This is a genomic window from Herminiimonas arsenitoxidans (assembly GCF_900130075.1).
Classification (GTDB): domain Bacteria; phylum Pseudomonadota; class Gammaproteobacteria; order Burkholderiales; family Burkholderiaceae_D; genus Oxalicibacterium; species Oxalicibacterium arsenitoxidans.
On sequence record NZ_LT671418.1, the window covers coordinates 288,357 to 403,699 of the forward strand.

The window sequence follows — 115,343 nt, forward strand, 5'->3', positions numbered from 1 at the left end:
GTCGCGGATTGTGGCAGTTGATATGGAATCGGCAGCCAGTTTTGCATCGGAAGCGCAGACGGCGTGATTGTTTGCAGACAGTAAATAAATGTAATGGCTTTAACCGTGAAAGCGGAACAATTTGGCGGAATTGAAATCCGTAAAATGATGCGTTTTCAACGGTGTTTTTCAGAGAGCAGGTTGGCTTGACAAGCTGATTTGCTAAATTTAACCTGAGTGCCTTGGCACATGGGTCGTCGCGGTTTCAAGAACGCTAGTCGCCACTGACTTCAGGCGCGTGTTTTATTGGATGCCGGTACGGCCGTCGAACCTTTGGATTTTTATGACCCAAACCGTTTCCCCTCATTTTTTTCACGTTGCGCGTAGTGCGATGCTGAATGGATTTTCCTCAACATCGTTTCAGACAGTAGGTGCAGCATGACCGATCTTCAGACGAGTTTGATTGTTATTGGTGGCGTGATTGTCGTCGGCGTTATTTCCTACAATAAATGGCAAGAACACAAAGCCAAGAAAAGCGTTGAACGCGCTTTTTCTTCATCACACGATGATGTGCTGATGGCAACAGAAGATCGCGCGTCATCGTCTGATATCGAGCGCCATGAACCGACATTTGCTTCAACTGATTACGACGATACCGCTCCAGTCACCCATGCAGAGCAAGAAGCGCATGTAGAAGCAGAAAGTGATGCACCGGTTGATATGATGCAAGCCACGGAAGAAAAGGAATTGCCGGTTGATTATCTGATCGATTGCACGATTCCGCTGGCATTGTCTACACAGTTACGTGGTGAAAAGATTCTCCCTGCCTTGCAATCCCTGCGTCATGTTGGTAGCAAGCCTGTGCATTTTGCTGGGCAACACATTGATGGCGGCTGGGAAGCTGTGACACATGGTGGCATCTATAAATCCTTGATGGCAGGTGTGCAACTGGCTAATCGTAGCAACGCCTTGAACGAATTGGAATATTCCGAATTCGTGATGCGCTTGCGCCAGATCGCTGATGACTTTGATGCAGATCCGGATGTACCGGATATGGCTGAAGTGATGGTGACTGCGCGTTCCTTGCACCATTTCGTGACCGAATACGATGCGAAACTGAGTGTGAATGTACAAACCAATGGCGCACCATGGTCGGTCACGACCTTGCTCGCGGCGTTGGAGCGTCAAGGTTTTGACGTGCGTCCGGAAGGCCGCTTGGTGATGCCTGATGGTGATGGCGGCGTGTTGTTCTCGCTGTCTACCAATGTAACGCTGGCGGAAGAAACGACCAGCCGCCTGACGCTGCTGCTCGATGTTCCTGCCGTGTCGCCTGCACGCGATGGTTTTGGTGCAATGACAGCGTGTGCTCGTTCCTTGGCAGCCCGTCTGGATGGCACCGTCGTGGACGATGGCAGCCAACCATTATCAGATGCTTCCCTGAACGAAATCGCCGGACAACTCGAAGTGTTCTACGCCGATATGGAAGCGGCGGATATTCCTGCTGGTTCCAACCGGGCCTTACGTTTATTTAACTGATTATGCAGCCGGATTTGTTTTCTACGGCATCACAAGTTGGCTCAAGCGCGAAACAGGACGAGCCGGATGCCAGTAATCCTCCTGCGCGCGCTGCATGGTTGCGTGATGAACTGAACCGTCATAACTACGCGTATCACGTCCTAGACAATCCCTCTATTCCCGATGCGGAATACGACAAGCTGTTCCGCGAGCTACAAGCGCTGGAAGTGGCACATCCTGAATTACTTGTTTTTGATTCACCTACACAACGTGTAGGTGCATTGGCTTTGTCTGCCTTTCCACAAGTGACGCATTCCGTACCTATGCTGTCGCTGGGTAACGGCTTTGAAGATGAAGACATTGTTGCTTTTGATCGCAGAGTCTGTGACGGCTTGAACAGCACGGTGGAAGTCGAGTATGCGACTGAGTTGAAGTTCGATGGCTTGGCGATCAATCTGCGCTATGAAGATGGCGTGCTGGTGGAAGCAGCGACGCGCGGCGATGGTGCGACCGGTGAAAACGTCACGACGAATATTCGTACGGTGCGTGCGATTCCCTTGCGTCTGCATACTGCCACGCCGCCGAAAGTGCTGGATGTGCGCGGCGAAGTCATGATGTACAAAGCTGATTTGGCGAAGCTGAATGCGCGTCAGCGTGATGCCGGTGCCAAGGAGTTTGCCAATCCACGTAACGCGGCTGCAGGTAGTTTGCGTCAGTTGGATTCGCGCATTACGGCACAACGCACTTTGCGTTTCTTTGCTTATGGGATAGGCATGCTGGAAGGTGCGGAGATGCCGGCATCGCATTCTGCATTACTGGATTGGTATGCGGAGCTTGGCATACCGGTTTGTGATGAACGTGCCGTGGTGAAGGGTGCCGCGGGCTTGCTGGCTTTCTACAAAGCGGTTGGTGAAAAACGCGCCTCACTTCCATATGAAATTGATGGCGTTGTTTATAAAGTGAATCGTGTCGATTTGCAGCAGCAACTTGGTTTCGTTTCCCGCGCTCCTCGTTTTGCCATCGCACATAAATTCCCGGCAGAAGAAGCATTAACGACGGTACTGGACATAGAAGTTCAAGTCGGTCGTACTGGTGCGATTACACCTGTCGCACGTTTGGCACCTGTATTGGTAGGTGGTGTCACGGTGACAAACGCGACATTGCATAACGAAGATGAAGTGCGACGTAAAGATATCCAAATCGGCGATACCGTTATCGTACGTCGTGCTGGTGATGTGATTCCCGAGGTAGTGGCTTATGTGCCTGAGAAACGTCCGGTGGATGCGCAGCCTTTTGTCATGCCGACCACTTGCCCGGTATGTCATTCACAGATAGTCAAACTGGAAGATGAAGCGATTGCACGCTGCTCCGGTGGCTGGGTTAAATGTGCAGCGCAACGCAAGGGTGGTTTGCTGCACTTCGTATCGCGTCGGGCGATGGATGTGGAGGGTTTGGGCGATCAGCTGGTTGAACAACTAGTTGATAAGAACATCATTACGACGGCAGCAGATTTATACAAGCTGGGTTTTCGCGCGTTGGCTGAACTGGACAGAATGGCGGACAAATCGGCGCAGAATGTATTGGCTGCGCTGGAGAAATCCAAATCGACGACTTTTGCTCGTTTCATTTATGCGCTGGGCATACGCCACGTAGGCGAAGCAACGGCGAAAGAGCTGGCGCGTCATTTCGGTAATCTGGATGCATTGTTGCAAGCATCTGAAGAGCAATTGCTGGAGGTCGCAGATATCGGCCCGGTCGTTGCACAATCGATCATGGCGTTCTTGAGCGATCCATTGAATACAGAGTTGATTGAACAATTGCGGGCAGCTGGTGTCCGATGGCCGGAACATGTAGTGGAGAACAAACCTAAGCCATTCGCTGGCAAAACGTTTGTTCTGACCGGTACCTTGCCGACCTTGAGTCGCGATGCCGCTGCTGAAAAAATTGAGGCCGCAGGCGGCAAAGTTGCCGGTTCCGTTTCTAAAAAAACCAGCTATGTAGTGGCTGGCGCCGAAGCCGGCAGCAAGCTGGCCAAAGCAGAAGAGCTCGGCATCGCTATACTGGATGAATCAGCATTGCTTCAATTACTGGATACAAATGAACATAATTAGAAAAGCCGTTTTCCCCGTGGCTGGCTTGGGCAGTCGCTTTCTTCCGGCTACCAAGGCGCAGCCGAAAGAGATGCTGCCCATCGTTGACAAGCCTTTGATTCAATATGCAGTTGAAGAAGCTGTGGCTGCGGGCATTACGGAAATGGTGTTCATTACCGGCCGTAACAAGCGCGCGATTGAAGATCACTTCGATACAGCGTATGAGTTGGAAGCCGAACTGGAAGCTGCGAATAAAGAAGTGTTGCTGGGTCTCGTACGCAATGTGATTCCCAAGAATATCAATTGCATTTACATACGTCAGTCTGCACCGCTGGGTCTCGGTCATGCGGTCTTGTGTGCTCGTCCGGTGGTTGGCAATGAGCCGTTCGCGGTATTGCTGGCGGATGACTTCATGGATACAGAGGCCGGTACCAAACCGGTCTTGGCGCAGATGACGGATATTTTCCGCAACGATGGTCATAGCATACTTGCGGTGCAGGATGTGCCACGTGCAGAGACCAAACAATACGGTATCGTCAGCGCCACACCGTATCAGACCAATCTGGAGTTGGTGAATGCGATTGTAGAGAAACCTCAGCCGGACGTCGCCCCATCGACATTGGCGGTAGTTGGTCGCTATGTATTGACCAACAAGATTTTTAACTACCTTGAGACTCTCGGCAAAGGTGCAGGTGGTGAAATACAATTAACGGACGGCATCGCTGCCTTGATGCAAGCCGAGAAGGTGCTGGCGTATCGTTATGATGGTCAGCGTTATGACTGCGGTTCCAAGCTGGGTTACTTGAAGGCCATGGTAGCGATGGGACTCAAGCATCCGGAAACCGGCGCAGCCTTTACTGATTACTTGAAAACACTGAAATGACAGTAAGAGAAATTTTGAAGATGGGCGACCCACGCTTGTTGCGTGTAGCTGAGCCTGTAAAGGAATTCGGCACGCCCGAACTGGATGCGCTGATCGCCGATATGTTTGACACCATGCATGCGGCAAATGGCGCTGGTTTGGCTGCGCCACAAATCGGTGTGAATCTGCGTCTGGTGATTTACGGCTTCAAGCAAAACACGCGTTATCCCGATGCGCCGCCAGTACCGGAAACAGTCTTGATCAATCCTAAGCTGCGCCCCTTGTCGGCAGAAATGGATGAAGCTTGGGAAGGGTGTTTATCGGTACCTGGTTTGCGTGGCGTGGTGCCGCGCTTCACTGCCTTGCATTACGAGGGTTTCGATCAGTATGGCAATGTGATTAGCCGCGACGCAGACGGCTTCCATGCACGTGTGGTGCAGCATGAATGCGATCATTTAGACGGCATTCTGTATCCGATGCGGATTACTGATTTATCGCAGTTTGGTTACGTTGATGTCTTGTTCCCGGACCTTGATCCGAACGACGACGATTGAGCGCGAACAGCGATAAGCGAAGATAGAAATGCAAAAAGGCGACTTGAGGTCGCCCTTTTTTATTCCTGCCCTGGTTTAAAACTTGTGGCGGATACCGACGTTGAACAGATTGTCATTCTTGCCGGCGGCTGCCACTCTATAGTTGGCATTGTCATCGTTACTCAGGAGTGCCCAGCTAGTATACAAATTGGTACGTACCGACAGATTGTGCGTATAGCCGATCGCAATCTGGCGTGCGTTGGCATTGTTGTTGACTTTGTCTTGCTTGTACATGAAGGACGTCATGATGGTATCGGCTGGCGTCAGGTTGATCTTCAGGCCGATCAGGGAATCCCGCGTGTCGAGCGTACCGAAGCCTTTGTTAATGGCGTAGGCGATAAAGGGTTGCAACAAGCCGAAGTTGTAGTTGCCGCCGATCAGCGTCGTCTTGGAGCTGTCGGTGCCTGTCACGTCCTTGGTGTCTTGATAGGTCAACACCGTAGCCAACGGACCGGATGCATACCCGATGGCGCCGGCCACCGTGCGACTGGCGCTGGTATTGCCGGCTACTTCGCCGAAGCTATAGGCTACCTGGCCATTGATACCGTTTTTAGCGGCAAAACTGTAGTTAACAGTATTGTCTATGCGGTTGCCGCCGTAATTGAAGATGCGTACGGAATCACCGGCGAGAGTATCGGCAAAAGGATCGAATACGGCAGAGTTGGTGAAGACCATGGTCTGGACGCGGCCCAGCTTTACTTCGCCAAAGTCACCAGCCAAGCTGACATAGGATTGCCGGTTGAAAAACCGGGTCGCATCACTTTGCGCACCAGTGTCTGCACTGAAGCCTGCTTCGAGTACAAAGTTGGCTTTGAGTCCGTTGCCGAGATCTTCGGTGCCTTTGAAGCCGACGCGGCTGACACTTTGATTGCCGCTGGCGATGCCGACCGTTCTGCCGGCACCGTCGTTCTCTATCTTTAATCCAAGATCGACAACACCATAGACAGTGACGCTACTTTGCGCATAGGTGGCTCCTGCCATCGACGTCAACAGCGAAAATGCGAATAGAGTTCTTTTCATTTATCCACTCCCTTTGTTTTCAGTTGAAACAACGATCCGGTGACTTGGCTTGTGTTCTAAAACGGGGATAGCTTTAAATGTAAATCAACAGCATTTTCTGAATAGTGCGATTTCAGGTCTTAGTTTGCAGCTGTATGCCGAGTTTGAGCAAGGACGGAATTGGCTAATAGTGAACTAATAGCGCAGATAGTGGTGATTTATTCACACAGTTGACGTCAGTCAACAAATCCAGGTGATGCAAGGGGAGTTGGAAGGCAGCGTGGCAGGCCACCCTGTATCAAAACTGTTCGTCTTCGCGCAGATAGCGCCATTGGCCAACTGGCAGATCGCCGAGTTTGACATTGCCGATGCGTACGCGCTTCAAGCCCACGACTTTCAATCCGACCATATCGCACATGCGGCGAATTTGGCGTTTCTTGCCTTCGCGCAGGATGAAGCTCAGCTGATCTTCGTTTTGCCATTTCACTTTAGCCGGCAGCAGTTTTTTGCCATCCAGCGTCAAGCCGTGATTCAGGCGTTTTAATTCTGACTCAGGTAGTTTTCCTGGCTTGCTGTATTGCACGCGTACCAGATATTCTTTTTCTACTGAGGTGTCTTCGCCTATCAAATGCTTGGCAATACGACCATCTTGCGTCAGCACCAGTAAACCTACTGAGTCGATATCCAGTCGGCCGGCGGGTACGAGACTACGCAACTGCGTAGGGTGGAACTGGACAGGCGCTTGATCTTCACTCCAACGGGTGGAAGCATTGACCAGCGCGACAGCTGGTTTGTAGCCATCTTCTGCCTGACCGCTGACATAACCCATAGGTTTGTTGATCAAGACTGTGACGCGTTTGGATTGTTCTGCAGCGGCTTGACGTTCGACCGTTACTTTTTGTGTTGGCAACACCTTGCTGCCCAATTCCGAGACAACCTTGCCATCGACGCGTACCCAGCCGCGTGCTATCCATTCGTCGGCCTCGCGCCGGGAACAAAGGCCGAGTTCGGACATGCGTTTGGAAAGGCGAAGTGGTTCAGTCATGGCAGTGTAATTCTTTAAATCGTAGTTTGAAAAAATGGAAATCGATGCGACGGAGTGTAAGGTCGTCAGACGCGTAAAGCATCAAGCAAATCGGTTTCCAGTTGAATTTGATTGCGTGGATTATTGAGTGCAGAGCCATCGACCAGAAAAACGTCTTCCACGCGTTCACCCAAGGTCATGACCTTGGCTGTGTGCAGATTGACTTTGTATTTCGCGAGAATATTGGCGACCGAATACAACAAGCCGTTTCTATCGTTGGCGGAAATTGTCAGCAGATAATATTGTCCGCGCTCGTCGGGACGTAAATCGACAGTCGGTGTGGCAGGGAAGTTGCGGCACAGGCGCGACAGACGTCCTTTGGACGGCGATGGCAAGTTGACTTTCTCGGTCAATACTTCAGTCAGTTCGTGCTCGATCAAACTGATCAGATCGCGATAATTATCGGCGAATGCAGGCTCGGTAACCAGGAAAGTATCCAGGCCATAGCCATGTTTGGTCGTATGAATTTTTGCATCGAGAATGCTGAAATTCTTGCGATCAAAATAGCTGCAGATGCGCGCAAACAGATCGGTTTGATCTTTCACGTAAACCGTTACCTGCAAGCCTTCACCTATCGGTGCCAGCCGACATTTAACGACGGGTACCGGACTATCAATTTTTTCGTACAGCGCGCGTGTTTGCCATGCGATATCGCCTGCATCGTGACGCAGGAAATAGACAACGTCGAGCTGCTTCCACAATGCTTCATGCGCGTGCGCAGACAAGCCATACAGACGCAAGGTTTTTAACGCTTCTTCCTGCCGGTTCTTCAGCTCGCGATCAGTTGACGGTGCGTCGCCACCGAAGACACGCAAAGTCATGTTGTACAAGTCTTCCAGCAACTTGCCTTTCCATGCATTCCAGACCTTGGGACTGGTGCCGCGGATGTCGGCGACGGTCAGCAAATACAGTGCAGTCAGATGCCGTTCGTCTTTGACCAGTTTGGCAAAGCTGCTGATGACGGCAGGATCGGATAAATCCTGCTTCTGTGCGATTTGCGACATCATTAAATGGTTTTCCACCAGGAATACCACCAGTTCGGTTTCTTCTTCAGACAGACCGTGATCGACGCAGAATACTTGGGCATCTTCCATGCCCAACTGCGAATGATCGCCACCGCGTCCTTTGGCTATGTCATGGAAAAGGGCGGCAATATAGAGCAGCCACGGTTTGCTGAAGTTGGCTGCGAGTTGACTACAAAATGGATATTCGTGTGCGTGTTCGCTCAGCATGAAGCGGCGCACATTACGTACCACCATCATGATGTGCTGATCGACAGTGTAGACGTGGAAGAGGTCGTGCTGCATTTGCCCGACGATCTTGCGGAAGTTAGGTAGATAGCGACCCAAGACGCTAGTTTGATTCATGCGCCGCAAAGCATGCGTGATGCCTTGCGGTGCCTGCAGAATTTTCATGAACAGTGCGCGATTGACTGGATCCTGGCGGAATTGATTGTCTATCTTGAAGCGCGCATTCCACAGCGAACGGAAGGTGCGTGCGGTCATGCCTTTCAGTTCCGGATGCAGCGATAGCAGCAGAAATACTTCCAGCATGGTCGATGGTGTGACATCGAAGGTGTCGTCACTGGCAATGTCGATGAACCCATTCACTTCATTGAAGTGCTCGTTGATCGCGACCGGTGAAGTCATTTGCGGGAACAATTGTGCTTCGATGTTTTGCAGCAAAATCATATTGAGCTGTGTGACCGCTTTGGCAGCAAGGTAATAACGCTGCATCAAATATTCACTGGCGCGTCGCGTTTCCGTTGTCTTGAAACCGATGGATTCTGCAATCGCAGTCTGCACATCGAATACCAGGCGATCTTCATGGCGATTGGTGACTATGTGCAAGCGGATGCGGACGTCTTTGAGTGAACGTTCTTTTTGCGTCAGTTGGCGTGCTTCAGTTGGCGTGATCAATCCGTGTACGGCTAGTTCGCGCCAGGAATTGCCGAAGCCAGCAGCTTTCGATACCCACAGTATGACTTGCAGATCGCGCAAGCCGCCTGGGCTTTCCTTGCAGTTTGGTTCCAGACTGTAAGGCGTGTCTTCGTACTTGGCGTGGCGCTGCCGCAATTCCAGTGTTTTAGCCTGGAAAAATGCTTGCGGATCCATCGCTGCGTTGCAGCGTACTTTCAGTAGCTGGAATTGTTTGTTGTTGCCAATGACCAGACGTGCTTCGAGCAAACTCGTTTGCACGGTAATGTCGGCGTCTGCTTCAAACAGGCATTCGTCTATGGTGCGTATGCTGTGACCAATTTCGAGGCCCATATCCCAGAATAGCTGAACCAACTCTTCCAGCTTGGCCTGGAGCGCGGCATTTGGTGCTTCCTGCAGCAGGATCAGGACATCGACATCGGAATGTGGAAACAACTCGCCGCGACCATAACCGCCAACAGCAACCAAGGCTGCAGTTTCGGGCAGATCAAATGCCGTCCACGCCTTGATCATGGCGGCATCGACGTTGATTCTTAGTTGCGTCAGCAGATGTTCTGCCTTGCCATCCTTCAAAAAACGTTCAATGACGATTTGTCGTTCGGCTTTGAGTTCTTCTTTTAGTGCGATGGCAAGAGACGGCATGGATGATTAGGCGTTGATTGCTTGTGAAGTGGTTTGTGGCACGATAAAGGAAGGCGGCGGCGGTGTGCCGGCCGATTGTGTCAGGATTTCGTAGCCTGTTTCAGTTACTAATACAGTATGTTCCCATTGCGCGGACAGGCTGCGATCTTTGGTTTTGATGGTCCAGCCATCACCCATTTCGCGGATTTCGCGGCGACCGGCGTTGATCATAGGCTCTACCGTGAAAATCATGCCGGCTTCGAGTTTTTCCAATGTGCCAGGGCGACCGTAGTGCAAGACCTGTGGTTCTTCGTGGAATACCTTGCCGATGCCGTGGCCGCAGAATTCGCGTACGACGCTATAGCCGGCTTTCTCGGCATGTTGTTGAATCACGTAGCCGATATCGCCCAAGTGTGCGCCTGGTTTGATTTTCGAGATGCCTAACCACATGCATTCGTAAGTAACTTCGCTCAGGCGCTTCGTCAGGATGGAAGGTTCGCCAATCAGGAACATGCGGCTGTTGTCGCCATGGTAACCATCTTTAATGACGGTAATGTCCAGATTGACTGAATCACCGTTTTTCAAGACCTTGTCGCCCGGGATGCCGTGGCAGATCACATCGTTGACAGATGTGCAAATTGCTTTTGGGTAAGGTGTATAGCCGGGAGGGCAGTAATTCAACGGGGCAGGGATGGTTCCTTGCACATTTACCATGTATTCATGACACAGACGATCCAGTTCACCGGTGGTAACACCGGCTTTGACGAATGGGGTGATGTAATCAAGAACTTCAGAGCCGAGTCGACCTGCGACGCGCATGCCTTGTATATCTTCTGCAGTTTTAATTGAAATATTGCTCATAGGAAGCCGAAAATTGCTGAAATGACAGCATGAAAAAATTGATTGATGAAGAATTATAGACGAGCGCTCATTTATTCGCCGGGCAATGTGGTGTGGCACTTGAAACTAGCGGCAATTCTGAGGTAGAATCTCGGGCTTGCCTGAATTAACTTTTAAGCAAATTTTTTTGTAAATCGCGAATCCGTTCGAAAAGGGTGCCTCGATCAGAGCTGAAATCAGCCAAATGATCCCGGTAACTGAACGGATTCCAGACCTTAACCCTGGAGATATCATGTCCGTAACAATGCGCGAAATGCTGGAAGCTGGCGTCCACTTTGGTCACCAAACACGCTTCTGGAACCCAAAGATGGCCCCTTACATTTTCGGCCATCGCAACAGAATTCATATCGTCAATCTGGAAAAAACCCTGGGTATGTACCAGGAGGCGATGAAGTACATCAAACAATTGTCTTCCAATCGCGGCACAGTGCTGTTCGTCGGCACCAAGCGTCAAGCGCGTGAAACCATCGCCGCTGAAGCAGCACGCGCTGGCATGCCTTACGTTGACCAACGCTGGTTGGGCGGCATGCTGACCAACTTCAAAACGATCAAAACATCGATCAAGCGTTTGAAAGAAATGGAAGCTTCGATCGAAGACGGTTCCGTACAAAAACTCAGCAAAAAAGAAGCGCTGATGTTTGATCGTGAAAAAATCAAGCTGGAAAAAGCAATCGGCGGCATCAAGGATATGGGCGGCATTCCTGACGCAATTTTCGTGGTCGACGTTGGTTACCACAAAGGTGCGATCACTGAAGCAGCGAAACTGGGTATCCCAGTTATCGGTGTAGTTGATACCAACCACTCGCCAGAAGGCGTTACCTACGTTATTCCAGGTAATGATGATTCCTCCAAAGCGATCATGCTGTACGCCCGTGGCGTTGCAGATGCGATCCTCGAGGGCCGTGCTAGCGCGACCAACGATCTGGTTGAATCAATCAAAGGCGGCGACGACTTTGTTGAGGTCAACGAGCAGGCTTAAACCCTGCCTCTGATGGATTGAGCGTCAGAATAAAAGGGGCAACAGCGGTTCGCCCCTTTTTTTCGAGCGCATTTTGAACGTAATAAGATTGAGGACGTCTGACGGACGTCCGTTTGTTAGGAGATTGTAATGGCCGTTATTACTGCTGCGATGGTTGGTGAACTGCGTGCGCTGACCGATGCGCCGATGATGGAATGCAAAAAAGCATTGACGGAAGCTGATGGCGATCCAGTCAAAGCAGAAGAAATTCTGCGCGTTAAATTGGGTAGCAAAGCTTCGAAAGCTGCTTCCCGCGTAACCGCTGAAGGTGTCGTTGCTGCTTACGTAGCTGGCAACGTTGGTTCTTTGCTCGAAGTTAACTGCGAAACCGACTTTGTAACAAAAAATGACGACTTCCTCGCATTCTCGAATGCTCTGGCAAAATTGATCGCAGAGAAAAATCCTGCTGACGTTGCTGCATTGAGCGCATTGCCACTGGAAGGCAAGACTGTTGAAGAAACCCGTGCTGCCCTGATCGGCCGTATCGGTGAAAACATGTCGATCCGTCGTTTCGCGCGTTTTGAAACAACTGGCAAACTGGCTTCCTACTTGCACGGTACACGTATCGGCGTCATGGTTGATTTTGATGGTGCTGACGAACAAGTTGGTAAAGACGTTGCGATGCACATCGCTGCGATGAAACCAGTTGCACTGTCTTCGGACAACGTACCTGCAGATCTGATCGCTAAAGAGCGTTCGGTTGCTGAGTTGAAAGCTGCTGAATCGGGCAAGCCAGCTGAGATCGTTACCAAGATGGTTGAAGGTTCGGTACAGAAATACCTGAAAGAAGTTTCCCTGCTGAATCAATCGTTCGTCAAGAACGACAAGCAAACCGTTGAACAAATGTTGAAAGATACTAAATCGACGGTGAAATCGTTCACGATGTTTGTGGTTGGTGAAGGCATTGAGAAGAAGCAGGATGACTTTGCTGCCGAAGTGGCAGCACAAGTAGCAGCAGCAAAACAGGCGTAAGCGAAAAAATCGGGCCGAAAGGCCCGTTTTTTTAGCATCATCAAGTATCCTTTGATGTGCTGACAGATTAAGATTTCATTCGTGCGCCTTCATCAATATGGCAAGATCGGATGAAAATCAGGTAAGAACTGTATCCCAGTAAAAACCAGACAAAAACAAGGAATCCAGCCCATGACAACCCCAGCTTATAAGCGCGTTCTTCTCAAACTCTCGGGTGAAGCGTTAATGGGAGACGATCCTTACGGTATCAACCGTGCCACTATCGAACGGATGGTGGCGGATGTGTCAGAAGTAGCAAAATTGGGTGTGGAACTGGCTATCGTCATCGGTGGCGGCAATATCTTCCGTGGCGTAGCGCCCGGTGCACAAGGCATGGATCGCGCAACTGCCGATTACATGGGGATGCTGGCAACGGTCATGAACTCGCTGGCACTGGCAGATGCAATGCGTCAAGCAGGTATCACCGCTCGCGTCATGTCAGCGATTGCCATTGAGCAGGTTGTTGAGCCGTACGTCCGTCCTAAGGCATTGCAATATCTGGAAGAGGGCAAGATTGTGGTCTTTGCCGCAGGTACCGGCAATCCATTCTTTACCACTGATACAGCAGCTGCTTTGCGCGGTTCGGAAATCGGTGCACAGATTGTTTTGAAGGCGACCAAGGTTGATGGCGTATATAGTGCCGACCCAAACAAGGATCCGGACGCTACACGTTATTCGACCATCACTTTTGATGAAGCGATTTCCAAACACTTGCAGGTGATGGATGCAACTGCATTCGCATTGTGCCGTGACCAAAAACTGCCGATCAAGGTGTTTTCCATCGTCAAACCGGGTGCACTCAAGCGTGTCATCATGGGCGAAGACGAAGGCACTTTGGTACACGTATAAATTCCGCTGAAATTCAATTCAGGTTTAACTCGTTGTAAAAGAGGAGAACAGTAATGACTGTTGCTGATGCAAAAAAGATTGCCGATCAAAAGATGCAAAAGTCTATCGAGACTTTGAAAGCTGATCTGGCAAAAGTACGTACTGGCCGTGCGCATACCGGTATTCTTGATCACGTGATGGTCGAGTATTACGGTAACCCGACCAACTTGACTCAGGTTGCTAACGTGACCTTGGTTGATGCACGCACAATTGGTGTACAGCCTTTTGAGAAGAAAATGGTCGCAGTGGTTGAGAAAGCCATACGCGATGCAGATCTCGGTTTGAATCCATCGACGCAAGGTGAAATGATCCGCGTGCCGACGCCACCATTGACCGAAGAACGCCGCAAGGAAATGGTCAAATTGGTCAAGAGCGAAGCAGAAGATGCAAAGATTGCGATTCGCAATATTCGCCGTGACGCCAATGAAAGTTTGAAAAAACTGCTCAAAGAAAAAGCTTGTTCGGAAGATGACGAGCGTCGTGCTCAGGATGAAATCCAAAAATTGACAGACAAAGCTGTGCTTGAAGTGGACAAGCTGGTTGTGGAAAAAGAAAAAGAAGTGCTGACGGTTTGAGTCGGCTTTTCATTCTTTTGCCTATCTCTCTATTTCCGGTCGCTCAACCATGACGTCGCAGAGTTCAACCCAGATCGTGCCGGAAGTATCGCTGGTGCCGCGCCATATTGCCATCATCATGGATGGCAATGGGCGTTGGGCCACTAAACGCTTCATGCCGCGCGTAGCTGGTCACGTCAAAGGCGTGGAGGCCGTACGTGGCATCGTCGAGGCGTGCGCCAAGCAGGGCGTCGAATACGTCACCTTCTTTGCATTCAGTTCCGAAAACTGGCGCCGTCCAGAAGACGAAGTGACGCTGTTGATGCGTCTGTTCGTGACGGCTCTGGAGCGCGAAGTCTCCAAGATGCATGCCAATGGCATACGTCTGAAAATCGTTGGCGATCTCAGTCGTTTCGACGATAAATTGCAAAAAATGATCGCTGGAGCCGAACGTAAAACGGCGGCCAATACACGTTTGACGGTGACGATCTGCGCCAACTATGGCGGTCGTTGGGACATCATGCAGGCGGTCAATCAGATGGTGACAGCGCATCCTGGCGCAAGCGATTTCAGTGAAGCGCAGTTGGCTCCTTATCTTGCACTGGCGTATGCGCCGGAACCTGATCTTTTCATCCGCACTGGCGGTGAAGAGCGTATTTCCAATTTCCTGTTGTGGCAGCTTGCTTATACGGAGTTGTATTTCACTGATACCTATTGGCCTGATTTTGATGCTGCTGCGTTGGAATTGGCTATCTCCTCCTATCAACAGCGCGAAAGACGCTTTGGCCGTACTAGCGCACAACTGACCGAGCAATCGCCGGTGGCTAAATGCTAAAAACGCGGATTATCACTGCATTGATTTTGCTGGCAGTGCTGCTGTTGGTAATTTATTCCGGTTCCTTTGTCGCATTCGCTGTATTGACCATCGGTTTTTTTGCTGCTTCAGCATGGGAATGCCTGCGCTTGTTCGGCAACAAAAATCCTATCCTTGGTGCTGCGATTTGGACGGCTGCATTTTCCTGGCTGATTTACAGCGGCAGCTTCAAGCAAAGCGTGTTTTTGTCTGCGATTTGCGTCGCGATCTGGGCTTTGCGTTTGACGCCTTCACTCGCTCTTGGCTTGCCGGTAATGACCGGCATTGCTAATCGTTTATTGACGGGCATTTACGGCATAGCCATCCTCGGTGCTTTCATTGCGCTGCTGGTCTTGTTCAATCATTCGACCTTGTACATGTTCTCTGTTATGGCGATCGTTTGGTTGGCCGATATCGGGGCTTATTTCAGCGGCAAGGCATTTGGCAAACGTAAGCTGGCGCCATCAATTTCCCCTGGCAAGTCATGGGAAGGCGCGATAGGCGGCGGTATTATCGTATTGCTGGCCTGTGCGTTGACGATCGCCGTACCGGCGCTGAACGATACCTTTGCAGTGCAGCTGTATCTCAAATGGGGCTGGCTTGGTTTTCTCGCGGTATTGGTATTAATGGTTGCTGCCAGCATTGTTGGCGATCTGTTCGAGTCTCAACTCAAGCGTCGTGCCAGCATGAAAGATAGCAGCAGCTTGCTGCCGGGACATGGTGGTGTGCTGGACCGGATTGATGCCTTGATTCCGACTTTACCGCTCGCCGCACTTATCGCTTATTGGATGTAAGGCAGAAATGCAGCAGATCACTATTCTGGGCTCGACTGGGTCCATCGGCGTTTCTACCTTGGATGTGATTGCGCGTCATCCTGATCGCTATTCGGTATATGCCTTGACCGCGCAAAGCAAGATAGACGAGTTGGCGCAGCAGTGTGTGCAATTTAAGCCACAGGTTGCGGTTGTCGGTTCTGCTGAAGGTGCGCAAAAGCTGCAAACACTCTTGCGTCAAAAAGGATTGCAGACGCAAGTCGAATATGGCGAAGCTGCATTGTGTGCGGTTGCCAGTGCGCCTGAGTGCAATAGTGTGATGGCTGCGATTGTTGGTGCGGCTGGTTTGGCGCCTACTTTGGCGGCAGCGTGCTCGGGTAAGCGCGTGCTGCTGGCAAACAAGGAAGCCTTGGTCATGTCAGGCCCTTTGTTGATGGATGCGGTGGCTGCTAGCGGCGCGACTTTGATGCCCATCGACAGTGAGCACAATGCTATTTTCCAATGTATGCCTGGCGCTCGCCAGCGTTCACCAGCCGAGCACGGCGTTGAAAAAATCCTGTTGACCGCATCCGGCGGCCCATTTCTCAAGCGCGATGTTGATACGCTCGACCAAGTGACGTGGCAAGAAGCTGTGGCGCATCCGAAGTGGGTAATGGGGCGCAAAATTTCGGTCGATTCAGCAACGATGATGAACAAAGGGCTGGAAGTGATCGAGGCACACTGGTTGTTCGATGTGCCGGCCAGTCATATTGAAGTCGTGATTCATCCGCAAAGCGTCGTCCACTCCATGGTGTCTTATGTCGATGGCTCGGTCCTGGCGCAACTCGGCAATCCAGATATGCGTACGCCGATTGCACATGCTCTGGCATATCCTGATCGCATTCATTCCGGCGTTAAACCGATCGATCTGGTTCAAATTGCTCAACTTACCTTTGAGCGCCCGGATCTCTTAAGATTTCCTTGCCTAAAACTGGCGTATGATGCTTTGCAAGCAGGCGGTTCTGCTCCTGCGATCATGAATGCAGCGAATGAAATTGCCGTTCAAGCATTTCTCGACGGTCGCATCGGTTTCCGCGTCATCGATCAACTGATTGCACGTGTGATGGATGCATTGCCTGCAGAGGCAATTACCGACATTGATTCGGTGTTCGAGCAAGACCGCTGCGCACGTGACTTAGCTAACTCTCTTATCCAGCCATGATGTTGCTTCAAACCATACTTGCTTTTGCCGTTGTGCTCGGTGTCTTGGTGATCGTGCACGAGCTTGGCCATTATCTGGTCGCACGTTGGTGCGGCGTCAAGGTCCTGCGTTTCTCCGTTGGCATGGGAAAAGTCATCTATTCGCGTCGTTTTGGTGCTGATCAGACTGAGTGGGCAATTTCGATTTTGCCGCTGGGCGGCTATGTGAAGATGCTTGACGCGCGTGACGGTGATTTGGATGAAGTATCACCCGAAGATATGAAGCGCGAATTTACACGGCAATCTGTGTGGCGTCGTATCGCGATCGTGGCCGCTGGCCCACTTGCCAATTTTCTATTGGCCATTTTCTTGTTCGCTTGTTTGTACAGTTACGGCATTCCTGAACCTGCACCAAAGTTGCGCGCACCTGCGGAAAAAACTATTGCTTATCAGGCCGGATTGCGTGGTGATGAAATGGTGACGGCCGTCAATGGCGAGCCGATTCAGGTATGGAATGACCTGCGTTGGTTGATCGTGCAATCGGTCATCAACAAGCAGCCGGTTACATTGGACGTTGAGCATGCGACAGCGGGTTCCTCTGGCAAACTTTTGCAGACGGTCACGATCCCTGTTGACAGCATCTCTGCCGAGGAACTGGAAGGTGATTTCCTTGGCAAGCTCGGCATCGATTTGGCGCGTCCTCCTGCAATTTTGGGGCAAATCGTTCCAGATGGCCCTGCAATGCAGGCTGGTTTGCAGCAAGGAGATTTGATAGTTAGTGTGAATGGGATGCCGATTCCCGATGGTTTGTCTCTGGTTGAGTTGGTGCGAGCATCGCCTGGGAAAAATCTGAAAATTGATCTTTTACGTCGCGGACAGCCACTGAGCGTGAACGTTACGCCGGAAGAGGCGACTAAGGATGGTCAGGTTTTTGGCCGTATCAAGGTTGAGGTGCCGATGGCGCCGGATATGGTGACGGCTCATAATTCTCCGTTTGCAGCCTTGGTTAAAGCGACGAAAAAAACCTGGGATACCAGTGTGTTGACGGTCAAAATGGTCGGAAAAATGATCATCGGTGAGGTTTCCTGGAAGAATGTGACAGGGCCAATCACGATTGCAGATTACGCAGGGCAGACGGCACGTATTGGCTGGATCAGTTATTTGAGCTTTATTGCCTTTGTCAGTATCAGTTTAGGTGTAATGAATCTGCTACCTATACCAGTGTTGGATGGGGGGCTTTTGCTGTATTATTCTGTGGAAGTTTTAACGGGTCGCCCAGTCTCCGAACGCTTTGGTGCAATTGCTCAGCGAGCAGGTATAGGGATCTTGATGACCTTGATGCTGGTAGCGGTCTTTAATGACATCAATCGCCTGATTTCCTGAGCGACGCATGCCTTTTCCAGACCAAGGTCTGACTAGTAATTAATTAACGATAGCCAATGAAATTATATTCAGAGCGTTTCTCCTTGCCGATACTCCCTCGTCGTCTTATCGCTATCGCAGCCTTTGCATTGTGCTCAGGCTATTCGCATGCTGCGGATCCTTTCACCGTAAAAGACATACGCGTTGAAGGCATTCAACGAACTGAAGCTGGTACGGTTTTCAGCTATCTGCCGGTACGTGTCGGCGAGACATTCACAGATGAAAAAGGTGCTGCAGCGATTAAAGCGTTGTACGCAACTGGCTTCTTCAAGGATGTGCGAATTGAAGTTGAAGGTGACGTGCTGGTCGTTTTCGTGGAGGAGCGTCCTGCCATCGCAAGCGTGACATTCACCGGCACCAAAGAATTTGATAAAGACCAATTAACCAAGGCGCTGAAAGAAATCGGCGTAGGCGAATCGCGTATTTTTGACAAGGCACTGGTTGATCGTGCTGAGCAGGAATTGAAGCGCCAATACCTTTCACGCGGTTTGTACAGCGCACAAATCACGACGACGGTGACACCAATTGAGCGTAATCGTGTAGCCATCACTTTCGCAGTGGATGAAGGTGATGTCGCACGTATCAAGAACATCAATATCATCGGCAATAAAGCTTTCAGCGAAAAAGAGCTGATCAGTATGTTGAGTTTGCGTACACCAGGCTGGTTTACCTGGTATTCGAAAGCAGATCAATATTCGAAACAGAAGCTGGCTGGCGATATTGAAAAAGTGAAATCCTTTTATCAGGATCGTGGCTATATCGAGATGCAGATAGAGTCGACGCAAGTGTCGATTACGCCTGACAAAAAAGATATTTTCATCACTATCAATATCAAAGAAGGTGAAAAGTACACAGTTTCTGATGTCAAGCTTGAAGGCGAGATGTTTGGCCGCGAAGCTGAATTGGCATCGCTGGTGCAATTGAAAAAAGGTGAAGTTTTTTCGGGTGCAAAGCTGACTGCAAGCACCAAAAATATTTCCGATCGTTTGGGTAATTTTGGTTACGCCTTTGCGAATGTGAATGCGAATCCGCAAATCGATCGTGAGAAAAAAGAAGTCGCATTTACCGTATTGATCGATCCGGGCAAGCGCGTCTATGTCCGTAATATCAATATCGGCGGCAACACAAAAACACGTGATGAAGTTATTCGCCGCGAAATGCGTCAGTTTGAAAACTCTTGGTATGACGCGGAAAAAATTAAATTGTCACGCGATCGGGTTGATCGTCTCGATTACTTCTCCGATGTCACGATTGAAACGCCAGATGTCCCAGGCAAAACAGATCAGGTGGATGTCAATCTCGGTGTAACCGAAAAGCCGACCGGTAATATCATGCTGGGTGCAGGTTTTTCCAGTAGTGAAAAATTGTCCTTGAGCGGCGGTGTTAATCAGGCGAATGCCTTCGGTAGCGGTAATACAGTCGGCGTAAACGTTAATACCAGCCGACTGAATCGTACGATTGCGGTGTCTAGTACTAATCCTTATTTTACTGACGATGGTATTAGTCGTAGTTATGAAGTGTTCATTCGTACAACCAGACCGCCAGTGATTAATAGTGGTGACTATCGTATTCGTACAACTGGCGGTAATATCAAGTTTGGTGTGCCGTTTACCGAATATGACACGGTATTTTTTGGTGCTGGTGTTGAACGTACTGAAATTCAGACTTACACAGGCTTAACTAATTACAACGACAGCCCTGACGCATTCAAACGCTATGTAGATAGTATTAATGGTGTTGCTAACAGCACTACAGATCCTCTGAGTGCTTTTGCTACTGGTCAGCATAATGCTTCAGCAATTGGTGTACCTTTGACTGCAGCATGGCAGCGGGATAATCGTGATAGTGCATTGGTGCCAACCAAAGGTCGTTATCAGCGTGCTAATTTCGAAATTTCTCCGGCTGGCGATTCAAATTATTATCGTGCCACTTACCAGCATCAGTACTTCAAGCCATTGTTCGGTGGTAGTACTACACTGGCACTAAATGGTGAAGTTAATTACGGCAAAGGGCTAGGTGGGAAAACTTACCCTATCTTTAAAAACTTTTACGGTGGTGGTATCGGTTCTGTCCGTGGATATGAGAGTTCATCCTTGGGACCTAAAGCACCTAATGGCGATCCGTTGGGCGGTTCAGCGCGAATTATCCTGAATGCGGAATTGCAGTTCCCATTCCCGGGGTCCGGCCTTGATCGCAGTTTGCGTTGGTTTACTTTCTTCGATGCAGGTAATGTGTACGCTGATAGCTTTGGCGGTGGTGGCTTGAAAGCTTCTGCTGGTATTGGCTTGAGTTGGGTGTCGCCGATTGGGCCGCTGAAGTTGAGTTTTGGTAAACCATTAAATGCGAAGACAGATGGTGACATAACTCAACGTGACAGAACACAAGCATTCCAATTCCAGTTGGGCACAGGCTTTTAATCGCTTGGTGGCATAATAGGAAATTGGTAACTGAAATTTGAAATACGGAGAATTATTTTGAAGTCTTTAACTAAACTGTCAGTGGTCTCTAAAGGTGCGACATTATTTGTCGCGGGATTATTTTTTGTTTCTGGTGTGCAAGCCCAAGAAACAAGAATCGGCTTCATCAGCACCGAGCGCGTTTTCCGCGAAGCAGCCCCGTACAAGGCCGCACAGGTCAAACTGGAGCAAGAGTTTGCCAAGCGCCAGAAGGAATTGCAGGATTTGGCGAATCGCTTGAAAAATCTGGCAGATAAGTTCGACAAGGATGCGCCGGTATTGTCCGATTCGGATCGCGTCAAGCGTCAGCGTGAGTTGGCTGATGTAGACAAGGATTTCCAGCGTACGCAACGTGAATTCAAGGAAGACTTGAATCAGCGTCGTAACGAAGAAACAGCAAGTGCGATTGAGCGTACGAACAAAGTAATCAAGCAAATCGCTGAAGCTGAAAAATACGATATCGTGTTGCAGGAAGCGGCTTACGTTAGTCCGCGTATCGATATCACCGATAAAGTAATTAAAGCGCTGGGCAAATAAAATAAAAAGGCAACGATGAGCACTCGGCTGGGAGAATTAGTCGAACGCTTGGGGGGCCGGTTGATAGGCGATGCGGACATTGAAGTTGTCGGCATCGCGCCGTTAAACGATGCAAGTGCATCGCACATCACGTTTCTTTCCAATCCCAAGTTCAGAGGGCAGGCCGCGCAAACAAACGCGGCCGCTTTAATTTTGTCTGCGGCAGACGATGAGATCGTTGCAGCTGACTACAAAGGTGCGCGCATAGTCGCGGCAAATCCATACGCTTATTTCGCTCGCGCAGCGCAGTTTTTCGCGGCGCAGAACGCGTATATCGCACCGCAAGGCATACATCCAAGTGCAAACGTTGATCCAACGGCACGCGTTTCGGCAAGTGCATCTATTGGTCCGCATGTCGCGATTGAGGCTGGCGCAGTTGTTGAAGATGGTTGTGTGATTGATGCAGGATGCTTTATCGGCCGTGGTGCGCATGTCGGTGCCGGCACGCATTTCTATCCACGCGTTACCTTTTTAGCCGGTTGTCGAATTGGTGCGCGAGGGATTGTTCATCCCGGTGCAGTGATAGGCGCGGATGGCTTTGGCTTCGCCAATGAGGGCGGTGCGTGGATCAAGATTCCACAAACCGGCGCAGTCAAGATCGGTGATGATGTAGAAATCGGTGCGAATACTTCGATAGATAGGGGCGCCTTGGCGGATACCGTGATCGAAGATGGTGTCAAGCTCGACAATCAAATCCAGATTGGCCATAACTGTCACATTGGTGCGCATACGGCGATGGCTGGCTGTGTTGGTGTGGCGGGAAGTGCTGTGATCGGCAAATATTGCACCTTCGGTGGTGCTGCGATGATATTGGGGCACTTGACCATAGCTGATCATGTGCATATTTCATCCGGTAGCATGGTTTCGCGTTCAATTCGTGAACCGGGGCAATATACCGGTTTCTATCCATTGGCAAAAAATGCCGAATGGGAAAAATCTGCGGTGATTGTGCGCAATTTGCCGACGATGCGTGAGAAAATCCGCGAATTAGAAAAAATTATTAAATCGCTAGGCGACAAATCAGAATGAATACAGAAATGAAAACACTCGACATCAATCAGATCAAGCAATATCTGCCGCATCGCTATCCTATGCTGCTGGTTGATCGTGTGTTGAACTGGGAATCCGGTAAAACAATTACCGCGATCAAGAACGTTACTGCCAACGAAGAATTCTTCAACGGTCACTTTCCGCACAAACCAGTCATGCCTGGCGTGCTGATGATAGAAGCACTGGCGCAAACTGCTGCCTTGCTCTCCTTCTTGACCATGGGTCAAAAACCGGATGACAACAGTGTGGTCTACTTTATCGGCATCGACGGTGCGCGCTTCAAGCGTCCGGTTGAGCCAGGTGATCAGTTGAAAATGGAAGTGGAAATTCTGCGCAATGCACGTGGTATCTGGAAGTACAAAGCAACCGGTTCTGTCGATGGACAATTGGCGTTGGAAGCAGAACTGATGTGCACGATGCGTACGATTAACGATGCGAGTCCAGCTGCGGGGCAGTAATGGCACTGATACATCCAACGGCGGTTATTGATCCCAAGGCGCAACTTGACTCTACCGTTGAAGTTGGCGCCTATACGGTGATCGGCCCTGAGGTATCGATCGGGGCTGGCAGCAAAATCGGTCCGCATGTGGTGGTAGAAGGGCACACCACCATCGGTGCTGATAATACGATTTTCCAGTTCGCATCTATCGGTGCAGCACCGCAAGACAAGAAATATGCCGGCGAACCGACATTGTTGACAATCGGTGATCGCAATACGATACGTGAGTTTGTGACGATCAATCTGGGCACTACGCAGGATGTCGGCATCACGCGCATGGGCAGTGATAACTGGATCATGGCTTACGTTCATATTGCACATGACTGCCAATTAGGCAACAACATCATCCTTGCCAATAACGCGACGCTGGCTGGTCACGTTCATTTAGACGACTGGGTTTTCCTTGGCGGTTTTACATCGGTTCATCAATTTTGCCGTATTGGTGCGCATGCGATGACGGCGTTTACTGCCGCAGTCAGCCAGGACATTCCACCTTTCGTTACCGCGGCTGGCAATCGTGCGGTGCCTGCTGGCATCAATAGTGAAGGCTTGAAGCGCCGCGGTTTTAGTAGTGAACAGATCATGGCGATCAAGCGCGGTTACAAAGCGATTTATCGTTCTGGTTTGCCGCTAGAAGAAGCCAAACTTGCTTTACAGGCAGAAGAAGAAAAATCGCCTGACGCGGCGCAATACCTGCGTCAGTTGCGTGAATTCATAGCAGCATCTCCTCGTGGCATCATCCGCTAACGCAGCAACAGCGATCGCAATGGTCGCCGGTGAAACTTCCGGTGATTTGTTGGCAGGTCGTCTGTTGTCTGGCTTGCGCCCGCAATTGCCTGATGCCTATATGCATGGCATCGGCGGCCCACATATGGAGCAACACGGTTTCGTCAGCGATTTCCCTATGGAAAAGTTGTCGGTGCGTGGTTTGTTCGAAGTGCTGGCGCATTATCGCGAAATCAAGGGAATTCAAACTGCGTTGCGCGATCAATTGCTGATCGAGCGACCTGCCGTCTTCATAGGTGTCGATGCACCTGATTTCAATCTGGGATTAGAAGCGCAACTGAAGAGTGCCGGCATTCCAACCATGCACTTTATCGGTCCTTCGATTTGGGCGTGGCGTGGTGGCCGCATCAAGAAAATTGCGCGTGCCGTATCGCACATGCTGGTGATTTTCCCGTTTGAAGAAGAAATCTATCGTAAGGCAGGCATTCCTGCGACTTACGTTGGTCATCCATTGGCGCAAGTCATTCCGATGGAACCGGATCAAGCCGGAGCGCGCGAGACATTAGGTTTACCAAATCGTGTGCCAGTCGTCGCGATCCTGCCGGGTAGCCGGATGTCTGAATTGAAATACAACGCAGTTGCCTTTGTCGCGGCTGCGAAAATCTTGCTGCAACGTGATCCAAGTCTGCGTATTGTCGCACCTATGGCTGGCGCGCCGCAACGTCGCTATTTCGAAGCGCTGATCGCTCAGGCTGGTTTGCAGGATGTGCCGGTGCAAATACTGGATGGACAATCGCATCAGGCGCTAGCCGCGGCGGATGCGGTCATGGTTGCGTCCGGTACGGCTTCGCTGGAAGTCGCACTGTTCAAGCGTCCTATGGTCATCGCTTACAAGATGATGGGCGCGTCTTGGCATATATTGCGTCATATGGCCTACCAGCCATGGATAGGTTTGCCGAATATTCTGGCGCAGGAATTTCTGGTGCCGGAACTGCTGCAGGATGCCGCGACACCACAGGCTTTGGCTGATGCCTTGTGGCAGCAATTACAGGATGGTGCACATCGCGAGCGCTTGCAGCATCGTTTTACCGAAATGCACCACACGCTGTTGCGTGATACGGCAGGCGAGAGCGCCCGTGCCGTGATGGAATTAATTGCGCAATCACGTAGTGGTAGCGTGTAAAACAAACGCAGTACAAAAGACCACTCCCGTGAAAAAAGAAGATCCCAACCTCTCATTGTTTAGTAGTCTGGATGAGGACATCATCTGTGGTGTAGATGAGGCCGGTCGCGGCCCACTGGCGGGACCGGTATTTGCCGCCGCGGTGATTCTTGATCCGATGCGTCCTATCGACGGCTTGCGCGACTCCAAAAAACTGACAGAAGTAAAACGCGACGCACTGGCTATCGAGATCAAGCAATATGCGCTGTCTTGGTCGATTGCGCAGTGCTCGGAAGAAGAAATCGATACGCTGAATATTCTGCAGGCAACGATGCTGGCGATGCGTCGCGCGATTGAAGGATTGCATGTGTTACCGACATTGGCACTGATCGATGGCAATCGCTGCCCGGTGATGTCCGTGCGTTCCGAGGCAATCATTAAAGGTGATGATAAGGTGCAGGCGATTTCCGCTGCATCCATTCTTGCAAAGACTGCGCGCGATCACGCTCTGGGCCTGTTGCATATTGAATATCCGCATTATGCTTTCGATCAACACAAGGGTTATCCAACGGCCTTGCATCTTGAGCGTTTGCGTGAGCATGGCGTATCGCCCGTGCATCGCAAATCGTATGCGCCGGTGCGTGCCTTGCTGGGCAATGTCGCCATTGCTAACAAGCGTTAATACAACGCCGACCTATCATGACGATCAAAACCATTTCATCGCGCGACAATCCGCTCTACAAGGAGCTGAAGCATCTGGCAGGTAGCTCACAGGCGCGCCGCAAAGTCGGGCGCACTTTGCTGGACGGAGTGCATCTGTGCGAAGCCTATCTGGAAAAAATTGGTACGCCGCCGTTGTGTATAGTCGGCGAAACGGCTCTGCTCAACAGCGAGGTGAGCGTCATTGTCCAACAGTGCAGCGATAGTCATACGCAATGCATCGTTTTACCTGACGCTTTGTTCCATGCCTTGAGTCAGGTTGAGCATGGCATTGATATTTTGTTCGTCATCGATACGCCGGAAGTGCAAGAGCCGCTGCGTTTATCACAGTCAGCTGTGTTGCTGGACAAGGTACAAGACCCAGGCAACTTTGGTTCCATCGTGCGTAGTGCAGCAGCAGCAGGCATCAAACAAGTTTTTTGCAGTGCGGGAACGACCTTCGCGTGGTCGCCGAAAGTATTGCGTGCCGGTATGGGCGCGCATTTCTTGTTGGAGATATTCGAAGGCGTCGATCTGTCCGATCTATTGGGCCGCGCAGATATCCCGGTGATTGCAACCAGTTCACATGCGGAAAAGCAGCTTTATGATCTGGATCTGACGCAGCCAGTTGCATGGTTGTTCGGGCATGAAGGGCAGGGTGTGGCGGATGACTTGCTTGCATTGGCGACACATCGCGTGTCTATCCCACATCTAGGCGCAATTGAATCCTTGAATGTTGCGGCCAGCTCTGCTGTCTGCTTCTTTGAGCAAGTCAGACAACAAACCTCCCGCTAGGTATTGCCTGTTTTAATCCTGGCGTTGCTCCGTTTTTATTTCCTGCAAGATAGTCGCTGCGATTTCCTCAATCGATTTGGTGGTTGATGACATCCAGCGTATGCCTTCGCGTCGCATCATTCTCTCCGCCTCATTGATTTCATAGCGACAGTTTTCCAGCGCTGCATATTTGCTGCCAGGCAAACGCTCATTGCGAATTTCTGCCAGCCTGTTCGCTGCAATCGATAAGCCAAAGATCTTGTGTTTGTAATCTTGCAAGCCGCTAGGCAACTTCTCACGCTCGAAATCATCAGGGATCAAAGGGTAGTTGGCTGCCTTGATGCCATATTGCATTGCGAGAAACAGGCTGGTTGGCGTTTTGCCGGAACGTGAGACGCCAACCAGAATGACATCGGCCGCTGATAAATTCTTGTGAGATTGGCCATCATCATGCGCCAAGGAAAAATTGATCGCTTCAATCCGGTTCTTGTATTCTTCTGAATCGGCGCTGGTATGGCTGCGGCCTATTGTATGCGTCGATTTCACGCCCAGCTCTTGTTCCAGTGGTTCTACAAAAGTTTGAATTAAATCCATGTGCATGCCCTTGGATTGGCGCACAATGCTTGATAAATCGGCTTTAACTAATGTGGAAAAAACAATCGGACGCTGTCCATCGGTGGCAAATGCATCATTGATTTTCCGCAATGCATCATAAGCCTTGTCTTGCGAGTCTATGAAGGGCAAACGAATTTGTTTAAAGCGCAATTCAAACTGCGTTAATACTGAATGACCAAAGGTTTCTGCAGTGATGCCTGTGCCATCAGATACAAAGAAAACGGTACGTGCGCTGGCTGTACTGCGGTCGACAGAGTTGGTCATAGGATGGTGTAAGAATAGCGTAAGTTAAAAAAATGCTGCGGTGCAGTGCGAATCTCTCATAGATTCTGTAAAATGGCGGCCAATTGCTCACACACGTTGCGGCTAACTCGAAGAATAACAAAAACTGTAGCTTATCTGTCGCCTATGAAAGGCACGCATGAAGATTTCTTATCATCAAAGCAGAGGTTGTTATGTCGATTGCATTACAAACAGGGAGCAAGTATGACCCGGCAGTAGAAGGAAATTATGTTGTCTCCTTCGAACGTTTACGGATGTCCGATGTGGATTCCGTTGGGGGTAAAAACTCTTCACTAGGTGAAATGATCAGCCAGCTTGCAGAAGCTGGTGTTCGGGTGCCGGGCGGCTTCGCCACTACGGCACAGGCGTTCAGGGACTTCCTGACGTACAGCGAAAACGGTGGGCTGAGTCTGGCGCAACGTATTGCTGACCGTCTGGTGGACTTGAATATTGATGACGTGCGTGCATTGGCGCAAGCCGGCGCGGAAATTCGTCAATGGATAGTGGAAACACCATTCCAGCCGCAATTGCTGCAAGACATCAAGCAGTATTACAAAGATCTGGCCGCAGATTCCTCCAAGGAAATGTCGTTTGCCGTGCGTTCCTCTGCAACTGCAGAGGATTTGCCGGATGCGTCGTTTGCCGGCCAGCAAGAAACCTTCCTTAACGTCGTCGGCATCGATAATGTGCTCGAAGCGATCAAGCACGTCTTCGCTTCGCTGTACAACGATCGCGCTATCTCTTATCGCGTGCACAAAGGCTTTACGCATGCCGAGGTTGCCTTGTCAGCTGGCGTACAGCGCATGGTGCGTTCCGATTTGGGCGCAGCAGGCGTGATGTTTACGCTGGATACGGAATCAGGCTTCAAGGATGTTGTCTTCATCACTTCCAGCTACGGTCTGGGCGAAACAGTGGTGCAGGGCGCGGTCAATCCGGATGAATTCTATGTGCACAAGCCTATGCTGGAGCTCGGCAAGCTGCCTATCATCCGCCGCAACATCGGTTCCAAGCTGATCAAGATGGAATTCACCGATGAAGCGAAAGCCGGACGTTCGGTACGCACCGTCGATGTCCCTATCGGCATGCGCAATCGCTATTCGCTGACCGATGATGAAATCGTCGAATTGGCCAAGTACGCTGTCATCATCGAAAAGCACTACGGTCGTCCGATGGACATCGAATGGGGCAAGGATGGCATTGATGGCAAGCTCTACATCTTGCAAGCACGTCCGGAAACCGTAAAGTCGCAACAAAAAGCAACCGATGTACAGCAACGTTTCAAGCTCAAAGGCAGTGGCTCCGTGTTGACAGTTGGTCGTGCAATCGGTCAAAAGATCGGTGCAGGTCCAGTGCGCGTCATTCTCGATGCTGCCGACATGGAACGTGTACAGCCAGGTGATGTATTGGTTGCCGACATGACCGATCCAAACTGGGAGCCAGTCATGAAGCGCGCGTCCGCTATCGTGACTAACCGCGGTGGTCGTACCTGCCACGCAGCGATTATTGCGCGTGAACTGGGTGTACCTGCTGTGGTTGGTTGTGGTGACGCGACTGAGTTGCTGACTGACGGTACTTTGGTCACAGTCTCTTGCGCAGAAGGCGATGAAGGCAAAGTCTATGACGGCTTGCTGGAAACTGAAGTTACCGAGTTCGCACGTGGTGACTTGCCTGACTTGCCGTTGAAGATCACCTTGAACGTCGGCAATCCGCAATTGGCCTTCGATTTCCAATCGATCCCAAATGCAGGTGTTGGTCTGGCGCGCTTGGAATTCATCATCAACAACAATATCGGCGTACATCCAAAAGCAATTTTGGAATACCCGCATATCGATGCTGATCTGAAAACAGCGGTGGAATCCGTCGCGCGCGGCCATGCATCGCCAAAAGCGTTTTACATCGACAAGCTGGCAGAAGGTATTGCGACTATCGGTGCCGCATTCTGGCCTAAGCCAGTGATCGTGCGTTTGTCTGATTTCAAATCAAATGAATACAAGAAGCTGATCGGCGGTTCCCGTTACGAACCGGATGAAGAAAATCCAATGCTGGGCTTCCGTGGTGTTGCACGTTACCTCGCACCAGATTTTGCTGAATCGTTCGAAATGGAATGCAAGGCGATGAAGCGCGTACGTGATGAGATGGGTTTGACCAACGTCGAAATCATGGTGCCTTTCGTTCGTACACTGGGTCAGGCTGAGAAAGTTATCAACCTGCTGGCGAAGAATGGTTTGAAGCGTGGTGAAAACGGCTTGCGCATCATCATGATGTGCGAAGTTCCGTCTAACGCAATTCTGGCTGAAGAGTTCCTGAATTACTTTGACGGTTTCTCTATCGGTTCCAACGATTTGACGCAATTGACCTTGGGCCTCGATCGCGATTCCGGTATGGAAATTCTGGCTGCCGATTTCGACGAACGTGATCCTGCTGTATTGGCTTTGTTCTCGCGTGCGATTGCTGCATGTCGCAAGCAAGGCAAGTACGTCGGTATCTGTGGTCAAGGTCCATCGGATCATCCTGATTTTGCCGAATGGCTGATGAAGGAAGGCATTACATCGCTGTCGCTCAATCCTGATTCAGTGATTGAGACATGGCAGAATCTGGCCAAGCGTCTGTAATGTTTTAAAGCTGTAAAACAGTCGGGTGTGTGAAATTATTTTTCCATGCAGTTTTTTAGTCTAGACTGTGTGCACCCGACTGGATAAAACTGAACAAGTCTTATCGTGGTTTCTTAACCCTCGTTGTCCATCGGACCCGAGGGTTTTTGTTTTTGAACAGAAAGGAATGCACATGACGGACTGGATGATTTGGTTTGCGGTGGCATGCGTGCTGGTCATATTGGAAATGGCAACGGGTACCTTTTACTTGCTGATGATTGCCATCGGTACGGCGGCTGGTGGTGTTGCTGCGTTGAGTGGCGTGGCCGGTACGTGGCAATGCATTATTGCGGCAGCGGTTGCCGCGCTTGCTACCTACGCACTGCGTCGTAGCAAGTTCGGCCGACCAGACAATACGAATGCTGCGCGCGATCCCAATGTCAATCTCGATATCGGACAAACGCTGGAAGTAGCAGAGTGGCGCAATGCCGCCGGTACTTCCTATACAGCACGTGTGATGTATCGCGGAGCCTTGTGGGATGTTGAGCTGGCAGAGGGTGAGGCAGCGACACCGGGGAAATTCGTCATACAGGAAGTACATGGCAGCCGTTTAATCGTCATCAACAGTGACGCAACTGGTCACGCACAATAAGGGAGCTTCTATGTTCGATGCTACAAGTACCACCATCATCATTCTTTTCGTCGCCATCGTTTTTGTCGTCAAGACTATCAATGTCGTGCCGCAGCAGCACGCGTGGGTAGTGGAGCGTCTTGGTAAATATCATGCGACGCTCGGTCCTGGTTTGAAGATCGTCTTGCCATTCATTGATCGCATTGCATACAAACACTCGTTGAAAGAAATCCCGCTCGACGTACCTATGCAGGTGTGTATCACCAAGGACAATACGCAACTGGAAGTGGACGGTATTCTGTATTTTCAGGTGACTGATCCTATGCGTGCATCGTATGGTTCATCGAATTACATCTCTGCGATTTCTCAATTGGCGCAAACCACTTTGCGTTCGGTGATTGGTCGCATGGAATTGGATAAAACTTTTGAAGAACGCGATCTGATCAACCACAGCGTGGTTGGCGCGGTCGATGAATCGGCAGCGAACTGGGGCGTCAAAGTTCTGCGTTACGAGATCAAGGACCTGACACCACCGAAAGAAATTCTGCATGCGATGCAATCGCAGATCACGGCTGAACGTGAAAAGCGTGCGTTGATTGCCGCATCGGAAGGGCGCAAGCAGGAGCAGATCAATATCGCAACTGGCGAACGTGAGGCATCGATTGCTCGTTCGGAAGGCGAGAAGCAGGCGGCGATCAATCGTGCGCAGGGTGAAGCATCGGCTATTTTGTCAATTGCAGAGGCAACTGCGGAAGCAATCCGTAAAACGGCATCAGCGATCCGTGAGCCTGGTGGTTCAGATGCGGTGAATTTGAAAGTGGCCGAGCAGTATGTCGAGGCTTTCGGCAAACTGGCGAAAACGAATAACTCGATTATTATCCCGGCCAATCTTGGGGACATGAGCGGCTTGATCGCGACGGCGATGCAAGTTGTGAAATCGCAAGGGACGCACACCAAATCGTAATCGGATTTGCAGGCAATAAAAAACGGCGCTTAAGAGCGCCGTTTTTTTATCGTCGATTCTGTTTCATGACCGACTGAATTTCACGTTGGGTATCGCGTTGTTTTTCAGTATCGCGTTTATCGTGTTGTTTTTTACCTTTGGCCAGACCAATCTCGCATTTGATATAGCCTTCTTTGTAATGCAGATTGAGCGGTACCAGCGTGTAGCCGGCACGCTCGACTTTGGCGACGAGCTTCTTGATCTCTTCGGATTTCAGCAGCAGCTTGCGTGTACGTACCGGATCGGGTGTTATGTGGGTAGAGGCAGTCGCCAGCGGGCTGATGTGCGAGCCGAACAGGAACACTTCATCGTTGCGTACGATGACGTAGGCTTCCTTCAATTGCGCGCGCCCGGCGCGGATAGCCTTGGCTTCCCAACCTTGCAAAACGATGCCGGCCTCGAAGCGCTCCTCGACAAAGTAATCGTGGAACGCTTTTCTGTTATCAATAATGCTCATGAGTTTCGGCTGGTGGTCGGTTAAAATGGGAACTTCGCGATTCTATCAAACGGTTCATATTCGATGGCGGTAGTACATAAATCAGTCTTGTTGGGTTACAGCGCTGAACAAATGTTTGCGCTGGTAGACCGAGTTGAGGATTATCCTCAATTTTTGCCATGGTGCGGCGGTGTTGATGTCAAACAGCGGGATGCAGATCGGCTCGTGGCGAGCATCATGATCAATTATCACGGCGTCAAGCAGAGCTTCACGACTGAGAATACCAATGTGCGTCCCGTCTCCATGACCATGCGTTTGCTGGAAGGACCGTTCAAGCAGTTGCATGGTACCTGGACGTTCAAGCCTCTGCGGGAAGATGCCTGCAAAATTGACTTTGACTTGCAGTATGAGTTTTCCAATCGTTTGATCGAATCGATCATCGGACCGGTATTCAATATGATTGCGAGCAGTTTTGTCGATTCATTCAGCAAAAGAGCGGATGCAGTCTATGGCTGATACAGCTATCCACATTCAAATTTGCTACGCCCGGCCGGATCAGCAGTTTTTGCTGGATCAGACCGTTGCCAGCGGCACCACCATACAGCAAGCGATCCAGAATAGCGGAATTATTCAGCAAGCGCCGGAAATAGACGTGAGCGTCTGGCGTGTCGGGATTTACGGCAAGATTAAAACGCTGGATACGGTGTTACGCGAACATGACAGAGTGGAAATCTACCGTCCTTTGATCGCCGATCCCAAAGACTCACGCCGCAAGCGTGCAGATCATAAAAACGCCAAGAAAACAGATTAATACGGCGCTGGCTTAGTCAAGCGCTGAATTTTATCTGCAGTCATCCAAAGTACGTTTGTTTTCGCGGATTTCCTGCGCACGTTCGTCATCACTCAAATAAGCACGTTCGCCGGATTGATCCATGCGGCTGACCCGCTGACCGGATTCCAGCACGCGATTGTAGGCAGTTGCGCGATCGCAGCTATTCTTTTTGTCTGCTGCTTGCTTGGCTTTTTGCTCAGATTCCTTTTCTTTTTCGGCCTGTTGCATACGGCGTTTCTGGAAATCCGCATTTTTCTCCGTGATGGTTTGCGGCCTTGTTATATCGCTATCTTTCCCGGTGTTCTCGGAGGCCTGTTCTGGTGCCGCGCGCAAGGTCATGCCGGGCGATTTCAGGATTTTGCTGTTCGGCACTGAGGCTGGTGGCGGGACGTCGGAATATTGTTTGACGCCTTTCCCATCCAGCCAGACATATTGCGCGAAAGCGGCAGAGGCACAGCAGGATAATGCGAGTACGGCGGCAAGACGTTTCAAACCAGTGGAGCGCATGGAAATCCTTGTGAGAAAGACGGCAAACAGTTGTGCGATTTCGCCATGCTTCCTGCTTGATGTCAATCAATACGAAGATTTTGCAGAAACCTTTTTCGCAAGGTCAGGACGCAAGAAACGGATTTCTGTATAATTCGCTTTTGCGCCACTAGGAAAATGCTATGCGTCTATTACAAAAAGCACTCACATTCGATGACGTGCTGCTGGTTCCGGCTTACTCCAATCTTCTCCCTAAAGATACTTCACTCGTTACGCGCTTATCCCGCAATATCACGTTGAATATCCCTTTGCTGTCCGCAGCAATGGATACCGTGACAGAAGGACGACTCGCGATTGCGATGGCCCAAGAGGGCGGTATCGGTATTATTCACAAGAATCTGACTGCCGCCGAACAGGCGCGCGAAGTTGCCAAAGTCAAACGTTTCGAATCCGGCGTGGTTCGTGACCCGATTACGATTCCACCAACGACCAAGATTCGCGATGTCATCGCTTTGTCGCAACAGCATGGCATTAGCGGCTTTCCTGTAGTCGAAGGCAAAAAAGTTGTCGGTATTATCACTAACCGCGATTTGCGTTTCGAAAACGAATTGGATGCGCCTGTCAGCAGCAAGATGACGCCTAAGGAAAAGCTGGTTTACGTGCCGGACGGTGCGGATCTGGTTGAGGCCAAGCGCTTGATGAACAAGCATCGTTTGGAACGTGTATTGGTTGTCAATGATGCATTCGAACTGCGCGGCTTGATTACCGCCAAAGACATTCAAAAAGCGACTGAACATCCATTGGCATCCAAAGATAGCCAAGGCAAATTGCGCGTAGGCGCAGCAGTTGGCGTCGGTGCTGACAACGATGAACGCGTTGACTTGCTGGTCAAGGCCGGTGTGGACGTGATCGTGGTTGATACTGCGCATGGCCATTCCCAAGGCGTGCTGGATCGCGTGCGTTGGATCAAGGATAACTACAAGGGCGTAGATGTCATCGGCGGCAATATTGCTACCGCAGCGGCTGCACTGGCATTGGTTGAACACGGCGCGGATGGCGTCAAGGTCGGTATCGGCCCAGGCTCGATTTGCACCACACGTATCGTCGCTGGTGTCGGCGTACCGCAAATCACCGCGATTTCCAACGTGGCGCAAGCACTCAAAGGTACAGGCGTGCCATGTATCGCTGACGGCGGTATTCGCTTCTCCGGTGATATTTCCAAGGCATTGGCAGCTGGTGCTTCCAGCGTCATGATGGGCAGCATGTTTGCCGGTACTGATGAAGCGCCGGGCGAAGTGATCCTGTTCCAGGGCCGCAGCTACAAAGCTTATCGCGGCATGGGTAGTCTGGGTGCGATGGCGGATGGTTCGGCTGATCGCTATTTCCAGGATCCTGCGAATAACGTCGACAAGTTCGTACCAGAAGGTATCGAAGGTCGTGTTGCCTACAAAGGCAGCATGGTTGCGATTCTGTATCAACTGGTTGGCGGCGTACGCTCCTCTATGGGTTACTGCGGTTGCGCAACCATCGACGAGTTCCGCGAGCAGGCTGAATTCGTGGAAATCACGTCGGCCGGTATGCGTGAATCGCACGTTCATGATGTGCAAATCACCAAGGAAGCGCCGAACTATCGCGCTGAATAAGGTTAGTTGTAATGGCCTTATCTCCGAACCTTGTCTGCAATAGCCCAACGGTGAGCAGGCAAGAAGATTTTTCTCAAGCAGTTGCACGCATCGAGCGGCTTGGGAAACATCTGTTCGGTGTGTCGGCCTGCGTTGTCTACCTGCATACGGAAAAAGAGCTGCTGGCAGCATCGGAAGCTCATCAGTTCTGCGCACAGTTGCCATTGACTGATGATTTGCAGGTGGTGCCGGAGAAGTCATCGCCATTCCAGGCTGCCTTGGGCAAGTTTGATAATGTTGAAGTGCGCTTTTGTGCCTTGCAGCCACTACGCGATAGCACTGGAAAAATCGTCGGCAGGATGGCTTTGATCCATGAGCGGTCGCGTATGTTCACCGCTGGCGATAAAGATTGTTTAGTCGATTTGGTCGCATTGTTCGAGCGAGAATTGCATTTCCGCACATCTTCATTGTCAGCGCATTCCGATGTAACGCTGCCTAGCTAAAAATTGTTATTCCACATTGACTCATCATTTGAAGTTCTCAGCCATTTAATCTCATGCACTCGAAAATTCTCATCCTCGATTTCGGTTCACAAGTCACCCAATTGATCGCACGTCGCGTGCGCGATTCTGGTGTTTTTTCTGAAGTCTATCCATACGATGTCAGCGATGAGTTCGTGCGCAATTACGGCGCGGCTGGTGTGATTCTGTCCGGTGGTCCGAATTCAGTCATCGAAGGTGACGAGTCGCCACGCGTACCGCAAGCAGTATTTGAACTGGGTGTGCCAGTACTCGGCATTTGCTACGGCATGCAAGCCATGGCAGAGCAACTCGGTGGCAAGGTGGAAAATGGCACAGTACGCGAGTTCGGTTACGCAGAAGTGCGTGCGCATGGTCATACCGCGCTACTGAAAGACATCAGCGACTTCACCACGCCTGAAGGCTATGGCATGTTGAAAGTCTGGATGAGCCACGGCGATAAAGTGAACGAAATGCCGCCAGGCTTCAAACTGATGGCGTCGACACCGAATTGTCCTATCGCCGGCATGGCAGATGAAGCTCGTCGCATGTATGCATTCCAGTTCCATCCGGAAGTCACGCACACGGTACAAGGTAAAGCCATCATCGCGCGCTTCGTGCACGATATTTGCGGCTGCAAATCGGACTGGAACATGCCCGATTACATCGCCGAAGCGGTTGAAAAAATTCGTCAGCAAGTTGGCAAGGATGAAGTCATTCTAGGCTTGTCCGGTGGCGTTGACAGCAGTGTTGCTGCAGCGTTAATCCATCGCGCGATTGGTGATCAATTGACTTGCGTGTTTGTCGATCACGGCTTGTTGCGTCTGGACGAAGGCAAGATGGTAATGGAGATGTTCGCCGAGAACTTGGGCGTTAACGTCATCCGCATCGATGCAGTCGATCAGTTCATGGGTCATCTGGCCGGTGTCTCTGATCCGGAAGCGAAACGCAAGATTATCGGTCGCGAGTTTGTTGAAGTGTTCCAGGTCGAAGCCGGCAAGCGCAAGAATGCCAAATGGCTGGCGCAAGGCACAATTTATCCAGACGTCATTGAGAGTGCAGGCAAGGGCAAGAAAGGCCACACGATCAAGAGTCACCACAATGTAGGCGGCTTGCCGGAAACATTGAATCTGCAATTGCTGGAGCCATTGCGCGAGTTGTTCAAGGATGAAGTGCGTCAACTGGGCGTCGCGCTCGGCCTGCCGCATGACATGGTCTACCGTCATCCATTCCCAGGCCCTGGTCTGGGTGTGCGTATCCTCGGTGAAGTGAAAAAAGAATTTGCTGATCTGTTGCGTCGTGCAGATGCGATCTTTATCGAAGAGCTGCGTAATACGCCATTCGTGGCGACGCCAGGCGCATCGGAAGCAACCGATAACGGTATTCCACATCGCAATTGGTACGACGCGACTAGCCAGGCATTTGCCGTGTTCCTGCCAGTTAAATCGGTAGGCGTGATGGGTGATGGCCGCACTTACGAATACGTCGTTGCTTTGCGTGCAGTGCAGACGCAGGATTTCATGACTGCACACTGGGCGCACTTACCGCATGAGTTGTTGGGCAATGTGTCCAACCGCATCATCAATGAAGTACGCGGCATTAATCGCGTGGTCTACGATATCTCGGGCAAGCCGCCTGCGACGATCGAGTGGGAATAATTATCTAATTGATCAATTAGATATGTGGTGATCTTTCTAGTGCCGCTTGAGTTAACTCAAGCGGCACTATTCATTTCTGCGTCACCTTTTTGTAGATGGAGCATAGATGTACGCATGCATCACTGATGCTTCTATGCAACGAGGTGTAGATACAACAGTCAATTGACGTGTCGCTCATCCAGTGAAATAATGAGAACTATTCTCATTTACTGGGCAAGCAATCCTTTACGGTAGCCAGCCGATTTGCAAGGCGTATGCCTACACTGGATTGCTGTGACTACTGTTTTTCATCCGAATGAAATCAAATCTGATGCGATGATCACATCGCGGTCGGTGGGCGAGTTGTATATCGATCATCAAGGCTGGTTGCAGACTTGGTTGCGTCGCAAATTGGGTTGCAGCGATCATGCTGCCGATCTTACACAAGATACTTTCGTGCAATTAATGAGTGGCATGCACCCGGCTAATTTGAGTGAGCCGCGCGCCTACATTACGGTGATTGCAAAGCGGGTGCTGTTCAACTTTTGGCGTCGACGTGATCTGGAAAACGCTTACCTCGAAGCACTTGCCGCTTTGCCTGAAGATGTGGCCCCATCCATGGAGGACCGTGCCTTGGTGCTTGAAGCACTGGAGCAAATCGATAGGGCGCTGGCAGCTATTCCAGTAAAAGCCAAACAGGTATTTTTGCTGAATCAACTTCAAGAACTAACGTATAGCGAAATTGCCGCGCAACTTTTGATGCCTGTCATTACCGTGCGTCGGTATATGAAGCTGGCGATTTGCGCATGTTGTACGGCGGCTGAATAGTCATGCGTCATCCTTCTTCCAATATGTGCGTAGACGGCAACTCCTTGTTGATCTCGCAGCAAACCATTTCACAAGCGGCACTGGATGCGGCGATCGACTGGATGGTTTTGTTTCGTTCAGGTGAAAGCAGCGAAGATGAATATCAGCGCTTCGCGCACTGGAAATCTTTAGACAGTCAGCACGAGCATGCCTGGAACAAGGTTGCGGGTGTGTTGGATAGATCTTTCGCGCCGATACGCAGCGTCGGTCAACGTGTGCCGGGACATGGCAAAGCGGCGGAGCTGGCCATTTTGCAGGTGGCAGATCCACGACATTCTGCGTCAAGAAGAAAATTGCTGGGTGGTCTGCTGGCTTTTGGTGCTATCAGCGCCGTCGGAGTAGTGGCAGTAAAAAATGGTTCTGTCTCCACACTGGTTGCTGATCTGCGCACGGGTACGGGTGAGCGCAAGACTTTCAATTTGCCAGACGGCAGTACGGTGATGCTGAATGCATGTTCTGCTGCTGACGTTGATTTCGATGGCGTAGCGCGTGTTGTGCGCTTGCGCAAAGGTGAATTGGTCGCCTCCGTCAAAACGGATGCGCGGCCTTTTATTGTGCAGACTGATTGCGGCATGGTACGCGCTTTGGGAACACGCTTCCTGGTGCGACAGGAGGCAGACCGTAGTTTTGCATTAGTGCTTGAGCATACGGTTGGCATTACAACCCGCAATGACACAGGCAATGGTAATTCGCACGTTTTGCGCGAAGGTGAGGCCGTCTGGTTCGATCGTGATGGCATTGGTGCTGTGCAAGCCGGACTTGAGGGCAAGGCTGCGTGGATGGATGGCATGTTGTCAGTCAACGATGAATCCTTGGAAGATGTAATCGCTGCACTGCGTCCTTATCGAACTGGCTTTGTACGCGTTTCCCCAGCTGCTGCGCAATTGCGGGTGTTGGGTGCATTCCCTCTAGACAATACCAATCAGGTGCTGGAATCCTTGGTGCAAACCTTGCCGATCCGAATTACACGCTATAGCGATTTATTCGTGTTGATCGATGTAGCTTGAGCCTTGCCAAAATTTATTTTCAGATTCGATGATCACTTTTGTCTGCGTCGATGCACATGTTCTTTGAAGACATGTTTAACGAACCCAGGAAATTGATCATGAATTGCTTTATCACCTCATCATTGCGTCCTCGTCCCGTCGTATTGGCCATCGCGCTGGCTTTATCTACTGGCGCTTATGCTCAGAGTGCGCAACAAACGACATCAACCACAGAACGTGCCTCGTCACTTCACAACTATCAGATTGCAGCAGGGCAGTTGGGTATCACGCTGCTGGAAATCGCGCGCATCAGTCGCACGGCAATTTCTGTTGATCCTGCTCTGGTGCAGGGGCTGAGCGCACCAGCAATTCGTGGCGACTTGCGTGTTGAGCAGGCTGTGCAACGTGCATTGGCAGATCATGCGCTGGTTTTACAGCGCACTGAGAACGGCACGCTGACCGTCGTCAAGAGAGCAGATAGCGAGGCGCGCGATACGGGTGCTTTGCCAGAGGTAAAGGTGACGAGTACGGCGCTTGCAGATACAGGTCAGCATCTCAATGCACCAGTTAATAGCGGTGCGTTAGGCAATCGCACAGTGCTGGAGACGCCTTTCTCAAGCACGGTGGTAACCAGTGCAGATATCGCCGAGCGGCAGATCAGCAAGTTGGGTGATGTATTCGCTACCGATGCATCTGTCTCGGACAACAGCGGCGCTTATGGTGCATGGGCTACTTATTTGACGGTGCGCGGTCTGGCGCTGGATTTTCAGAACTCCTTTCGTATCGATGGCAAGCCATTCCTGAGTTATGTCGTGACGCTGCCTTATGAGCACATGGAGCAAATCGAATTGCTGAAAGGCTCTACTGGCTTCATGTATGGCTTTGGCTCGCCCGGTGGTTTGGTCAACTATGTCACCAAAAAACCAACGGATGAACCTTTACGCAGTGTGGGCGTTGGCTATTCGTCCAAAGGTTTGTTGAGCGAACATGTAGATATCGGTGGGCGCGTGGGTGAAAACGGCAGGTTCGGTTATCGTCTGAATGCAACACATGAAGAAGGCAGGACATTCAATAATGGTTCACTGAATCGCAACGCACTATCGCTGGCACTGGATGCGCGTCTGACCGATAAGCTGACATGGGATTTTCAATCCATTGCGCAGGATCGCAAGGCTGTTGGGCAGGAGCCAACGATTACCACTTTCGGTCTTGTTGGCAACAGACTTCCTTCTCCGATCAGGAATGACAACAGCACGATAGTCGGCAGCGGTGTCTATGCGGACAATTCTTTCCGCTTTTACTCTACCGGCCTCAAATACGAGTTAACACCTGATTGGAAAATCAGTGCCAACTATAGCCACAGTTCAACCACAACGCGACGCAATGAATCGGTTCTTGGTTTGACGGACAGCTTGGGAAATTACACTGATACTCGCTCTGATTATGGTGAGTCGTATCAATTCAATCAATTGCAAGCCATGTTGGAAGGTAAATTCCAGACTGGTTCGTTCGAGCATCAAGTTGTTGTGGGTGCGTCAGCGCTGAAGCTGAAGAACGACTACAGTCGAATTTCTGTTTATCAGCTTATTGGTACTGGAAACCTCGCATCGCAAAATACGAATAGTTATTACAGTTCAGGTGATCTGGGTTTGTATCGTGGTGGTGATATGACACAAAAAGCACTTTTCGCGAGTGACACGATAAAACTGTCCGAACGTGTGTCTGTGTTGGCTGGTTTGCGCTACACCAACTACAGTCACGCTACTTACAAATCTGACGGCACAGCTTTGTCTGATCCGTATAAACAGAATGGTATAAAAACGCCTACCTTGGCACTGATGTACAAACTGACGCCGAATACCATGGCTTACACCAGTTATATGGAATCGCTGGAGCCTGGAACCGTAGTCGGACTCACTTACGCTAACCAACGTTCCGTATTGGACCCGCTCAAGAGCAAGCAATATGAAGTAGGGATCAAAACAGAGCAAAGTGATTGGAGTGCAACTGCCGCGATATTCCGTATCGAGAAAAAATCACAATACGGTAATAGTGCGAATGTGTTTGTGCAGGATGGCATGGCTATTTACCAAGGTCTCGAACTGGGTGCCGCAGCACGTCTGGCGAAGAACTGGAATGTGGGCGGCAGTTTGATGTTGCTGGATTCTGAATATAAAAATGCGCTTGTTGGTACGGGTAACCGTGTGGCGGGAGCACCAGAAGCGATTGTGGCTGCACAACTGGCTTATACCGTGCCGCAAGTTCCCGGCTTGAAGTTGAATGCCAATGCAAAGTACACCGGAGCCACGATGTTGCGAGCAAGTAATGATATTCAGGTCGCGGGTTATACCTTGTTGAATCTTGGCGCTGTCTATGACACGCGTATCGGTGGATATGACACGACCTTCCGTCTGGCGATCAATAACGCGACTGACAAGCGCTACTGGATGTTCCAGTACGAAAATTACGTGAAAGCGGGTGACCCTCGTTCACTCACGCTTAACGCGACTTTCAAATTCTGATGGTTATGTTTGTTGGTACATCTGGAGAGGAAAACGGCTGCTGAGGCAGCCGTTTTTTTAAGCAGTATCTTTGTTGAATGGGAATAAATTGAACGACAGTGAGATGCAGCACGCAGTTGTCAGTTGAGGTTAAGCATCAACGACGTGCTGTGTGAGTTGTTGATTAAGTCAGGCGCGTAGCAAATTCCGCGACACGTTTTCCTAGCAAGCGTGCAGTTTTCAGATCGCCTGAACGTGGCGCTTCGTCCGGCGAGGCATCTGACGGCGATATTGCCAAAGCGCCGGCGAAACCTGCAGTCCAGTTCACATCATCGGGGCCATGTGTTTTGGTATTGGCCGGCATCAAGCCGGTGCCTATCCATATCTGGCCGTGTTGTTGCGAGAGCGTCCAGAAATACTGAATAGTAGAAAATTTGTCGCCATTCAGCGATGCTGAATTGGTGAAGCCGGCAGCGACCTTGTCTTTCCATGCTTGTCCGAACCACGGTTTGGATGAAGCATCAGCAAATTTCTTGAATTGCCAGGCTGGGCCGCCCATGTAAGTAGGGCTGCCGTAGATGATGGCATCTGCTTTGCTGATTTCTTCCCACGCGCTTTCTGGCAGGTCACCTTCGGGATTGATTTGATACAACTTGGCTTTTGCGCCGGGAGCAGATGACGCTCCCTCAAAAACCGCTTCCGCCTGCTTGGTTGTATGGCCGTAGCCGCTGAAAAATACGATGGCGATGGTAGTCATGGGAGCACGCTTTCTATAGAAGACGTTAGGGAAGGCACGGGCAAGGTGAGATGCCGTACTCAATCTGAGAGTGGCTTGCAGCTTATTAAGTTTCTATAAGAAGCCTGAATTGAGGGGCAACACGTCATTCTGAACAAAGTATGAGGTCCTCCATGTACCGTCTTCGCAACAAGTTTGGTCAAGTTGCAAGCTGGATGTAGTCAGAACTAACAAGTAATGTGATAATGAGAATCATTATCAATAGTGTTATTTGATTCTTCATCTAGTTTTCATGTCTCACGCCTCCCACTCCAGTCAGCACGATGTTTTGCACACTTTGTACAGCGAGCAGTACGGCTGGTTGCATGCGTGGCTGCGCAAGAAACTATCGTGCACACATCAGGCAGCGGATCTTGCGCAGGATGCGTTCCTGCAAATTCTGAGACGCCCTGAAACATTAGTTGATGTGCGTGAGCCGCGAGCTTATTTGACGACGATTGCACGTCGATTGGTATTCGAGACTTGGCGTCGACGCGATCTGGAGCAGGCATATCTGGCTGAGTTGTCAGCATTGCCTGAGGACGTGGTGCCATCACCGGAAGATCAGGCGCTGGTATTGGAAACCTTGCTGGCAATCGATCGCTTGCTGGATGGATTGTCACTCAAGGCGCGTAGCGCTTTCCTGATGAGCCAACTGGATGGCATGACCTATAAGGAAATTGCTGCCGAGTTGAATGTCTCGGCCAGTCGTGTGCGTCAATACATGGCGCAGGCACTGACTTGCTGTTACGCAGCGGTATTGCCGGCATGAATGCATTTGCTTCTCACACGGCAGCACCTGTCTCCAACGATCCAATTGTCGAAGCGGCTATCGATTGGATTATCTGTCTGCGCTCGGGTGAGGCAGGGCAGGTCGAACACGAGGCCTTCAAGCGCTGGCGCCTGCAGGATGTACGTCACGATGCTGCCATTCGTCATCTGGAACAAGTGCTAGGCGCTTTCGATACCTTGCCGGTTTCTTCTCATGTTCGTAGTTCAGCGCGTCGCGCTTTGCTGAAGTCGCCTGAGCGTCGCAAGTTGCTGCGGAATGGCTTGGCTCTGTTGCTGCTTGGTTCAGGAGCTGCTTTGCTGACTCAGCGTATAACGCCACTTAATACGATGACGGCAGACTTGCGTACTGCAACCGGGCAGCGCAAACATGTACGACTGGCCGATGGCAGCCAGATATGGCTGAATGCACGTAGCGCGGCTGATATTGATTTTGATGAGGCGACGCGCCGTATTCATTTACGCAGCGGAGAAATCATCGTCGATGTCGCGTCTGATGCGCAGCGTCCATTCATTGTGCAGAGTGCGCAAGGAAGCATGCGCGCGCTAGGAACACGCTTTCTGGTAAGGCAAGAGGAGGGCGCTACTGTCCTCGCTGTTTTGCATTCTTCGGTACGAATCGATGCCATGGGTGGTACCAGCCGCACTTTGGTTGCAGGACAAAGTGCGCGTTTCGATCAAGTGCAGATCGATGCTATAGATGCGGCATCCGACGATGCTGCCGCATGGATGGATGGTTTTATTGAAGTTCATGATCGTCCTCTGAGTGAAGTGATTGCAGCGCTCAGACCATATCGTTCAGGCTTTTTACGATTGACGCCACAGGCTGGTGCCTTGCGCGTAACGGGGACCTTCCCGCTGGATGATAGTGGACGGACTTTGGCTGCATTGGCTGAGACATTGCCGATTGCAATTCGCCGTCGCACCGATTATTGGGTCAGCATCGAGATGTTGAGTCCCGTGCCTTCCTCTTGAAGTCTTGCTTGTAACCCGGCTGAAAATATTTTTTTAAATAATCTGCCATCAGCCCTGTCACTTTTTTCTCTTCGTTGCACAAACCAGATGAAACCCATTGTTTATCTCGTTTGTTATTACGGAGAATTATCTTGGAACCTGTCGTTAAAACATCTTCACTCTGGCTGCGCCCGTCAGTTCTGGCGGTCTGCCTTGCCGTGAGCTCACCCTTGTTGGTACAGACTGCGCTGGCTCAAAGCAGCAAGTCTGTAGCGCAGGCATTCGATATTCCGGCCGGACCACTGGATGCCACGCTGACCAGAATTGCCCGCCAGAGCGGGCAGATCATTTCCATTCAACCCGAACAGATGCAAGGTCGTAGTGCACCTGCAGTGCGAGGTGAAATGAGTGCCGAACAAGCTTATCGTCAGGCTTTGCAAGGTAGTGGTCTGGAGTTATTCGTGACTGGTAGCGGTGCCTTGAATTTGCGTCCGGTTCCGGCTGGAACAGTGTCTACCTTGCCGGAAGTAAAGGTCAGAGGGAGTGCGCAGGAAGATGCAAGCGGCTCGGCGCACGGTTACGTTGCCAAGCGCAGTGCAACCGGTACCAAGATGGATAGTTCCATTATCGAGACGCCGCAATCTATCTCTGTTGTGACGGCGCAGGAAATGGAAGTTACGAAACCACAGAGTTTGACTGATGCACTGGCTTATACCGCCGGCGTGTTTCGTTCTGAAGGCAATGACCGTACCGCAGATCGTTTGTACATACGCGGCTTCGGCGCGGATGCAATTGAAGGCAGTCTTTATCGCGATGGCATGAAGTACATGGTCAATGCCTTTAACGGTAAGCAGGAAGTCTATGGCCTGGAGCGTATCGAAGTGCTTAAAGGCGCGGCTTCTGTTTTGTATGGGAGTGCAGCACCAGGTGGCATCATCAACACGGTAACGAAGCGGCCGACGACAGAGACTTTGCGCGAAGTAAATATGGAAGTGGGAAGTTATAACCGCAAGCAAATTTCTGCCGACCTGGGTGGCGCACTGACGGACGACGGTGTGTGGTCGTATCGTTTGACGGCCTTGAAACGCGATAGCGATACTTTCGTCGATTTCGTCCCCGATGATCGTATCTATGTTGCGCCTGCGCTCAAATGGCAACCATCTGCGGATACATCGTTGACACTGCTGAGTCACTATCAGAAGAGCAAGAGCAAGTACGTCTTCGGCTTCCCGGCAGCTGGTACAGTTTTGCCTAATCCGAATGGCCGCATTCCAGTTAATCGCTATCTGGGTGAGCCGGATCGCGATCGTTATGTGAGCACGATTGAATCCATCGGTTATATTTTCGAGCATGCTTTCTCGGATACCTTGCGCTTGCGCAATAACGTTTCCTTCTTCAAGGCATCCACCTCGATGCCGGCTACTTGGCCGGACGACAATGTGTTTGAAGATGCCAGCATGCGTACAGTGAAACGCTATGCTGAATCCCGTCGTGAAGATAAATCATCGGCCCTCGCATTGGATGTATCGCTTGAATACAAATGGAAAATGGGTGAGGCAACTAATACCTTGCTCGTAGGTCTTGATCATACCAAGCAGGAGCATCAATCTGAACGGTGGCGACAAACGGCATCATCGCTGGATCTCTACAATCCAGTTTATGGTTTGCCCTATACGAGTGCTGCAACTTTGCATGGTAGTACGCGCAAGGAGCGTGCATGGCTGACTGGTGCGTATTTGCAGAATCAGACCAAGATAGACGACAAATGGGTTGTGCTGTTGGGTGGACGTCAGGACAAAGCGAAGAACGGTAGGTCACCACTTTTTGGTCCGGAAAACTGGAAGGATGAAAAATCAAGTGCATTCAGCGGACGCGCGGGTTTGGTCTATCTGGCCGACAACGGTCTTGCACCTTTTGTGAGCTGGAGCGAATCCTTCCAGCCACAATCCGGTAGCGATAGAGCGGGTAATCGGTTCGATCCAACTACCGGTCGCCAGTATGAAGTGGGCGTACGTTATCAGCCGAAGGGTAGCAATACCTTATTGTCAGCTGTGGTGTATCAACTCACGCGACAAAACGTCACAACGACGGATCCGACGGACAATGCATATCAAGTGCAAGCCGGTGAAGTACGTTCTCGCGGACTGGAGCTGGAAGCGAAAGTACAAGTCACCCGAAGCTTCGGTCTTGTCGCCGCGTATGCATATACCGATGCACGTACCATACGTAGCAACGATGCCGGCGATGTTGGTAAGCGTACAGGTGCGGTTCCCTACAATCAGTTTTCAGCATGGGGCGATTACAACTTCCACGCATTGGGTATGCCTGGTTTGAAGGCTGGAGCTGGTGTGCGCTATGTCGGCTCTACAGTTGGGACGTATATGGACGTCAAGGTTCCAGCCTTTACCTTGTTGGATGCGATGGTCGCTTATGAGGTTGGCCATTGGCGCTATGCGTTCAATATCACGAATTTGACGGACAAGGTGCACGTCACCAATTGCATCGACGTGTGTTATTACGGCGAACCACGCAAGGCGGTTGCAACAGCCAGTTATCGTTGGTAACCATGACTCATTTAAAAATGCCCCAGTGATGACTAATCATTGGGGCATTTTTCTTTGAAGTCACAGAGGGCGCAAGGCAAGCCCTAGAAGTGAGTAGCTTGGCTCAGGGTGAAAGATCAGACTTTACTTGATGATTCGCTCTGCATGAAAAAGAGGAGAAAACAACAGTTCATCGCAAAGTTACAAATTGGATGTGGCAAGAAATAATAAGTAATGTGATAATGAGAATCATTATCAGTTGAGTTGTTGATTCTTCATCCAGTTTTCATGCCTTCTGCTTCCAATCCCAGTCAGCACGATCTTTTGCACACCTTGTACAGCGAGCACTACGGCTGGCTGCATGCGTGGTTGCGCAAGAAGTTGTCTTGCCCGCATAGTGCGGCGGATTTGGCGCAGGATACTTTCTTTCGTTTGTTGTCGGTGCCGTTCGAGCTGTCTGTACTCAAGACACCGCGCGCTTATCTGACGACGACAGCTACGCGTCTGGTTATCGATGAAGTACGGCGACGCAAGGTCGAGCAGGCGTATATGGATGCGCTGGCATTGTTGCAAGAAGATGCGCACGCGGTATCGCCGGAACAGCATTTGCAAACGGTAGAAACCTTGACGCTGATTGCACAGATGCTGGAAAACCTGCCGGAGAAAGCGCGTCAGGCTTTTATGCTGAGTCGCCTCGACAATCTGACTTATCCCGAAATCGCAGCTCAACTCGGCGTCTCCAGCAGCATGATCAAGCAATACATCGCACGCGCGATGGTGCACTGTTACCAGATCGTTTATGCAGAGGAGCCGACAGCATGAGTCTGACTGCTTCCGGCGTTGCTACGCAATACATACCGCCTCAAATCGACAATATGCGCGCAGCAGATAGCGATGCCGATATCATCGCGTGCGCCGCAGAATGGCATGCGCATCTGCATTCCGGCGAAGCTGTGAACGAGGATTACACCAACTTTGAATACTGGCGTACGCAGGATATCCGCCATGCGGAAATTTATGCGCGCATGGAAAAACTATGGGCGCGCTTCGATGACGTGGATGCCAAGCCAGCGACTATCGCCTTGAACAAGGCATTGAGGTCTGGTGCAGCCAAGCGCAAGAAAGTGGCTGCACAAGCGCTGGCGTTTTGCCTTGGGGTATTTGGTGTATGGACTGCTCTGCAAACAGCACCAGCGAAATACATGCTGGCCGACTATCGTACGGCAGTCGGTGAACAGCGTGTGATTGAGCTGGATGATCGCAGCCGCATTACGCTCAATACACATTCCGCAATCGATGTTGATTACAGCGGCAAGCAGCGTCGCATCACCTTGCAGCAGGGCGAAATTCTGGTCGAAGTGGCGAAGGACAGTGAACGACCATTTATCGTCGAAACTGAACACGGCACGGCACGTGCACTCGGCACGCAATATCTGGTCAAGCGCGAAGCAGAGGGCACGCGCGTTACCGTCATCGAATCGACGGTGGAAGCGTGCGCTGCCAAAGTGCCCGCATGCGTCACGCTGAAGCCGGGCGAGCAAACCGTGGTCACGCCGGATGCAGTGCAAGCGCCGAGCATGGTCAATGCCGAAGCTTCTGCTTCATGGAGCAAGCACATGCTGGTGGTTGACAATCAACCGCTGGCGCAAGTGCTGCAAGAATTGGCGCGCTATCGCTACGGACGCATCTTCTTCAATGCTGACGAGATTGCCGATCTACGTGTATCCGGCGTGTATGCGCTGGATGACACCGACCGTACGCTGTCGATACTGGTGGCAACCACGCCGATTCGCGTCAAGCAATACACCCCTTTATTTGTAACGGTGGCCCCGCTTAAATAAATTTTTTTGCCGTTCACTGTCCCTCCTGTCTTTTGCTTCGTCATCACTTATGAAGACATCAAACAGGAGGACTCTTTCAATGCATCAAGCACTCTTCAAGCAAAAGCCCTTGGCTGCTGCTGTACATCTTTTGCTGGCCGTATCAGTCAGCGCAACCGCACTTGTATCGAGCGCTGCATACGCACAAGCAGCCAGCACCGAATCAGCTGCGGCAAGCCGTGCTTACGATATTCCAGCCGGTCCGCTGACACAGGCGCTGAATACCTTTGCGCAAACGGCTGGCGTACTGCTTTCTTTCGAACCGGAATTGACGGCCGGTAAAACCACCAAGGGTATCAAGGGTACATACGGCATCAAGCAAGGGTTTGATGCTTTATTGCAGGGCAGTGGTTTGGCGATAGCGGCCAGTTCCGGTAACGCTTATACGTTGAAAAAAATTCCTGTGTCGCAACTGCACAGTACGGAAGCGACGTTGCCGGAAGTGCACGTCAGAGCGGGTGTGCAGGAAGATGTGGGTTACGTCGCCAAGCGCAGCACGACGGCGACCAAAACAGACACCCCCATCATAGAAACACCGCAGTCAATTTCTGTCATCAGCCGAGAGGAAATGCAGGATAGAGGCACGCAAAACCTGATGGAAGCTTTGCGTTACACGCCGGGCGTCATCACTGAAAGTTATGGTGTGGACCCGCGCGGTTTCGACTACATCAAGTTACGTGGTTTCAGCACGATGTACTCTGGGCAGTATCTCAATGGCTTGCGTTTTTATAACAGCGGTTTCGCCGTATTCAATACAGAGCCGTTCGGGTTGGAACGCATAGAGGTGCTGAGAGGGCCAGCTTCAGTTTTGTATGGACAAGGCGATGTAGGTGGCGTCGTTAATGCGGTCAGTAAACAACCTACTGCTGACAGTGTGCGCAACATTCAATTGCAAGCGGGAAGTAACGACCGCAAACAGCTGGGTCTTGATATTGGCGGTGCACTTAATGAAGATGGCACGCTCTTGTATCGCCTGCCTGTCTTGCTGCGTGAGAGCAACTCCCCGTATGCGTACAGCAATGGTGCCAAACAACCTGATGATCGGATTTATCTGGCACCGTCATTGACCTGGAAGCCCAATGGCAGAACGTCTTTCACGATACTGTCGGAATTTCAGAAAGACAAACGCGGTAGCCAATTCCATCCCTACCAAGTGCCGTATGGTGCTTCGACCAATATCACTTCGGGTGTGCCTGGTTTCGACCGCATGCACCAGCGTCAGGCTATGTTGGGTTATCAATTGGAGCATACGTTTGATAATCAATGGACGTTCAGTCAGAACTTCCGCTATGCAGAAAATGATGTGGACTACCGTTCAGTAACCGGTTATGACTTGCAGAACAACATGATGTCCCGCTATTTGTACGCGGCGAAGGAGCATACCGAACAATGGTCGGTGGATAATCGCATGCAGGGACAAGTCGATTTTGGCGGCTTGCGGCACAAGCTTTTGCTTGGGCTGGATAGCTACAATGTACGCACTCATCAGGATAGCTTTTTATCGTTCGCTATTCCTGCCCTCGACATAACGGCGCCCGTTTATGACACTCCTATCACGATGCCAGCCAGTCCTAGCGGCAGTACGCAAACCAAGCTCAGACAAACGGGTATCTATTTGCAGGATCAGATCGATCTGGGAGAAAAATGGCGTGTCACTCTAGGCGCGCGTCGGGACGAAGTGCGGCAGGAAACAAATAATTTGCTCGCAATGACGCAACAGGAGCAAAAGGATAGTGCGAGCACTTATCGTCTGGGCGTTTCCTATTTGTATAACCCACGCATCGTTCCGTATTTTAGCTACAGCGAATCGTTTCTTCCCAATGTTGGCAGGGGTTACGGCGATGTGACTTTCGCACCTTCGCAAGGGAAGCAGTATGAAGTTGGCTTGAAGTACGCGCCACAGGATTGGGACGCGCTGTTTACCATGGCGGTCTTTGATTTACGTAAAACCAATGTACTAACCAAGGATGTCGCGAATACATGTCAAGTGTCGAATAAGCCGGATTGCGGCGACAACTACCAAAGGGCTGAAGGCGAAGTGCGTACGCGTGGCCTGGAGTTGGAATTCAAAGCCAATCTGATGCGTCAACTAGACGTCGTTGCAAGCTACACCTATCTGGATGCAGAGATTACGCGTAGCGAAGACGGTAATGCCGGTCGTCGTCCACTCGATGTGGCAAAGCAGAATGCTGCGCTCTGGCTGAACTATCGCGCCTCGTCGATACCTGGATTGAGTACGGGCATGGGTGTGCGATATATGGGGCCGACGTACAGCGATAGCAAGTACCTCGCGGAAGTGCCGTCCTACACAGTGCTTGATATGGCCTTGCGCTACAAGATAGACGCACAGTGGAATCTGGCATTGAACATCAGCAATTTGACGAACAAGAAATATGTGACGACGTGTCCAAACGGTAGTTGCTATTACGGTTCACAACGTATCGTGCTCGCCACCTTGTCCTATGCCTGGTAAAAAACGAAGCGCTGCATGGCGCTTCTCCATGCTTGGGTGCAGCCTGTTGGTGCTCGGCTTATTGATGACCGTGGAGGTCTCGGCACAGGAGGTCAAGCTGTCGGGAACGCGGCAGCTTACATTCATGGGAGGGCCGTCCGCTGATCGGCCTTACCACCTCTTCATTAGCGAGCCGGCTGGCAAGAAGATTCCACGCGATGGGCATCCTGTGCTCTTCGTGCTGGATGCCAATGCGTATTTCGCCGCATTCCATGAGGCACGGCGTGTGCAGGCCTCCTTTGAGGAAGCCATCATTGTCGGTATCGGCTATCCAACAACAACGCCGCATGATTTTTTGCGGCGCTCTTATGATTTCTCTCCGGCTGTTGCGCCGGAGCGCAATACTCCTCCACAGGGTGGCGATGATGAATTTCTCGATACCTTGCAAAAGATTATTGATGAGATCAAGCGTCGTTATCCGGTCAATCCGCAACAGTTGAGTCTGTTCGGTCATTCTTTCGGCGGCATGTTCGCGATGCATGCACTATTTACGCGTCCGACGCTCTTTAGTCATTACGTCGCGGCTAGTCCATCGTTGTGGTGGAACGATAACTATCTGCTGAAACAGGAACGTCATTTCATCGAGCAGGTAGAAGCAGGTCTATGGGATACCAGAAATCAAAGCGTGCTATTGCTGGTGGGAGATAGAGAGACGCCGCAGAGTATTCAAGAACCTCAGGCTCTGGAGCAACGCTTGCAACCGTTATCACGCTGGGGTTTGCGTACCGCTTTTTATTTGCAGCCGGATGAGGATCACATGTCATTGCCGATCAGCATTGCGCCGCGGGTGCTGCGACAAGTGTTTACTGCGCGTAGAAGATAGGGGCGGGTTGAATCATAAAAATCAGCAGCGTTTATCGCTGCTGATTTTTTGTCTGCTGCGACTTACCAACGATGTGTATAGCTGACAGATAATGTCGCGCCTGTCGCTGGCAAACGACTATTGTTGTTGCCGCTACGGATGAGTTGGCTATACAGCGGCAGATAGTATTTGTTGAACAGATTCTGCACGCCTATCGTGATGGAATCATGTTTGTCCAGCTTGTAACGGCTGACGACATCGACGGTGTAATAGCTTTTGACATCGGCTCTGCCGAGCTGCGTTATGCCATTGGCCAAACGATAATCCTTGGAACCGAACCAGGTCAGTTGCGCGCGATTGCTCCAGCGTTCATTTGGTTGATATTGCACATAGCCGGTGATTTTGACGGGTGGGATGCGGTAGCCGCTCATTTGCTGTGTTTTCGTTGCGTTCTGTGGCAGCTCGCGACCTTGCATCCATGTGAAGGTAGCGCCGCTCGCCCATTTTTCATCATCGCTGTAGTGATCGACAGTTGCTTCTACGCCGTTGATTTTTTCGCTGGTGCGCGTCAGTACCAAGCCATTGTTGAAAGACTGTACGGCCCCCAGATCAGAGGTGGAACGGAACAGCGCCAGCGATGCCATCGTGTTCGTAAAGCGGCCACGCCAGCCCATTTCATAGTTGTCGGTTTTAACCGGTTCCAACTGGGAAGAGTTGATGTTGAAGCCGGCTCCAGCATTACGCACTTGCAGACCGATGTCTGGCAAATCAAAACCCTGGCTGACCGATGTATAAAACTCCTGACCTTTGACAGGTTTGAATACGATGCCTGCGTTGTGCATCAGCGCGTCGTAGCTAACCTTACCACCTTGGATCGTGGCGGGATTGGTGAGTTTGGATTGCGACAAGGGCTGGAAGTCATTGAAGGATGCACTTGCTCTTTCGTAACGCAAGCCACCTTCGATAGACCATTGTTCATTGAGTTTGTGTTGCAATTGAGCGAAAGCACCGATGCTGCGTGTCGTGGTCCACGGAAGAAAAATTTTCTGACCTATCTTGCGGAATACAAGACCACCGCTGGCATCGTAGGCGGCCGGATCGAATACATCGATAGGCATATTGCTACGTTCCTGTATGAAGTCTGCTCCCCATACCAGACGTGTATCTTCCTTGCTGCCTAACGGTGTATCCAAGGTCAGACGACCACCGAATACCTTGTTGTTCTGCATGACTTGATCGATGTTTTGGCCACGAGTGATGCTTGATTTACGCGCATCGAAAGGTGTAAAGCGCGTGAAGTTATCGCGACCATAGACAAGTGCAGATAGCGAGCCACCCAAGACATCTTTGTGTTCGTAATTAAGGCTGAGCAAAGTATTTTCTACTTCGTTCTGATTCGCCAGTTGTAGACCTTTAATGGCACGCGCCGTAGTGCTGCCTATCGGCGTTGCGGAAACTGCAGGATCACTAGCGTAATCGGTGTCTTGTTTTGCGCGCAGATAGCTGGCCGCAAGTTGCAGTCGCTGATTGGCGTCGATACGGAAGCCCATCTTGCCACCCAAGCTGTAAGTGTTGGAATCGAATAGATCGCCTTGACTTGCATCCGGCGCAATGCGATCGCCGTGTGCATCGTAGGAACCGCCTATGCGGCGATAAGATGTGTCCACTTCATAATCGACGACATCGCCTTTACCGGAAAAATAATGTTGTACCTGCGCACCCAAACCTTTGCTTGTCAGCTTGGATAGCGCGGCATCCATCGATATCGTGGTTTCTGCAACGGGTTCGCCGCCAACAGGGCGCGTTGTGACGGAAATGATGCCACCGCTTGCGCCGCTGCCGTAGATCGAATTACTCCCGCGCAGGACTTCGATGCGATTGATGCGGCTGGGATCGATGTTGACCAGATTGCGTGATGAATCGCGATTGGTATTGAGCGGGATGCCATCGACCAGTATCAGCGCATTGCGTCCACGCAGTGTTTGTCCAAAGTCGGTGAGGTTGCGACTGGAATCTGATAAGCCGGGTACGCTCTTGGTCAGCATTGCGCCCAGATTAGGCGAAGTGGCGCGCAAATCTGCCAGTTCCTGTCCTTCGATCACGGTGACTTGTCGCGTCGGTTGCATCAAGCCGCTGCCGGAGCGTTCTGTTGTCACGACGACGGTTGGCATGATGTCAGGCACTGAAGGAATCGATGCTGCACTGATTTCAGCCGCTGTCTTGCGTCGAATATGCAAGGCGCCGTTGGTGATCGTTTCTGCTGTCAGATCGCTGCTACTGAGTGCTTGTCGTACCGCTTCATCGGCTGACAGGCGGCCATTGATTGCGGCTGCCTGATGTCCGGCGATCAAAGCTGGATCGGCGACGATAGTGCGACCGCTTTGCTGGCCGATGCGAGTCAGCGTGGTGCTCAATGGTCCGGCCGGAATATTCAGTTGAACTGCGTTGGCGGTGGAGGCTGGGCTGGCGCTTTGTGCCCATGCACTGGCTTGCGTACAGGCGATGGCAACAGCGAAGGCGATACGACTTAGTTTCAAACGAGAGGTATGTATGTGCTGCATGAGAAGGTCCCTTTTGGTTTGTTTTCAATAACCATGTGGAACGAAACGGAAAAACCCCTCATGCTTTTTAAAATTAATTGCTATGCCTGTTTGATGTCGATGGAAATCAACCAATTACCGTAGTGCTGCATCTTCAGCGGCAAGGTGTACGTCAAGGTGCGCAATGCATGGCCGGGATCGTCTAGCGGGAAGACGCCGAACACGCGCAACTCTGCAGCGGCTGGTGAAAGTCGTATCAAGCCGCTGTAATAAGGCTTGTAGGCATCGACGACTTCGGCCAGCGTGGCATTCTCGACAGCCAGCATGCCGTCCGACCAGGCGGCACGCGCGACGGCATTACCGGCGATGGGCTCGATTTGTGCCGAGGTAAACAAAGCACCTTCGCCTTCACGCATGCGCATTTGCTGACCATCGTGCGTGCGTAAGTCTATGCTGTGTTCAAGTACAACGACTTGCGATTGCGCAGCGCGTTGACTGACCAGAAAACGCGTACCCAAGGCTTGTACCGTGCCTTGACTGGTGCGAACGATAAACGGACGTTGCGCATCCGGCGCGACGGTAGCGATCAACTCGCCTTCACGCAAATGCAATTGCCGTGTGTCTTGATTGAAGTCGATATCCGCTGCAGAGCGTGCATTCAGCTCGACGCTGCTGCCATCGGACAAGCTAAACGTTAGTCTTTGCCCCGTGCCTGTACGCAGATCGGCCATGAGTTGACTGATGGGCATACTGCGATTGGCGACGATGGCCGAAGCACCACCCAAGCCGGCGAACACCAGCGCACCGCGCAGGAATTTTCTGCGACGGGTGCCGAGCAGAGTGCGTTGCGTTGCCTGGACTTGTCCCGGTGCGCTCAGGCCGGCATCGCGCACGATGCTTAATGAATCGTCCAACAAACCAGCGACCCGATTCCATGCCATTTCATGTGCCGGATCGGCAGTACGCCAATGCTCAAAGGCCAGACGATCAGCCTCGCTCAAGGTGTCCGATTCAAAGCGGATCAGCCAATCTACGGCAGTATGGAGCAGCTGATCGTGTGCGGCTGACGCGTGATGGCTGGCTGGATTCATGGCGCCCATTGCAGGCATTGCAGCAGCGCGCGCTTCATGTAGCGTTCTACCGTGGCGAGTGAGACGCCTAATTTTTCGGCGATTTCTGGGTAGGTCAGGCGATCCAGACGGCTGTAGAGAAATGCTTTCTTGACTGGCAGCGGGAGTGCGTCGAGTGCGCGGTCTATCTGTTCTATGGCTTCCAGCAGAACTGCGCGTTCTTCCGGTGACAGGGCGACGGCTTCCGGCAATAACATCAGCGATTGCAGATAGGCTTTTTCCAGATCCTGCCGACGCCATAGATGAAAGAGGATGCGCTTGGCGATCGTCGTCAAAAAGGCGCGCGGTTCAGCTATCGTCGCAACGTCCTTGCTCTCTACAACCTGGGCGAAGGTTTCCGAGGTGACGTCTTCCGCATCGGCACGGCTGGACAAGCGGCGCTGCAGTCGACACAGCAGCCACGGCTGATGCTCGACATACAGCATTTCTAAAACGGCAGACGATGAAGGATGGATGGGCACAGCGACTCTCCGAGGCTTGCCTAGTTTATGCGGCAAGTCCTTGATTTTGTGTAAATGAGAATCGTTATTATTACATGAAGACGTAAAAACAGAACCGGTTTTTATCGTCGGTTGTAGGTGAGTGCTGTTTTTTTACGACGCTGGCAAGCCTGTGCGGCACATACTTCTTGTGCAAGTCGCAACAGTCAACCTTGAGAGAAATCCAGATCAGTCGGCAGTGCATCCGGCTGACGGTTCATTTGATAGCTGTACCAAAGACTTTGCGCGATGCGCTGAGCGGAAGCATAAGCGCGTTCGCTCATGGCTTGATTCGGTTGCTCATTGAGAGTTTCCTTGAACAGTGCCAGCCAGCGTTGAAACAGTGCCGGATCCAGATGATGCAACGCGATATGTTTTTGCATAGGCGTACCGCTATAACGGCCGGTGCCGCGCAGTATCGATGACCAGAAGTCGACTAGTTTGGCTAGATGATGATTCCAGTCGTCGATATGACCGTTGAAGATGGGGCCGAGCACGGCATCGCGTCTCACCTTGGCATAAAAGGCATGCACCAATTGCGTGACTTCTTCATCGGTGCACAGTTCGTGTGATGACACTAGTTTCTCCAGTATGTAATGCGTTGCTAGCTAATGATAGGCCGTGCAGCTCGTTATCGCTCATGCGTCATGTCTGTTATTGGCCTGCGTTTGCTTATTGTTTCTGCGGTGGTAAGGCGCGCTCGAATATTTCCTTCAACCATTCTGCGAAGATGCGCACACGCGGAGACAGTTGTCGATTATGTGGATACAAGACGCTGATCGGCATCAATGGCGGTGGAGATTTTGGTAATACGGATTTCAAGATGCCGGATTCTAATTGAGGAATGATGTGATAGCGCGGCACTTGGATCAATCCCAATCCGGCGATCGCGCATTCAGTATAAATCTCTGCACCGGTCACGGACACAGCGCTGGGAATGTCGATTAGCTCGACTTTGCCGTTCACAGTAAATTCAAATGGATAAGGTTTGCCGGTAGAGCTGGATATGTAATTGACCGCTTTGTGTTCGGCGAGATCTGCGATGTTGCGTATGGGTTTGTGCTTGGCCAGATAAGTAGCGCTGGCGCAGGTGACTTGTTCTAGCAACGCAACCCTGCGGCCGATCAAGGAGGAGCTTTGCGGATTGCCACCACGTAATACGCAATCTATACCGTCGCGCACCAAATCGACCAGCAGATCACTTACGTCGATGTGCAATTCGATATCGGGATAACGTGCGAGGAAGTCCGGCAGGGCAGGAACGACGAAGTGCGCCGCCAGAGTGCCTTGCAAGCTAACGCGCAACAAGCCTTTGGGCGCAGCATTGTGGAAAGCGCTGTCCGCTTCTTCCACATCGGCCAGCAGACGCACGCAGCGTGCGTAATAGGCATCGCCATCCAGCGTCGGTGTCACTTGCCGCGTCGTGCGATTGAGCAAACGCGCGCCTAGGCGTTCTTCCAATCGGCTCATCGCATTGGTGACAGTGGCGCGTGGTAGTTGCAGATCATCCGCCGCTTTGGTGAAGCTGCGGCGTTCCATGATGCGCACAAAAATCTGCATTTCCTGAAATCGATCCATGAGCTGGCCTTTTGATTGTTATCGAAATTCGAATAATGAAGTCGATTTTAGCCTGATTATCTTTTTTGTGGTTTGTCGCACAATCCGTCCATACCAACATTTTGAGGAAAAGCATCATGACTAAGCAAGCCAAAAAAGTAGCCATCATTACCGGTGCATCACGCGGCATAGGTGCAGCAATCGCAGAGCGTCTCGCGCATGACGGCTTTGCCGTCGTTATCAACTACGCCAATAGCGCAACAGAGGCTGATGCGCTGGTTGCGAAACTGGCGGCAGACCAACATCAAGCCATCGCCGTCCAAGCCGATGTGTCCAAGGCGGCAGATGTGCGTCGCCTGTTTGATGAAACTGAACAAAAGCTGGGCAAGGTTGATGTGCTGATCAATAACGCCGGCATTCTGAAAACGGCCTCGTTGGCAGAAAGCAGCGATGAAATGTTCGAGCAAACTTTCAGCATCAATGTGCGTGGCACGTTCAACACCTTGCGTGAAGCAGCGACGCGTTTGAATGATGGCGGTCGGGTGGTGAATTTTTCCAGCACGACGGTGGTAATGAACTTGCCTAACTATGCGGTCTACAGCGGCAGCAAGGCGGCAGTGGAAGTGTTGACGCCGATCTTTGCGAAAGAAATGCGCGGTCGCAATATCACCGTCAATGCTGTTGCACCGGGACCGGTTGCAACGGAATTATTCTTTAATGGCAAAACAGAAGCGCAGATACAGCAATTCGCCAATATGCCGCCGCTGCAACGCCTCGGTCAGCCTGATGATATTGCTGGGACAATTTCATTCTTGGTTGGCAAGGATGGCGGCTGGATCAACGGACAGGTATTGCGCGCGAATGGCGGATTGGCTTGATTCTGCGAGGAGTACAGCAAGCTTGATTGAAAAAACGCCGACATGATGAGTGTCGGCGTTTTGTTTTGTACGGATGTTTAAGCAGAGAGCTTTTGCATTTCGCTATACAGATCAGCTTTGCCTTCAAAGCCGATGCCGGGTAAGTCCGGCAAGGTGATGTAACCGTTATCGACCTTGGCACCATCCGGGAAGCCGCCGTAAGGTTGGAATAAATCAGGATACGACTCGTTGCCACCCAAGCCCAGGCCTGCCGCAATATTCAGCGACATTTGATGGCCGCCGTGCGGAATGCAGCGTTTGCGCGACCAGCCGTGCTCATGCAGCATATCCAGCGTACGCAGGTATTCCACCAAGCCGTAACTCAACGCGCAATCGAATTGCAGCCAATCGCGATCCGCACGCATGCCGCCGTAGCGAATCAGGTTGCGAGCATCTTGCATAGAGAACAGGTTTTCCCCGGTCGCCATCGGTTTGTCGTAATAGTTGCGCAAGGTCGCCTGCAATTCAAAGTCCAATGGATCGCCGGCTTCTTCATACCAGAACAGATCGTATTGCGATAAAGCCTTCGCATACTTGATGGCGGTATCCAGATCGAAACGACCATTCGCATCGACCGCGAGTTTTTGACCATCACCTAGTACGCTCAGGATGGAGTCGATGCGACGCAAGTCTTCGTCCAGAGATGCACCACCGATTTTCTTCTTCACGACGGTATAACCGCGGTCGATGTAGCTGCGCATCTCATCCTTGAGCTTGCCGTGATCCTGTCCCGGGTAGTAGTAGCCGCCAGCCGCATAGACAAAAATCTTGCGATCTGGCTGACCATTGCCGTAACGATCAGCCAGCAACTGGAATAGCGGCTTGCCTTCAATTTTGGCGACTGCATCCCATACCGCCATATCGATGGTGCCGATGGCGACGGAACGTTCGCCGTGGCCGCCTGGTTTCTCGTTGGTGAACATCGTGTTCCAGATTTTGTGCGGATCGAGGTTGTCACCGGCATCGTTGACCAGAGAAGCAGGATCAGCTTCCATCAAGCGCGGAATGAAGCGTTCGCGCATCAGCATGCCCTGACCGTAACGACCATTCGAGTTGAAACCGTAGCCGACGACTGGTTTACCGTCACGGATGACGTCGGTAATGACAGCAACCAAACTCAGCGTCATCTTGCTGAAGTCTATGTATGCATTGCGTATCGGGGAGCTAATCGGTAAAGTCTTTTCGCGGATTTCAACTATTCTCATGTGGGTCTCCTGAAAACATCGCGTCTGGTCGATGTGGAATATGGAAAGCGCTAGCTTATTCGCAGAACGCGTACTTATAATTCACCGCAAGTCATATAACTATTCACCCCCAGTGAAAACTGACATCTCATCCGAACTTGAATTCTTTGTGCTGATTGCCCGCCACGGCAATCTCTCGGCTGCTGCACGCGCGCTCGATATCACGCCGCCGGCGGCAACCAAACGACTGGCGCAACTGGAAGCACGGCTCGGCGTCAGGCTCATCAACCGGACGACACGCAGCATCAGTCTCACCAGCGAAGGCGAAACCTATCTGGGTTATGCGACCAGAATTCTGGAAGAAGTAAAGGAAATGGAAGACGCGGTGTCGTCGGGTGGTTCCACACCTCGCGGACTGTTGCGCGTCAATGCGACTCTGGGTTTCGGTCGTACCGCCATTGCACCGCTGGTGTCTGAATTCGCCAAACTGTATCCGCATGTGGAAGTACAGTTCGAAGTGACAGACAAGCCCATCGATTTGGTGGAGAGCGGCTTTGATTTGGCGATACGCTTCGGCGACTTGCCGGATACGCGTCTCAATGCGCGTAAGATCATGTCCAATCGCCGATTTCTATGCGCATCGCCGATTTATTTGGAACGTCACGGCACACCCAAGACGTTGGCTGATTTAAGCAAGCATCGTTGTATTACGCATCGCCAGAATGATGAAGCAGCCGGTATCTGGCGTTTCACGCACAAGGGCAATAGCGAAGTCGTCAAGGTGCAGAGTGCACTATCCAGCAATGACGGCGATATCGTTCTGGGTTGGGCGCTGGATGCGCATGGCATCCTGATTCGATCCGAATGGGATTTGGCGAAGTATGTGAAGAGCGGTCGGCTGAAAATTGTCTTGCCCGATTTTGTCTTGCCTTCGGCAGATTTGTTCGTCTACTACCCGAACCGACGCAATCAGAGTACGCGGGCGAGGGTGTTTATCGATTTCCTCGTTGAGCATGTTGATATGCTTGCAGACTTGCCTCTCTCCAGCTAGCTGTGATGCAGGCGATCAGATAAATCGAGCATAAATTTGATATAGCGCAAGAAGCCAAATATTCGATGCCGGATAATGCTCGGCATGATGTGTACACCAGCAATACCAGTTTTTGATCCATTTTTCGCGCGACCAAGCAACGCTTATTCACCGGCCGAAAATCTGCTACGGCTAATTACAGATCTATCTGATACTGTCTACAACGCTCGCCTAGGCGTATGCTGTCATCAATCTCATCGGATCCGATGCAATGAAGCACGTGTTGTTACGCAATGACGTGGCAATGCGCAAAAATGCAAGGCACTATGCGAACTACTCCAGCCGCTTTCCTTCGATTGCGATCCGGTAAAGGGATTGATGTCGGGAGTTTGCTGCAAGCGTTTGCATCATTGCTGTGGTTGCCGCAGGCAGCGCTGCTTGCTTATGCATTGCAGCGCCTGGCTGACGGCGATGGACTCGCCTCTATATACCTTCCTGCTTCTCTGATTTTCATACTTGGTGTGCTGCGTGCGCTGTGTGATGCGTGGGGTATGCGCCGTGTTTTTAAAACGGCGCGTGCTGACTTGTCGCAATTACGTGAACGCGTGGCATTGTCGCTGGCGGTGCGTTCTCCGCTGGACGCGCAACGACCTGCATCGGGTCTGGCCGCGAGTGTCATAGCCGAACAGGCGGAAGCAGTCGTCCCTTATCTCACTCGTTATCGTCCCGCACGCCTGCGCTCCACCATTGTTCCGCTGGCGATACTTGTCGTCGTTTTTCCTCTTTCCTGGATTGCTGCATTCATTCTGTTGGTGGCGGCTCCGCTGATTCCCATCTTTATGGCGCTGGTTGGCTGGCGTGCGAAAGCAGCGAGCGAAGCGCAGATGGTGGAGATTGGTGGCATGAATGGCTTCCTGCTGGATCGTCTACGTGGCTTGGCGACGCTACGCACATTGGATGCGGTAGAGACGACAGCACAGCGTTTGCAGGAATCGGCACAATCGCTGCGACATCGCACGATGAATGTGTTGCGCATCGCGTTCTTGTCTTCGGCAGTGCTGGAATTGTTCGCTGCCTTGGGTGTGGCGATGATGGCGGTTTATATCGGCTTTCATTTGCTGGGACAAATCGAATTCGGTACATGGGGCACACGCCTGACTTTGGGGCAGGGTTTGTTCATCCTGTTGTTGGCGCCGGCTTTCTTTGAACCTTTACGTGAGTTATCCAGCGTTTGGCACGACAAAGCCGCAGGCGATGCTGCACTGGATGCGATCGCTCGTTTGACGGCGCAAGGGTTGTTGTTGCCGGATGCAGAGCAACAGACAAAGAAAACAGCTCAGACAACTGAACGCGCTGCGCCATCCATCGATGTGCAAGGACTGTGTTTTTCATACTCAGATGCCAGCGCCACGATATTTGATGAATACGATTTACATGTAAAAGCAGGTGAGCGTATTGCCATCGTCGCACCTAGTGGTGGTGGCAAATCAACGCTGCTGTCCTTGATCGCCGGCATGGTGTCTGCACAGTCTGGCGAGATCGTGATCGATGGCGTGCAGTTGTCTGCGGATACGGTAGCCGAATTGCGTACACGTATGGCGTGGATAGGGCAGAAGCCACATATTTTCTCCGGCTCGGTTCGGGCGAATGTGGCATTGGGACGTGCCGATGTGAGTGCTGCTGATGTCGCTGAAGCGTTGCGTTTCGCTTCACTGGATACCGTATCGCAAGCACACCCTGGTGTTGGCTTGAGTGAAGGTGGTGGCGGTTTGTCGGGCGGCGAGGCAGTGCGCTTGGCGTTGGCGCGTGCTGCGGTCGATAAGCATGCTGACTTGCTACTAGTCGATGAGCCGACTGCGCATCTTGATAGCACTACGGCACAACAGGTGATGGATGCCTTGCTGCAACTGGCGCAGGGCAAGACCATGATCATCGCGACACATGATCCAATCCTGGCGGCGCGCATGGATCGGGTGATCGTGTTGGATGCACAGGAGTCTGAATGAGACTGTGGCGCGACCTCCATCCTGTATTGAGTTTGTTCGCGGCTGAGTGCCGGAATAAATTGTGGCTGGGCGCGTTGCTGGCTGCCGTGACGGTGCTATCCGGTATGACGCTGCTCGGTTTATCTGGTTGGTTCATCACGGCGACAGCGATTGCCGGATTGAATACAAGCATGGCCTTCACCTTCGATGTGTTCATGCCTTCGGCAGGTATACGCTTGTTGGCTCTGGGACGTACCGCTTCGCGTTATGGCGAAAGACTGGTGACGCACGATGCCACGCTGGCGGTATTGGCTGCTTTGCGTGTGCGTCTGTTCCGCGGTTGGGCGCAACCAGAAGCTGCGCGACGTTTGCTGGCACGACCGGCGCAATTGTTGTTCCGACTCACAGGCGATATCGACGCATTGGATTCGCTGTATTTACGCATACTGGTGCCCGTTGGTGCTGCACTGGCAGCAGCGCTGGCAATCGGTGTGGCACTGGGGTTTGTGCAGATATGGCTGGGTGCCGTCATTGCGCTGTGGCTGATTGTGACGGGCTTGGGCATCACATTGATCGTGGCGCAACGTGCTCGTCCCGCCGCGTGTCGCCGCAGTTATGCGATGGAAGCTTTACGCGCCCGCAGTATCGATTTGGTTGCGGGGCAGACAGAGTTAATCATGACCGGTCGCCTTGATGCACAGCGCGCTGCCTTGGCGAGTGCCGATCGTCATCTGGCGCGTGCAGACGATGCCTTGAATCGCTTGGAAGCGCAGGCGGGCGTGGCGTATGGCGTGGTCGGTACATTGACGTTGACGGGAACCTTGCTTGCCGTTGCTGCATTGGTAGAAGTCGGCGCAATAGATACACCTATTGCTGCGCTTGCCTTGTTGTTGGTACTGACCGCAACCGAACCATTTTCTGCCTTGCGACGTGGTGCTTTGGAGTTGGGACGTACGGTGTTGGCGGCACGTCGTCTTGCCCCGCGTATGCAAGAAGCAGAGATCAATGTCGTTCCTGCACAAACTCTTTCTAATGAATACGTCGTTAATCTCATCAACATCAGCGCGCATCCTGCCGGTAGCGATGCGCCTGGCCTTGCCGTTCTTCACAACATATCGCTGACGCTAGGCGTCAACGAACGCGTTGCCTTGATAGGTGCGAGCGGGGCAGGGAAATCCACATTAATGGCAGTTGTCGCAGGCGAACTGAGCGTGCGCTCAGGCACGGTACAAGTTGCGCCGCATTGCCTGCTGACGCAGCGTACTGAACTGTTCCAGGACAGCTTGCGCGATAACTTGCGTCTGGCTGACCCGGATGCCGACGATGCGCGGCTGTGGGATGTATTGCAGACAGTCGGTTTGGCCGACGATGTTGCAGATTTGCCAAAAGGGCTGAATACACGCTTGGGTGAAGGTGGTTTGGGCTTGTCCGGCGGGCAATTGCGTCGTTTGGCACTGGCTCGCTTGTTATTGCGACAAGTGCAGCTCTGGCTCCTGGATGAGCCGACGGAAGGGCTGGATCCAGCGACGGCGCGGGACGTTTTACAAAGATTGAAGATGCAAGCTACGGGACGTGCTTTCCTGTTGGCAACACATGTGCGACGTGAGGCAGAGTTGGCAGACCGCTTGGTTTGTTTGCAACATGGGCGTATTGTTGCTGATGTGAAGCGTAGCGATGCAGATTTTGAGGGTGTGTTGAACAGCTTGCGGCCGGATTGATATTGGCTTCAAGAACCAAGCACGACGAAGAATTTAAGCACAAAAGGGAGCTACATGGAACTCGATATTGTTTCTTTATCACGGCTACAGTTTGCCACGACAGCGTTGTATCACTTTCTGTTCGTGCCGCTGACTCTCGGCCTATCTATCATCCTCGCCATTATGGAAACGGTCTATGTCATGACCGGTCGCGTCATCTGGCGCGATATGACCAAATTCTGGGGCACTTTATTCGGTATCAACTTCGCAATGGGCGTGGCGACCGGCATCGTCATGGAATTCCAGTTCGGCATGAACTGGAGCTATTACAGTCACTACGTGGGCGATATTTTCGGCGCACCGCTGGCGATTGAAGGCTTGATGGCTTTCTTCCTGGAAGCTACTTTCGTTGGTCTGTTTTTCTTCGGCTGGGACAAGCTTTCCAAGGTAGGTCATTTGGTCGCAACCTGGGCGGTGGCTATTGGTTCCAATCTTTCCGCTCTGTGGATTTTGATTGCTAATGGTTGGATGCAGAATCCGGTTGGCGCGGTTTTCAATCCGGAAACCATGCGTATGGAAGTCAGCGATTTTTTCTCGGTGCTGACTAATCCGGTAGCGCAGGCCAAGTTCGTACACACGGTTTCTGCCGGCTATGTCACAGCGGCGATCTTCGTGCTGGGCGTATCTGCATGGTACGTGCTCAAAGGCCGTCATCTGGAACTGGCCAAACGCTCGATGACAGTAGCGGCCTCATTCGGTTTGGCTGCTGCGCTGTCGGTTGTCGTACTCGGTGATGAAAGCGGTTATCTGTCTACCGAACATCAAAAAATGAAGCTGGCCGCGATTGAGGCCATGTGGGAAACCGAACCTGCGCCAGCCAGCTTTACCTTGATCGGTTTTCCTGATCAGGCTGCGCGCGAAACGCACTATGCGATTCATATCCCGTGGGTCATGGGTCTGATCGGTACGCGTTCACTCGATACCGTGATTCCGGGCATCAATGAATTGGTACAGCACGCGGAGTTGCGCATTGCCAACGGTATACGCGCCTATGATGCTTTACAGAAAATACGTGCTGCAGGTAGTTCGGCCAACATCACACAGGCAATGCGCACGGAGTTTGAAGATAACGGTCATGACCTTGGTTATGCGTTGCTGCTCAAACGCTATGTAGATGATCCTCGACTAGCAACGCCTGAACAGATCAGCAAGGCAGCGCTGGATACGGTGCCGCAGGTGGCACCGCTGTTCTGGCTGTTCCGCATCATGGTCGGGATCGGTCTCTTCATGATTCTACTGACGGCGACTTTCTTCGTATTGTCTGCACGTCGTGAACTGGATCGTCATCGCTGGTTGTTGAAGCTGGCGGTGTACGCGATTCCATTGCCGTGGATTGCGGTTGAGGCGGGTTGGCTGGTGGCCGAATTTGGTCGACAACCATGGGTGATTGAAGGCGTCTTGCCGACTGCAGTAGCGGTATCGAATCTGGGCATTAAAACCCTGTTGCTTACGCTGGCCGGTTTTGTGTTGATTTATACCGTGTTGTTTGTGATCGAGATAAAGCTGATCTTTAAAACGATCAAACAAGGGCCGACTTCAGAGCATTCGCCTACAACGGGTGTGAACGTCAATTCCGCTGCCGCTAGTGCAGTCCCTCTCGCCAAGTCGGAGCAATTATGATTCTGCATACTCTCATAGACTATGACACTCTGCGCCTGATCTGGTGGGCATTGATAGGCGTACTGCTGGTCGGTTTTGCCGTGACGGATGGCTTTGATCTGGGAACTGGAATCCTGCTGCCTTTTGTTGGTCGCACCGATATTGAGCGACGTGTCGTCATCAACAGTGTTGGCCCGGTGTGGGAAGGCAATCAGGTTTGGCTGATTCTGGGTGGCGGAGCTATTTTTGCTGCCTGGCCGCAGTTGTATGCGGTGTCTTTCTCCGGATTTTATCTCGCCATGTTTGTGATCTTGGTCGCTTTGATTTTACGACCGGTGGCATTCAAGTTTCGCAGCAAACGTGAAGATCCACGCTGGCGTGCGCGGTGGGATTGGGTCTTGTTTTTCAGCGGCTTTGTACCGGCGCTGATCTGCGGTGTGGCTCTGGGTAATGTGTTGCAAGGTGTACCGTTCCGACTCGATTCCAGCCTGCAAATTTTTTATGATGGCAGCTTCTTTGATTTGCTTAATCCATTTGCCATATTGTGCGGATTGGTATCTGTCGCCATGTTGATCATGCATGGCGCGGCGTGGCTGCAGTTGAAAACAGACGGTGCGGTTGCTGGTCGGGCGCGCAACTTCGGCAGTGTCGCGGCTGTGGCTACGATCGTGTTGTATGCGGTTGCTGGTTTATTGCTCTGGAAATATATCGATGGCTATCGCATCAGCAGCGTTGTTGATCCGCTAGGTCCATCGAATCCTTTGCTAAAAACCGTTGCGGAGCATCCCGGTGCATGGTTCGTCAATTACCAGGAGCATGCGTGGACGATGGCGGCACCGGTTCTGGGTTTTGTCGGCGCAGTGGGTGCCTTGCTGGGTTTGCGCTTGCGTCGTGAAATCTTTGCGTTGCTGTGCAGTGCATTGAGCGTGAGTGGCATTGTTTTGAGCGTGGGCGCATCGATGTTTCCTTTCATCCTGCCTTCGTCCGTCGATCCGCATGCCAGTTTGACGGTGTGGGATTCGTCATCCAGTCATTTGACGTTGTTCATCATGCTGGTCGTGACGGGTATTTTCATTCCTATCATCGTGGCGTACACCACGTGGGTGTATCACGTGCTGTGGGGCAAGGTCGATGAAAAAGAGATACGTGATGAAACCAAACACGCCTATTAATTGTGAAGAAACTCCAACCTCACGCTGCCGTTATCTGACGGTAGCTAGTTAAAGACAAGGACAAATCATGTGGTATTTCGCCTGGATACTCGGCTTGCCTCTCGCGGCTGCTTTCGCTGTATTGAATGCGATGTGGTACGAACTTATGGAAGATGATGCCATCCGCAAGGAGAAGATGGGCAAGCCTTGATGGTAACTATGTAAGGAGAGTGAACATGGATAGTCTCAGAGAAAACCAGCGCAGGCATTGCCTACGCATTGATCTGAGCCATGTTCACTTTGCCGCTTCAGCGTAAAATCGATGCCTGGCAGCTTGCGCGGAAACTTTGGTTTTCCCATCTGCATTACGTAAGTCATTCGTGTGCTTAGGCACCATTTGAAATTCAGGCTTAGATGCACACCGTCACCATCATTCTCGTATTACTTCTTGCTGTCGTGGCTAGCGCCTTTATCGCGCGTTTGCTGCCGCTCAACATCCCTTTACCTTTGATTCAAATTGGCACTGGCGCTGTGCTTTCTTACGGCTTCGGCATGAGTGTGCCGCTGGATCCTGAGTTTTTCTTTCTTTTCTTTATTCCGCCTTTGCTGTTTTTGGATGGCTGGCGCATACCCAAAAGCGCTTTCTTTCGTGATGCGCGTCCGATAGTGACGCTGGCAATCGGCTTGGTGCTGTTCACCGTGGTCGGCATGGGCTATTTCATCCACTGGATGATTCCTGCGATTCCATTGGCGGCGGCTTTTGCGCTGGCGGCGATTTTGTCGCCTACTGACCCGGTTGCGGTATCGGCGATTGCGTCGCATAGCCCGATTCCGTCACGGATGATGCACATACTGGAAGGCGAGGCCTTGTTGAATGATGCCTCGGGTCTGGTGTGTTTTCGCTTTGCAGTGGCGGCGGTGATTACTGGCAGTTTTTCCTTGTTTGATGCTTCGCTGGAATTCTTGCAAACGGCAGGTGGTGGTTTGCTGATAGGTATTGGGGTTGCTTGGTTGATCGGCATCTTGAATCGCTGGCTGGTCGCAGCGGCTGGTGAAGATCCGGGCACGCAAATCCTGATCAGTCTGCTGATTCCTTTTGCCGCGTATCTGGGTGCAGAGCACATAGGCGGCTCTGGCATTCTCGCTGCGGCTGCTGCCGGTATCACCATGCATTATGCGGATTTGGTTGGCCGCCGTTTGGCTGCAACGCGCATGCAGCGTCGCGCCGTGTGGGACACGATACAGATGGCTTTGAATGGTGTGATCTTCGTTATCCTCGGGGCGCAATTGCGGGCGACTGTCGAGGGCTTGCCCGGCATCGCGCTGGAGATGGGTTTGAGTACGGCGTGGTGGCTGGCGTTTTATGTGCTGGCGATTACGACGGTCTTGGCTGTCCTGCGGTTTTTGTGGGTCTGGAGTTCCTTTAAATTTACCTTGTTCCGCGCCAAGCGGAATGGCGACGAAATCGTCAAACCATCTTTTTTCCTGCTGCTGGTCGGTGCATTTGCCGGCGTGCGTGGCGCGATTACCTTGGCAGGTATTTTGACCTTGCCGTTTTTGCTGCCGAACGGCGCGGAGTTTCCGGCCAGAGATTTAATGATTTTTCTGGCGAAGGGCGTGATTCTGTTGTCCTTGCTGAGCGCCAGTATCGCCTTGCCGATTTTGACCAGGGATCTGGAGTTTTCACCGGAACCTATCATGGGCGCGGGAGAGTGGCAGGCGCGGGCGGCGGCGGCTGAAGCGGCAATCCGTCGCATCGAGCAATTGATGAAGAGCATGAGTGCCAACGATGCCTATGCTGAAGCAGCTACGCGCGTGACCGAGTTGTACCAGCGCCGACTGGATTATGGGAATGAAGGTGACGAAGCAGCACGCATACACTCGCAGGCAGATGCCGAGCGCAGCCTGAAGCTGGAAGCGATCCGGGCTGAACGCGATGAACTGTTTCAAATGTGGTTGAGCAACAAGCTGGATGACTCCGTGCATCAACGCCTGTTACGCGAGCTGGACTTGATCGAAGGAGCCTTGTCGCGTCCGACCGGACATTGAGCCGATGTTCCTCTGTAGCACGGTAATACGCGGGCTAGTCTATAATGACGGCCTTCGACCATGCCTTTAAAACCGCGATTCGCAGCCAGATGCGCTGCTTTTCTGGCCGGTGGCATGCATAGCCTCGCAATCGATTGTCATTGCGGCAAGACATTCATTCCTCGCAATTATTTAGTTATTCGGCACACATTTTGACTTACAGCGTAAAAGAGATTTTCTACACACTTCAGGGCGAGGGCGCGCAAGCCGGACGTCCTGCGGTGTTTTGCCGTTTTTCCGGCTGTAATTTGTGGACCGGTCGCGAGAGCGATCGCGCAACGGCGGTGTGCCAGTTTTGCGATACCGACTTTGTCGGAACTGATGGTGAGGGTGGCGGCAAGTTTGTCGATGGTGTGGCTCTGGCGAACAGGATCACTGCCTTGTGGCCTGAGTCTTATACTGCCAGCAAATACGTGGTCTTTACCGGCGGCGAGCCTTTGCTGCAACTGGATAAAGCCCTGATAGATGCGATGCATGCCGTCGGTTTCGAGATTGCGATAGAAACCAACGGCACCTTGCCGGTACCGGATGGCGTTGACTGGATTTGCGTCAGTCCCAAGATGGGCTCGCAACTGGTCGTGCGCAAAGGCAGCGAATTGAAGGTCGTGATTCCGCAAAACGATCAGTCGTTAGCCGCCTACGAAGCACTGGAATTCGAGCACTTCTTCGTGCAGCCTATGGACGGCCCTTTGGCGGAACAAAATACCAAGCTTGCGATTGATGTCTGCAAACGCAATCCGAAGTGGAAGCTGAGCTTGCAGACCCATAAACTTTTACAGATACCGTAACCTCTATGTTGACTATTACCCGCAAGCTGGAATTCGATGCCGGCCACCGCATTCCCGACCACAAAAGCCAGTGCCGCAATTTGCACGGCCATCGCTATACGCTGGAAATCACCTTGGTCGGTGCAGTGATCGAAGTAGAGGGCAGCTCCGATAACGGCATGATCATGGATTTTTCCGATATCAAGTCGCTGGCGAAACAGCATCTGGTCGATGTCTGGGATCACGCTTTTCTCGTTTATGAGAAGGATGCCAAGGTGCGCGAATTCCTCGAAAGCATTCCAGGCCATAAAACCGTGATCATCGACCGTATTCCTACGGTGGAAAATCTGGCACAGACCGCATTCAATATTCTGAATGCCGCGTATCAGGATCATTACGGTACTGGTTTGCGCCTGCAAAAACTGGTGCTGCACGAAACCCCGAATTGCTGGGCTGAAATTACAGCAGAAGGCTGATCGACTGCGATGCAAGATGCGATCTTCATGCGACAGGCGCTGGATCAGGCGCACAATGCCTGGGCATTGGGTGAGGTGCCGGTTGGTGCCATCGTCGTCAAGGATGGTCAAGTCATCGCCACTGGTTTCAACCAGCCTATAGGTACGCACGACCCGACTGCACACGCAGAAATCATGGCCTTACGCGCCGCAGCGACCATACTCGGCAATTACCGTTTGCCTGGTTGCGAAATGTTCGTGACCTTGGAGCCATGCGCAATGTGTTCCGGCGCGATGATACATGCACGCTTGTCACGCGTGGTATTCGGCGCATCCGATCCTAAAACCGGCGCTTGCGGCTCGGTGGTTAATCTGTTCGAGCAAAATCAACTCAATCACCATACGCAATTGACCGGCGGTGTCATGGCCGATGAATGCGGCGCACTGTTGAAAGAGTTTTTTGCCGAGCGTCGTAAAGCTGCGAAATTAGCGGCGAAATCTGTGGTTCCTGACTCGTTCTGAGTTGCAGTATCTCTTTTCCTTTTACCTCTTCCTGTTTGCGTGCGCGTTAATCGTTGAACCACGCGCCGTATGTGTACTCCAATCAAGACTTGCCTTGATCTGGGAAAACCATGATGGCTACACATCGCTCCACCGATACCTCCAATGAAACAAGCGAGCTGAAGCCGCCGAACATGCTGTTATTTGCATTGGAAGGACGTGCGCCGTGGGAATTGGGCGCAGCTTTGTTGGCGGCACCCTTGTTGAAGGATGTGCCCAAGGGAGATGGACATCCTGTCATGGTGTTGCCTGGTTTGATGGCTGGCGATTTTCTGACGCTCTTTCTGCGTAGATTTCTTAAAAACTGCGGCTATGCAGCCTATGCCTGGGAACAAGGTGTGAACCTTGGGCCTCGCGATGGTTTGCTGGAAGAGTGTGTGGCACGCGTCAAGGAATTAAGCGAAAAACACGGACAAAAAGTCAGCTTGGTAGGGTGGAGTCTCGGCGGTATTTATGCGCGCGAAATTGCGAAGGCCGTGCCACATGACGTACGTTGCGTCATCACTTTAGGCTCGCCATTTACTGGTCATCCGACGGCGACGAATGCCTGGCGTTTGTATCAGATGGTCAGTGGCAAACCAGCAGTCGATGAGGTGCAAATTTCAGAGCTCAAGAAAACACCTCCAGTGCCAACCACCTCGATTTTCAGTCGCACCGATGGTATTGTGTCGTGGCAGTGTTGCATCGAGCAGGAAACCAATCACTCCGAAAATATCGAGGTGCATGGCAGTCATACCGGCATGGTCGCGAATCCAACGGTGTTGTATGCCATTGCGGATAGATTGGCGCAGTCGGATGGTCAGTGGCAACGCTTCGATCGTAATGGTCATCAAGGTGTTAAAAAATTCATTTATCGTGATCCACAACGTGCACCTCGTGCCGGTGGTTTTTAGAAAGTTTTTCCTTGCCGACTATTCATGTAAATAACGTAGACATTGCGTATGAAACCCAAGGCAATCCGGATGATCAGGCTATCTTGCTGATCATGGGCTTGGGGATGCAACTCATTTCATGGCCGGATGCTTTTTGCGATGGCTTGGTGCGACAAGGATTCTATGTCATACGCTTCGACAATCGCGACAGCGGACTGTCGAGCAAATTGCATCATCTAGGCAAGCCGAATACGGTGCTTGCTTTAATCAAGCTGGCGTTTCGCATCCCGATTTCTGCTGGCTATACCTTGGACGATATGGCATCCGATGCGGTCGGTGTGCTGGATGCCTTGGATATCAAGAAAGCGCATATAGTCGGCGCATCCATGGGCGGCATGATCGCGCAAATCGTCGCGGCAAACTATCCAGAACGTACGCTGAGTTTGACTTCCATCATGTCTACTAGTGGTCGACGCGGTTTGCCTGGTCCGACCAAAGCTGCGCGCAAGGTTTTGTTTGCCAAACCGCCTGATCCTAGCGATCAGAAAGCGGTCATAGAACATTTCGTCAATACGATGGAAGTGATCGGTAGTCCAGGCTATCCAGTCGCGCATGAAGTTCTGCAAGAGCGTATTGCGCAGAGCGTACAGCGCAGTCTCGCGCCGGTTGCCACTTCGCGTCAATTGCTGGCAATAGGCGCCTCGGGTGATCGTGTCGAATTATTGAAAACCGTGCGTGTTCCAACTCTAGTGATACACGGTGCCGACGATCCATTGCTGCCGGTCGCTTGTGGGCGTGAAACAGCCGAATTGATACCGAATGCCGTCATGCAGGAAATCGATGGCATGGGACATGATTTGCCGGATGGTTTGAATGATCATCTGTCGCAATTGATAGGCGATCATTGCCGCGCTGCGGGCAAATTGTATGGGCCAACTGAATAAAAAATGAACGCTGAATTGAATTTATCCATACGCAAGCTCACAACAGTTAGTGACGATAGGCAACCTGTTGTCGCGCTTGTTTCTCCCAGCGGTTATGCGGTGAATCCCGATGCGGTTGAACGCGGAATTGCGACACTGCAGGCGCAAGGATGTCAGGTACGAAATTTCACTGATTCCTCCAGAAAATTCCAGCGCTTTGGCGCAACGGACGATGAGCGGGTTGCGCAGTTATATGCAGCAGCACAAGATCCTGAAGTCGACATCGTGTTGGCATTGCGCGGCGGCTATGGCTTGACGCGATTATTGCCGTCGCTGGATTTCAAGATGCTGGCTGCCAGCGGGAAATTGTTTGTCGGACACAGCGACTTCACAGCTTTGCAGATGGGCTTGCTGGCGCAAACTGGCGCGATCAGTTTTTCCGGTCCGATGTTGTGCGACGACTTTGTGCGCGATGAATTGAGCGCATACACGCTGAGTAATTTCTGGCATTGCATTACGCAGAAAGAACATGCGCTGACAGCACAAACTGAAGGCAATCCAACATTAGATGTAAATGGCACATTGTGGGGCGGCAATCTGGCGATGCTGGCCCATCTGGTGGGTTCGCCTTACTTGCCGCAAGTGCAGGGCGGCATACTGTTTGTTGAGGACGTGAACGAGCATCCATACCGTGTTGAACGGATGATGTTGCAGTTATTGCATGCAGGTGTGCTCGATCATCAAAAAGCGATATTGCTGGGCGATTTTTCCGCTTATCGTTTGACCGACTACGACAACGGTTATGACTTTGCGCAGATGGTGGCGTATTTGCGAGAGAATTTGCCTGTGCCAGTACTAACCGGCTTGCCATTTGGACATGGTCGTGACAAGGCGACGTTGGTGGTTGGTGCGCAGGCCACGCTGCGTTCACAAGCTGATTCTTTTACGTTGACGATGCAGGGCTATCCGAACCTGGCGAGATGAAGCGAGGCAATAATCGCCTGTCGCCATCGTTGTTTTGTTAGCCAAAAAATAATAAACGACTGCCGATTAGCATGGCCAGTAGTGCGATTCACTCCGCCGTATCCTGCGTTCAAAGCAGATCACCCCTCTGAGATGATAGAATAGAAGGTTATTCGAATTCATATCCGCAAAGGCTTTATCAGTGTTATCCACAGCTAATATCACGATGCAGTTCGGCCCCAAGCCGCTGTTTGAAAACATTTCCGTCAAGTTTGGCGACGGCAACCGCTACGGCCTGATTGGTGCCAACGGTTGCGGCAAATCCACATTCATGAAAATCCTCGGTGGCGATCTCGATTCGTCCGCCGGTACGGTCATGCTCGATCCAAACGAACGTTTGGGTAAATTGCGCCAGGATCAATTCGCGTTTGAAGAAATGCGCGTGTTGGATGTTGTGATGATGGGTCACACAGAGATGTGGGCAGCGATGGCTGAGCGCGATGCAATTTACGCGAACCCAGACGCAACCGACGACGACTACATGAAGGCTGCGGATCTCGAAGCGAAGTTTGCTGAGTACGATGGCTACACAGCAGAATCGCGTGCGGGCGAGTTGCTACTGGGTGCCGGCGTTGCAATCGATTTGCACCAAGGTCCGATGAGCAATGTATCGCCAGGCTGGAAGCTGCGCGTATTGTTGGCGCAAGCCTTGTTCTCGAATCCAGACATTCTGCTGCTCGACGAACCGACCAACAATCTGGACATCAACACGATTCGCTGGCTGGAAGATGTGCTCAACGAGCGCAACTCCACCATGATCATCATTTCCCATGATCGTCACTTCTTGAATCAAGTGTGTACACACGTGGCCGATATGGACTACGGCACCCTGAAGATTTATCCAGGCAATTACGACGACTACATGTTCGCTTCGACCCAGGCGCGTAATCAGCAACTGGCCAACAATGCGAAAGCAAAAGATAAAGTCGCCGAGCTACAGGAATTTGTACGCCGCTTTGCCGCGAATAAATCGAAGGCACGCCAGGCTACATCGCGCGCCAAGCAAATCGAAAAAATCAAGGTTGACGATATCAAGCCATCGTCACGTGCTTATCCATTTGTGCGTTTTGACGGTGAGAAGAAGCTGCATCGTCTGGCAGTGGAAACAGAAACCATCACCAAGGCATTCGATCGCCAACTGTTCAAGAACTTCAGCATCATGGTTGAAGCAGGCGAACGTATCGCGATCATCGGTGCCAACGGTGCCGGTAAAACGACCTTGCTGCGTTGCATCGGCGGTGAAGACATCACAGGCTTGTCCGCTGATCAAGGCCGTATCAAATGGGCAGAAAACGCCAACGTCGGCTACATGCCGCAAGATCCGACCGAAGACTTCGCCAGCGACAAAAATTTGAGCGACTGGATGGGTCAATGGACGCAGGAAGGCGACGATGATCAAGCCGTGCGCTCCATTCTCGGCCGTTTGCTGTTTGGTGGCGATGATGTGAAGAAATCGGTCAAAGTCTTGTCCGGCGGTGAAAAAGGTCGCATGACCTACGGCAAATTGATGCTGGGCCGTCACAACGTCTTGCTGATGGATGAGCCGACCAATCACATGGACATGGAATCGATTGAATCCTTGAACATTGCGCTGGAAAAATACGCCGGCACACTGATTTTCGTTTCGCACGATCGTGAGTTCGTATCCTCGCTGGCAACTCGTGTGCTGGAAGTGAAAGATGGTGAAATCATCGACTTCCAAGGTACGTACGAAGAATACTTGTCCAGCCAAGGCATCGAGTAATACTGGTAATGTAAAAGCGCGGCGCGGAATCTTCCCCGTCGCGCTTTTTCACATTCGCAGGCAAGAATGTATTGCATGCGAGTCAAGAACCCTCATATAAAAATAGCGCTACAATTCGACGACACCGCCATTCCCTTCTAAAGGGATTCAGCAAGGCAATACATACTGTTGATAAAGCCTGCTGTAATCGCGACACGAATAAATAATCCATCGCATTCAATTATCCGACTAGCCATGCAAATCCAGCCAATCAAAACCGTTGAATTCGAACGTCCTGCCATGCAAGCTGGTACCAGCTGCACTGCACATGCATGGGCGCGGACGCCGGCCACGTCATCGCCGGAAGAAAAAATCGCATTGAAGGAACGCATCAAGCGTTTGTTGAAAGAGCGTGAAGCCGTTCTGGTCGCGCATTACTACGTTGATTCCGACTTGCAGGATCTGGCGGAAGAAACTGGTGGTTGTGTTTCTGACTCGCTGGAGATGGCGCGCTTTGGCCGTGATCATCCGGCCAAGACCTTGGTAGTCGCCGGTGTGAAATTCATGGGAGAGACCGCCAAGATTTTGAGCCCGGAAAAAACCATCTTGATGCCAGATCTGGACGCGACGTGCTCGCTCGATCTGGGTTGCCCGACGGATGAGTTTTCTGCTTTCTGCGATGCACACCCTGATCGCGTAGTCGTCGTATATGCGAATACCAGCGCAGCAGTAAAAGCACGCGCCGACTGGATGGTAACTTCATCCATCGGTTTGAAAATCGTTGCGCATCTGCACGCACAAGGTAAAAAAATTCTGTGGGCACCGGACAAACATCTTGGTGGTTACATTCAAAAGCAAACTGGCGCAGACATGCTGCTGTGGCAAGGCTCCTGCCTGGTGCACGATGAGTTCAAAGCCGTCGAACTGGAATTGCTGAAGAAGGAACACCCACTTGCAAAAGTGCTGGTGCATCCAGAGTCGCCGGCATCCGTCGTCGCATTGGCTGACGCTATTGGTTCGACTTCGCAGTTGATACACGCTGCGCAAACCATGGATGCACCGGAATTCATCGTCGCGACCGATAACGGCATTTTGCACAAAATGAAAGCCGCAGCACCTGGCAAAATCTTCATTGATGCGCCGACAGCTGGCAATAGTGCAACTTGCAAGAGCTGTGCACATTGCCCATGGATGGCGATGAACGGCTTGCAGAATCTGGCTGACGTATTGGAATCCGGTCGCAATGAAATTCACGTTGATCCAGAAATCGGCCGCAAGGCGACTGTCTGTATCGATCGTATGTTGGACTTTGCTGCAGCAGAAAAAGCCAATGTGCGTCCATCCAGCGATCTGGCGAAAGAACAACAACTGTTTTCAGGAATAGGACCGGCATGAGTTTGTTGCGTAATCCCTTTGCTCCATTCGATGCTGCACTGGCTGCAGCGTTTGAACGCAATATCGAAACCGCTTTGGCGGAAGATGTCGGCACCGGTGACGTCACCGGCAAGCTGGTACCTGAGCAGGAAATTGTCCAAGCCCGCGTGATCGTGCGCGAAGCGGCAGTGCTGTGCGGTGCGCCGTGGTTTGAATGCGTGATGAAGCGCCTCGATGCGCGTATCAAGATTACCTGGCATTACGCTGAAGGCGATGTGATGACAGCCGACAGTGAAGTGTGTGCGATTGAAGCACCGGCGCGCGCCTTGCTGACCGGAGAACGCTCGGCCCTGAACTTCCTGCAATTGTTATCAGGTGTAGCCAGCGCGACGCGTGAATACACCGGTATCGTGAGCGGTACCAAGGCCGCGATCCTGGATACGCGTAAAACGCTGCCAGGGCTGCGTTTGGCACAGAAGTATGCCGTACGTGTGGGTGGCGGTAAAAATCAGCGCCTGGCGCTGTATGACGGCATCCTGATCAAAGAAAATCATATCGCCGCTGCTGGCGGCGTGCGTGCAGCGATGGAAGCGGCGTTGGCGCTGAAAGCCGGCGTGACGATACAGATCGAGGTGGAGAATCTGGTCGAGCTGAAGGACGCCCTGGATGCTGGTGCTGAATCGGTCTTGCTGGATAACTTCTCGCTGGCGGATATGCGCGAGGCGGTTGCATTGACGGCCGGGCGTGCCTTGCTCGAAGCTTCGGGTGGTATCAGCCGCGAGTCGCTGCGGGCGATTGCAGAAACCGGTGTCGATCGGATTTCGATAGGTGCTTTGACCAAGGATGTGCGGGCGACTGATTATTCCTTGCGTATCATCGAGACGAAATAGAATTTCCCGTTTGATAAAAAGCCGCTTTGAGCGGCTTTTTTGTAAAACATTCCAATCTCAATGCTTGCGGTCTGGCGATAACACACTAGGCAAAGCCTTAGGCAAGGTATCCGGATAATCTCGGCTGAAATGCAAGCCACGGCTTTCGCGGCGGGACAGTGCGCTATTGACGATCAGCGACGCGACTTCAACCAGATTACGCAACTCCAGCAAATCCGGCGTGATGCGGAAGTTCGCGTAGTACTCGTCGATTTCTTCCTTCAACAAACGGATACGATGCTGTGCGCGTTCCAGACGTTTGGTAGTACGTACGATGCCGACGTAGTTCCACATGAAGCGACGCAGCTCATCCCAGTTATTGGCGATGATGACTTCTTCATCGGCATCGGTGACGCGGCTTTCATCCCAGGCGGGCAGGGTGACGAGTTTCTGTTTCGGTTGTTCGTCGATATATTTTGCCGTTGCACGGCCGAGTACCAAGCATTCCAACAGCGAATTGCTGGCTAGGCGATTGGCACCGTGCAGGCCGGTGTAAGTTGCTTCACCTACCGCGTACAAGCCCGGCAGATCAGTGCGACCGGAGAGGTCAGTGATGATGCCGCCACAGGTGTAATGTGCAGCTGGCACGACTGGGATAGGTTGCTTGGTCATATCGATACCAAGTTCCAGACAGCGTGCCATGATGGTCGGGAAGTGTTCTTTCAGGAACTCCGGTGACTTGTCACTGATGTCGAGGTCGACGTAATCGAGGCCGCGTTTTTTCATCTCGGCATCGATGGCACGAGCGACGATATCGCGCGGTGCCAGTTCGGCGCGTTCGTCATGCGCAGGCATGAAACGTTTTCCGCCATCTCTACCGGCGCTGACCGGGAGTTTCAATACGCCGCCTTCGCCACGTACTGCTTCCGTGATCAGGAAGGATTTTGCGTAAGGGTGATACAGGCAAGTTGGGTGGAACTGGATGAATTCCATATTGGCGATGCGACAACCTGCGCGCCATGCCATTGCAATGCCGTCGCCAGTCGCCGTATCCGGATTGGTGGTGTACAGATAAACCTTACCAGCACCACCAGTGGCGAGCACTGTGTGCTCGGCTGAAATGGTAATGACCTTGCCGCTTTTGACGTCTTGTACATACAAACCGAGGCAGCGCGGGCCGCGTTTTTTCTGCTCCAGTTTGTCGGAGTTGATGACGTCAATTGCGTAGTGATGTTCGAGCAACGTGATGTTCGGATGCGAGCGAACCTTTTGCTCCAGAGTAACTTGTACCGCGTGACCGGTTGCATCGGCGGCGTGAATGATGCGGCGCTGACCGTGGCCACCTTCGCGTGTCAGATGGAAGCCGAGTTCAGCAGTCGGATCGGGTGTGAAAGGGACGCCTTGCGCGATCAGCCATTCAATCGCTTCGCGACCGTGTTCGACGATGAAGCGGGTTGCTGCTTCATCGCACAGGCCGCCGCCAGCAACCAGCGTATCGGCGACGTGTTCGTCATAGCTATCGTTGGAATCCAGAACAGCAGCAATACCGCCTTGTGCCCAGCTGCTGGCACCGTCTAGCAGCGTGCGTTTGGAAATGACAGCAACTTTACGGGTTTCAGCCAAGTGGAGTGCAACGGAAAGTCCTGCCAGTCCGCTGCCGACAATCGCGACATCAAATTTCATAAATGTTTGTAGTAAGGATAAGTTTGCCCATGACTATATTCGATTTGGCGAGAAGTCGCGCAATCCACGCACCAAAAACGCGCGGAATATCGGAGAGATGTGAGCAAAGCGTTAAAAAAGGCAGGTTTGGCGACGCGGCTATCCTGCTGCCTGATTACCGTATGGTAACGCACTGCGGGCTGTCGTAGTAGTACCATCCAAAAGGGCATGTACAAAGGCGAAAGTCAGTTTCAGAGCCGCCTTAAAACGGTGCTTTATTTGTCATGCCTGAGTGAATCTTTTTCCACATGGACTGCCTAAAAGAGGTCTAGCATGATCTTCTCTTAGGCATAGCAGTAGGTCGATGCAAGGTATGCCTGTCTACGATGGACATGACCTCGATCGGATTGGTTGTTCCCCTCTTTCAAAGAAAAGAAAAAAATGCAAAAGCAGCCTCTATATAAATCCCTTTATGCACAGGTTATCTGCGCCATCATTATCGGGGTATTGTTGGGTCATTTTGTACCGGAGACAGGTACGGCGATGAAACCTCTAGGCGATGGTTTCATCAAATTGATCAAGATGATTATCGCGCCAGTTATTTTCTGTACGGTGGTGATTGGTATCGCCGGTATGGAAGATATGAAAAAAGTGGGCAAGACAGGTGGTCTTGCCCTTCTTTATTTTGAAGTCATGAGTACGGTTGCGCTTTTGGTTGGCTTGATTATTGTCAATGTACTGCAACCAGGTGTGGGCATGCACATTGATGTCAGCACCATCGACACATCAAGCATCACAGCGTATACCGCACCCGGCAAGATGGAGACAGTGACTCAGTTTGTCATGAACATCATCCCGACTAGCATGATGGATGCATTTGCCAAGGGTGATGTATTGCAAGTGCTGCTGGTTTCTGTTTTGTTCGGTTTTGCTCTACAGAAGTTGGGTGGACGCGGCACTATGATTTTCGACTTTATCGAAAAAATTTCACACGTTCTGTTCTCTATCGTCGGCATGATCATGAAGGCAGCACCTATCGGTGCGTTCGGCGCGATGGCATTCACGATAGGTAAGTACGGCATCAGCTCGCTATTGTCTCTGGGTAAATTGATGGGGACTTTCTATCTGACGTGTTTGCTCTTCATTTTTATCGTGCTAGGAATCGTGACGCGTTTGCACGGCTTCAGCGTCTGGAAGTTCGTTAAATACATCAAGGAAGAATTGCTGATCGTGCTCGGTACTTCATCGTCTGAGTCGGTGTTGCCGCGCATGATAGCCAAGATGGAAAATCTGGGCGTCAAGAAATCGGTAGTCGGCCTGGTAATTCCAACCGGTTACTCGTTCAACTTGGACGGCACTGCGATCTATCTGACGATGGCTGCGGTCTTTATCGCACAAGCAACCGATACGCCCATGAGTCTCATGCAGCAAGTGACCTTGCTGGCAGTCTTGTTGTTGACGTCCAAAGGTGCGGCGGGAATTACTGGTAGCGGTTTTATCGTGCTGGCGGCTACGCTATCGGCAGTTGGCCATGTGCCTGTTGCCGGCTTGGCGCTGATACTCGGGATCGATCGTTTCATGTCTGAGGCGCGCGCATTGACCAACACCATCGGTAACGGTGTCGCTACCTTGGTGGTGGCGAAGTGGGTCAATGATCTGGATATGGAGAAGTTGCACTCGGAATTGAATAATGAAAGTCCGCAGGCAGCCGATCAGCCGGAAAAAATACTGGATCTGACTAACACCAAGTTAGGCGCTTGAGTTATCTGCCACTCATCCATTGCGGGTGAGTGCGTATCCATTTATTGCCGTTATGTCTTACACCAGCATCAACGGGAATCGATGAGATGAACAAATCAGGGCTTCCGCTTCCTGTGCTGTCAACGGCATAGAGAACAGGAAGCCCTGTCCTAAATCGCAGCCCATTTTCTTCAACTCGTGGAGCTGCTCAAAGGTTTCTACACCTTCTGCTGTGGTTTGCAGATTCAGCGTTTGCGCCAGTGCCATCATCAGGCGAATAATTTCCATATCACTTTGATTTGTTCCCAGTCCGCGGACAAATGCCTTGTCGATTTTAAGTATGTCGATAGGCAGTTTTTGCAGGTAGGCGAGGGATGAGTAACCGGTGCCGAAATCATCGAGCGCTAGACGCACACCGAGTTTCTTCAGCATCGACAGGTTTTCCATCGTTTGCAATGGATTGGCCATGGCAGATGTTTCTGTCAGTTCCAATTCAACCATGTGCGGCACAACGCCGGTGCTCTCCAGGATGTCGCGTACTTGAGTGAAGAATGAGGTCTGTAATAACTGTCGCATCGAGACATTTACTGCGATCGTAATGTCTCCCATCTCTGGATATTGGGTCTGCCATGCCGCGAGTTGGCTGCAGGCTTGTTCCATGGCCCACATGCCGATAGGTACGACCATGCCGGAGGTTTCTGCAATCGGAATGAACTCGTTAGGTGAAACCATTCCGTACTCAGGACTATTCCAGCGCAACAGTAATTCAAAGCCTTGGACGCTACCGTCCGTCAGCGATATCTTTGGTTGATATGCAACGGATAACTCTTCGCGCTCCAATGCAAAGCGCAAGGCCACATCCATGCGTGCATGCTTGGTGGATTTGCTCTGCAATGCCGCATCGTAAATTTCTGCCCGATTACGTCCGCGCTCTTTGGCTTGATACATTGCGGCATCAGCATCACGTATCAGATCAGCAGGACTTTGATGATCGACGTTGAGTTGCGCGATGCCTATGCTGGTTTGTATCTTCACTGCGACGTTGTCAAAGATCAGACGCTCAGATACGGCGCGCATGATGGCATTTGCCTTGACGGTAGCTTCTGCCAGCGATGAATTGGTCAGGATCACGAATTCATTGCCGCCAAAGCGTGCAACGAAGTCGCTCTTCGGTAAAGCTGCAACGATGCGCTTGCTGGTTTCTATCAGGCATTGATCACCAAAGTCGTGACCATGTGTGTCGTTGACGCTTTTAAAGAAATCCAGATCGCAGAACAGCATCGTCAGGCTGGATTGACGTTGTCGGCTTGCTTCCATCGCCGTAGTCAATGTATTGACCAGGAAACGACGGTTCGGCAAGTCCGTGAGTATGTCGTGCATAGCCTGATACTCAATTTTCAGCTCAGTATTTTTGCGTTTTGTGATGTCGCGCGTGACACCGAGCACGCCTATGGTGTTGCCTTTCACATCGGGCAATGGATATTTGCTGGTGTGGAACCAGCGATCCATATCGTGACGCCAGAATCCCTGTACCTCTATATCTTGCAAGGGTACGTCGGTTCTCATGACTTGCAGATCCTGACGATGAATTTCGTCGGCGATATCACGCGCACTTAATTCATCGTCTTTTGCCGCCATTTTCAGGCAGAGTTCATACGCGGTTTTGCCACGTAACTCTTCTTCGCTGTCATAGCCGAAACGTTTCTGGAAACTTTGATTGCTGATGGTGAAGCGGCCTTCGCTATCCTTCGCATAGATCATCGATGGATTGAGATCGAGTACCGCACGCAGCAAGGCGGTTTCTTCCTGTAATTTTTGTTCTGCGTCTCTTTGCAGCGTGACATCTTCGATGCTGAAAACCAGACCATTGATGGCGGCATCATGCAGCATGTTGTAGCCACGCGTTTCCAGCCATATCCAATGGCCGTCTTTATGGCGTGTACGGTGACGCGAGAATATCGTGCTGTGCGGTGTATCACGTAGATGGCGCAGCTTCTCTTGGTGTTCTGCCTCGTCATCTGCATGCAAGACAGGCTTCATGGCGTGCTTGATGACTTCATCAGCATCGTAGCCTATGACTTCCTGCAAGGCAGGATTGGCAAACTTGATGTGATAGTGCGAGTCCGTGATGATAAAGATATGGCGGGTAACGCGTGCGATGGCATTGAAGCGACGCTCGTTGGTATGAGCCTGCTTGAGCGTGAGACGGTTAAGGTGAAGCGTTTTGGCAAGGAGTACGGCTAGCCAGCCGATGCAAAGCGTGGCGAAAAAATCCGGCAGCAAGTCACTGATTTTTGCGCCGAAATAATGCGTCAAAAAGTAGCCTATGCCAGCCAGTATCGCAATCACGATCAGCGCGATACGCGGACGTAACACCAATGGAGAAATGCCGGCGATAACAATCAGCCACGGCATCGAATTGTAGGAAGAGAGTACTGCGATGATGAAGGTCGCAATGACTATTTCGCATAGAAAAAATGCTTCCCCGAGGACGACGCTGTGAAGCCAAAAGTAGCGTACGAAGGAAGCAATCAGTAATGCGATGAGTAATGCTGCGGCAGCCACGCCGAGCGGAGACAAGCTCAGGTGACTGTCATACACCAGTAGAACAACATTAAATAAAAGCGCCGCATAGAGGAGCAGGGAGACGGCACGATAAATATCGTGCCCTGCAAAGATATCTATGCCACGGAAATGCGGCGTTTTCATTAGTTGGGTATGACCGGTTGGACTTTCGCTGCGGCGGCTTTAGCGTTATGGCGTGCAGTCTCGATATCGGCGGCGCTGGCAAGCGCAACACCCATACGACGACGTGCAAACGACTCCGGCTTGCCGAACAGTCGGATATCGGTACCTGGAACTTGCAAGGCATCGGCGACGCCTTCAAATGCCACTGCTTTGCTGTCATGACGACCATAAATGACGGCGGAGGCGGCTGGCGTTCTCAGCGCGACATTGACGGGCAGGCCAAGGATAGCTTTGGCGTGTAATTCAAATTCGCTTTGTTCCTGACTGGCCATGGTGACCATGCCGGTATCGTGCGGACGTGGGCTGACTTCCGAGAACCAGACTATATCGTTCTTGACGAATAATTCAACACCGAACAGACCTAGGCCGCCGAGGTTGTCAGTTACACGTTTTGCGATGTCGTGTGCTTTTTGCAGTGCGCCCGGATGCATGGGTTGCGGCTGCCATGATTCAACGTAATCACCATTCACTTGTACGTGACCGATGGGTTCGCAGAAATGCGTATGTGTTTGTCCATCGGCACCGATGGCGCGTACGGTCAGCAAGGTGATCTCGTAATCGAAATCGATAAAGCCTTCCACAATCACACGACCTGAATCAACACGGCCGCCAGCTGCGGCGCAATCCCATGCTGCTTCAACATCGTCCATGCTGTTCAATTTGGATTGGCCTTTGCCGGACGAAGACATGACAGGCTTTACTACGGATGGAAAACCGATCTCTGCACATCCAGCCTTGAGTTCTTGCAAGCTGTCCGCAAAGCGGTATGGGGAAGTGGCAACGCCCAATTCTTCGGCCGCCAGACGACGTATGCCTTCGCGGTCCATCGTCAGCCACGCTGCGCGCGCGGTCGGGATAACGCGCACGCTACCGGCATTTTCCATTTCAACAAGTTTTGCAGTGGCGATGGCCTCGATTTCAGGCACGATCAAATCCGGCTTTTCTTGATTGATTAATTCTGCCAGCGCGACACCATCAGTCATGTCTATGACATAAGAGCGATGTGCTACTTGGTGGCCAGGTGCATTGGCATAACGATCCACCGCGATGACTTCGACGCCCAGACGTTGCAGCGAAATAATGACTTCTTTGCCAAGTTCACCAGAGCCAAGCAGCATGACCTTGGTGGCGGAGCTGGACAGCGGAGTGCCGATGCGATTGAGTGTGTTGCTTTTATTCATGAGGGGAAATTAATTGAAGATGATGCGCTCTCGAACGGTGTGCGAGAAGTGATTTATTGACTTACAGACAATAGCAAATCTTGCTGTGTTTGGACAGCGTAAATCGCGATTAAGGCTAGTGTTTCCTGAGGGTAACTGATGTCTGAATGCAGCAAAATAAACACGTAAAAAAAGCTGCCAGCAAATTGCCTGGCAGCTTTTTATTCAAGACTAGCTTGAATGTATGCTTAACGCTTATTAGTCGTTGGCATAAATATCATTGTCTTTGGTTTCACGCACGAAGATCATACCGACAACGAAGGTGATCAACGCGATGATGATTGGATACCAGAGACCGTAGTAAATATCGCCCTTGAATGCAACCAGAGCAAACGCTGTGGTTGGTAACAAGCCACCGAACCAGCCGTTACCGATATGGTAAGGGAGGGACATCGACGTGTAGCGGATACGGGTTGGGAACATTTCAACCAGCATAGCTGCGATTGGACCGTAGACCATCGTGACATAAATCACGAGGATGAACAGCAACAACAGTGTCATGCCGTAGTTGATTTGGTTAGGGTCAGCTTTGGTTGGATAGCCGTGGGCCTTGATCGCATCGCTCAACTCTTTCGAGAAGGCTTTGTCTTTGGCTGCAGCATCTTCTTTCGACAAACCTTTAGCATCGAATGATGTAATCAGTGTGTCGCCGACTTTTACCGTAGCAGTGGTGCCTGCAGGTGCCGCTTCATTTGAATAACCAACGGAAGCTGCTGCCAGTTTCGCCTTCACGATGTCGCATGACGAAGTGAATTTTTTGGTGCCAGTTGGGTTGAACTGGAATTGGCAAGTTGCTGGATCAGCGGTGACAACTACTGGAGCATTTTTCAATGCTGCTTCCAGTGCCGGATTGGCATAGTGTGTCAGTGCGTTGAAAATCGGGAAGTACGTCAACGCAGCAATCAGACAGCCCGCCATGATGATAGGTTTGCGGCCGATTTTATCGGACAGCGAACCGAAGATCACGAAGAACGGTGTTGCCAGCAACAGCGATGCAGCGATCAGGATGTTGGCAGTTGGGCCATCGACCTTCAGCGTTTGCGTCAGGAAGAACAGCGCGTAGAACTGACCTGTGTACCAGACCACCGCTTGACCTGCGGTCAAGCCGATCAGTGCCAGGATAACGATCTTCAGGTTACCCCATTTTGCAAATGCTTCTGTCAAAGGCGCTTTGGAAGTTTTGCCTTCAGACTTCATTTTCAAGAAGGCAGGTGATTCGTTCATGGACAAACGGATCCAGACTGAGATACCCAGCAGGAAAACCGAGACCAGGAACGGAATGCGCCAGCCCCAATCGGCAAATGCTTCTTCGCCCATCGCAGTACGCGTACCCAGAATCACCAGCAGCGACATGAACAGACCCATGGTTGCCGTGGTTTGAATCCAGGAGGTGAATGCGCCGCGCTTGCCGTGCGGTGCATGCTCAGCAACGTAGGTTGCTGCGCCACCGTACTCACCACCCAGTGCCAAGCCTTGCAAAATACGCAGGATGATCAGGATGATAGGTGCTGCGATACCGATGGATGCATAGTTCGGCAGCAAGCCGACGATGAAGGTGGATGTACCCATGATCACGATAGTGACCAGGAAGGTATATTTACGACCGATCATGTCGCCCAGGCGGCCGAACACGATAGCGCCGAAAGGACGAACAATGAAACCGGCAGCGAAGGCGAGCAAGGCGAAAATAAATGCCGTATTCGGATCGGTACCAGCAAAGAACTGCTTGGCAATAATTGCGGCTAGTGAGCCGTATAGATAAAAGTCATACCATTCAAATACAGTACCTAGCGAAGAAGCGAAAATAACTTTCCGCTCCTCCGGCGTGATACTGCTATCAGTTGTGGACACTGTAGCCATGTTCGTCTCCTTAATAATTATTAATATTCGACGCACGAGTAGATTCGTACATCGGGTACGCAAATGGAGTGTGCGACTGGAAACTTACGGGATACTTGCGTGAAGCTTACGTAACGCTTACATATATGAATTACAACAAACATGCCTGATTCAGAGATAAAGCAAGCTTATTTATGCTCTGTATGTGAGAGTGAAATCTCGAACAAGGTTTGCGTAAGTGGACTATGGCTCTAAAATGGCGCCATTTTGTAACGAAGAGCAGCAATGACGAATCCCCCTACACAAGCATCACAGCCCACCATTCCCTTCCTGCAAGAACTCGGTGTCGAAGTTGTCGACTTTGGCGGCGGCCACGGGACCGTTGCACTTACCTTGGAGGCGCGTCACCTCAATGGCTGGCATGTCGCACACGGCGGCGTCATCATGACCTTGCTGGACAATGTAATGTCGCTGGCAGGGCGTTCGCTGGAGCCGGGCATACGCGGTGGCGTGACGATAGAGATGAAAACCAGCTTCATGAAGCCAGGTGGCGTGGCAGGCGAACGCATCATAGCCAAGGGCAAAGTAATTCATGCTGCCTCCAGCATTTATTTTTGCGAGGGCGAAGTGTGGAATGCGGACAAGCTGGTTGCCAAATCCAGCGGGACCTTCAAATTCATCCGCCGCACCGATGTCGCGAAGAAGATGACGCAATCAGATTGAAAGCAGGCATGAAAAATTTTCAGAATAAAGTTGCCGTCATCACCGGCGCTGGCAGCGGTTTCGGACGTGAGTTTGCGCGTCTAGGTGCACGGCAGGGCATGAAGCTGGTGCTGGCCGATGTGCAGCAGGATGCATTGAATAGTGTTGAGGCTGAGTTGATCGAGCAGGGCGTCCAGGTGCTGGCGCTGCACTGCGATGTGAGCAAGGCAGAACAAGTACAAGCCTTGGCAGATGCGACGATGGCGCGATTCGGTGCCGTGCATGTGCTCTTCAATAACGCTGGTGTTGGTTCCGGCGGCTTGATTTGGGAAAATTCAGCAGCGGATTGGGATTGGGTCTTGGGCGTGAATGTATTCGGCGTGATACACGGTGTGCGTATCTTTACACCCTTGATGCTGGAGTGCGCCAAACACGATGCCGCGTATGAAGGACATATCGTCAATACCGCCTCGATTGCCGGTTTGCAGAATGCGCCAACGATGGGGATCTATAACGTCTCCAAACATGCGGTGGTGTCTTTGACGGAAACCTTGTATCAGGATTTGCGTTTGATCGAAGCGCCGATCAGCGCTTCCTTGTTATGTCCATTCTTTGTGCCGACCGGTATCCACCAATCGGAACGTAATCGTCCGGATGAAATGCAAAATGATGCAGCGCCGACCACAAGTCAACGGGCGGCACAGTCTTTCTCAGAAAAAGCGGTAGCGTCGGGAAAAATTTCGGCTGCGGAAGTGGCGGAACTAACTTTCGATGCGATACGGGACGATCGTTTTTATATTTATTCTGATCTGGAGCCCTTGGGCAATGCGCGCAAACGCATGGAGGACATCGTGCAGCAGCGTAATCCTTACGATCCCTACGAAGAAATACCGCACATCAAAGAGCTGTTGCGAGCCAAGCTGAAGCGATAATTTTTCGTAGAGCTGGCGCTCAACGCATGGCCAATGTCGGTCGCTCTATCAATACCGGATGGCCGCCGCCATTCAATTTGACCAAAGTCGATACGCGCGTGCCGTAGTCGGGTGATTCGATGCAGACGGCTGACAGCAGTCGTTCACGCTCGATGCTGACGCCGGTTTTTGGCAGACGACAATCCGATGCGCAGGTGGTGTCGGTCAACATCTCAAAATAAGCATCTTCCGGTGCGCCCTGGCATAGCAGGCTGGCGAATTGTGCCTTGGTGCGTACGACTTTTGGCCATGCGCAATCGAGTAGGGAATTGGATAAACCGTAGATGCCAGGACTCAATGCCTTGCCGTTGCGTTCGTCACCATCGCCACGATTGGAAAACCAGACCAGTTGATTGCTGTCACCGATGAGCAGATTGAAACCGTTGTAATCTTCTTTGTGTGATTTGAGTTCCTCGACGTATGCGTCGGGACTCATTGTTCCTGCCAAAAAATTGGTGACCAAGGCGCCGCGCGATGGTGCATCGTTGCGCATTTCCGCAGGTGCGCGAATATTGGTCAATGCAGCAAAACGTCCTTCACGGGAAACACCGATCCAGGTGCCGCCGCCTTGTAAATCGCGTCCTGCGTAAATTTGCGGATGATCGTCCCACCAGTCTGCCGGTTTGGCTGGACGGTCGTAGAATTCGTCGCGGTTACCTGCGGCGATCAAGGGCATGCCTGGTATCACATGCCATGCAAAGACGATTAAGCACATAAAGATAAATCCAAAAATTGTTCCGTATGGCGTTTGCCATCGATTAACGACAACAACTGGTGTGCGCCTATGGCTTGTTCCAGTTTCGCTTCAAAATCCTCTGCAGCATCCAGATAGACTTCCATCCATGTATGCATGCCATCTTGTTCATCCGGTCTGCGCTTGAGCGCAGTTCGGACGCCGTATAGTCGGGCGAGATTATCTTGCATCGCCAAAATTTTTGCACGGAAGATTTCTGCATCGCGCACATGCACGCGGTAGTAGATGTAGAGATCCATGGCCTATTGTCCGTGATTTGAAATGAATCTGCTGTCGCCGCTCAAACTGCCGGATCGGTGAGCGGGTAAGGCAAGGTCAGGAATGACAACACAGGGCCTTGTGCCGAGCCCAGATGGACTTCGGATTCTGTAGCAGCCAGCTTGATTTCGACCAGACAATCGATGGTTTGCGCATTCGAACGTTCGGCATTGACCACCATGCCGCAAGGCTGTTCGGGATCGTTTGCGGAGAAAATTTCGGTGCCTGGTACTACCTCTGTGGCAGCCACGCTGGCATGCAGCATGCGGCGCTTGAGTTTGCCGAGATATTGGCTGCGGGCGACGATTTCCTGGCCTGGGTAGCAACCTTTCTTGAAGTTCACACCGCCTATCAATTCAAAATTGATCATTTGCGGCACGAATTTTTCTTGTGTTGTGAGCGTGATATGCGGCACGCCGCTGTCGATTTCTGCCAGTTGCCATGCATCTGCGCCACTGGCCTGCAAGACTTCAGTCAATTTTGGCCATGCTTCGATAGCCTGTGCAGCCGTCGTAATCCATTGATAACGTGGCACGCCAAATGCATTGGAATGGCGTATCAGCGTGCCGGCGGCTGATTCGATCTTGCCGTAAATTGCCACTGGCAATGTAGGGAAGAAGGGCATTAATGAGCTTGCTACAGCAGGACCAGCCAAGCCCAGCATGACGTGATCTTCTGTAGCGTCAGATAACTTGGCTTTTGCGCGCAATACAAACATTTGCAGGCGCTTTTGTATCGCGGCCTGGAGTTCACGTGGCAATTGCAGCATGATGCCGTCAGCCGTCTTCCAGATCAGCATGCTGGCCAGCAAGCGGCCTTTGGGCGAACAGTAACCTGCCAGTCGTGCTTCGGTGCTATTCAGGTGTTCTACGTCGTTGGTAAGTTGATTATGTAGAAAGTGTGGTGCATCTTCACCGACTGCAGCGATCAGGCCGAGATGGGTGAGTGGTGTGACAAAATTGGTTTTTGCAGTATCAGACGGTATTTCTGCACCGAAAGACAGCACGCGCGGAGCGGCGTCGGCGCTGATTTTTGCGCCTTGTTCAGTTAGAAAAGTAAGCCATGTAGTCATAATTTCAATCAATAAATTGGAGCGTTGGGTGGTTCAGCGATTATCATTAGGGTCTGATTATAGTGGCGTGGCAAAAACACGTCGGATTGCCTTCGATTTCACCGAGACCTTGTTTTGAAAAAATTATTCAGGCGCATCATCTTGCTGGGCATCATCGCTGGCGCATCTTTCATGTTTTGGGCTGAGAAGCCAATCATTCCTGCCGAGCAAACTGCCAGTATGGAGTTCACTATCGCTCCCGGCAGCAGCCTCCGAAGCAGCATGCAGCAAATCGATAATGCCGGCGTGCCGGTCAATTCCTGGCTGATGACCTTGCTGGCGCAAATGACGGGCAATAGCACCAAACTGAAAGCCGGTACCTATGAGCTGAAGCCTGGCACTACGCCGAACCAATTGGTCAAACAACTGGTACGCGGTGAGTTTGCACAGGAAGCACTGACCATCATCGAAGGATGGAGCTTCAAGCAAATGCGTCAGGCAATCGATAGCAATCCAGCACTGAAACACGATACAGCTGGTTTGTCGGATAAAGACTTGATGGCGAAAATCTCCAGTGATTACGCCTTGCCGGAAGGTTTGTTCTATCCCGACACTTATCTGTTTGCCAAAAATTCCAGTGATCTGCAAATTTACAAGCAGGCATACAACCTGATGATCAAGCGTTTGAACGAGGCGTGGACGGCACGTGATGCTGGACTGCCTTATGCGTCGCCGTATGAAGCGTTGATCATGTCTTCCATCGTCGAAAAAGAAACCGGCAAGAAATCCGAGCGCAGCATGATCGCAGGTGTCTTCGTCAATCGTTTGAAGCACGGCATGTTGCTGCAAACCGATCCAACCGTGATCTATGGCATGGGTGATCAGTTCAAAGGCAATATCCGCAAGCGCGATCTGTTGACCGATACACCACACAATACCTACACGCGTGCCGGCTTGCCGCCGACGCCGATTGCTTTACCGGGGGCAGAATCCTTGCATGCAGCCATGAATCCGGCGAAAACTGATGCCTTGTACTTTGTTGCGCGTGGTGATGGCAGCAGCCAGTTTTCGGCCAATCTGGACGATCACAACAACGCAGTGAACAAATATCAACGTAAATAATTAACAAGAATCCTTTTATGGTTGCGGCATGACGACAGGAAAATTCATCACCTTTGAAGGCATAGACGGCGCGGGTAAATCCACGCATTTGTCGTTTGTGGCTGAACTGCTGCGCGAGAAAAAAAAGACCGTCGTTGTCACGCGCGAACCTGGCGGCACGCGCTTGGGTGAAGCGCTGCGCGAGATTTTGCTGCATGAAAAAATGCATCTGGAAACGGAAGCTTTGCTGATGTTTGCTGCGCGACGCGAGCATATTGCACAAGTCATTGCGCCAGCGCTGGAGCGTGGCGATTGGGTCATCTCTGATCGTTTTACCGATGCGACTTTTGCCTATCAAGGCGGTGGCCGCAAGCTGGATAGAGCAAAACTCGATGCGCTGGAGCAATGGGTGCATCCGCATCTGCAACCTGATTTGACGCTGTTGTTCGACGTGCCACTGGATGTGGCGCGTGCACGTCTGGATGCCACGCGTACGCTGGACAAGTTTGAACAAGAGAAGGCTGATTTCTTTGCCGCGACGCGTGCCGAGTATCTGCGCCGTGCCGCTGAATTTCCACAGCGCTTCCGCGTGATCGATTCGACGCAAGCAATTGCGACGATCCAGGAACAATTGCGCGACATCATTGCAGGGATAGATTCTTGAGCGCCTCGCTTTATCCATGGCAGGAATCGTCCTGGCAGCAGTTGCAGCAACTGCGCGAGCGCTTGCCGCACGCGATTCTGTTTCATGGTGCAGAAGGCATAGGCAAGACCGCATTCGCTGACGCCTTTGCGCAATCACTGCTGTGTGAAACACCTGCAGCCGATGGTCATGCTTGCGGTACATGCGATGCCTGCGGCTGGTTTACACAATACAGTCATCCAGATTATCGCCGTGTGCGTCCTGAAATTCTGGACGATGGCGAAGGTGCAGAGAGCGAGGAAGCAGAAGGCGAGTCGAAAAAAGCCAAAGCGACCAAGGCCCCATCGAAAGAAATCAAGATCGATCAAATCCGCGCGCTGGCCGATTTCATGAATATCTCTACGCATCGTTCCGGCATGCGTGTGATCGTGCTGTATCCGGCCGAGGTGTTGAACACCGCAGCAGCGAACTCCTTGCTGAAAATGCTGGAAGAGCCGCCGCCGCAAACGATGTTTCTGTTGGTGAGTAATAGTCTGGATCGCTTGTTGCCAACGATCTTGTCGCGCTGCCGTAAATTTGCATTGGCCATGCCGAGCAAGGAAGAAGCCTTGCAATGGTTGAAGACACAGCAAGTCAGTGACGCAGACGGTTGGCTGGCGGAGCAGGGTGGCGCGCCGCTGGCAGCATTTGAAGCTTCACAAGCCGGTGCGCGCGAGACAATGGATGATTTCTTGCGGCAGTTGGCGCAGCCCGGTGTTGATGGCGCATTGAAGGCGGCGGATCGCTTGCAAAAAACACCAGTCCCAGAATTAGTCGCGTGGTTGCAACGGTGGTTGTATGACGTGCTTTCCGTCAAACTTTCCGGCACAATCCGTTACTACCCGCGTTACAAAAAAGAGTTGGACGCGCTCGCACAACGTGTTGATACCGGCGCATTGTTGCAGGAGATCAAGGCAGTCAACGACAGACGTGCAATTGCCGAGCATCCTTTGGCACCCAAGCTCTTTATCGAAGACATGTTGCTGGAATATTCGACGATTTTTTCCTGAAAGGTGTGTGATGGCAAATAACCCGCTTGCAACAGGAAGCCCCGTCGTCGGCAGACCGTCGGTCCTGTCCTTGCCGATCAAGGAAAAATCCGCGTTGTACGCCGCCTATATTCCCTTTCTCGCGAATGGCGGCATCTTCGTTCCATCGACCAAGTCGTACAAGATAGGTGACGAAATCTATCTAATCCTGACCTTGATGGACGATCCAACCAAATATCCAATCGCCGGCAAGATTGCGTGGATTACGCCGGCCGGCGCGAATAACAACAAGGCGCAAGGCATAGGTGTACAGTTTTCCGCGGATGAGAGCGGCCAGCGCATCAAGCAACGGATAGAAGAGTTGCTGGGCGCAGCACTTGGCTCTTCGCGCGCTACACATACGCTGTAAGCAGCAGGAGTGCTGATTGGCACTCCCCATTCATCTGCACTGCCTTGTTAGGCGATAGCCTGATTCTCCACGGTAAGCCTTATTCGCGCCGACCATCGCAGTAAAACGGCTAGGCGCGTACAATTCTGCCTACTATGTATATCGATTCCCACTGTCACATCAATTTCCCCGAACTGGCTGCGCGCATGCCAGAGATTCTTGGCAAGATGGCCGAGAATAAAGTCAGCCACGCTTTATGCGTTTCAGTTGATCTTCCAGACTTTCCCAGCGTCCTGGAACTGGCAGAACGCTATCCCAACATTTACGCATCGGTTGGTGTCCACCCAGATTATGAAGATACGCCGGAGCCATCGGTCGATGATTTGATCCGTTTATCCGATCATTCGAAAATCGTCGCCATAGGTGAGACTGGTCTGGATTATTACCGTCTGGAAGGTGATCTGGAATGGCAGCGCGAGCGATTTCGTCGCCATATCCGCGCTTCGCGTGCGACCGGCAAGCCCTTGATCATTCATACCCGTGCCGCATCCGAAGATACGATACGCATCATGCGTGAAGAAGGTGCCGGTACAGATGCCGGTGGTGCGGCTGGTGTCATGCACTGCTTTACTGAGTCGCTGGAAGTGGCGAAGGCTGCGATGGAAATGGGTTTTTATATTTCCTTCTCCGGCATCGTGACTTTCAAGAGCGCGAAGGATTTGCAGGCGGTTGCGCGTGAAGTGCCATTGGAGCAAATGCTGATCGAAACTGACTCACCTTATCTGGCTCCGGTGCCGCATCGCGGCAAGGTGAACGAGCCGGGTTTTGTCTGCCATGTCGCTGAATATCTGGCGACGCTGAAAGGTGTTCCGGTGGAACAGATTGCGCAGCAGACGACGGATAATTTCTTCAATTTATTCAAGATCGCAAGGTGAAGCCATGCTGAACGTAAAACTGAATCACAGTTTGATGTCGCCTATGCGTCGCCTAGCTTGCGGCGTGTTGATGATCGCTGCTGTGATGGCACTGTCGCCGCAGCTTGCACATGCTGGTGCGTACGATGATTATTTTCGTGCGGTGAAGATTGATAATCCTTCAGAAATATCTTCCTTGCTAAAGCGCGGCTTTGACCCGAATACGATAGAAGAAGAGCGCGGCGATACTGGTTTGATTCTGGCCATGCGTGAGAATTCGATGAAGGTCTTTCCCTTGCTATTGAATGCAAGTGGTATCGATCTGGATGCGCAATCGAGAGATGGCGATACTGCATTGATGATCGCGGCCTTCAAGGCCAACAAGCCTGCTGTGGAGGCATTGCTGGCGAAAGGTGCTGCGGTCAATAAGGATGGCTGGGCGCCATTGCATTATGCGGCTGCCGGTGGTGATAGCGAGATTGTGCAACTGTTGATCAAAAAATCGGCCGCCTTGGATACCTTATCGCCGAATAAGACGACACCGATGATGATGGCAGCACGCGGTGGTTATATTTTCATTGTGAAAGCCTTGCTTGATGCCGGAGCAGACGCCACGCTGAAGAACGATGCAGGGATGACGGCGATTGATTTTGCCAAGCAGAATGGCAGCACCGATATAGTGGAAGGCTTGACCTATCGCTTGAAGAAGGCTGGCAAGCTGTAACTGAGCAAGTTGAACTCATAAAAAAAGCGTCGTTTCAGATTGAACTGAAACGACGCTTTTTTAATTCTATGAGCTGAAATTTTTTAGCTCAAATCAATCCGTCAAACAAAATCACATCGACCAGATCGCCGGCTTTGACTTCAGAGCGGTCATGTTCCAGTACGACCATGCAGTTAGCCTCTGACATCGAACGCAATACGCCGGAACCTTGCGAGCCAGTCGTGCGCACTTCTTGTATGCCATCGCTGTTGCGGCTCAAAATCCCGCGTTGATATTCGGTACGGCCAGGGCGTTTGCGGATTGCAGCCTTCGATACGACGCGAAGCAAAGGTGGCGGTTCTACTGCCGAGGCACCCATCATGTGCAGCAAAGCTTGGCGCGCGAGGAAGTAAAAAGTCACCATCACGGCAACCGGATTGCCGGGCAAGCCGAACAGATAAGCTTCTTTGCCATGCGATGAAATTTTTCCGAAAGCCATAGGGCGACCTGGGCGCATGCCTATTTTCCAGAATGTGACGTCGCCTAATTCAGCCATCATTTGCTTGGTGTAATCTGCAGCACCGACCGAGACGCCGCCGGAAGTGATGATGGCATCGGCGTTTTCGCAAGCGGTGCGGAACGCGGCTTCCAGCGCAGCCGGATCATCCTTGATCACGCCCATATCGACGATGTCACAACCCAGACGCGTCAGCATGCCGTACAAGGTGTAGCGATTGCTATCGTAGACGCAGCCTTCATCCAGCGTTTCGCCGATGGAACGCAGTTCATCGCCGGTCGAGAAGAATGCAACGCGCAAGCGACGTTGCACTGGCACTTCGCCTATGCCGAGCGAAGCGAGCAAGCCGAGATCGGCAGGGCGGAGGATTTTTCCTTTTTGCAGTGCAGGTGTGCCGACTGCCAAGTCTTCGCCTTTGAGACGGCGATTGTCGCCGGTGCGTACGGTGCCGGCGGGTACGGTGACGCCAGTTTCACTTTCGTCACGGGTGAATTCTTGCGGAATGACGGTATCGCACTCAACCGGCATGACGGCACCGGTCATGATGCGTATGCATTCGCCGCTGTTGACTTGGCCTTCATAAGCGCGACCAGCATAGGCGGTGCCGACTATCTTCAGGCTCAGGTCTTTATCTTTGCTTAAATCGCTGCCGCGTAAAGCGTAGCCATCCATCGCCGAATTGTCGTGCGAAGGGACATTGATAGACGAGACGATGTCGGTTGCCAGCACGCGATCCAGTGCACTGCGGATCGCGACTTTTTCCACTGCATTGATAGGCTGGATGAATTGACGAATGATGGTTTGCGCATCCGGCACTGGCAACGCATCAGGGTCGTAATCCGACAGGCAGCTGATGACATTGGAGAGCGTTGCTGGCGGAGGATTGCTGTCGGCAGGATTATCGTTGGACATGGGCTCGTCTAAATCGGAAAGTGCGGCATCGCGCAGAATGTGTGAATAGCGCAGATTCATTATGCAGTGGTCTCGTATTTACGCAGATCGTCCAGCGTATTGATGTTGCGGAAGGCATCTTCATCGTCGAAATGAACTTCAGCTACTGTGAGCGATGAATACCATTTGTCGAATTTGCGTCCGCCTTCTTGCAGATATAGCGTCAGGTGCGGCAACAAGGATGCCTTCACCAGACAAAATACCGGATGCGCTTGTCGTGTTTCTCCTTCGCCTGTGACGGCAACGGCTAGATCGGCGTTCTTTTCTTCCAATCCGGCGGCAAGACGTGCCACCAGATCCTTGGGCAGGAAGGGTGAATCGCAAGGTGCGGTGACCAGATAATCTGTTTCGCAATGGATCAAGCCTGTTTGCAAACCTGCCAGCGGGCCGGCAAATCCTTGCATTTCATCTTGCCAGACAGGTACACCGAAGCCTTCATACGGCGCGATATTCTGATTGGCGTTGATCATGATGTAGCCGACTTGCGGCGACAGGCGCATCAACACGTGCAAAGCCATGGGCGCGTCACGGAAGAGCTGCAGGCCTTTATCAACAGTGCCCATACGGGTGCCACGTCCGCCTGCGAGTATGAGGCCGGTAATCTGACTGGTATCCATGTTGTTAGGTTTATCCGATATCAGTTGAATGGGTGCTTGATTAGCCGCCGATGTAAGACATCTCGACTTTGCGTTCAGTCTTCAGGCCATCTGTCTTGGCGGTACGCAATTCGGAATAGCGATCATCGCGTGCGCGCCAGATGTGGGCAATCGCGGTAGAGATTTCTTCATCGGTATTGCCACCACGCATTAATGCACGCAAGTCGTGGCCGCCGGTCGCGAACAGGCAAGTGTATAACTTGCCTTCAGTCGATAGACGTGCACGGCTGCAGTCGCTGCAGAACGCTTGCGTCACGCTGGAGATCACGCCGATCTCACCGCCGCCATCGACATAGCGCCAACGATCTGCCGTTTCGCCGGTGTAGTTCGGTGCGATGGGTTGCAATGGCATGTCGGCTTCGATACGACGTACGACTTCGGAGGAAGGGATGACTTCGTCCATCTTCCAACCATTGGATGCACCGACGTCCATGTATTCGATGAAGCGCAGTATGTATGGTGTGCCTTTGAAATGGCGCGCCATCGGCACGATTTCCTGATCGTTCATGCCGCCCTTGACGACCATATTGATCTTGATCGGGCCGAGACCGACGCGATGGGCTTCTTCTATACCTTCCAGTACATCGGATACGGCGAAGTCGACGTCGTTCATCTTTTTAAAGACTTTGTCGTCCAGCGCATCCAGCGAAACGGTAACGCGTTTCAAGCCGGCATCCTTCAAAGCCTGTGCCTTACGAGCGAGCAAAGCGCCATTGGTGGTCAAGGTCAGGTCAAGCTCGCGGCCATCAGGTGTGCGCAGAGCGCTCAGCATGGCAATCAGCTTTTCAACATTCTTGCGCAGTAGTGGCTCACCACCAGTCAGGCGGATTTTTTCCACACCATGAGCGACGAACAGTGAAGTAATGCGGGTGATTTCTTCAAACGAGAGCAGGGAGCTTTGCGGCAGAAATGCGTAATCTTTGTCGAACACTTCTTTCGGCATGCAATAAACGCAACGAAAATTGCAACGATCCGTGATCGAAATACGCAAATCTTGCAAAGGACGCGCGCGCGTATCCGCCAGCAAGCCGGTAGGTGCTTCAAGGCGTGCAGGAATGACCGGTATCCTGTTGAGATAGCGAAGGTCAGCGAGCGGAATGATTTTTTCAGTCATGGCAAAAATGGTCTAAGTACGCCATTGTAAGTCGTTCACGCATGGCGTGTCGAATTGGTACTGGCTGTTTGCCCGGATTTCTATCTATGTAAATGGTGCCGAAATCCTGTTTTCGCAAGTGGAAAGATGGAAAATATGGCAATGCTTGTCAGCAAGTCATCAGCATGGCGCATGCAATTAGTTTAGACTTGCGCTATCAAATTCGGGAGAACCAATGAGTATTACGATTGAAGCAGTCAAAGAAGCATTGACCGGGGTAATCGACCCAAACACGGGCAAAGATCTGGTCAGCAGCCGTTCTGCAAAAAACATCCAAATCAACGGCAATAACGTCATATTCGATGTGGAGCTTGGTTATCCGGCTAAAAGTCAGATCGACGGCATCCGCAAGGCATCGATTGCTGCGGTTCGCACTATTGAAGGTATGGGCAGCGTCACCGCCAATGTCTACTCCAAAATCGTCGCACACTCGGCACAGCGTGGCGTGAAGCTGTTGGCCAATGTCAAAAATATCATTGCAGTCGCGTCCGGTAAGGGTGGCGTCGGCAAATCCACTACTTCAGTCAATCTGGCGTTGGCGCTGGCGGCTGAAGGTGCGCAAGTCGGTATTCTCGATGCAGATATCTATGGCCCGTCACAACCGATGATGATGGGTATTTCCGGTCGTCCGGAAACGATGGATGGCAAAACCATGGAGCCGATGGAGAACTACGGTTTGCAGGTGTCAAGTATCGGTTTCATGATCGATCCGGATGAACCTATGGTGTGGCGCGGTCCTATCGTCACGCAAGCCTTGACGCAATTGCTGGAACAAACCAACTGGCGCGATCTGGATTATTTGATCGTCGATATGCCGCCAGGTACCGGCGATATTCAATTGACGATGTCACAAAAAGTGCCTGTCACCGGCGCAGTCATTGTGACGACGCCACAAGATATCGCCTTGCTGGATGCGCGCAAAGGTTTGAAGATGTTTGAGAAAGTCGGTATTCCGATTCTCGGTATTGTGGAAAACATGAGCACGCATATCTGTTCCAACTGCGGTCATGCTGAAGCAATCTTCGGTGAAGGTGGCGGCGAGAAAATGTGCGGCGAATACGGCGTGGATTTCCTCGGTGCATTGCCACTGACTATGTCGATCCGTCAGCAGGCAGATTCCGGCAAGCCGACTGTGGTTGCCGATCCTGATGGTCCTATCTCGGTTATCTACAAACAGATCGCTCGCAAGATCGCGATCAAGGTTGCAGAAAAGGCGAAGGATATGTCGTCCAAGTTCCCAACGATCGTAGTCAAGAACGATTAATTTTTTCATTTTCCTTGCTTGATGCTCATCAAGTTTCAAGGTATGGTTGTTTCGAAGTAAGTTTCTCTACGCGTGAGCATCAAGATGCTCACGCAGTTTACTCATCGTTAAATTCCGTGATTGAAGTCTGATCCGGTTTGCAATTTCGGCGCAGAATAGTACTGCGTCCCAATCGTCACAACGACAGGCAGAATATGCCGCAATGAGGAAACATGGAGACAGAAGCAATCCGCGTTGGCGTCATCATGCAGCGCACACCACTTTCCAATCGGTGGCAACCGTTTCAATGGCTTCCCATTGAAGTTGTCGGAGATGTCGGCTCGTCACATGACGCGCCGCATTGTCTGCGCAATGATCCTTTAGATACGAGCTGGTTATTCGGCGGTATCGAAGTCAAATTATTCAGTAGTGAAGCAGAGGGATATTTCCTCAATATCAGTGCGCCTGAGCCTTGCTGGTTCATCATGTGGCGCATTGAAGAGCTTGATGGCGTCGAGTTGGCCGTCCCCAAATCGGTCACCTTGTCGTACAACGAAGCAGCGCGTTTGATGGATGGTGGAGAGCGGGTCGATACCTTGCCAGCCTCTGCCGATATCATCGAACGTCTAACCGAGTTTACGAACAATTACTATCATCCCGAGCCTAAACGTAAACACAAAAAACCATCATTTGAAGGCGGCGAAGGCGTCGATAAAATGGCGCGCGCCGAAGGTGATACACATGGCGGCTGAAGATTTTTTTGCGCGTTGGGCCAAGAAAAAGTCCGACGCATCTGAAGAAGCAGAAACTACATCTGACAAAAATGCAGGCGCGGTTTTGCCTGCCTCTGATGCTGCGCATGAACCGATTGCTGCCGAGACTGCGGCCAAGCCACTCCCTACGCAAGAAGATGTTGAACATCTGACGCACGATTCAGATTATTCGGCGTTCATGGGGCAAGGCGTGGATGAGTCGGTAAAGCGTTCGGCCATGAAGAAATTATTCACGAATCCACACTTCAATGTGATGGATGGCTTGGATGTCTATATTGAGGATTACAGCAAGTTTGAAGCAATGACGCCAGCTTTCATTGCCACTCTCAGCCACGCCAAAGCATTGCTGGATCCGCTATCGCAGCTGCAATCGCCGTTCATGAATTTGCTGGAAGTGCCGAAGAAAGAAGAGTCGGCTGCCATCGATGCCGAACAGCCTGCACTGGATACTCCGCAAGAGGATCAAGTACAAGCCATTGCATCGGAAGAGCCATCTTCCGATGGCGATGCAGAGCAAGACGATACTAAAAAACAAGAAAAAATCAGTACATCAAAGGAGCTCAACGCATCATCTCGCGTTGAAGATATTTAAAGCAGTTTGTCCTAGCCAGCATAGAAGCCAGCCAATGACCACAGAATTCAAAGTATGTAATTGCAATCGCACCATGCCGCTTGATGCACATGCAGGCGCGCAAATCGGTACTGCGCTCGGTACCGGAGCACTTCCTATTCATACTGAGTTATGCCGGCGTGAAGTCTCTTCGTATTTAACATCGCTCGATGGTGTGGACGATGTCGTGGTTGCCTGTACGCAGGAACGCAGCCTGTTTGCAGAAATCGCGCAGCAAAAAGGCTCGGTTGCGCCGCTGCGTTTCGTCAATATTCGCGAGACCGGCGGTTGGGGTACTCAAGCGAAAAATGCTGTGCCAAAAATGGCAGCACTGCTGGCCGCAGCGGCCTTGCCTGATCCTGATCCTGTTCCTACCGTTGATTATCAATCAGCCGGACACGCCTTGATCATTGGTCCGGCAGATCGCGCACTGGCCTGGGCTCAACGTTTGGGTACGCAACTTGATGTCAGCGTTTTGCTGACTGGCGGCGCTGCTGGTGAAATGTTGCAGGACAGAGCGTTTCCAACTTTCTCCGGCAATCAAATTGCGATCACGGGTTGGTTGGGTGAATTCAACGTGAAGTGGCAGCAGGCAAATCCCATCGATCTGGAAGCTTGCACGCGCTGCAATGCCTGCATCGATGTGTGTCCGGAAAATGCAATTGATCTGACTTATCAAATCGATCTGAATAAATGTAAATCGCACCGCGATTGCGTGAAGGCGTGCGGCACGATAGGTGCAATTGATTTCGTGCGGTCTGCGACCCAACGTAGCAGCGACTTCGATTTGATTTTTGATTTGTCCGATGCTCCTTTACTCAGCTTGCATCAGCCGCCACAAGGTTACTTTGCGCCTGGTGCGATTGTGGAGCGGCAGATGGACGACGCTCTGAAGCTGACGCAAATGGTGGGCGAATTCAGCAAGCCAAAATTCTTTCTCTATAAAGAGAAGTTATGTGCGCATGGTCGCAACGGTAAAGTCGGCTGCACTTCGTGCATAGATGTATGTTCGGCAGAGGCCGTCAGCCATCACGGCGATCAGATCAAGGTTAATCCAAATCTGTGTGTAGGCTGCGGTGCGTGCACAACGGTTTGCCCATCCGGCGCATTGGCTTACGCTTATCCGCGTGCAACAGATACCGGCACACGTCTGAAAACGATGTTGTCCACGTATGCGAAAGCTGGCGGTACGCAGCCAGCTTTGCTGTTCCATAATCAGGAGCAGGGCGCTGCACTTATTAATCAATTGGGCCGTTTGAGCAAAGCGGCAGACAAGCTCAAAGGTGTTCCCGCAGCCGTGATGCCAGTTGAGTTACATCACAGTGCATCGACCGGCATCGATCTTTGGCTTACGGCCATTGCATACGGTGCCACGCATATTGCGATTCTGGTGACGAAGCAGGATGCGCCGGAGTATGTGAGCGCGTTGAATCAGCAGATTGAAATTGCCCAAACTATTTTGAGTGGCCTCGGTTATGCCGGTGTGCATGTTTCGCTGATACAGGCGCAGACACCGGAGCAACTGGATGTCGGGCTATCCACTATTCAGGCCGCGCAGGTTCCAGCACAGCGTGCGTTATTTAATGTGGCAGTCGACAAGCGCAGCACGCTGGAATTGGCGATTGATCATTTGAAAACGCATGCGCCGTCGAAGGTCGATGAGATCGCTTTGCCTGCCGGTTCGCTATACGGCATGGTGATGGTGAACAAGGATACGTGCACCTTGTGTATGTCCTGCGTGGGAGCGTGTCCGGAGTCGGCGCTGACGGATAACGCAAACATGCCGCAGCTGCGTTTTATAGAAAAGAATTGCGTGCAATGCGGCCTGTGCGAAAAAACCTGTCCTGAGAATGCGATTACATTAGCGCCGCGTCTGTTGCTGACCGATGCAGCGAAGCAGCCGATAGTGGTGAACGAAGCAGAGCCGTTTCATTGCATTAGCTGCCAAAAACCATTCGGCACGGCGCAGATGATAGAAACCATGGTGGGTAAATTGTCGCTGCATGGTGCATTTGCCGGGAATATTAACAGGCTCAAGATGTGCCCGGATTGCCGCGTGGTTGACATGATGGCGAACAAACAGGAAGCAGTGGCGACGGACTTAAAGCGGAATTGATTCATATCGTTCTGTTGCGCCTCTTCCAATCAAATAAAGAATGTTCACAGGATCACAATGACGACTGCTCAATCAATCAAGTTTGAATCCCCGGATCAAGGCGAAGAGACCGCGCGTGCCGATGTGTACGGCTTGCTTGCCACTTTGCTCTATGCGCCGCCACCGCAAGACTTGCTCGATACGATCGCTGCGGCACCGACGCAAGGTGACAGTGGATTGGAGCATGCATGGGCGGATGTGGTCGCGGCCTGCAAGACAGTCACGCAAGAAGAAGTACGTGAAGAATACGAGCAACTCTTCGTCGGTGTCGGCAAGCCTGAAGTGATGTTGTATGGCTCTTATTATTTGTCCGGCTTTTTAATGGAAAAGCCATTGGCAGAATTGCGGACAGACTTGGCGCAACTGGGTTTGCAGCGTTCAGACAATGTGGTTGAGAGCGAAGATCACCTCGCGACCTTGTGCGAAGTGATGCGTTATCTGATTGCTTCCGATGATGTGGTGCATGCCAACCTAACAGTGCAAAAGAAGTTCTTCAACGATCACATGCAAGCTTGGGTGCTTGATTGTTGCGCTGCAATAGAGGCTAGTCAGAACGCAAAGTTTTATAAGCCGGTGGCGCGTTTGGCGCGGCAATTCTTTGAGGTAGAGATACAAGCATTCGATATGACTTAAGGAATGCGGCATCGCCAATTTACGCGATTGAAAACAGATTTTGATGTGCTCACTTCATTTGCACAACAAAGGTGCGTTTATTAAGTTTTGGTTATAAAAGAGGGTGCAAGTTGCTAAAAGGTATGCTAACTTACAGGCAAAGATAATATAAGATTAAAAAAGCATATTACGTCCTGACCCACATTACAGGAGACGATCATGTCTGAGAAATCGAAAAGTCCTCGCCGCAATTTTATTGCTGGTCTAGGCGTGGTTGCCGCAGGTGGTGTTGCCGCCAAACTGGCTCCAGAGTCCATTACTTCTGCAATTTCCAATGTCCTTCCCGCGCAAGATCCAGATGGTGATAGCTATCGTCTGACCGAGCACGTCAAAAAATACTACCGCACGACCACAATCTAATTACGAGGTGACAACATGCTGTTAACTCGCAAAAGCAACGCTGTTGAGCGTTCGCCTGCCCGTTTCTCATCCAGCCTTGCCGACAGTTTGTCGCGCGCCTTGCCCACGATGGATAGACGTGGATTCTTGAAACGTTCGGGTATCGGTATAGGTGCAGGGATCGCCGCCGCACAGCTAGGCTTGATCCAAAAGGCCAAGGCAGCCGAAGGCGGCGCAGCTGCCGGTGGCAGCAAGATTGAGGTGAAGCGCACAGTTTGTTCGCACTGCTCAGTCGGTTGCGCCTCGGATGCGATTGTGGAAAACGGTGTCTGGGTTCGTCAGGAACCAGTGTTTGATTCGCCGATCAACCTCGGTGCACATTGCGCCAAAGGTGCGGCCTTGCGTGAGCACGGTCACGGCGAATATCGCCTGAAGTATCCGATGAAGCTGGTCAATGGCAAGTATCAGCGCATCAGCTGGGATCAGGCGCTGAATGAAATTTCCGCCAAGATGCTGGATATCAGAAAAGTCAGCGGTCCAGATTCAGTCTTCTTCGTCGGTTCATCCAAACATAACAACGAACAAGCTGCGCTGTTGCGCAAGTTCGTGTCCTTCTTCGGTACCAATAATACGGATCACCAGGCGCGTATCTGCCACTCGACCACTGTCGCGGGCGTTGCAAACACCTGGGGTTACGGCGCGATGACCAACAGCTATAACGACATGCAGAATTCCAAGGCTGCGTTATATATAGGTTCGAATGCGGCTGAAGCACATCCGGTATCGATGCTGCACATGCTGCATGCCAAAGAAACCGGCACCAAGATGATCGTGGTTGATCCTCGTTATACACGTACGGCTGCCAAGGCTGATCAATACATTCGTATCCGCTCCGGTTCTGATATTCCATTCCTGTGGGGCGTGCTGTATCACATCTTCAAAAACGGTTGGGAAGACAAGCAATACATCAATGACCGCGTCTATGGCATGGAAAAGGTCAGGGCAGAAGTCATGAAGTGGACACCGGAAAAGGTCGAAGAGGCCTGCGGTGTGCCAGAAGCTGAGATATACAAAGCGGCTGAAACCATGGCCATGAATCGTCCATCGACTATCGTCTGGTGCATGGGGCAGACCCAGCACAGTATCGGTAATGCGATGGTGCGTGCATCCTGTATTTTGCAACTTGCCTTGGGTAACGTGGGCAAATCAGGCGGTGGCACCAATATTTTCCGCGGTCACGATAACGTGCAAGGTGCAACCGACGTTGGTCCTAATCCAGATTCTTTGCCGGGTTACTACGGCTTGGCAACCGGCTCATGGAAGCACTGGTGTGCTGTCTGGGGCGTTGACTACGAATGGGTCAAAAAACAATACGTCTCGCAAGAGATGATGGAAAAATCCGGCACTACAGTCTCGCGCTGGGTGGATGCGGTTCTCGAGAAAAGCGAGAACATAGATCAAGATAATACGGTCAAGGCCATGTTGTTCTGGGGTCATGCACCGAACTCGCAGACGCGTGGTCTTGATATGAAGAAGGCATTCGACAAACTCGATCTGTTGGTCGTCGTTGATCCTTATCCATCGGCAACAGCCGCCATGGCCGCGATGAAAGTCGATGGTCAGGAATTGAATCCGAATCGCGCAGTGTATTTGCTGCCAGCGGCCACACAGTTCGAAACATCAGGATCAGTCACCGCATCGAATCGTTCTATTCAATGGCGTGAAAAAGTCATCGAGCCATTGTTCGAATCGCGTACCGATCACATGATCATGTATCAACTGGCGCAAAAGCTTGGTTTTGGCAAAGAGCTGGTTGCCAAGATCAAACTGGTACCAGGCAAAGGCGGCATGATGGAGCCGGAACCAGAGTCGATGCTGGAAGAAATCAACCGCGGCACATGGACCATCGGTTATACCGGTCAATCACCTATGCGCTTGAAAGCGCACATGCGCAACATGAATCTGTTCGATGTCAAAACCTTGCGCTGCAAAGGCGGCAAGGATGCAGAAACAGGTTACGACATGACTGGCGATTATTTCGGTTTGCCGTGGCCTTGCTACGGTACGCCGGAATTGAAGCATCCGGGTACACCGAATCTATATGACACTTCCAAAACCATGATGGACGGTGGTGGTAATTTCCGCGCCAACTTCGGTGTGGAACGAGAAGGTGTCAGCTTGTTGGCGGAAGACGGTTCGCATACCTTGGGCGCAGATATCACGACCGGTTATCCGGAGTTCGATCACATTCTGTTGAAAAAACTCGGCTGGTGGGATGATCTGACCGAAGCGGAGAAAAAGGCTGCAGAAGGCAAGAACTGGAAGACAGATCTTTCCGGCGGTATTCAGCGAGTCACGATGAAGGTGCACGGCGTGCATCCATGGGGTAATGCGAAGGCACGCGCCGTCGTGTGGAACTTCCCGGATGCGGTACCTCTGCATCGCGAACCGATCTATGGCACACGGCCTGACCTGGTTGCCAAATATCCGACGCATGACGACAAAAAGAATTTCTGGCGTATGCCGACTTTGTACAAGTCGCTGCAAGACAAGAATATCGAAGCCAAACTCTACGAGAAATTCCCGATCATTCTTACTTCGGGACGTCTGGTCGAATACGAGGGCGGTGGTGAAGAGACGCGCTCCAATCCTTGGTTGGCCGAGCTGCAGCAAGAGAACTTTGTCGAGATCAATCCAAAAGCGGCGGACGATAGGGGCATACGCAATAACGAGTATGTAATCGTTTCCACGCCGACTGGTGCACGCATCAAGGTCAAGGCCTTGGTAACGGTGCGTGTGGCGGAAGACACGGCTTTCATTCCATTCCATTTCTCCGGCTGGTGGCAGGGCAAGGACATGATCGATTCCTATCCGGAAGGAGCACATCCGATTGTGCGTGGTGAGGCAGTCAACACCGCGACGACGTATGGCTACGACTCGGTGACGATGATGCAGGAAACCAAAACCACCATTTGCAATATTGAAAAAGCACCGGCATAGCGTTGTATCTGACGAAAACGGATAAGTACATACGTAACGGATACAAGAGCTAAGGAGAGATCAAAATGGCACGAATGAAATTCATCTGCGATGCAGAACGTTGTATCGAATGTAATGGCTGCGTGACTGCGTGCAAGAACGAGAACGAAGTGCCGTGGGGCGTCAATCGCCGCCGCGTGGTGACGATAAATGATGGCGTAATTGGGCAGGAAAAATCGATTTCGGTCGCATGTATGCATTGCTCCGATGCGCCATGCATGGCGGTTTGCCCGGTCGATTGCTTCTATCGCACAGAAGAAGGTGTGGTTTTGCATGACAAGGACATTTGCATCGGTTGCGGTTACTGCTCCTATGCTTGCCCATTCGGTGCGCCGCAATTCCCATCCAACGGCGCATTCGGCCTGCGCGGGAAAATGGATAAATGTACTTTCTGCGCCGGCGGTCCGGAAGCTAACGGCTCCAAGGCAGAGTTCGAAAAGTATGGGCGCAATCGTTTGGCTGAAGGCAAGTTGCCAGCGTGTGCAGAAATGTGTTCGACCAAAGCTTTGCTGGGCGGCGATGGTGATGTGATTGCAGATATTTTCCGTGCACGTGTCATGCGGCGCGGCAAAGGTAGCGAAGTCTGGGGTTGGGGCACTGCCTACGGCAAGTCGCATAATCCGGACGCCAAAGCACCGACAGGAGGTAAATCATGATGCGCGCACTGTTTATCTCATTAATGGCATTGGCCTTGTTCGGTTGCGCTGAGAAAAGCCAATCGCAAGCGGATGCGCGTGTATCAGGCGACATGCCGCCGTGGGATGGCGCGAAGGGCGATCCATTTGTCGTCAAAGGCTGGACGCCTGGTAATAAAACCGAGTGGGAAACGCAAATGCGAACCCGTGCTCAATCGCAGAACGAGTACGTGAAAATCAATTGATGCATCCGCGAGGGGAATTATCATGAATACATGGTTCGCCAAACTCGCCGTCGGCTTATCGCTCATGGTGGCGACAGCCGGGGTTGCATTGGCACAGACGAATGAGCCAGCCGCGGCAAGCAAGGCAGCGGCATCACCGCCTGCGACGCAAAGCATGTCGAATATCGAGTCAGACGATATTCTTTACATGAAACAGAATCAGGCTGAGCGTACGCAAGTTCAGCCCGGCAATCTGGCTCCGGTGTATCGCCAGATCAAAGAAGGTGGTGAAAATTATTCCAGCTTACCAGCATTGGAAGCGGGCGTTCTGATCCAGCCACAAATGAAATTTCCCGGTCAGGCACGCGCTACAACAGCGGGTGAGGCATGGCGTCTATATCGCAATGGCCCTTTAACAACCTACGGCGGCTGGCTCATCATCGTTGCAGTACTAGGGATCGTGGCTTTTTATTTCTCGATCGGTACGATCAAGCTGAAAGAAAAGCGTACAGGTCGTTTGATCGAGCGCTTTACATCGATTGAGCGCCTGACGCACTGGACTGTAGCGATCAGTTTTCTGACGCTGGCATTGACCGGCTTGGTCATGCTGTTCGGGAAATATGTGGTGCTGCCGGTATTTGGGCATAGCGTATTCGGCTGGCTCGCATACATCTGCAAGAACGTACACAACTTCATAGGGCCGGTTTTCACTGTGTCGCTGATCTTGATGTTCGCGATCTTTGTCAAAGATAATTTCCCGGCTAAAGCAGATTGGAAATGGCTGATCAAGCTTGGTGGCGCACGAGGTCATGCCAGCGCAGGTCGTTTTAACGCCGGTGAAAAATTGTGGTTCTGGGGAGGCGTGGTTTTCCTCGGCTTGATCGTGAGCGCATCCGGCTTTGTGCTGGATATGCTGGTGCCGGGGATACTGTACACACGCGGCAATATGCAGATCGCAAACGTGATCCATCTGGTTGCTGCCGTATTGATATTCAGTGCATCGCTGGCGCATATCTATATCGGTACCTTGGGTATGGAAGGCGCGTATGAAGCAATGGCTACCGGCTATGTTGATGACGCTTGGGCCAAAGAGCATCACGACCTCTGGTACGACGATATTGAAAAAGGCAAAGTGCCAAGAGTGCGTACCCAAGAAGGCGCTGAAAAAACCGGCACACCGATCAAGGCTGTCTAAGGAGATATGCAGATGAAAAAGATACTGATGGCATTGCTCGGCATCATGGTCATGGGTGCCGCTTCAGCCAAATTGCCACCCTTGAGCGATGAAGCCAAAGCCAAGGCTGCCGAAGCCAAAGCCAAGACAGCCTGGAGCGACAAGGTCGCTGCGTATCAGTTGTGCGAATCACAAGATCGTGTGGCTGCAGCTTATTTCAAAAGAACGGGCAAGCCGAAGCCTACTATTGCCGTTCCGCCATGTACTAATCCTGGACCGTATGTCGCCTTGGTGGCGGCAACGACGACAGTGGGCGTAGCCGATGCGAAACCAGTGCCTGCTGCCGGTGCCAAAAAGTAATCCTCACATTTCCTGCCAAATCAGCACCTCAAGCTAGGCAAGCGTTATCAGGTCTATGAACCTGATAGCGCGCATGCCGCTATAATCTCGCGTGTACTATCGAAATATTGAATCTTGCTTAGGCATTATTCAATGTTTTGTGCGCTACCACGCATCATGCTTAGCATGATTCTGATAACTGAGTCCGATATGAACAGTGGCATTTGCCAGCCCTGTTCAAAATGAATTGTCCGTTGCCCATGTCGTATCGCCCTGAATTTACCAGCACGCCAGTCAAACTGACGTATGACGTTAATGCCGTCAATGAAACCGCACAGACTTCGGCTGTAGCGATTCCGGCTGAGCGTCCGCTGACGGTGTATGTCGATGGTCGTGAACTGATTACCTTGATGACCTTGGGCGCTGCGCCGGAAATGCTGACGCTCGGTTATTTGCGTAACCAACGCCTGGTGGAGTCGATTGAAGAGATTGTCTCGGTGCATGTGGATTGGGATCAGCATGCGGTGTCGGTCACGACGCGTGATGGCATTGCCAATATCGAAGAACGTACAGCAAAACGGGTCGTCACCACCGGTTGTGGGCAAGGCACGATGTTCGGCGGTTTGATGGATGAGGTCGACACCATCGTCTTGCCGACAGATGCCAGACTCAAACAATCCACGCTTTATAAAATCGTCAACACGATCCGTACGCAGGATTCTGTCTATGCCAAGGCAGGATCAGTGCATGGTTGTGGACTGTTTTCATCCGAAGGCGATCTGCAATACTTCATCGAAGACGTCGGTCGTCACAATGCAGTCGATTCCATCGCCGGCATCATGTGGCTGGAAAATATCAGTGGTGCTGACAAAGTGTTTTACACCACAGGTCGCCTGACTTCCGAGATGGTGATTAAAGGTGCGCAGATGGGCATGCCGTTCTTGATCTCGCGCTCCGGCACGACACAAATGGGTCATCTGGTGGCGGAAAAGGTCAATATGACCTTGCTGGCACGCTGTACCGGCAAACACTTTTTGCTCGTGACGGGCAAGGAACGCATGGTTTATGAGCCGGAGTTGCTCGATTCCTCACTGCGCGTTGCGTAACCTCTCTATCAACCACTCAGCGTATTCTTTCGGCAGCACTTCCTGAGTACGTTAAAATTGCGGCTACAAAAATGAATAGCCGACGCCTCAGTCGCAATCTACTTCCTCATGTCTTTACTTGACGCTACTCGCGATGCATTCGGTTTGCTCTTTTCGGGCGATGCCGTGCTGTGGCGTATTATCTGGATATCACTCAAAACATCCATCGTTGGCCTGCTGATCGCAACGCCGATTGCAGTGCTGCTCGGCTATTTGATCGCAACGCGTGAGTTCATCGGCCGTCGCATTGTGATCTGGATTGCGCAAGCAGCCTTGTCGCTGCCGACGGTGTTGATCGGTTTATTGCTGTATCTGATGCTGTCGCGGCAAGGTCCACTTGGTTCGCTACAATGGTTATTCACTCAAACCAGCATCATCTTCGGGCAAGTCCTGATTGTCTTGCCGGTTCTGATTGCCTTTACCTTATCGGCAGTACAAGCAGCTGACCCGCGTCTGGCAGAGACAGCAATCGTGCATGGCGCATCCAAATGGCGTGTCATGCTGACGGTGTTACATGAAGTCCGCTTCGGCGTGATGGCGGCCGTGATCAATGGTTTTGGTCGTGTGATTTCCGAAGTTGGCTGCGCGATGATGGTCGGCGGGAATATTGCAGGCGAGACGCGCACGATTACGACAGCGATTGCTCTGGAAACCAGCAAGGGTGAATTTGCACAAGGGATTGCGCTGGGTATCGTTCTGATTGCGTTCGCCTTGTTGATCAATGCCGCGATGATGTTGTTGCAAGGTGATGCCCGTCCAGCGAGGAATATGTGATGGATGCACTTTTATCGATACAACGTTTGCAAAAGAACTTCCATCAGCGTCGTTTGCTGGATATCGAAAATCTGTCGATTGCACAATCGCAAGCGTATGTGCTGACCGGTTCCAACGGTTCAGGAAAAAGCACCTTGATGCGCATATTGGCTGGGCTGGAATCGGCTGATACGGCGGATGTGCGATTTCAGGGAGTCACAGCTAGCCTGTCACCGTATCCGCGCGTGATGCGCGATGCCATCGTCTATGTGCATCAGCATCCTGTAATGTTTTCCACCAGCGTTGCCGAGAATATCGGTTACGGCCTGTTCGTGCGTGGTATACCGAAAAACATCATTGCCGAAAAAGTAGAAGAAGCCATCGTCTGGGCTGGCATTACGCATTTGCGCAAGAACGTACCGAACTTCTTGTCTGGCGGTGAAAAGCAACGCGTTGCATTAGCGCGTGCCCGCGTCCTGTCGCCGAAATTATTGCTGCTGGACGAACCGACTGCGAATCTGGATGGATCTGCGCGTGAACAGGTGATTGCTTTGATTCCGACGCTGGTACGCGAAGGTAGCAGTGTGATCATGGCGTGTCATGATAGGGACTTGATTGCATTGCCTGGTGTGCAGCGCCTGAAGATCCGCGATGGCAAGCTTGAACTGCGGCAAGCACACTTACACGAAGAGTAAGGTTTTCCCCGGTAATACGCCTACGTACTTAAGGTAGCCGCAAGGTAAAAAGTGCGCCGCCATTTAACGGCGTACTCAATTGCACACTGCCTTGGCGATTTTCATTGCGATGCGCTTTTGCAATCGCGTCACACAATGCCATGCCGAGTCCGGTCGATGGCTTTTCTTCCGCAGCATCCAATCCGGTTCCATCATCCTGAACTGTGAAGACGATTTCTTCATCTACTTTCTTGCATCCGACGACTATGTTGGTGCGCGCAAAGCGTGTGGCGTTTTGTAATGCTGCATCCAATGCCAGAGCAACCAAATGTTCGTCAAAGAAAGCAATGGCAGGCATATCATCGGTATTGATGGTGATGTCTAGTTTTGATGGTGTCGCTATGCGGTCGCGTAGCAAACCGTTGAGAAAATCATCCGGACTGACGGCTTCTATGCGTGTAGTCAAACCTTGTGTGGACGCTTTGTACAAGGTGAGAAAGCCAATCATCTTTTCACGTAATGCGACACAACTTGCGTGTGCTTGCCTGGCTTTGTCTTGATCGAGATCATCAACTAAAGCCGATAGTTCACCTTCCAATGCACCCAAAGCATTTTTCAAGTCATGTACAACGATGGCGGTGAGTTGTTGATCCATACTTATGCCTCGACGCTGGCTTTAACCAGTGTTTCGCGCAGGAAGCGATACATCTTGGCGACGCGTTCGCTATTTGGCATCAATACATCCAGCTGTGCCAGATAGGCATTCACGCGTTCTACGTAGTTGCGATCCAGACCTTTTTGGCTCATCCACAGTAGATGTAGTTGCGCGGCGGCGAGCAATACGCCGGTATTGTCCGGTGTCGCGGTCAAGGCTTCTTCCAACTTGGTCAGTGATTCGTCGAACTGGCCGGCACGCATTAATTGCGTTGCCTGATCAACGATCAAGGCGCCTTCGCTGATGGCTTCATCAACGATTTTTTCAATCAAGGCTTCGTTGCCGGTATCTTGCAAAACGCGACGCGCGTAGGCGACCAGACGTGTATTTTCATGATCAGCCTTGATGGCTTTGGCCATGATGCGTGCGCCTTCTTCATTGAGGCCAATAGAGAAGGCGGCCTTTGCCAGTGCCAATGTATTGGTATCAGGACGTATGCCATCAGCCATTTCTTTGGCTGATTCAAATGCTGCCTTGGCAGAGTCGATATCGCCAAGGCGAGCGAATGCCTGTGCGGCAATAGTCGCTTGTCGGGCGGAAAAATGTGCGTCGTCCTGGTGATCTTTAGCCGCGTTGCTTAATACAGAGAGTGCATTGGCCGCTTCGCCGATATCGACATGCACTTGCGCCAGCGACAGGGCATCGGATGCTTGTGCCGTGAGCGAGCCGCGTGTGTGGGTCAATGCCTTGTCAAACGCGGTGCGTGCCTGTTCCAGATTGCCGACACGATATGCGGCATCACCCATCAGGCGGCTGCGTCGTGCGGATGGAATCACGTCATACGATTTGTTGAAAGCATCAAGAACAGCTTCTTCGTTACCTTGTGCTTCAGCGATTTGTGCGAGCAGATCGTAGGCGTCGATGAATTTGGCATTGACGTCCAAGACGTCTTGCACAATTTTCTTGGCTTCATCGAGTTTGCCAGCGGCTTGATCGCATCGTGCCAGCCCAAGTTTGGCCCACACCAGATCGCTGCGTAAACCGAGTGCCTTGAGATAAGTGACGCGGGCATCGTTGATATTGCCTAATTCGAGTGCAGAGCTGGCTTGGATTTTCAGGATATCTACTATCCACTTCGGCTCGACTTTTAAAACTTTGTCGCATTCAGCGATGGCGCCAGTCAGATCTTTCATCTGCAAGCGATCAGTGATCGGCTTCAAGGCGTTTTGCCTATCGAGCAAACGTTCGATGCGATCCGCAATCTTGCCGCCGGTGAGCGGTTTGACCATGTAAGCATCCGGCTGAAATTCTGCTGCGCTGGCCACGCTGTCATAGCTGCTTTCTGCCGTGATCATGAAAAACATGGCAGTCGGCGATAGCAGTTTTTGCGAACGCAAGAATTCCAGCATCTGCTGGCCGTTGGTTTCTTTATTGAGGTTGTAATCGCAAATGATTACATCGTAGTTGGTAGAACGGATGTATTTGATTGCATCGTTAGGCGTGGCGGCCTGATCGACTTGCTCAATACCTAATTGTCCTAATTGGGTGCGAATGTTTTGTCGCATTGTCGACATGTCGTCTACGACTAGTGCGCGCAATTTGGCAAGACGGCTATTGAGAATAGTGGCCATTATGGTGCGGAAAATAAGGATTTCCCATCATACGGCTATGTTTCTAGAGTTGCCACAAGAGAATGCTCTTCTTGCAAGTATCTGATGGTATTGCGCGATAGCGCTAATGTGCTGACTCGCCTCCCATGGTGGGAGGCGAGTTGTACGCTTATACCGGTAGTGTTGCGCGGTGTCGGGCAGCTGTAGCGGCAAGAGCAGAATGCGCTACGGTATAGGATGGCGTCGTGAAAACAGGTGAGCTTAGTGAGCGTGCTGCAGCTGGTGTACTCACTTTGGATGATGCCGCAAGTGGCAGCATCATAGGCTTGCTGTGTACCGGCCCGCGACGTTTGATGATTTCGACAGACATGCGGCCGTCAGTCGCAGGCTGGCATAGCATGCGCAATGGAGCAGGAGATGATTGGCTTTGGTCGGATAAAGGGCGAAACACAAAGGTCAAGCCATCATTGCTGGCAGCTAGCAGTTGCAGGCGGCGTAAATGGTCCGGTCTCGCTTCCGGCAACCAGCACAGCAGTGCACCGAAATCCACGCTTTGCATAGCCTGTTCGACAGCCCAGATTCTATCCATGGGTTTGTCAGCTTTGATCAGGATGACATTCGAGAGATCGATGCCCAGATCAGCCAGTGACGCGGCAGAGGGAATATGTGGTGGCGCCAGCAGAATCACGGTTTTGCCAGCTTGCGTGAGCTGCCTCAAGGCAGGTGCCAGCACAAGCAATTCACCGACATCCGGGCGTGGCATCAGCAACTCAATCAAAACGGAGGAAGGCCAGCAACCATTCGGCAATTCCTGATCCAGTGCGCGATAGCCGGATGG

The 115,343-nt window shown here is 51.7% G+C and carries 106 protein-coding genes (2 of these 106 cut by a window edge); 79 read left to right on the forward strand and 27 right to left on the reverse strand.

Features of this window, described 5'->3' with window-relative positions; genetic code table 11:
• The 5 genes from smc to def all read left to right on the forward strand — a co-directional run.
• Positions 1 to 67, forward strand: the final stretch of a protein-coding gene (gene smc / locus BQ6873_RS01365; protein ID WP_076591051.1) for a chromosome segregation protein SMC. It extends 3,461 nt beyond the left edge of the window; 67 of the gene's 3,528 nt are visible here — the last part of the coding sequence; the start codon falls outside the window, past its left edge; it ends in the stop codon at positions 65 to 67.
• A 350-nt stretch (positions 68 to 417) separates the two neighbouring features.
• Positions 418 to 1,515 (forward strand): cell division protein ZipA C-terminal FtsZ-binding domain-containing protein, encoded by a 1,098-nt coding sequence (locus tag BQ6873_RS01370; protein ID WP_076591052.1) that lies wholly within the window; start codon positions 418 to 420, stop codon positions 1,513 to 1,515.
• A 2-nt stretch (positions 1,516 to 1,517) separates the two neighbouring features.
• On the forward strand, positions 1,518 to 3,605 hold the full coding sequence (gene ligA, locus BQ6873_RS01375) for an NAD-dependent DNA ligase LigA (protein WP_076591053.1): 2,088 nt from the start codon (positions 1,518 to 1,520) through the stop codon (positions 3,603 to 3,605).
• Entirely contained in the window at positions 3,592 to 4,467 is an 876-nt protein-coding gene (gene galU / locus BQ6873_RS01380; RefSeq protein WP_076591054.1) for a UTP--glucose-1-phosphate uridylyltransferase GalU, read from the forward strand. Before ligA ends, galU begins: the two co-directional genes overlap by 14 nt.
• Positions 4,464 to 5,000, forward strand: a complete 537-nt coding sequence (def, locus tag BQ6873_RS01385) for a peptide deformylase (RefSeq protein ID WP_076591055.1) — start codon at positions 4,464 to 4,466, stop codon at positions 4,998 to 5,000. Before galU ends, def begins: the two co-directional genes overlap by 4 nt.
• A 75-nt stretch (positions 5,001 to 5,075) precedes the next feature.
• On the opposite strand, the gene BQ6873_RS01390 is transcribed toward def, so the two are convergent.
• From BQ6873_RS01390 to map, 4 genes are all read right to left on the reverse strand, one after another.
• The gene (locus tag BQ6873_RS01390; protein WP_076591056.1) at positions 5,076 to 6,059 is read right to left on the reverse strand and encodes a porin; all 984 of its coding nucleotides are present in this window, start codon (positions 6,057 to 6,059) and stop codon (positions 5,076 to 5,078) included.
• Positions 6,060 to 6,336: 277 nt separating this feature from the next.
• Positions 6,337 to 7,083: a pseudouridine synthase gene (locus BQ6873_RS01395; RefSeq protein ID WP_076591057.1), complete on the reverse strand. Its 747-nt coding sequence runs from the start codon at positions 7,081 to 7,083 to the stop codon at positions 6,337 to 6,339.
• A 65-nt stretch (positions 7,084 to 7,148) separates the two neighbouring features.
• Positions 7,149 to 9,701, reverse strand: a complete 2,553-nt coding sequence (locus BQ6873_RS01400; RefSeq protein ID WP_076591058.1) for a [protein-PII] uridylyltransferase — start codon at positions 9,699 to 9,701, stop codon at positions 7,149 to 7,151.
• 6 nt (positions 9,702 to 9,707) lie between these two features.
• A complete protein-coding gene (gene map / locus BQ6873_RS01405) occupies positions 9,708 to 10,541 on the reverse strand; it encodes a type I methionyl aminopeptidase (protein WP_076591059.1) in 834 nt (277 codons plus the stop codon).
• 271 nt (positions 10,542 to 10,812) lie between these two features.
• On the opposite strand from map, the gene rpsB reads away from it, so the two are divergent.
• The 16 genes from rpsB to BQ6873_RS01485 all read left to right on the forward strand — a co-directional run bounded on the left by rpsB (position 10,813) and on the right by BQ6873_RS01485 (position 26,241).
• Positions 10,813 to 11,559, forward strand: coding sequence for a 30S ribosomal protein S2 (rpsB, locus tag BQ6873_RS01410; protein WP_076591060.1), 747 nt, complete (start codon positions 10,813 to 10,815; stop codon positions 11,557 to 11,559).
• A gap of 129 nt (positions 11,560 to 11,688) precedes the next feature.
• Positions 11,689 to 12,570 (forward strand): translation elongation factor Ts, encoded by an 882-nt coding sequence (gene tsf, locus BQ6873_RS01415; RefSeq protein ID WP_076591061.1) that lies wholly within the window; start codon positions 11,689 to 11,691, stop codon positions 12,568 to 12,570.
• Positions 12,571 to 12,741: 171 nt separating this feature from the next.
• Entirely contained in the window at positions 12,742 to 13,458 is a 717-nt protein-coding gene (gene pyrH / locus BQ6873_RS01420) for a UMP kinase (RefSeq protein WP_076591062.1), read from the forward strand.
• 53 nt (positions 13,459 to 13,511) lie between these two features.
• Positions 13,512 to 14,072: a ribosome recycling factor gene (gene frr / locus BQ6873_RS01425; RefSeq protein ID WP_076591063.1), complete on the forward strand. Its 561-nt coding sequence runs from the start codon at positions 13,512 to 13,514 to the stop codon at positions 14,070 to 14,072.
• Between the two features lie 49 nt (positions 14,073 to 14,121).
• Positions 14,122 to 14,886: a polyprenyl diphosphate synthase gene (uppS, locus tag BQ6873_RS01430; RefSeq protein ID WP_076591064.1), complete on the forward strand. Its 765-nt coding sequence runs from the start codon at positions 14,122 to 14,124 to the stop codon at positions 14,884 to 14,886.
• Positions 14,880 to 15,698 carry a phosphatidate cytidylyltransferase gene (locus BQ6873_RS01435; protein ID WP_076591065.1) on the forward strand — a complete coding sequence of 273 codons (819 nt, stop codon included), beginning with the start codon at positions 14,880 to 14,882 and terminating at the stop codon, positions 15,696 to 15,698. Before uppS ends, BQ6873_RS01435 begins: the two co-directional genes overlap by 7 nt.
• 7 nt (positions 15,699 to 15,705) lie before the next feature.
• A complete protein-coding gene (gene ispC, locus BQ6873_RS01440; protein WP_076591066.1) occupies positions 15,706 to 16,878 on the forward strand; it encodes a 1-deoxy-D-xylulose-5-phosphate reductoisomerase in 1,173 nt (390 codons plus the stop codon).
• Entirely contained in the window at positions 16,875 to 18,239 is a 1,365-nt protein-coding gene (gene rseP / locus BQ6873_RS01445) for an RIP metalloprotease RseP (protein WP_076591067.1), read from the forward strand. Before ispC ends, rseP begins: the two co-directional genes overlap by 4 nt.
• 56 nt (positions 18,240 to 18,295) lie before the next feature.
• Entirely contained in the window at positions 18,296 to 20,695 is a 2,400-nt protein-coding gene (gene bamA / locus BQ6873_RS01450) for an outer membrane protein assembly factor BamA (protein ID WP_076591068.1), read from the forward strand.
• A 57-nt stretch (positions 20,696 to 20,752) separates the two neighbouring features.
• Complete coding sequence (locus BQ6873_RS01455) at positions 20,753 to 21,271, forward strand: OmpH family outer membrane protein (protein WP_076591069.1); 519 nt, start codon at positions 20,753 to 20,755, stop codon at positions 21,269 to 21,271.
• A gap of 15 nt (positions 21,272 to 21,286) precedes the next feature.
• Positions 21,287 to 22,339: a UDP-3-O-(3-hydroxymyristoyl)glucosamine N-acyltransferase gene (lpxD, locus tag BQ6873_RS01460; protein ID WP_076591070.1), complete on the forward strand. Its 1,053-nt coding sequence runs from the start codon at positions 21,287 to 21,289 to the stop codon at positions 22,337 to 22,339.
• Positions 22,340 to 22,347: 8 nt separating this feature from the next.
• Positions 22,348 to 22,818 (forward strand): 3-hydroxyacyl-ACP dehydratase FabZ, encoded by a 471-nt coding sequence (gene fabZ, locus BQ6873_RS01465; protein WP_076593882.1) that lies wholly within the window; start codon positions 22,348 to 22,350, stop codon positions 22,816 to 22,818.
• Complete coding sequence (gene lpxA / locus BQ6873_RS01470; protein ID WP_076591071.1) at positions 22,818 to 23,606, forward strand: acyl-ACP--UDP-N-acetylglucosamine O-acyltransferase; 789 nt, start codon at positions 22,818 to 22,820, stop codon at positions 23,604 to 23,606. Before fabZ ends, lpxA begins: the two co-directional genes overlap by 1 nt.
• Positions 23,590 to 24,768 (forward strand): lipid-A-disaccharide synthase, encoded by a 1,179-nt coding sequence (gene lpxB, locus BQ6873_RS01475; RefSeq protein WP_076591072.1) that lies wholly within the window; start codon positions 23,590 to 23,592, stop codon positions 24,766 to 24,768. Before lpxA ends, lpxB begins: the two co-directional genes overlap by 17 nt.
• Before the next feature lie 28 nt (positions 24,769 to 24,796).
• Positions 24,797 to 25,429, forward strand: a complete 633-nt coding sequence (rnhB, locus tag BQ6873_RS01480; protein WP_076591073.1) for a ribonuclease HII — start codon at positions 24,797 to 24,799, stop codon at positions 25,427 to 25,429.
• 17 nt (positions 25,430 to 25,446) lie between these two features.
• Positions 25,447 to 26,241 (forward strand): TrmH family RNA methyltransferase, encoded by a 795-nt coding sequence (locus tag BQ6873_RS01485; protein ID WP_076591074.1) that lies wholly within the window; start codon positions 25,447 to 25,449, stop codon positions 26,239 to 26,241.
• A 12-nt stretch (positions 26,242 to 26,253) separates the two neighbouring features.
• Here the strand turns inward: BQ6873_RS01485 and ppsR are convergent, their stop codons facing one another.
• Complete coding sequence (gene ppsR, locus BQ6873_RS01490; protein WP_076591075.1) at positions 26,254 to 27,099, reverse strand: posphoenolpyruvate synthetase regulatory kinase/phosphorylase PpsR; 846 nt, start codon at positions 27,097 to 27,099, stop codon at positions 26,254 to 26,256.
• A gap of 191 nt (positions 27,100 to 27,290) precedes the next feature.
• On the opposite strand from ppsR, the gene ppsA reads away from it, so the two are divergent.
• The 3 genes from ppsA (at position 27,291) to BQ6873_RS01505 (ending at position 31,303) form a co-directional block, all read left to right on the forward strand.
• Positions 27,291 to 29,729 (forward strand): phosphoenolpyruvate synthase, encoded by a 2,439-nt coding sequence (gene ppsA / locus BQ6873_RS01495; protein ID WP_076591076.1) that lies wholly within the window; start codon positions 27,291 to 27,293, stop codon positions 29,727 to 29,729.
• A gap of 172 nt (positions 29,730 to 29,901) precedes the next feature.
• Positions 29,902 to 30,360, forward strand: coding sequence for an NfeD family protein (locus tag BQ6873_RS01500; protein ID WP_076591077.1), 459 nt, complete (start codon positions 29,902 to 29,904; stop codon positions 30,358 to 30,360).
• Between the two features lie 10 nt (positions 30,361 to 30,370).
• Positions 30,371 to 31,303, forward strand: coding sequence for an SPFH domain-containing protein (locus BQ6873_RS01505; RefSeq protein ID WP_076591078.1), 933 nt, complete (start codon positions 30,371 to 30,373; stop codon positions 31,301 to 31,303).
• Positions 31,304 to 31,349: 46 nt separating this feature from the next.
• Here the strand turns inward: BQ6873_RS01505 and smpB are convergent, their stop codons facing one another.
• Positions 31,350 to 31,826, reverse strand: coding sequence for an SsrA-binding protein SmpB (gene smpB / locus BQ6873_RS01510; RefSeq protein ID WP_269457251.1), 477 nt, complete (start codon positions 31,824 to 31,826; stop codon positions 31,350 to 31,352).
• A gap of 36 nt (positions 31,827 to 31,862) precedes the next feature.
• On the opposite strand from smpB, the gene BQ6873_RS01515 reads away from it, so the two are divergent.
• Together BQ6873_RS01515 and BQ6873_RS01520 are read left to right on the forward strand one after the other, a co-directional pair.
• Positions 31,863 to 32,294, forward strand: a complete 432-nt coding sequence (locus tag BQ6873_RS01515; RefSeq protein ID WP_076591080.1) for a type II toxin-antitoxin system RatA family toxin — start codon at positions 31,863 to 31,865, stop codon at positions 32,292 to 32,294.
• Positions 32,287 to 32,589 carry an RnfH family protein gene (locus tag BQ6873_RS01520; protein ID WP_076591081.1) on the forward strand — a complete coding sequence of 101 codons (303 nt, stop codon included), beginning with the start codon at positions 32,287 to 32,289 and terminating at the stop codon, positions 32,587 to 32,589. The genes BQ6873_RS01515 and BQ6873_RS01520 overlap by 8 nt, the downstream gene beginning before the upstream one ends.
• Positions 32,590 to 32,619: 30 nt before the next feature.
• Here BQ6873_RS01520 and BQ6873_RS01525 read toward each other — a convergent pair whose 3' ends face one another.
• Positions 32,620 to 33,117, reverse strand: coding sequence for a DUF4124 domain-containing protein (locus tag BQ6873_RS01525; protein WP_076591082.1), 498 nt, complete (start codon positions 33,115 to 33,117; stop codon positions 32,620 to 32,622).
• A 161-nt stretch (positions 33,118 to 33,278) separates the two neighbouring features.
• Between BQ6873_RS01525 and guaB the strand changes: the two genes are divergently transcribed.
• The 6 genes from guaB (at position 33,279) to BQ6873_RS01555 (ending at position 41,248) form a co-directional block, all read left to right on the forward strand.
• Entirely contained in the window at positions 33,279 to 34,739 is a 1,461-nt protein-coding gene (gene guaB, locus BQ6873_RS01530; protein WP_076591083.1) for an IMP dehydrogenase, read from the forward strand.
• 11 nt (positions 34,740 to 34,750) lie between these two features.
• Entirely contained in the window at positions 34,751 to 35,221 is a 471-nt protein-coding gene (locus BQ6873_RS01535) for a GAF domain-containing protein (RefSeq protein ID WP_076591084.1), read from the forward strand.
• A gap of 53 nt (positions 35,222 to 35,274) precedes the next feature.
• Positions 35,275 to 36,894 carry a glutamine-hydrolyzing GMP synthase gene (gene guaA / locus BQ6873_RS01540; RefSeq protein WP_076591085.1) on the forward strand — a complete coding sequence of 540 codons (1,620 nt, stop codon included), beginning with the start codon at positions 35,275 to 35,277 and terminating at the stop codon, positions 36,892 to 36,894.
• Positions 36,895 to 37,167: 273 nt separating this feature from the next.
• On the forward strand, positions 37,168 to 37,701 hold the full coding sequence (locus tag BQ6873_RS01545) for a sigma-70 family RNA polymerase sigma factor (RefSeq protein WP_407928002.1): 534 nt from the start codon (positions 37,168 to 37,170) through the stop codon (positions 37,699 to 37,701).
• A 2-nt stretch (positions 37,702 to 37,703) separates the two neighbouring features.
• Positions 37,704 to 38,747 carry a FecR domain-containing protein gene (locus BQ6873_RS01550; protein ID WP_083664351.1) on the forward strand — a complete coding sequence of 348 codons (1,044 nt, stop codon included), beginning with the start codon at positions 37,704 to 37,706 and terminating at the stop codon, positions 38,745 to 38,747.
• A 98-nt stretch (positions 38,748 to 38,845) separates the two neighbouring features.
• Complete coding sequence (locus BQ6873_RS01555; protein WP_076591086.1) at positions 38,846 to 41,248, forward strand: TonB-dependent siderophore receptor; 2,403 nt, start codon at positions 38,846 to 38,848, stop codon at positions 41,246 to 41,248.
• Between the two features lie 163 nt (positions 41,249 to 41,411).
• Here BQ6873_RS01555 and BQ6873_RS01560 read toward each other — a convergent pair whose 3' ends face one another.
• Entirely contained in the window at positions 41,412 to 41,984 is a 573-nt protein-coding gene (locus tag BQ6873_RS01560) for a flavodoxin family protein (protein WP_076591087.1), read from the reverse strand.
• A 271-nt stretch (positions 41,985 to 42,255) separates the two neighbouring features.
• Between BQ6873_RS01560 and BQ6873_RS01565 the strand changes: the two genes are divergently transcribed.
• From BQ6873_RS01565 to BQ6873_RS01595, 7 genes are all read left to right on the forward strand, one after another.
• Positions 42,256 to 42,774, forward strand: coding sequence for a sigma-70 family RNA polymerase sigma factor (locus BQ6873_RS01565; RefSeq protein WP_076591088.1), 519 nt, complete (start codon positions 42,256 to 42,258; stop codon positions 42,772 to 42,774).
• The gene (locus BQ6873_RS01570) at positions 42,744 to 43,766 is read left to right on the forward strand and encodes a FecR family protein (protein WP_231949190.1); all 1,023 of its coding nucleotides are present in this window, start codon (positions 42,744 to 42,746) and stop codon (positions 43,764 to 43,766) included. The genes BQ6873_RS01565 and BQ6873_RS01570 overlap by 31 nt, the downstream gene beginning before the upstream one ends.
• A gap of 131 nt (positions 43,767 to 43,897) precedes the next feature.
• On the forward strand, positions 43,898 to 46,309 hold the full coding sequence (locus BQ6873_RS01575) for a TonB-dependent siderophore receptor (protein WP_076591090.1): 2,412 nt from the start codon (positions 43,898 to 43,900) through the stop codon (positions 46,307 to 46,309).
• 267 nt (positions 46,310 to 46,576) lie between these two features.
• Positions 46,577 to 47,110, forward strand: coding sequence for a sigma-70 family RNA polymerase sigma factor (locus tag BQ6873_RS01580; protein WP_076591091.1), 534 nt, complete (start codon positions 46,577 to 46,579; stop codon positions 47,108 to 47,110).
• The gene (locus BQ6873_RS01585; protein ID WP_083664352.1) at positions 47,107 to 48,129 is read left to right on the forward strand and encodes a FecR family protein; all 1,023 of its coding nucleotides are present in this window, start codon (positions 47,107 to 47,109) and stop codon (positions 48,127 to 48,129) included. The genes BQ6873_RS01580 and BQ6873_RS01585 overlap by 4 nt, the downstream gene beginning before the upstream one ends.
• A gap of 79 nt (positions 48,130 to 48,208) precedes the next feature.
• Positions 48,209 to 50,641: a TonB-dependent siderophore receptor gene (locus BQ6873_RS01590; RefSeq protein ID WP_157889091.1), complete on the forward strand. Its 2,433-nt coding sequence runs from the start codon at positions 48,209 to 48,211 to the stop codon at positions 50,639 to 50,641.
• Positions 50,631 to 51,503 carry an alpha/beta hydrolase gene (locus BQ6873_RS01595; protein ID WP_197685164.1) on the forward strand — a complete coding sequence of 291 codons (873 nt, stop codon included), beginning with the start codon at positions 50,631 to 50,633 and terminating at the stop codon, positions 51,501 to 51,503. Before BQ6873_RS01590 ends, BQ6873_RS01595 begins: the two co-directional genes overlap by 11 nt.
• Before the next feature lie 62 nt (positions 51,504 to 51,565).
• Here the strand turns inward: BQ6873_RS01595 and BQ6873_RS01600 are convergent, their stop codons facing one another.
• From BQ6873_RS01600 to BQ6873_RS01620, 5 genes are all read right to left on the reverse strand, one after another.
• Positions 51,566 to 54,043, reverse strand: coding sequence for a TonB-dependent siderophore receptor (locus tag BQ6873_RS01600; protein WP_076591093.1), 2,478 nt, complete (start codon positions 54,041 to 54,043; stop codon positions 51,566 to 51,568).
• Positions 54,044 to 54,123: 80 nt separating this feature from the next.
• Positions 54,124 to 55,113, reverse strand: a complete 990-nt coding sequence (locus tag BQ6873_RS01605; protein WP_076593887.1) for a FecR family protein — start codon at positions 55,111 to 55,113, stop codon at positions 54,124 to 54,126.
• Positions 55,110 to 55,613 carry a sigma-70 family RNA polymerase sigma factor gene (locus BQ6873_RS01610; RefSeq protein ID WP_231949191.1) on the reverse strand — a complete coding sequence of 168 codons (504 nt, stop codon included), beginning with the start codon at positions 55,611 to 55,613 and terminating at the stop codon, positions 55,110 to 55,112. Before BQ6873_RS01610 ends, BQ6873_RS01605 begins: the two co-directional genes overlap by 4 nt.
• Before the next feature lie 185 nt (positions 55,614 to 55,798).
• Positions 55,799 to 56,209, reverse strand: coding sequence for a group III truncated hemoglobin (locus tag BQ6873_RS01615; protein ID WP_076591095.1), 411 nt, complete (start codon positions 56,207 to 56,209; stop codon positions 55,799 to 55,801).
• Between the two features lie 94 nt (positions 56,210 to 56,303).
• Positions 56,304 to 57,209, reverse strand: a complete 906-nt coding sequence (locus BQ6873_RS01620) for a LysR family transcriptional regulator (protein ID WP_076591096.1) — start codon at positions 57,207 to 57,209, stop codon at positions 56,304 to 56,306.
• Positions 57,210 to 57,325: 116 nt separating this feature from the next.
• Between BQ6873_RS01620 and BQ6873_RS01625 the strand changes: the two genes are divergently transcribed.
• Positions 57,326 to 58,066, forward strand: coding sequence for an SDR family oxidoreductase (locus BQ6873_RS01625; protein ID WP_076591097.1), 741 nt, complete (start codon positions 57,326 to 57,328; stop codon positions 58,064 to 58,066).
• A gap of 77 nt (positions 58,067 to 58,143) precedes the next feature.
• On the opposite strand, the gene BQ6873_RS01630 is transcribed toward BQ6873_RS01625, so the two are convergent.
• Entirely contained in the window at positions 58,144 to 59,310 is a 1,167-nt protein-coding gene (locus BQ6873_RS01630; protein ID WP_076591098.1) for a mandelate racemase/muconate lactonizing enzyme family protein, read from the reverse strand.
• 112 nt (positions 59,311 to 59,422) lie between these two features.
• On the opposite strand from BQ6873_RS01630, the gene BQ6873_RS01635 reads away from it, so the two are divergent.
• The 16 genes from BQ6873_RS01635 to nadC all read left to right on the forward strand — a co-directional run bounded on the left by BQ6873_RS01635 (position 59,423) and on the right by nadC (position 77,487).
• Entirely contained in the window at positions 59,423 to 60,340 is a 918-nt protein-coding gene (locus BQ6873_RS01635) for a LysR family transcriptional regulator (protein ID WP_076591099.1), read from the forward strand.
• A 305-nt stretch (positions 60,341 to 60,645) separates the two neighbouring features.
• On the forward strand, positions 60,646 to 62,325 hold the full coding sequence (gene cydD / locus BQ6873_RS01640) for a thiol reductant ABC exporter subunit CydD (RefSeq protein WP_076593888.1): 1,680 nt from the start codon (positions 60,646 to 60,648) through the stop codon (positions 62,323 to 62,325).
• Positions 62,322 to 64,022, forward strand: coding sequence for an amino acid ABC transporter ATP-binding/permease protein (locus tag BQ6873_RS01645; RefSeq protein ID WP_076591100.1), 1,701 nt, complete (start codon positions 62,322 to 62,324; stop codon positions 64,020 to 64,022). Before cydD ends, BQ6873_RS01645 begins: the two co-directional genes overlap by 4 nt.
• A 54-nt stretch (positions 64,023 to 64,076) precedes the next feature.
• Positions 64,077 to 65,681, forward strand: a complete 1,605-nt coding sequence (locus BQ6873_RS01650; protein WP_076591101.1) for a cytochrome ubiquinol oxidase subunit I — start codon at positions 64,077 to 64,079, stop codon at positions 65,679 to 65,681.
• Positions 65,678 to 66,832: a cytochrome d ubiquinol oxidase subunit II gene (cydB, locus tag BQ6873_RS01655; RefSeq protein ID WP_076591102.1), complete on the forward strand. Its 1,155-nt coding sequence runs from the start codon at positions 65,678 to 65,680 to the stop codon at positions 66,830 to 66,832. The genes BQ6873_RS01650 and cydB overlap by 4 nt, the downstream gene beginning before the upstream one ends.
• Positions 66,833 to 66,899: 67 nt before the next feature.
• Entirely contained in the window at positions 66,900 to 67,022 is a 123-nt protein-coding gene (gene cydX, locus BQ6873_RS01660) for a cytochrome bd-I oxidase subunit CydX (RefSeq protein WP_076591103.1), read from the forward strand.
• Positions 67,023 to 67,225: 203 nt separating this feature from the next.
• Positions 67,226 to 68,860 carry a Na+/H+ antiporter gene (locus BQ6873_RS01665; RefSeq protein ID WP_076591104.1) on the forward strand — a complete coding sequence of 545 codons (1,635 nt, stop codon included), beginning with the start codon at positions 67,226 to 67,228 and terminating at the stop codon, positions 68,858 to 68,860.
• A gap of 191 nt (positions 68,861 to 69,051) precedes the next feature.
• On the forward strand, positions 69,052 to 69,687 hold the full coding sequence (queE, locus tag BQ6873_RS01670) for a 7-carboxy-7-deazaguanine synthase (protein ID WP_076593889.1): 636 nt from the start codon (positions 69,052 to 69,054) through the stop codon (positions 69,685 to 69,687).
• Positions 69,688 to 69,692: 5 nt separating this feature from the next.
• Positions 69,693 to 70,142, forward strand: coding sequence for a 6-carboxytetrahydropterin synthase QueD (queD, locus tag BQ6873_RS01675; RefSeq protein ID WP_076591105.1), 450 nt, complete (start codon positions 69,693 to 69,695; stop codon positions 70,140 to 70,142).
• Between the two features lie 9 nt (positions 70,143 to 70,151).
• Positions 70,152 to 70,643: a tRNA adenosine(34) deaminase TadA gene (gene tadA, locus BQ6873_RS01680; RefSeq protein ID WP_076591106.1), complete on the forward strand. Its 492-nt coding sequence runs from the start codon at positions 70,152 to 70,154 to the stop codon at positions 70,641 to 70,643.
• Between the two features lie 113 nt (positions 70,644 to 70,756).
• Positions 70,757 to 71,575 carry an esterase/lipase family protein gene (locus BQ6873_RS01685; protein ID WP_076591107.1) on the forward strand — a complete coding sequence of 273 codons (819 nt, stop codon included), beginning with the start codon at positions 70,757 to 70,759 and terminating at the stop codon, positions 71,573 to 71,575.
• 11 nt (positions 71,576 to 71,586) lie between these two features.
• Entirely contained in the window at positions 71,587 to 72,498 is a 912-nt protein-coding gene (locus BQ6873_RS01690) for an alpha/beta fold hydrolase (protein WP_076591108.1), read from the forward strand.
• A gap of 3 nt (positions 72,499 to 72,501) precedes the next feature.
• Positions 72,502 to 73,461 (forward strand): muramoyltetrapeptide carboxypeptidase, encoded by a 960-nt coding sequence (gene ldcA / locus BQ6873_RS01695; protein ID WP_076591109.1) that lies wholly within the window; start codon positions 72,502 to 72,504, stop codon positions 73,459 to 73,461.
• Positions 73,462 to 73,642: 181 nt separating this feature from the next.
• Positions 73,643 to 75,244: an ABC-F family ATPase gene (locus BQ6873_RS01700; RefSeq protein ID WP_076591110.1), complete on the forward strand. Its 1,602-nt coding sequence runs from the start codon at positions 73,643 to 73,645 to the stop codon at positions 75,242 to 75,244.
• 234 nt (positions 75,245 to 75,478) lie between these two features.
• A complete protein-coding gene (gene nadA, locus BQ6873_RS01705; protein WP_076591111.1) occupies positions 75,479 to 76,618 on the forward strand; it encodes a quinolinate synthase NadA in 1,140 nt (379 codons plus the stop codon).
• On the forward strand, positions 76,615 to 77,487 hold the full coding sequence (gene nadC, locus BQ6873_RS01710; RefSeq protein WP_076591112.1) for a carboxylating nicotinate-nucleotide diphosphorylase: 873 nt from the start codon (positions 76,615 to 76,617) through the stop codon (positions 77,485 to 77,487). The genes nadA and nadC overlap by 4 nt, the downstream gene beginning before the upstream one ends.
• 57 nt (positions 77,488 to 77,544) lie before the next feature.
• On the opposite strand, the gene nadB is transcribed toward nadC, so the two are convergent.
• Positions 77,545 to 79,149: an L-aspartate oxidase gene (gene nadB, locus BQ6873_RS01715; RefSeq protein WP_076591113.1), complete on the reverse strand. Its 1,605-nt coding sequence runs from the start codon at positions 79,147 to 79,149 to the stop codon at positions 77,545 to 77,547.
• 420 nt (positions 79,150 to 79,569) lie between these two features.
• Here nadB and BQ6873_RS01720 point away from each other — a divergent pair, with 420 nt between their 5' ends.
• Entirely contained in the window at positions 79,570 to 80,889 is a 1,320-nt protein-coding gene (locus BQ6873_RS01720) for a dicarboxylate/amino acid:cation symporter (RefSeq protein WP_076591114.1), read from the forward strand.
• A gap of 57 nt (positions 80,890 to 80,946) precedes the next feature.
• Here the strand turns inward: BQ6873_RS01720 and BQ6873_RS01725 are convergent, their stop codons facing one another.
• The 3 genes from BQ6873_RS01725 to BQ6873_RS01735 all read right to left on the reverse strand — a co-directional run bounded on the left by BQ6873_RS01725 (position 80,947) and on the right by BQ6873_RS01735 (position 86,696).
• Positions 80,947 to 83,577 (reverse strand): putative bifunctional diguanylate cyclase/phosphodiesterase, encoded by a 2,631-nt coding sequence (locus BQ6873_RS01725; RefSeq protein ID WP_076591115.1) that lies wholly within the window; start codon positions 83,575 to 83,577, stop codon positions 80,947 to 80,949.
• Positions 83,577 to 84,797, reverse strand: coding sequence for a formate-dependent phosphoribosylglycinamide formyltransferase (gene purT / locus BQ6873_RS01730; RefSeq protein ID WP_076591116.1), 1,221 nt, complete (start codon positions 84,795 to 84,797; stop codon positions 83,577 to 83,579). Before purT ends, BQ6873_RS01725 begins: the two co-directional genes overlap by 1 nt.
• A 237-nt stretch (positions 84,798 to 85,034) precedes the next feature.
• Positions 85,035 to 86,696 (reverse strand): MFS transporter, encoded by a 1,662-nt coding sequence (locus BQ6873_RS01735; protein ID WP_076591117.1) that lies wholly within the window; start codon positions 86,694 to 86,696, stop codon positions 85,035 to 85,037.
• A gap of 264 nt (positions 86,697 to 86,960) precedes the next feature.
• On the opposite strand from BQ6873_RS01735, the gene BQ6873_RS01740 reads away from it, so the two are divergent.
• Positions 86,961 to 87,398 (forward strand): PaaI family thioesterase, encoded by a 438-nt coding sequence (locus tag BQ6873_RS01740; RefSeq protein ID WP_076591118.1) that lies wholly within the window; start codon positions 86,961 to 86,963, stop codon positions 87,396 to 87,398.
• Between the two features lie 8 nt (positions 87,399 to 87,406).
• Entirely contained in the window at positions 87,407 to 88,309 is a 903-nt protein-coding gene (locus BQ6873_RS01745; RefSeq protein WP_076593890.1) for an SDR family oxidoreductase, read from the forward strand.
• A 19-nt stretch (positions 88,310 to 88,328) separates the two neighbouring features.
• Here the strand turns inward: BQ6873_RS01745 and BQ6873_RS01750 are convergent, their stop codons facing one another.
• From BQ6873_RS01750 to ygfZ, 3 genes are read right to left on the reverse strand one after another with little or no spacing between them, the layout of a single operon-like run.
• Positions 88,329 to 89,063: an NRDE family protein gene (locus tag BQ6873_RS01750; protein ID WP_076591119.1), complete on the reverse strand. Its 735-nt coding sequence runs from the start codon at positions 89,061 to 89,063 to the stop codon at positions 88,329 to 88,331.
• Positions 89,054 to 89,341, reverse strand: coding sequence for a DUF4936 family protein (locus BQ6873_RS01755; RefSeq protein ID WP_076591120.1), 288 nt, complete (start codon positions 89,339 to 89,341; stop codon positions 89,054 to 89,056). The genes BQ6873_RS01750 and BQ6873_RS01755 overlap by 10 nt, the downstream gene beginning before the upstream one ends.
• A gap of 41 nt (positions 89,342 to 89,382) precedes the next feature.
• Positions 89,383 to 90,432 carry a CAF17-like 4Fe-4S cluster assembly/insertion protein YgfZ gene (gene ygfZ, locus BQ6873_RS01760; protein WP_076591121.1) on the reverse strand — a complete coding sequence of 350 codons (1,050 nt, stop codon included), beginning with the start codon at positions 90,430 to 90,432 and terminating at the stop codon, positions 89,383 to 89,385.
• 114 nt (positions 90,433 to 90,546) lie between these two features.
• On the opposite strand from ygfZ, the gene mltG reads away from it, so the two are divergent.
• The 6 genes from mltG (at position 90,547) to BQ6873_RS01790 (ending at position 95,209) form a co-directional block, all read left to right on the forward strand.
• The gene (gene mltG / locus BQ6873_RS01765) at positions 90,547 to 91,533 is read left to right on the forward strand and encodes an endolytic transglycosylase MltG (RefSeq protein ID WP_076591122.1); all 987 of its coding nucleotides are present in this window, start codon (positions 90,547 to 90,549) and stop codon (positions 91,531 to 91,533) included.
• Between the two features lie 28 nt (positions 91,534 to 91,561).
• Positions 91,562 to 92,176, forward strand: coding sequence for a dTMP kinase (gene tmk, locus BQ6873_RS01770; protein ID WP_076591123.1), 615 nt, complete (start codon positions 91,562 to 91,564; stop codon positions 92,174 to 92,176).
• Complete coding sequence (locus BQ6873_RS01775; RefSeq protein WP_076591124.1) at positions 92,173 to 93,204, forward strand: DNA polymerase III subunit delta'; 1,032 nt, start codon at positions 92,173 to 92,175, stop codon at positions 93,202 to 93,204. The genes tmk and BQ6873_RS01775 overlap by 4 nt, the downstream gene beginning before the upstream one ends.
• Before the next feature lie 10 nt (positions 93,205 to 93,214).
• Positions 93,215 to 93,592 (forward strand): PilZ domain-containing protein, encoded by a 378-nt coding sequence (locus BQ6873_RS01780; RefSeq protein ID WP_076591125.1) that lies wholly within the window; start codon positions 93,215 to 93,217, stop codon positions 93,590 to 93,592.
• A gap of 134 nt (positions 93,593 to 93,726) precedes the next feature.
• Positions 93,727 to 94,506 (forward strand): TatD family hydrolase, encoded by a 780-nt coding sequence (locus tag BQ6873_RS01785; RefSeq protein WP_076591126.1) that lies wholly within the window; start codon positions 93,727 to 93,729, stop codon positions 94,504 to 94,506.
• 4 nt (positions 94,507 to 94,510) lie between these two features.
• A complete protein-coding gene (locus BQ6873_RS01790; RefSeq protein WP_076591127.1) occupies positions 94,511 to 95,209 on the forward strand; it encodes an ankyrin repeat domain-containing protein in 699 nt (232 codons plus the stop codon).
• Between the two features lie 88 nt (positions 95,210 to 95,297).
• On the opposite strand, the gene moeA is transcribed toward BQ6873_RS01790, so the two are convergent.
• The 3 genes from moeA to moaA are packed head-to-tail and all read right to left on the reverse strand — an operon-like array spanning position 95,298 to position 98,426.
• A complete protein-coding gene (moeA, locus tag BQ6873_RS01795) occupies positions 95,298 to 96,617 on the reverse strand; it encodes a molybdopterin molybdotransferase MoeA (protein ID WP_076593891.1) in 1,320 nt (439 codons plus the stop codon).
• 59 nt (positions 96,618 to 96,676) lie between these two features.
• The gene (gene mobA / locus BQ6873_RS01800; protein ID WP_076591128.1) at positions 96,677 to 97,273 is read right to left on the reverse strand and encodes a molybdenum cofactor guanylyltransferase MobA; all 597 of its coding nucleotides are present in this window, start codon (positions 97,271 to 97,273) and stop codon (positions 96,677 to 96,679) included.
• Between the two features lie 40 nt (positions 97,274 to 97,313).
• Positions 97,314 to 98,426, reverse strand: coding sequence for a GTP 3',8-cyclase MoaA (moaA, locus tag BQ6873_RS01805; RefSeq protein WP_076591129.1), 1,113 nt, complete (start codon positions 98,424 to 98,426; stop codon positions 97,314 to 97,316).
• A gap of 214 nt (positions 98,427 to 98,640) precedes the next feature.
• Between moaA and apbC the strand changes: the two genes are divergently transcribed.
• From apbC to BQ6873_RS01875, 14 genes are all read left to right on the forward strand, one after another.
• The gene (apbC, locus tag BQ6873_RS01810; RefSeq protein WP_076591130.1) at positions 98,641 to 99,729 is read left to right on the forward strand and encodes an iron-sulfur cluster carrier protein ApbC; all 1,089 of its coding nucleotides are present in this window, start codon (positions 98,641 to 98,643) and stop codon (positions 99,727 to 99,729) included.
• 212 nt (positions 99,730 to 99,941) lie between these two features.
• Complete coding sequence (locus tag BQ6873_RS01815; RefSeq protein ID WP_076591131.1) at positions 99,942 to 100,460, forward strand: DUF3305 domain-containing protein; 519 nt, start codon at positions 99,942 to 99,944, stop codon at positions 100,458 to 100,460.
• On the forward strand, positions 100,450 to 101,073 hold the full coding sequence (locus BQ6873_RS01820; protein WP_076591132.1) for a DUF3306 domain-containing protein: 624 nt from the start codon (positions 100,450 to 100,452) through the stop codon (positions 101,071 to 101,073). The genes BQ6873_RS01815 and BQ6873_RS01820 overlap by 11 nt, the downstream gene beginning before the upstream one ends.
• Positions 101,074 to 101,107: 34 nt before the next feature.
• Positions 101,108 to 103,207, forward strand: a complete 2,100-nt coding sequence (locus tag BQ6873_RS01825; RefSeq protein ID WP_076591133.1) for a 4Fe-4S binding protein — start codon at positions 101,108 to 101,110, stop codon at positions 103,205 to 103,207.
• Positions 103,208 to 103,264: 57 nt separating this feature from the next.
• On the forward strand, positions 103,265 to 103,879 hold the full coding sequence (locus BQ6873_RS01830; protein ID WP_076591134.1) for a TorD/DmsD family molecular chaperone: 615 nt from the start codon (positions 103,265 to 103,267) through the stop codon (positions 103,877 to 103,879).
• A gap of 198 nt (positions 103,880 to 104,077) precedes the next feature.
• Positions 104,078 to 104,278, forward strand: coding sequence for a hypothetical protein (locus tag BQ6873_RS01835; protein ID WP_076591135.1), 201 nt, complete (start codon positions 104,078 to 104,080; stop codon positions 104,276 to 104,278).
• 15 nt (positions 104,279 to 104,293) lie between these two features.
• Positions 104,294 to 107,257, forward strand: a complete 2,964-nt coding sequence (locus BQ6873_RS01840) for a formate dehydrogenase subunit alpha (RefSeq protein ID WP_076591136.1) — start codon at positions 104,294 to 104,296, stop codon at positions 107,255 to 107,257.
• 65 nt (positions 107,258 to 107,322) lie between these two features.
• Positions 107,323 to 107,952 (forward strand): formate dehydrogenase FDH3 subunit beta, encoded by a 630-nt coding sequence (gene fdh3B / locus BQ6873_RS01845; RefSeq protein WP_076591137.1) that lies wholly within the window; start codon positions 107,323 to 107,325, stop codon positions 107,950 to 107,952.
• Positions 107,949 to 108,176 (forward strand): hypothetical protein, encoded by a 228-nt coding sequence (locus BQ6873_RS01850; protein ID WP_076591138.1) that lies wholly within the window; start codon positions 107,949 to 107,951, stop codon positions 108,174 to 108,176. Before fdh3B ends, BQ6873_RS01850 begins: the two co-directional genes overlap by 4 nt.
• Before the next feature lie 22 nt (positions 108,177 to 108,198).
• Positions 108,199 to 109,350: a formate dehydrogenase subunit gamma gene (locus tag BQ6873_RS01855; RefSeq protein ID WP_076591139.1), complete on the forward strand. Its 1,152-nt coding sequence runs from the start codon at positions 108,199 to 108,201 to the stop codon at positions 109,348 to 109,350.
• A gap of 12 nt (positions 109,351 to 109,362) precedes the next feature.
• Positions 109,363 to 109,689, forward strand: a complete 327-nt coding sequence (locus BQ6873_RS01860) for a hypothetical protein (RefSeq protein WP_076591140.1) — start codon at positions 109,363 to 109,365, stop codon at positions 109,687 to 109,689.
• A 239-nt stretch (positions 109,690 to 109,928) separates the two neighbouring features.
• The gene (locus BQ6873_RS01865; RefSeq protein ID WP_076591141.1) at positions 109,929 to 110,774 is read left to right on the forward strand and encodes a formate dehydrogenase accessory sulfurtransferase FdhD; all 846 of its coding nucleotides are present in this window, start codon (positions 109,929 to 109,931) and stop codon (positions 110,772 to 110,774) included.
• Between the two features lie 108 nt (positions 110,775 to 110,882).
• Positions 110,883 to 111,587 carry an ABC transporter permease gene (locus BQ6873_RS01870; RefSeq protein ID WP_076591142.1) on the forward strand — a complete coding sequence of 235 codons (705 nt, stop codon included), beginning with the start codon at positions 110,883 to 110,885 and terminating at the stop codon, positions 111,585 to 111,587.
• Positions 111,587 to 112,261 (forward strand): energy-coupling factor ABC transporter ATP-binding protein, encoded by a 675-nt coding sequence (locus BQ6873_RS01875; protein WP_076591143.1) that lies wholly within the window; start codon positions 111,587 to 111,589, stop codon positions 112,259 to 112,261. The genes BQ6873_RS01870 and BQ6873_RS01875 overlap by 1 nt, the downstream gene beginning before the upstream one ends.
• 28 nt (positions 112,262 to 112,289) lie before the next feature.
• On the opposite strand, the gene BQ6873_RS01880 is transcribed toward BQ6873_RS01875, so the two are convergent.
• The 3 genes from BQ6873_RS01880 to imuA all read right to left on the reverse strand — a co-directional run.
• A complete protein-coding gene (locus BQ6873_RS01880) occupies positions 112,290 to 112,895 on the reverse strand; it encodes a sensor histidine kinase (RefSeq protein ID WP_076591144.1) in 606 nt (201 codons plus the stop codon).
• A gap of 2 nt (positions 112,896 to 112,897) precedes the next feature.
• Positions 112,898 to 114,526: a tetratricopeptide repeat protein gene (locus BQ6873_RS01885; protein WP_076591145.1), complete on the reverse strand. Its 1,629-nt coding sequence runs from the start codon at positions 114,524 to 114,526 to the stop codon at positions 112,898 to 112,900.
• A gap of 148 nt (positions 114,527 to 114,674) precedes the next feature.
• On the reverse strand, positions 114,675 to 115,343 hold the 3' portion of the coding sequence (gene imuA, locus BQ6873_RS01890) for a translesion DNA synthesis-associated protein ImuA (protein WP_076591146.1). It continues 111 nt past the right edge of the window; the window shows 669 of its 780 coding nt (coding positions 112-780); its start codon lies beyond the right edge, outside the window; the stop codon is at positions 114,675 to 114,677.

What these genes read in the sequence shown, in the direction of transcription:
- BQ6873_RS01885 (WP_076591145.1), bottom strand. Translation starts at nt 114,526, where the DNA reads ATGGCCACTATTCTCAATAGCCGTCTTGCCAAATTGCGCGCACTAGTC.
- moaA (WP_076591129.1), bottom strand. Translation starts at nt 98,426, where the DNA reads ATGACTGAAAAAATCATTCCGCTCGCTGACCTTCGCTATCTCAACAGG.
- BQ6873_RS01880 (WP_076591144.1), bottom strand. Translation starts at nt 112,895, where the DNA reads ATGGATCAACAACTCACCGCCATCGTTGTACATGACTTGAAAAATGCT.
- BQ6873_RS01585 (WP_083664352.1), top strand. Translation starts at nt 47,107, where the DNA reads ATGAGTCTGACTGCTTCCGGCGTTGCTACGCAATACATACCGCCTCAA.
- guaA (WP_076591085.1), top strand. Translation starts at nt 35,275, where the DNA reads ATGCACTCGAAAATTCTCATCCTCGATTTCGGTTCACAAGTCACCCAA.
- BQ6873_RS01855 (WP_076591139.1), top strand. Translation starts at nt 108,199, where the DNA reads ATGAATACATGGTTCGCCAAACTCGCCGTCGGCTTATCGCTCATGGTG.
- mobA (WP_076591128.1), bottom strand. Translation starts at nt 97,273, where the DNA reads ATGGATACCAGTCAGATTACCGGCCTCATACTCGCAGGCGGACGTGGC.
- ispC (WP_076591066.1), top strand. Translation starts at nt 15,706, where the DNA reads ATGCAGCAGATCACTATTCTGGGCTCGACTGGGTCCATCGGCGTTTCT.
- BQ6873_RS01820 (WP_076591132.1), top strand. Translation starts at nt 100,450, where the DNA reads ATGGCGGCTGAAGATTTTTTTGCGCGTTGGGCCAAGAAAAAGTCCGAC.
- BQ6873_RS01630 (WP_076591098.1), bottom strand. Translation starts at nt 59,310, where the DNA reads ATGAGAATAGTTGAAATCCGCGAAAAGACTTTACCGATTAGCTCCCCG.
- BQ6873_RS01520 (WP_076591081.1), top strand. Translation starts at nt 32,287, where the DNA reads ATGGCTGATACAGCTATCCACATTCAAATTTGCTACGCCCGGCCGGAT.
- BQ6873_RS01525 (WP_076591082.1), bottom strand. Translation starts at nt 33,117, where the DNA reads ATGCGCTCCACTGGTTTGAAACGTCTTGCCGCCGTACTCGCATTATCC.
- def (WP_076591055.1), top strand. Translation starts at nt 4,464, where the DNA reads ATGACAGTAAGAGAAATTTTGAAGATGGGCGACCCACGCTTGTTGCGT.
- map (WP_076591059.1), bottom strand. Translation starts at nt 10,541, where the DNA reads ATGAGCAATATTTCAATTAAAACTGCAGAAGATATACAAGGCATGCGC.
- BQ6873_RS01740 (WP_076591118.1), top strand. Translation starts at nt 86,961, where the DNA reads ATGACGAATCCCCCTACACAAGCATCACAGCCCACCATTCCCTTCCTG.
- ppsA (WP_076591076.1), top strand. Translation starts at nt 27,291, where the DNA reads ATGTCGATTGCATTACAAACAGGGAGCAAGTATGACCCGGCAGTAGAA.
- BQ6873_RS01590 (WP_157889091.1), top strand. Translation starts at nt 48,209, where the DNA reads ATGCATCAAGCACTCTTCAAGCAAAAGCCCTTGGCTGCTGCTGTACAT.
- BQ6873_RS01840 (WP_076591136.1), top strand. Translation starts at nt 104,294, where the DNA reads ATGCTGTTAACTCGCAAAAGCAACGCTGTTGAGCGTTCGCCTGCCCGT.
- galU (WP_076591054.1), top strand. Translation starts at nt 3,592, where the DNA reads ATGAACATAATTAGAAAAGCCGTTTTCCCCGTGGCTGGCTTGGGCAGT.
- cydB (WP_076591102.1), top strand. Translation starts at nt 65,678, where the DNA reads ATGATTCTGCATACTCTCATAGACTATGACACTCTGCGCCTGATCTGG.
- BQ6873_RS01535 (WP_076591084.1), top strand. Translation starts at nt 34,751, where the DNA reads ATGGCCTTATCTCCGAACCTTGTCTGCAATAGCCCAACGGTGAGCAGG.
- nadB (WP_076591113.1), bottom strand. Translation starts at nt 79,149, where the DNA reads ATGAAATTTGATGTCGCGATTGTCGGCAGCGGACTGGCAGGACTTTCC.
- BQ6873_RS01665 (WP_076591104.1), top strand. Translation starts at nt 67,226, where the DNA reads ATGCACACCGTCACCATCATTCTCGTATTACTTCTTGCTGTCGTGGCT.
- moeA (WP_076593891.1), bottom strand. Translation starts at nt 96,617, where the DNA reads ATGTCCAACGATAATCCTGCCGACAGCAATCCTCCGCCAGCAACGCTC.
- purT (WP_076591116.1), bottom strand. Translation starts at nt 84,797, where the DNA reads ATGAATAAAAGCAACACACTCAATCGCATCGGCACTCCGCTGTCCAGC.
- BQ6873_RS01830 (WP_076591134.1), top strand. Translation starts at nt 103,265, where the DNA reads ATGACGACTGCTCAATCAATCAAGTTTGAATCCCCGGATCAAGGCGAA.
- ligA (WP_076591053.1), top strand. Translation starts at nt 1,518, where the DNA reads ATGCAGCCGGATTTGTTTTCTACGGCATCACAAGTTGGCTCAAGCGCG.
- BQ6873_RS01565 (WP_076591088.1), top strand. Translation starts at nt 42,256, where the DNA reads ATGTCTCACGCCTCCCACTCCAGTCAGCACGATGTTTTGCACACTTTG.
- BQ6873_RS01750 (WP_076591119.1), bottom strand. Translation starts at nt 89,063, where the DNA reads ATGTGCTTAATCGTCTTTGCATGGCATGTGATACCAGGCATGCCCTTG.
- BQ6873_RS01515 (WP_076591080.1), top strand. Translation starts at nt 31,863, where the DNA reads ATGGCGGTAGTACATAAATCAGTCTTGTTGGGTTACAGCGCTGAACAA.
- BQ6873_RS01370 (WP_076591052.1), top strand. Translation starts at nt 418, where the DNA reads ATGACCGATCTTCAGACGAGTTTGATTGTTATTGGTGGCGTGATTGTC.
- BQ6873_RS01860 (WP_076591140.1), top strand. Translation starts at nt 109,363, where the DNA reads ATGAAAAAGATACTGATGGCATTGCTCGGCATCATGGTCATGGGTGCC.
- BQ6873_RS01735 (WP_076591117.1), bottom strand. Translation starts at nt 86,696, where the DNA reads ATGGCTACAGTGTCCACAACTGATAGCAGTATCACGCCGGAGGAGCGG.
- rpsB (WP_076591060.1), top strand. Translation starts at nt 10,813, where the DNA reads ATGTCCGTAACAATGCGCGAAATGCTGGAAGCTGGCGTCCACTTTGGT.
- BQ6873_RS01485 (WP_076591074.1), top strand. Translation starts at nt 25,447, where the DNA reads ATGACGATCAAAACCATTTCATCGCGCGACAATCCGCTCTACAAGGAG.
- BQ6873_RS01790 (WP_076591127.1), top strand. Translation starts at nt 94,511, where the DNA reads ATGCTGAACGTAAAACTGAATCACAGTTTGATGTCGCCTATGCGTCGC.
- rseP (WP_076591067.1), top strand. Translation starts at nt 16,875, where the DNA reads ATGATGTTGCTTCAAACCATACTTGCTTTTGCCGTTGTGCTCGGTGTC.
- BQ6873_RS01550 (WP_083664351.1), top strand. Translation starts at nt 37,704, where the DNA reads ATGCGTCATCCTTCTTCCAATATGTGCGTAGACGGCAACTCCTTGTTG.
- BQ6873_RS01505 (WP_076591078.1), top strand. Translation starts at nt 30,371, where the DNA reads ATGTTCGATGCTACAAGTACCACCATCATCATTCTTTTCGTCGCCATC.
- tadA (WP_076591106.1), top strand. Translation starts at nt 70,152, where the DNA reads ATGCAAGATGCGATCTTCATGCGACAGGCGCTGGATCAGGCGCACAAT.
- apbC (WP_076591130.1), top strand. Translation starts at nt 98,641, where the DNA reads ATGAGTATTACGATTGAAGCAGTCAAAGAAGCATTGACCGGGGTAATC.
- nadA (WP_076591111.1), top strand. Translation starts at nt 75,479, where the DNA reads ATGCAAATCCAGCCAATCAAAACCGTTGAATTCGAACGTCCTGCCATG.
- BQ6873_RS01815 (WP_076591131.1), top strand. Translation starts at nt 99,942, where the DNA reads ATGGAGACAGAAGCAATCCGCGTTGGCGTCATCATGCAGCGCACACCA.
- BQ6873_RS01645 (WP_076591100.1), top strand. Translation starts at nt 62,322, where the DNA reads ATGAGACTGTGGCGCGACCTCCATCCTGTATTGAGTTTGTTCGCGGCT.
- lpxD (WP_076591070.1), top strand. Translation starts at nt 21,287, where the DNA reads ATGAGCACTCGGCTGGGAGAATTAGTCGAACGCTTGGGGGGCCGGTTG.
- cydX (WP_076591103.1), top strand. Translation starts at nt 66,900, where the DNA reads ATGTGGTATTTCGCCTGGATACTCGGCTTGCCTCTCGCGGCTGCTTTC.
- BQ6873_RS01835 (WP_076591135.1), top strand. Translation starts at nt 104,078, where the DNA reads ATGTCTGAGAAATCGAAAAGTCCTCGCCGCAATTTTATTGCTGGTCTA.
- BQ6873_RS01580 (WP_076591091.1), top strand. Translation starts at nt 46,577, where the DNA reads ATGCCTTCTGCTTCCAATCCCAGTCAGCACGATCTTTTGCACACCTTG.
- BQ6873_RS01595 (WP_197685164.1), top strand. Translation starts at nt 50,631, where the DNA reads ATGCCTGGTAAAAAACGAAGCGCTGCATGGCGCTTCTCCATGCTTGGG.
- BQ6873_RS01650 (WP_076591101.1), top strand. Translation starts at nt 64,077, where the DNA reads ATGGAACTCGATATTGTTTCTTTATCACGGCTACAGTTTGCCACGACA.
- BQ6873_RS01725 (WP_076591115.1), bottom strand. Translation starts at nt 83,577, where the DNA reads ATGAAAACGCCGCATTTCCGTGGCATAGATATCTTTGCAGGGCACGAT.
- BQ6873_RS01600 (WP_076591093.1), bottom strand. Translation starts at nt 54,043, where the DNA reads ATGCAGCACATACATACCTCTCGTTTGAAACTAAGTCGTATCGCCTTC.
- fdh3B (WP_076591137.1), top strand. Translation starts at nt 107,323, where the DNA reads ATGGCACGAATGAAATTCATCTGCGATGCAGAACGTTGTATCGAATGT.
- BQ6873_RS01850 (WP_076591138.1), top strand. Translation starts at nt 107,949, where the DNA reads ATGATGCGCGCACTGTTTATCTCATTAATGGCATTGGCCTTGTTCGGT.
- tsf (WP_076591061.1), top strand. Translation starts at nt 11,689, where the DNA reads ATGGCCGTTATTACTGCTGCGATGGTTGGTGAACTGCGTGCGCTGACC.
- BQ6873_RS01560 (WP_076591087.1), bottom strand. Translation starts at nt 41,984, where the DNA reads ATGACTACCATCGCCATCGTATTTTTCAGCGGCTACGGCCATACAACC.
- bamA (WP_076591068.1), top strand. Translation starts at nt 18,296, where the DNA reads ATGAAATTATATTCAGAGCGTTTCTCCTTGCCGATACTCCCTCGTCGT.
- guaB (WP_076591083.1), top strand. Translation starts at nt 33,279, where the DNA reads ATGCGTCTATTACAAAAAGCACTCACATTCGATGACGTGCTGCTGGTT.
- BQ6873_RS01780 (WP_076591125.1), top strand. Translation starts at nt 93,215, where the DNA reads ATGGCAAATAACCCGCTTGCAACAGGAAGCCCCGTCGTCGGCAGACCG.
- BQ6873_RS01720 (WP_076591114.1), top strand. Translation starts at nt 79,570, where the DNA reads ATGCAAAAGCAGCCTCTATATAAATCCCTTTATGCACAGGTTATCTGC.
- ppsR (WP_076591075.1), bottom strand. Translation starts at nt 27,099, where the DNA reads ATGACCAACTCTGTCGACCGCAGTACAGCCAGCGCACGTACCGTTTTC.
- BQ6873_RS01435 (WP_076591065.1), top strand. Translation starts at nt 14,880, where the DNA reads ATGCTAAAAACGCGGATTATCACTGCATTGATTTTGCTGGCAGTGCTG.
- BQ6873_RS01390 (WP_076591056.1), bottom strand. Translation starts at nt 6,059, where the DNA reads ATGAAAAGAACTCTATTCGCATTTTCGCTGTTGACGTCGATGGCAGGA.
- lpxA (WP_076591071.1), top strand. Translation starts at nt 22,818, where the DNA reads ATGGCACTGATACATCCAACGGCGGTTATTGATCCCAAGGCGCAACTT.
- pyrH (WP_076591062.1), top strand. Translation starts at nt 12,742, where the DNA reads ATGACAACCCCAGCTTATAAGCGCGTTCTTCTCAAACTCTCGGGTGAA.
- queD (WP_076591105.1), top strand. Translation starts at nt 69,693, where the DNA reads ATGTTGACTATTACCCGCAAGCTGGAATTCGATGCCGGCCACCGCATT.
- ldcA (WP_076591109.1), top strand. Translation starts at nt 72,502, where the DNA reads ATGAACGCTGAATTGAATTTATCCATACGCAAGCTCACAACAGTTAGT.
- fabZ (WP_076593882.1), top strand. Translation starts at nt 22,348, where the DNA reads ATGAAAACACTCGACATCAATCAGATCAAGCAATATCTGCCGCATCGC.
- BQ6873_RS01755 (WP_076591120.1), bottom strand. Translation starts at nt 89,341, where the DNA reads ATGGATCTCTACATCTACTACCGCGTGCATGTGCGCGATGCAGAAATC.
- BQ6873_RS01745 (WP_076593890.1), top strand. Translation starts at nt 87,407, where the DNA reads ATGAAAAATTTTCAGAATAAAGTTGCCGTCATCACCGGCGCTGGCAGC.
- nadC (WP_076591112.1), top strand. Translation starts at nt 76,615, where the DNA reads ATGAGTTTGTTGCGTAATCCCTTTGCTCCATTCGATGCTGCACTGGCT.
- BQ6873_RS01605 (WP_076593887.1), bottom strand. Translation starts at nt 55,113, where the DNA reads ATGAATCCAGCCAGCCATCACGCGTCAGCCGCACACGATCAGCTGCTC.
- BQ6873_RS01555 (WP_076591086.1), top strand. Translation starts at nt 38,846, where the DNA reads ATGAATTGCTTTATCACCTCATCATTGCGTCCTCGTCCCGTCGTATTG.
- BQ6873_RS01865 (WP_076591141.1), top strand. Translation starts at nt 109,929, where the DNA reads ATGTCGTATCGCCCTGAATTTACCAGCACGCCAGTCAAACTGACGTAT.
- cydD (WP_076593888.1), top strand. Translation starts at nt 60,646, where the DNA reads ATGCGAACTACTCCAGCCGCTTTCCTTCGATTGCGATCCGGTAAAGGG.
- BQ6873_RS01825 (WP_076591133.1), top strand. Translation starts at nt 101,108, where the DNA reads ATGACCACAGAATTCAAAGTATGTAATTGCAATCGCACCATGCCGCTT.
- BQ6873_RS01785 (WP_076591126.1), top strand. Translation starts at nt 93,727, where the DNA reads ATGTATATCGATTCCCACTGTCACATCAATTTCCCCGAACTGGCTGCG.
- BQ6873_RS01685 (WP_076591107.1), top strand. Translation starts at nt 70,757, where the DNA reads ATGGCTACACATCGCTCCACCGATACCTCCAATGAAACAAGCGAGCTG.
- BQ6873_RS01395 (WP_076591057.1), bottom strand. Translation starts at nt 7,083, where the DNA reads ATGACTGAACCACTTCGCCTTTCCAAACGCATGTCCGAACTCGGCCTT.
- frr (WP_076591063.1), top strand. Translation starts at nt 13,512, where the DNA reads ATGACTGTTGCTGATGCAAAAAAGATTGCCGATCAAAAGATGCAAAAG.
- uppS (WP_076591064.1), top strand. Translation starts at nt 14,122, where the DNA reads ATGACGTCGCAGAGTTCAACCCAGATCGTGCCGGAAGTATCGCTGGTG.
- tmk (WP_076591123.1), top strand. Translation starts at nt 91,562, where the DNA reads ATGACGACAGGAAAATTCATCACCTTTGAAGGCATAGACGGCGCGGGT.
- BQ6873_RS01625 (WP_076591097.1), top strand. Translation starts at nt 57,326, where the DNA reads ATGACTAAGCAAGCCAAAAAAGTAGCCATCATTACCGGTGCATCACGC.
- BQ6873_RS01400 (WP_076591058.1), bottom strand. Translation starts at nt 9,701, where the DNA reads ATGCCGTCTCTTGCCATCGCACTAAAAGAAGAACTCAAAGCCGAACGA.
- BQ6873_RS01500 (WP_076591077.1), top strand. Translation starts at nt 29,902, where the DNA reads ATGACGGACTGGATGATTTGGTTTGCGGTGGCATGCGTGCTGGTCATA.
- BQ6873_RS01870 (WP_076591142.1), top strand. Translation starts at nt 110,883, where the DNA reads ATGTCTTTACTTGACGCTACTCGCGATGCATTCGGTTTGCTCTTTTCG.
- ygfZ (WP_076591121.1), bottom strand. Translation starts at nt 90,432, where the DNA reads ATGACTACATGGCTTACTTTTCTAACTGAACAAGGCGCAAAAATCAGC.
- BQ6873_RS01875 (WP_076591143.1), top strand. Translation starts at nt 111,587, where the DNA reads ATGGATGCACTTTTATCGATACAACGTTTGCAAAAGAACTTCCATCAG.
- BQ6873_RS01620 (WP_076591096.1), bottom strand. Translation starts at nt 57,209, where the DNA reads ATGGATCGATTTCAGGAAATGCAGATTTTTGTGCGCATCATGGAACGC.